Annotated in this window: 122 protein-coding genes and 1 riboswitch (2 of these 123 cut by a window edge); of the genes, 30 read left to right on the forward strand and 92 right to left on the reverse strand. The window is 32.4% G+C overall.

All coding sequences use genetic code 11. The features are described 5' to 3' along the window. Positions 1-252, reverse strand: partial view of a hypothetical protein gene (locus tag bsdtw1_RS12055; protein WP_183277811.1) — the 5' portion only. 75 nt of this gene lie to the left of the window's left edge; the window shows 252 of its 327 coding nt (coding positions 1-252); it begins with the start codon at positions 250-252; its stop codon lies off the left edge, out of view. Positions 253-543: 291 nt separating this feature from the next. Between bsdtw1_RS12055 and bsdtw1_RS12060 the strand changes: the two genes are divergently transcribed. Next, a complete protein-coding gene (locus bsdtw1_RS12060) occupies positions 544-1,749 on the forward strand; it encodes an IS256 family transposase (protein WP_183279800.1) in 1,206 nt (401 codons plus the stop codon). Between the two features lie 367 nt (positions 1,750-2,116). Here the strand turns inward: bsdtw1_RS12060 and bsdtw1_RS12065 are convergent, their stop codons facing one another. The 22 genes from bsdtw1_RS12065 to bsdtw1_RS23625 form a co-directional block, all read right to left on the reverse strand. Continuing rightward, positions 2,117-2,371: a hypothetical protein gene (locus bsdtw1_RS12065; protein WP_183277812.1), complete on the reverse strand. Its 255-nt coding sequence runs from the start codon at positions 2,369-2,371 to the stop codon at positions 2,117-2,119. A gap of 1,033 nt (positions 2,372-3,404) precedes the next feature. Further along, on the reverse strand, positions 3,405-4,265 hold the full coding sequence (locus tag bsdtw1_RS12070) for a type II restriction endonuclease (RefSeq protein ID WP_183277813.1): 861 nt from the start codon (positions 4,263-4,265) through the stop codon (positions 3,405-3,407). A 384-nt stretch (positions 4,266-4,649) separates the two neighbouring features. Next, positions 4,650-5,573 carry a DNA adenine methylase gene (locus bsdtw1_RS12075; RefSeq protein WP_244638163.1) on the reverse strand — a complete coding sequence of 308 codons (924 nt, stop codon included), beginning with the start codon at positions 5,571-5,573 and terminating at the stop codon, positions 4,650-4,652. Beyond that, positions 5,557-6,333, reverse strand: coding sequence for a DNA-methyltransferase (locus bsdtw1_RS12080; protein ID WP_183277815.1), 777 nt, complete (start codon positions 6,331-6,333; stop codon positions 5,557-5,559). The genes bsdtw1_RS12075 and bsdtw1_RS12080 overlap by 17 nt, the downstream gene beginning before the upstream one ends. Before the next feature lie 81 nt (positions 6,334-6,414). Next, positions 6,415-7,134 carry a TRM11 family SAM-dependent methyltransferase gene (locus bsdtw1_RS12085; protein WP_183277816.1) on the reverse strand — a complete coding sequence of 240 codons (720 nt, stop codon included), beginning with the start codon at positions 7,132-7,134 and terminating at the stop codon, positions 6,415-6,417. Between the two features lie 781 nt (positions 7,135-7,915). Next, a complete protein-coding gene (locus bsdtw1_RS12090) occupies positions 7,916-8,089 on the reverse strand; it encodes a hemagglutinin (protein WP_183277817.1) in 174 nt (57 codons plus the stop codon). Positions 8,090-8,518: 429 nt separating this feature from the next. Continuing rightward, the gene (locus bsdtw1_RS12095; protein WP_183277818.1) at positions 8,519-9,286 is read right to left on the reverse strand and encodes a DUF6339 family protein; all 768 of its coding nucleotides are present in this window, start codon (positions 9,284-9,286) and stop codon (positions 8,519-8,521) included. Beyond that, the gene (locus bsdtw1_RS12100; RefSeq protein WP_183277819.1) at positions 9,279-10,199 is read right to left on the reverse strand and encodes a hypothetical protein; all 921 of its coding nucleotides are present in this window, start codon (positions 10,197-10,199) and stop codon (positions 9,279-9,281) included. The genes bsdtw1_RS12095 and bsdtw1_RS12100 overlap by 8 nt, the downstream gene beginning before the upstream one ends. Then, on the reverse strand, positions 10,186-12,111 hold the full coding sequence (locus bsdtw1_RS12105; protein ID WP_183277820.1) for a hypothetical protein: 1,926 nt from the start codon (positions 12,109-12,111) through the stop codon (positions 10,186-10,188). The genes bsdtw1_RS12100 and bsdtw1_RS12105 overlap by 14 nt, the downstream gene beginning before the upstream one ends. Before the next feature lie 12 nt (positions 12,112-12,123). Next, entirely contained in the window at positions 12,124-12,345 is a 222-nt protein-coding gene (locus bsdtw1_RS12110) for a hypothetical protein (protein ID WP_183277821.1), read from the reverse strand. Positions 12,346-12,736: 391 nt separating this feature from the next. Next, the gene (locus bsdtw1_RS12115; RefSeq protein WP_183277822.1) at positions 12,737-13,621 is read right to left on the reverse strand and encodes a phospholipase D-like domain-containing protein; all 885 of its coding nucleotides are present in this window, start codon (positions 13,619-13,621) and stop codon (positions 12,737-12,739) included. A 143-nt stretch (positions 13,622-13,764) separates the two neighbouring features. After that, the gene (locus bsdtw1_RS12120) at positions 13,765-14,679 is read right to left on the reverse strand and encodes a hypothetical protein (protein WP_183277823.1); all 915 of its coding nucleotides are present in this window, start codon (positions 14,677-14,679) and stop codon (positions 13,765-13,767) included. Positions 14,680-14,706: 27 nt separating this feature from the next. Further along, a complete protein-coding gene (locus bsdtw1_RS12125; RefSeq protein ID WP_183277824.1) occupies positions 14,707-15,213 on the reverse strand; it encodes a hypothetical protein in 507 nt (168 codons plus the stop codon). Between the two features lie 56 nt (positions 15,214-15,269). Next, a complete protein-coding gene (locus bsdtw1_RS12130) occupies positions 15,270-16,988 on the reverse strand; it encodes a DUF262 domain-containing protein (protein ID WP_183277825.1) in 1,719 nt (572 codons plus the stop codon). Positions 16,989-16,998: 10 nt separating this feature from the next. Then, positions 16,999-17,220 (reverse strand): helix-turn-helix domain-containing protein, encoded by a 222-nt coding sequence (locus bsdtw1_RS12135; protein WP_061307109.1) that lies wholly within the window; start codon positions 17,218-17,220, stop codon positions 16,999-17,001. 153 nt (positions 17,221-17,373) lie between these two features. Further along, the gene (locus bsdtw1_RS23680) at positions 17,374-17,754 is read right to left on the reverse strand and encodes a site-specific recombinase (RefSeq protein ID WP_308463790.1); all 381 of its coding nucleotides are present in this window, start codon (positions 17,752-17,754) and stop codon (positions 17,374-17,376) included. Positions 17,755-17,802: 48 nt separating this feature from the next. Next, complete coding sequence (locus bsdtw1_RS23685; RefSeq protein WP_308463791.1) at positions 17,803-18,048, reverse strand: recombinase zinc ribbon domain-containing protein; 246 nt, start codon at positions 18,046-18,048, stop codon at positions 17,803-17,805. Positions 18,049-18,158: 110 nt separating this feature from the next. Beyond that, entirely contained in the window at positions 18,159-18,266 is a 108-nt protein-coding gene (locus bsdtw1_RS23690) for a recombinase family protein (protein ID WP_308463792.1), read from the reverse strand. A gap of 311 nt (positions 18,267-18,577) precedes the next feature. Next, positions 18,578-20,824 carry a DEAD/DEAH box helicase gene (locus tag bsdtw1_RS12150; RefSeq protein WP_308463793.1) on the reverse strand — a complete coding sequence of 749 codons (2,247 nt, stop codon included), beginning with the start codon at positions 20,822-20,824 and terminating at the stop codon, positions 18,578-18,580. A gap of 538 nt (positions 20,825-21,362) precedes the next feature. Next, complete coding sequence (locus tag bsdtw1_RS12155) at positions 21,363-22,067, reverse strand: N-acetylmuramoyl-L-alanine amidase (RefSeq protein ID WP_183277827.1); 705 nt, start codon at positions 22,065-22,067, stop codon at positions 21,363-21,365. Between the two features lie 84 nt (positions 22,068-22,151). After that, complete coding sequence (locus tag bsdtw1_RS12160) at positions 22,152-23,156, reverse strand: DnaD domain protein (protein ID WP_183277828.1); 1,005 nt, start codon at positions 23,154-23,156, stop codon at positions 22,152-22,154. Continuing rightward, entirely contained in the window at positions 23,146-23,277 is a 132-nt protein-coding gene (locus bsdtw1_RS23625) for a hypothetical protein (RefSeq protein ID WP_280514144.1), read from the reverse strand. The genes bsdtw1_RS12160 and bsdtw1_RS23625 overlap by 11 nt, the downstream gene beginning before the upstream one ends. Before the next feature lie 254 nt (positions 23,278-23,531). Here bsdtw1_RS23625 and bsdtw1_RS12165 point away from each other — a divergent pair, with 254 nt between their 5' ends. Next, positions 23,532-24,122 carry an RNA polymerase sigma factor gene (locus bsdtw1_RS12165; protein ID WP_183277829.1) on the forward strand — a complete coding sequence of 197 codons (591 nt, stop codon included), beginning with the start codon at positions 23,532-23,534 and terminating at the stop codon, positions 24,120-24,122. A 52-nt stretch (positions 24,123-24,174) separates the two neighbouring features. Here bsdtw1_RS12165 and bsdtw1_RS12170 read toward each other — a convergent pair whose 3' ends face one another. From bsdtw1_RS12170 to bsdtw1_RS12180, 3 genes are all read right to left on the reverse strand, one after another. Next, complete coding sequence (locus tag bsdtw1_RS12170) at positions 24,175-24,396, reverse strand: DUF2922 domain-containing protein (protein ID WP_183277830.1); 222 nt, start codon at positions 24,394-24,396, stop codon at positions 24,175-24,177. A 134-nt stretch (positions 24,397-24,530) separates the two neighbouring features. Next, positions 24,531-24,752, reverse strand: a complete 222-nt coding sequence (locus tag bsdtw1_RS12175) for a DUF1659 domain-containing protein (protein WP_183277831.1) — start codon at positions 24,750-24,752, stop codon at positions 24,531-24,533. Between the two features lie 49 nt (positions 24,753-24,801). Then, positions 24,802-25,047 (reverse strand): hypothetical protein, encoded by a 246-nt coding sequence (locus bsdtw1_RS12180; protein WP_183277832.1) that lies wholly within the window; start codon positions 25,045-25,047, stop codon positions 24,802-24,804. Between the two features lie 370 nt (positions 25,048-25,417). Between bsdtw1_RS12180 and bsdtw1_RS12185 the strand changes: the two genes are divergently transcribed. The 4 genes from bsdtw1_RS12185 (at position 25,418) to bsdtw1_RS12200 (ending at position 26,744) form a co-directional block, all read left to right on the forward strand. Further along, positions 25,418-25,864 carry a hypothetical protein gene (locus bsdtw1_RS12185; RefSeq protein ID WP_183277833.1) on the forward strand — a complete coding sequence of 149 codons (447 nt, stop codon included), beginning with the start codon at positions 25,418-25,420 and terminating at the stop codon, positions 25,862-25,864. Positions 25,865-25,909: 45 nt separating this feature from the next. Then, positions 25,910-26,098, forward strand: a complete 189-nt coding sequence (locus bsdtw1_RS12190) for a YvrJ family protein (RefSeq protein WP_183277834.1) — start codon at positions 25,910-25,912, stop codon at positions 26,096-26,098. Positions 26,099-26,193: 95 nt separating this feature from the next. After that, on the forward strand, positions 26,194-26,418 hold the full coding sequence (locus tag bsdtw1_RS12195) for a DUF1659 domain-containing protein (RefSeq protein WP_183277835.1): 225 nt from the start codon (positions 26,194-26,196) through the stop codon (positions 26,416-26,418). A gap of 107 nt (positions 26,419-26,525) precedes the next feature. Then, entirely contained in the window at positions 26,526-26,744 is a 219-nt protein-coding gene (locus bsdtw1_RS12200; protein ID WP_183277836.1) for a DUF2922 domain-containing protein, read from the forward strand. A 143-nt stretch (positions 26,745-26,887) separates the two neighbouring features. Here the strand turns inward: bsdtw1_RS12200 and bsdtw1_RS12205 are convergent, their stop codons facing one another. The 3 genes from bsdtw1_RS12205 to bsdtw1_RS12215 form a co-directional block, all read right to left on the reverse strand. Then, on the reverse strand, positions 26,888-27,457 hold the full coding sequence (locus bsdtw1_RS12205) for a hypothetical protein (protein ID WP_183277837.1): 570 nt from the start codon (positions 27,455-27,457) through the stop codon (positions 26,888-26,890). Next, a complete protein-coding gene (locus bsdtw1_RS12210) occupies positions 27,444-28,241 on the reverse strand; it encodes a hypothetical protein (RefSeq protein ID WP_183277838.1) in 798 nt (265 codons plus the stop codon). Before bsdtw1_RS12210 ends, bsdtw1_RS12205 begins: the two co-directional genes overlap by 14 nt. A gap of 207 nt (positions 28,242-28,448) precedes the next feature. After that, positions 28,449-28,763, reverse strand: a complete 315-nt coding sequence (locus bsdtw1_RS12215) for a nucleoside triphosphate pyrophosphohydrolase (protein ID WP_183279801.1) — start codon at positions 28,761-28,763, stop codon at positions 28,449-28,451. A 1,935-nt stretch (positions 28,764-30,698) separates the two neighbouring features. Between bsdtw1_RS12215 and bsdtw1_RS12220 the strand changes: the two genes are divergently transcribed. Next, positions 30,699-31,133 (forward strand): MarR family winged helix-turn-helix transcriptional regulator, encoded by a 435-nt coding sequence (locus bsdtw1_RS12220; RefSeq protein ID WP_183277839.1) that lies wholly within the window; start codon positions 30,699-30,701, stop codon positions 31,131-31,133. A 129-nt stretch (positions 31,134-31,262) separates the two neighbouring features. Then, a complete protein-coding gene (locus bsdtw1_RS12225; protein ID WP_183277840.1) occupies positions 31,263-32,231 on the forward strand; it encodes an aldo/keto reductase in 969 nt (322 codons plus the stop codon). Between the two features lie 114 nt (positions 32,232-32,345). Here bsdtw1_RS12225 and bsdtw1_RS12230 read toward each other — a convergent pair whose 3' ends face one another. The 6 genes from bsdtw1_RS12230 to bsdtw1_RS12255 form a co-directional block, all read right to left on the reverse strand. After that, positions 32,346-32,546, reverse strand: a complete 201-nt coding sequence (locus bsdtw1_RS12230; RefSeq protein ID WP_183277841.1) for a hypothetical protein — start codon at positions 32,544-32,546, stop codon at positions 32,346-32,348. 218 nt (positions 32,547-32,764) lie between these two features. Then, a complete protein-coding gene (locus tag bsdtw1_RS12235) occupies positions 32,765-33,073 on the reverse strand; it encodes a hypothetical protein (RefSeq protein ID WP_183277842.1) in 309 nt (102 codons plus the stop codon). A 267-nt stretch (positions 33,074-33,340) separates the two neighbouring features. Next, positions 33,341-33,958: a DUF3841 domain-containing protein gene (locus tag bsdtw1_RS12240; RefSeq protein ID WP_183277843.1), complete on the reverse strand. Its 618-nt coding sequence runs from the start codon at positions 33,956-33,958 to the stop codon at positions 33,341-33,343. Between the two features lie 98 nt (positions 33,959-34,056). Next, positions 34,057-34,230 carry a hypothetical protein gene (locus bsdtw1_RS12245; protein ID WP_183277844.1) on the reverse strand — a complete coding sequence of 58 codons (174 nt, stop codon included), beginning with the start codon at positions 34,228-34,230 and terminating at the stop codon, positions 34,057-34,059. 405 nt (positions 34,231-34,635) lie between these two features. Beyond that, positions 34,636-35,067: a hypothetical protein gene (locus bsdtw1_RS12250; protein WP_183277845.1), complete on the reverse strand. Its 432-nt coding sequence runs from the start codon at positions 35,065-35,067 to the stop codon at positions 34,636-34,638. Continuing rightward, positions 35,060-35,599 carry a GNAT family N-acetyltransferase gene (locus tag bsdtw1_RS12255; RefSeq protein ID WP_183277846.1) on the reverse strand — a complete coding sequence of 180 codons (540 nt, stop codon included), beginning with the start codon at positions 35,597-35,599 and terminating at the stop codon, positions 35,060-35,062. The genes bsdtw1_RS12250 and bsdtw1_RS12255 overlap by 8 nt, the downstream gene beginning before the upstream one ends. Positions 35,600-36,120: 521 nt before the next feature. Between bsdtw1_RS12255 and bsdtw1_RS12260 the strand changes: the two genes are divergently transcribed. After that, positions 36,121-36,567, forward strand: a complete 447-nt coding sequence (locus bsdtw1_RS12260; RefSeq protein ID WP_183277847.1) for a hypothetical protein — start codon at positions 36,121-36,123, stop codon at positions 36,565-36,567. A gap of 91 nt (positions 36,568-36,658) precedes the next feature. On the opposite strand, the gene bsdtw1_RS12265 is transcribed toward bsdtw1_RS12260, so the two are convergent. From bsdtw1_RS12265 to bsdtw1_RS12280, 4 genes are all read right to left on the reverse strand, one after another. Continuing rightward, positions 36,659-37,225, reverse strand: a complete 567-nt coding sequence (locus bsdtw1_RS12265; RefSeq protein ID WP_308463794.1) for a 5-formyltetrahydrofolate cyclo-ligase — start codon at positions 37,223-37,225, stop codon at positions 36,659-36,661. Continuing rightward, positions 37,206-37,931: a Crp/Fnr family transcriptional regulator gene (locus bsdtw1_RS12270; RefSeq protein WP_183277848.1), complete on the reverse strand. Its 726-nt coding sequence runs from the start codon at positions 37,929-37,931 to the stop codon at positions 37,206-37,208. The genes bsdtw1_RS12265 and bsdtw1_RS12270 overlap by 20 nt, the downstream gene beginning before the upstream one ends. Then, complete coding sequence (locus bsdtw1_RS12275; RefSeq protein WP_183277849.1) at positions 37,877-39,805, reverse strand: heavy metal translocating P-type ATPase; 1,929 nt, start codon at positions 39,803-39,805, stop codon at positions 37,877-37,879. Before bsdtw1_RS12275 ends, bsdtw1_RS12270 begins: the two co-directional genes overlap by 55 nt. Positions 39,806-39,885: 80 nt before the next feature. Next, positions 39,886-40,101, reverse strand: coding sequence for a heavy-metal-associated domain-containing protein (locus bsdtw1_RS12280; protein WP_183277850.1), 216 nt, complete (start codon positions 40,099-40,101; stop codon positions 39,886-39,888). Between the two features lie 265 nt (positions 40,102-40,366). Here bsdtw1_RS12280 and rd point away from each other — a divergent pair, with 265 nt between their 5' ends. The 3 genes from rd (at position 40,367) to bsdtw1_RS12295 (ending at position 42,636) form a co-directional block, all read left to right on the forward strand. Beyond that, positions 40,367-40,531, forward strand: a complete 165-nt coding sequence (gene rd / locus bsdtw1_RS12285; protein ID WP_183277851.1) for a rubredoxin — start codon at positions 40,367-40,369, stop codon at positions 40,529-40,531. Positions 40,532-40,704: 173 nt separating this feature from the next. Then, the gene (locus tag bsdtw1_RS12290) at positions 40,705-41,118 is read left to right on the forward strand and encodes a hypothetical protein (RefSeq protein ID WP_183277852.1); all 414 of its coding nucleotides are present in this window, start codon (positions 40,705-40,707) and stop codon (positions 41,116-41,118) included. Between the two features lie 249 nt (positions 41,119-41,367). Next, positions 41,368-42,636, forward strand: coding sequence for an NRAMP family divalent metal transporter (locus bsdtw1_RS12295; RefSeq protein WP_183277853.1), 1,269 nt, complete (start codon positions 41,368-41,370; stop codon positions 42,634-42,636). A 288-nt stretch (positions 42,637-42,924) separates the two neighbouring features. Here bsdtw1_RS12295 and bsdtw1_RS12300 read toward each other — a convergent pair whose 3' ends face one another. Then, positions 42,925-44,139 (reverse strand): NAD(P)/FAD-dependent oxidoreductase, encoded by a 1,215-nt coding sequence (locus bsdtw1_RS12300; RefSeq protein ID WP_183277854.1) that lies wholly within the window; start codon positions 44,137-44,139, stop codon positions 42,925-42,927. Positions 44,140-44,350: 211 nt separating this feature from the next. Continuing rightward, positions 44,351-45,541, reverse strand: coding sequence for an oxygen-binding di-iron domain-containing protein (locus tag bsdtw1_RS12305; RefSeq protein WP_183277855.1), 1,191 nt, complete (start codon positions 45,539-45,541; stop codon positions 44,351-44,353). 313 nt (positions 45,542-45,854) lie between these two features. Next, positions 45,855-45,950, forward strand: a riboswitch (NiCo riboswitch). 318 nt (positions 45,951-46,268) lie between these two features. Here bsdtw1_RS12305 and bsdtw1_RS12310 point away from each other — a divergent pair. Beyond that, positions 46,269-48,809: a cation-translocating P-type ATPase gene (locus bsdtw1_RS12310; protein ID WP_183277856.1), complete on the forward strand. Its 2,541-nt coding sequence runs from the start codon at positions 46,269-46,271 to the stop codon at positions 48,807-48,809. Between the two features lie 218 nt (positions 48,810-49,027). Here the strand turns inward: bsdtw1_RS12310 and bsdtw1_RS12315 are convergent, their stop codons facing one another. Next, positions 49,028-49,291 carry an EFR1 family ferrodoxin gene (locus tag bsdtw1_RS12315; protein ID WP_183277857.1) on the reverse strand — a complete coding sequence of 88 codons (264 nt, stop codon included), beginning with the start codon at positions 49,289-49,291 and terminating at the stop codon, positions 49,028-49,030. Continuing rightward, entirely contained in the window at positions 49,284-49,706 is a 423-nt protein-coding gene (locus bsdtw1_RS12320) for a MerR family transcriptional regulator (protein ID WP_183277858.1), read from the reverse strand. The genes bsdtw1_RS12315 and bsdtw1_RS12320 overlap by 8 nt, the downstream gene beginning before the upstream one ends. Positions 49,707-49,903: 197 nt before the next feature. On the opposite strand from bsdtw1_RS12320, the gene bsdtw1_RS12325 reads away from it, so the two are divergent. Continuing rightward, positions 49,904-50,062, forward strand: a complete 159-nt coding sequence (locus bsdtw1_RS12325) for a hypothetical protein (RefSeq protein ID WP_183277859.1) — start codon at positions 49,904-49,906, stop codon at positions 50,060-50,062. Between the two features lie 422 nt (positions 50,063-50,484). Here bsdtw1_RS12325 and bsdtw1_RS12330 read toward each other — a convergent pair whose 3' ends face one another. After that, entirely contained in the window at positions 50,485-51,672 is a 1,188-nt protein-coding gene (locus tag bsdtw1_RS12330; RefSeq protein ID WP_183277860.1) for an iron-containing alcohol dehydrogenase, read from the reverse strand. A gap of 268 nt (positions 51,673-51,940) precedes the next feature. Here bsdtw1_RS12330 and bsdtw1_RS12335 point away from each other — a divergent pair, with 268 nt between their 5' ends. Continuing rightward, positions 51,941-52,480 carry a TetR/AcrR family transcriptional regulator gene (locus bsdtw1_RS12335; RefSeq protein ID WP_183277861.1) on the forward strand — a complete coding sequence of 180 codons (540 nt, stop codon included), beginning with the start codon at positions 51,941-51,943 and terminating at the stop codon, positions 52,478-52,480. Positions 52,481-52,675: 195 nt separating this feature from the next. Here bsdtw1_RS12335 and nagA read toward each other — a convergent pair whose 3' ends face one another. The 14 genes from nagA to bsdtw1_RS12405 all read right to left on the reverse strand — a co-directional run bounded on the left by nagA (position 52,676) and on the right by bsdtw1_RS12405 (position 66,032). Then, positions 52,676-53,860 (reverse strand): N-acetylglucosamine-6-phosphate deacetylase, encoded by a 1,185-nt coding sequence (gene nagA, locus bsdtw1_RS12340; RefSeq protein WP_183277862.1) that lies wholly within the window; start codon positions 53,858-53,860, stop codon positions 52,676-52,678. A gap of 21 nt (positions 53,861-53,881) precedes the next feature. After that, positions 53,882-54,838, reverse strand: coding sequence for a hypothetical protein (locus tag bsdtw1_RS12345; protein ID WP_183277863.1), 957 nt, complete (start codon positions 54,836-54,838; stop codon positions 53,882-53,884). Between the two features lie 87 nt (positions 54,839-54,925). After that, on the reverse strand, positions 54,926-55,747 hold the full coding sequence (locus bsdtw1_RS12350; protein WP_183277864.1) for a PTS system mannose/fructose/sorbose family transporter subunit IID: 822 nt from the start codon (positions 55,745-55,747) through the stop codon (positions 54,926-54,928). After that, complete coding sequence (locus bsdtw1_RS12355; protein WP_183277865.1) at positions 55,747-56,541, reverse strand: PTS mannose/fructose/sorbose/N-acetylgalactosamine transporter subunit IIC; 795 nt, start codon at positions 56,539-56,541, stop codon at positions 55,747-55,749. The genes bsdtw1_RS12350 and bsdtw1_RS12355 overlap by 1 nt, the downstream gene beginning before the upstream one ends. Before the next feature lie 34 nt (positions 56,542-56,575). Further along, positions 56,576-57,070 (reverse strand): PTS sugar transporter subunit IIB, encoded by a 495-nt coding sequence (locus bsdtw1_RS12360; protein ID WP_183277866.1) that lies wholly within the window; start codon positions 57,068-57,070, stop codon positions 56,576-56,578. A 17-nt stretch (positions 57,071-57,087) separates the two neighbouring features. After that, positions 57,088-57,501: a PTS sugar transporter subunit IIA gene (locus bsdtw1_RS12365; RefSeq protein ID WP_183277867.1), complete on the reverse strand. Its 414-nt coding sequence runs from the start codon at positions 57,499-57,501 to the stop codon at positions 57,088-57,090. 115 nt (positions 57,502-57,616) lie between these two features. Further along, a complete protein-coding gene (locus bsdtw1_RS12370) occupies positions 57,617-59,620 on the reverse strand; it encodes a BglG family transcription antiterminator (protein ID WP_183277868.1) in 2,004 nt (667 codons plus the stop codon). Positions 59,621-60,072: 452 nt separating this feature from the next. After that, the gene (locus bsdtw1_RS12375) at positions 60,073-61,473 is read right to left on the reverse strand and encodes a glycoside hydrolase family 1 protein (protein WP_183277869.1); all 1,401 of its coding nucleotides are present in this window, start codon (positions 61,471-61,473) and stop codon (positions 60,073-60,075) included. 306 nt (positions 61,474-61,779) lie between these two features. Continuing rightward, the gene (locus tag bsdtw1_RS12380) at positions 61,780-62,520 is read right to left on the reverse strand and encodes a DeoR/GlpR family DNA-binding transcription regulator (protein ID WP_183277870.1); all 741 of its coding nucleotides are present in this window, start codon (positions 62,518-62,520) and stop codon (positions 61,780-61,782) included. Between the two features lie 385 nt (positions 62,521-62,905). Continuing rightward, complete coding sequence (locus bsdtw1_RS12385; RefSeq protein WP_183277871.1) at positions 62,906-63,631, reverse strand: alpha/beta fold hydrolase; 726 nt, start codon at positions 63,629-63,631, stop codon at positions 62,906-62,908. Continuing rightward, the gene (locus bsdtw1_RS12390) at positions 63,589-64,242 is read right to left on the reverse strand and encodes a TetR/AcrR family transcriptional regulator (protein WP_183277872.1); all 654 of its coding nucleotides are present in this window, start codon (positions 64,240-64,242) and stop codon (positions 63,589-63,591) included. The genes bsdtw1_RS12385 and bsdtw1_RS12390 overlap by 43 nt, the downstream gene beginning before the upstream one ends. 170 nt (positions 64,243-64,412) lie before the next feature. Continuing rightward, positions 64,413-64,736: a thioredoxin family protein gene (locus tag bsdtw1_RS12395; RefSeq protein ID WP_183277873.1), complete on the reverse strand. Its 324-nt coding sequence runs from the start codon at positions 64,734-64,736 to the stop codon at positions 64,413-64,415. Between the two features lie 23 nt (positions 64,737-64,759). Then, positions 64,760-65,131, reverse strand: a complete 372-nt coding sequence (locus bsdtw1_RS12400; protein WP_183277874.1) for an iron chaperone — start codon at positions 65,129-65,131, stop codon at positions 64,760-64,762. A 43-nt stretch (positions 65,132-65,174) separates the two neighbouring features. Then, a complete protein-coding gene (locus bsdtw1_RS12405) occupies positions 65,175-66,032 on the reverse strand; it encodes a helix-turn-helix domain-containing protein (protein WP_183277875.1) in 858 nt (285 codons plus the stop codon). Between the two features lie 243 nt (positions 66,033-66,275). On the opposite strand from bsdtw1_RS12405, the gene bsdtw1_RS12410 reads away from it, so the two are divergent. Next, the gene (locus bsdtw1_RS12410) at positions 66,276-67,430 is read left to right on the forward strand and encodes an epoxide hydrolase family protein (RefSeq protein WP_183277876.1); all 1,155 of its coding nucleotides are present in this window, start codon (positions 66,276-66,278) and stop codon (positions 67,428-67,430) included. Positions 67,431-67,505: 75 nt separating this feature from the next. Here bsdtw1_RS12410 and bsdtw1_RS12415 read toward each other — a convergent pair whose 3' ends face one another. The 3 genes from bsdtw1_RS12415 to bsdtw1_RS12425 all read right to left on the reverse strand — a co-directional run bounded on the left by bsdtw1_RS12415 (position 67,506) and on the right by bsdtw1_RS12425 (position 71,437). Further along, positions 67,506-69,827 carry a putative bifunctional diguanylate cyclase/phosphodiesterase gene (locus bsdtw1_RS12415; RefSeq protein ID WP_183277877.1) on the reverse strand — a complete coding sequence of 774 codons (2,322 nt, stop codon included), beginning with the start codon at positions 69,825-69,827 and terminating at the stop codon, positions 67,506-67,508. A 425-nt stretch (positions 69,828-70,252) separates the two neighbouring features. Beyond that, positions 70,253-71,011 carry a SagB/ThcOx family dehydrogenase gene (locus bsdtw1_RS12420; protein ID WP_183277878.1) on the reverse strand — a complete coding sequence of 253 codons (759 nt, stop codon included), beginning with the start codon at positions 71,009-71,011 and terminating at the stop codon, positions 70,253-70,255. Positions 71,012-71,143: 132 nt separating this feature from the next. Next, on the reverse strand, positions 71,144-71,437 hold the full coding sequence (locus bsdtw1_RS12425) for a hypothetical protein (RefSeq protein WP_183277879.1): 294 nt from the start codon (positions 71,435-71,437) through the stop codon (positions 71,144-71,146). A gap of 280 nt (positions 71,438-71,717) precedes the next feature. Between bsdtw1_RS12425 and bsdtw1_RS12430 the strand changes: the two genes are divergently transcribed. After that, positions 71,718-72,305 carry a sigma-70 family RNA polymerase sigma factor gene (locus tag bsdtw1_RS12430; RefSeq protein WP_183277880.1) on the forward strand — a complete coding sequence of 196 codons (588 nt, stop codon included), beginning with the start codon at positions 71,718-71,720 and terminating at the stop codon, positions 72,303-72,305. A 309-nt stretch (positions 72,306-72,614) separates the two neighbouring features. Further along, positions 72,615-73,040 (forward strand): deoxycytidylate deaminase, encoded by a 426-nt coding sequence (locus tag bsdtw1_RS12435; protein ID WP_228731196.1) that lies wholly within the window; start codon positions 72,615-72,617, stop codon positions 73,038-73,040. 107 nt (positions 73,041-73,147) lie between these two features. Here bsdtw1_RS12435 and bsdtw1_RS12440 read toward each other — a convergent pair whose 3' ends face one another. The 22 genes from bsdtw1_RS12440 to bsdtw1_RS12545 form a co-directional block, all read right to left on the reverse strand. Next, on the reverse strand, positions 73,148-74,128 hold the full coding sequence (locus tag bsdtw1_RS12440) for an aldo/keto reductase (protein ID WP_183277881.1): 981 nt from the start codon (positions 74,126-74,128) through the stop codon (positions 73,148-73,150). 175 nt (positions 74,129-74,303) lie between these two features. Continuing rightward, positions 74,304-75,506, reverse strand: a complete 1,203-nt coding sequence (locus bsdtw1_RS12445) for an MFS transporter (RefSeq protein WP_205245284.1) — start codon at positions 75,504-75,506, stop codon at positions 74,304-74,306. A 207-nt stretch (positions 75,507-75,713) separates the two neighbouring features. Next, positions 75,714-77,039, reverse strand: a complete 1,326-nt coding sequence (locus bsdtw1_RS12450) for an MATE family efflux transporter (RefSeq protein WP_183277882.1) — start codon at positions 77,037-77,039, stop codon at positions 75,714-75,716. A gap of 8 nt (positions 77,040-77,047) precedes the next feature. Continuing rightward, positions 77,048-77,629, reverse strand: a complete 582-nt coding sequence (locus bsdtw1_RS12455) for a histidine phosphatase family protein (protein ID WP_183277883.1) — start codon at positions 77,627-77,629, stop codon at positions 77,048-77,050. 15 nt (positions 77,630-77,644) lie between these two features. Further along, positions 77,645-77,989 carry a MerR family transcriptional regulator gene (locus bsdtw1_RS12460; protein WP_183277884.1) on the reverse strand — a complete coding sequence of 115 codons (345 nt, stop codon included), beginning with the start codon at positions 77,987-77,989 and terminating at the stop codon, positions 77,645-77,647. Between the two features lie 47 nt (positions 77,990-78,036). Beyond that, the gene (locus tag bsdtw1_RS12465) at positions 78,037-78,849 is read right to left on the reverse strand and encodes an MBL fold metallo-hydrolase (protein WP_183277885.1); all 813 of its coding nucleotides are present in this window, start codon (positions 78,847-78,849) and stop codon (positions 78,037-78,039) included. Between the two features lie 146 nt (positions 78,850-78,995). Continuing rightward, positions 78,996-79,877, reverse strand: a complete 882-nt coding sequence (locus tag bsdtw1_RS12470) for a LysR family transcriptional regulator (RefSeq protein WP_183277886.1) — start codon at positions 79,875-79,877, stop codon at positions 78,996-78,998. A 272-nt stretch (positions 79,878-80,149) separates the two neighbouring features. Continuing rightward, positions 80,150-81,265 carry an alpha/beta hydrolase gene (locus bsdtw1_RS12475; protein ID WP_183277887.1) on the reverse strand — a complete coding sequence of 372 codons (1,116 nt, stop codon included), beginning with the start codon at positions 81,263-81,265 and terminating at the stop codon, positions 80,150-80,152. 168 nt (positions 81,266-81,433) lie between these two features. Then, on the reverse strand, positions 81,434-82,330 hold the full coding sequence (locus bsdtw1_RS12480; RefSeq protein WP_183277888.1) for an ROK family protein: 897 nt from the start codon (positions 82,328-82,330) through the stop codon (positions 81,434-81,436). Between the two features lie 87 nt (positions 82,331-82,417). Further along, positions 82,418-83,830, reverse strand: a complete 1,413-nt coding sequence (locus tag bsdtw1_RS12485) for a glycoside hydrolase family 1 protein (protein WP_183277889.1) — start codon at positions 83,828-83,830, stop codon at positions 82,418-82,420. Between the two features lie 168 nt (positions 83,831-83,998). After that, positions 83,999-84,763, reverse strand: a complete 765-nt coding sequence (locus bsdtw1_RS12490; protein ID WP_183277890.1) for a ChbG/HpnK family deacetylase — start codon at positions 84,761-84,763, stop codon at positions 83,999-84,001. A gap of 62 nt (positions 84,764-84,825) precedes the next feature. After that, the gene (locus bsdtw1_RS12495) at positions 84,826-85,131 is read right to left on the reverse strand and encodes a PTS sugar transporter subunit IIA (protein ID WP_183277891.1); all 306 of its coding nucleotides are present in this window, start codon (positions 85,129-85,131) and stop codon (positions 84,826-84,828) included. Between the two features lie 21 nt (positions 85,132-85,152). Beyond that, positions 85,153-85,455, reverse strand: a complete 303-nt coding sequence (locus bsdtw1_RS12500; RefSeq protein ID WP_183277892.1) for a PTS sugar transporter subunit IIB — start codon at positions 85,453-85,455, stop codon at positions 85,153-85,155. Positions 85,456-85,488: 33 nt separating this feature from the next. Continuing rightward, on the reverse strand, positions 85,489-86,769 hold the full coding sequence (locus tag bsdtw1_RS12505) for a PTS sugar transporter subunit IIC (RefSeq protein WP_183277893.1): 1,281 nt from the start codon (positions 86,767-86,769) through the stop codon (positions 85,489-85,491). A gap of 63 nt (positions 86,770-86,832) precedes the next feature. After that, positions 86,833-89,523 carry a PRD domain-containing protein gene (locus bsdtw1_RS12510; RefSeq protein WP_183277894.1) on the reverse strand — a complete coding sequence of 897 codons (2,691 nt, stop codon included), beginning with the start codon at positions 89,521-89,523 and terminating at the stop codon, positions 86,833-86,835. 564 nt (positions 89,524-90,087) lie between these two features. Beyond that, positions 90,088-90,279, reverse strand: coding sequence for a 4-oxalocrotonate tautomerase DmpI (gene dmpI / locus bsdtw1_RS12515; RefSeq protein ID WP_183277895.1), 192 nt, complete (start codon positions 90,277-90,279; stop codon positions 90,088-90,090). A gap of 100 nt (positions 90,280-90,379) precedes the next feature. After that, the gene (locus tag bsdtw1_RS12520) at positions 90,380-90,916 is read right to left on the reverse strand and encodes a flavodoxin family protein (protein ID WP_183277896.1); all 537 of its coding nucleotides are present in this window, start codon (positions 90,914-90,916) and stop codon (positions 90,380-90,382) included. 126 nt (positions 90,917-91,042) lie between these two features. Continuing rightward, the gene (locus bsdtw1_RS12525; RefSeq protein WP_183277897.1) at positions 91,043-92,395 is read right to left on the reverse strand and encodes an MATE family efflux transporter; all 1,353 of its coding nucleotides are present in this window, start codon (positions 92,393-92,395) and stop codon (positions 91,043-91,045) included. A 48-nt stretch (positions 92,396-92,443) separates the two neighbouring features. Beyond that, the gene (locus tag bsdtw1_RS12530) at positions 92,444-92,971 is read right to left on the reverse strand and encodes a flavodoxin (protein WP_183277898.1); all 528 of its coding nucleotides are present in this window, start codon (positions 92,969-92,971) and stop codon (positions 92,444-92,446) included. A 259-nt stretch (positions 92,972-93,230) separates the two neighbouring features. Then, entirely contained in the window at positions 93,231-93,611 is a 381-nt protein-coding gene (locus bsdtw1_RS12535; protein ID WP_183277899.1) for a MerR family transcriptional regulator, read from the reverse strand. Positions 93,612-93,705: 94 nt separating this feature from the next. Further along, positions 93,706-94,029, reverse strand: a complete 324-nt coding sequence (locus tag bsdtw1_RS12540) for a PTS sugar transporter subunit IIB (RefSeq protein ID WP_183277900.1) — start codon at positions 94,027-94,029, stop codon at positions 93,706-93,708. A gap of 228 nt (positions 94,030-94,257) precedes the next feature. After that, a complete protein-coding gene (locus tag bsdtw1_RS12545; protein WP_183277901.1) occupies positions 94,258-94,665 on the reverse strand; it encodes a MerR family transcriptional regulator in 408 nt (135 codons plus the stop codon). 223 nt (positions 94,666-94,888) lie between these two features. On the opposite strand from bsdtw1_RS12545, the gene bsdtw1_RS12550 reads away from it, so the two are divergent. Beyond that, a complete protein-coding gene (locus bsdtw1_RS12550) occupies positions 94,889-95,863 on the forward strand; it encodes an alpha/beta hydrolase (RefSeq protein ID WP_183277902.1) in 975 nt (324 codons plus the stop codon). Between the two features lie 153 nt (positions 95,864-96,016). After that, on the forward strand, positions 96,017-98,650 hold the full coding sequence (locus bsdtw1_RS12555) for a PRD domain-containing protein (protein WP_183277903.1): 2,634 nt from the start codon (positions 96,017-96,019) through the stop codon (positions 98,648-98,650). Between the two features lie 69 nt (positions 98,651-98,719). Here bsdtw1_RS12555 and bsdtw1_RS12560 read toward each other — a convergent pair whose 3' ends face one another. Continuing rightward, positions 98,720-99,217, reverse strand: coding sequence for a DUF3284 domain-containing protein (locus bsdtw1_RS12560; protein WP_183277904.1), 498 nt, complete (start codon positions 99,215-99,217; stop codon positions 98,720-98,722). 331 nt (positions 99,218-99,548) lie between these two features. On the opposite strand from bsdtw1_RS12560, the gene bsdtw1_RS12565 reads away from it, so the two are divergent. The 6 genes from bsdtw1_RS12565 (at position 99,549) to bsdtw1_RS12590 (ending at position 105,318) form a co-directional block, all read left to right on the forward strand. Then, positions 99,549-99,857, forward strand: coding sequence for a PTS lactose/cellobiose transporter subunit IIA (locus bsdtw1_RS12565; protein ID WP_183277905.1), 309 nt, complete (start codon positions 99,549-99,551; stop codon positions 99,855-99,857). An 18-nt stretch (positions 99,858-99,875) separates the two neighbouring features. Then, positions 99,876-100,175: a PTS sugar transporter subunit IIB gene (locus bsdtw1_RS12570; RefSeq protein ID WP_183277906.1), complete on the forward strand. Its 300-nt coding sequence runs from the start codon at positions 99,876-99,878 to the stop codon at positions 100,173-100,175. Positions 100,176-100,194: 19 nt separating this feature from the next. Beyond that, positions 100,195-101,487 (forward strand): PTS sugar transporter subunit IIC, encoded by a 1,293-nt coding sequence (locus bsdtw1_RS12575; RefSeq protein ID WP_183277907.1) that lies wholly within the window; start codon positions 100,195-100,197, stop codon positions 101,485-101,487. Positions 101,488-101,661: 174 nt separating this feature from the next. Next, on the forward strand, positions 101,662-103,146 hold the full coding sequence (locus tag bsdtw1_RS12580; protein ID WP_183277908.1) for a family 1 glycosylhydrolase: 1,485 nt from the start codon (positions 101,662-101,664) through the stop codon (positions 103,144-103,146). Continuing rightward, complete coding sequence (locus bsdtw1_RS12585; protein WP_183277909.1) at positions 103,147-104,628, forward strand: family 1 glycosylhydrolase; 1,482 nt, start codon at positions 103,147-103,149, stop codon at positions 104,626-104,628. A 111-nt stretch (positions 104,629-104,739) separates the two neighbouring features. Next, complete coding sequence (locus tag bsdtw1_RS12590) at positions 104,740-105,318, forward strand: serine/threonine protein kinase (RefSeq protein ID WP_183277910.1); 579 nt, start codon at positions 104,740-104,742, stop codon at positions 105,316-105,318. A gap of 156 nt (positions 105,319-105,474) precedes the next feature. Here bsdtw1_RS12590 and bsdtw1_RS12595 read toward each other — a convergent pair whose 3' ends face one another. The 3 genes from bsdtw1_RS12595 to bsdtw1_RS12605 form a co-directional block, all read right to left on the reverse strand. Further along, positions 105,475-106,422, reverse strand: coding sequence for a GNAT family N-acetyltransferase (locus bsdtw1_RS12595; protein ID WP_183277911.1), 948 nt, complete (start codon positions 106,420-106,422; stop codon positions 105,475-105,477). A gap of 149 nt (positions 106,423-106,571) precedes the next feature. Then, positions 106,572-107,339, reverse strand: a complete 768-nt coding sequence (locus tag bsdtw1_RS12600; protein WP_183277912.1) for a class I SAM-dependent methyltransferase — start codon at positions 107,337-107,339, stop codon at positions 106,572-106,574. Positions 107,340-107,546: 207 nt separating this feature from the next. Next, the gene (locus bsdtw1_RS12605; RefSeq protein WP_183277913.1) at positions 107,547-107,996 is read right to left on the reverse strand and encodes an Lrp/AsnC family transcriptional regulator; all 450 of its coding nucleotides are present in this window, start codon (positions 107,994-107,996) and stop codon (positions 107,547-107,549) included. Between the two features lie 136 nt (positions 107,997-108,132). Here bsdtw1_RS12605 and bsdtw1_RS12610 point away from each other — a divergent pair, with 136 nt between their 5' ends. Continuing rightward, complete coding sequence (locus bsdtw1_RS12610) at positions 108,133-108,549, forward strand: carboxymuconolactone decarboxylase family protein (RefSeq protein ID WP_183277914.1); 417 nt, start codon at positions 108,133-108,135, stop codon at positions 108,547-108,549. A 107-nt stretch (positions 108,550-108,656) separates the two neighbouring features. Here bsdtw1_RS12610 and bsdtw1_RS12615 read toward each other — a convergent pair whose 3' ends face one another. From bsdtw1_RS12615 to bsdtw1_RS12630, 4 genes are all read right to left on the reverse strand, one after another. Beyond that, entirely contained in the window at positions 108,657-109,112 is a 456-nt protein-coding gene (locus tag bsdtw1_RS12615) for an AraC family transcriptional regulator (protein ID WP_183277915.1), read from the reverse strand. A gap of 119 nt (positions 109,113-109,231) precedes the next feature. Next, on the reverse strand, positions 109,232-110,638 hold the full coding sequence (locus tag bsdtw1_RS12620) for an MDR family MFS transporter (RefSeq protein ID WP_183277916.1): 1,407 nt from the start codon (positions 110,636-110,638) through the stop codon (positions 109,232-109,234). An 82-nt stretch (positions 110,639-110,720) separates the two neighbouring features. Continuing rightward, positions 110,721-111,347 (reverse strand): TetR/AcrR family transcriptional regulator, encoded by a 627-nt coding sequence (locus tag bsdtw1_RS12625; RefSeq protein ID WP_183277917.1) that lies wholly within the window; start codon positions 111,345-111,347, stop codon positions 110,721-110,723. A gap of 206 nt (positions 111,348-111,553) precedes the next feature. Continuing rightward, a complete protein-coding gene (locus bsdtw1_RS12630) occupies positions 111,554-112,516 on the reverse strand; it encodes a helix-turn-helix transcriptional regulator (RefSeq protein WP_183277918.1) in 963 nt (320 codons plus the stop codon). Between the two features lie 108 nt (positions 112,517-112,624). Between bsdtw1_RS12630 and bsdtw1_RS12635 the strand changes: the two genes are divergently transcribed. Both bsdtw1_RS12635 and bsdtw1_RS12640 read left to right on the forward strand, forming a co-directional pair. Continuing rightward, positions 112,625-113,104 carry a GyrI-like domain-containing protein gene (locus bsdtw1_RS12635; protein ID WP_183277919.1) on the forward strand — a complete coding sequence of 160 codons (480 nt, stop codon included), beginning with the start codon at positions 112,625-112,627 and terminating at the stop codon, positions 113,102-113,104. A gap of 21 nt (positions 113,105-113,125) precedes the next feature. Next, positions 113,126-113,590, forward strand: a complete 465-nt coding sequence (locus bsdtw1_RS12640; RefSeq protein WP_183277920.1) for a DUF8821 family protein — start codon at positions 113,126-113,128, stop codon at positions 113,588-113,590. A gap of 200 nt (positions 113,591-113,790) precedes the next feature. Here bsdtw1_RS12640 and bsdtw1_RS12645 read toward each other — a convergent pair whose 3' ends face one another. Continuing rightward, on the reverse strand, positions 113,791-114,801 hold the full coding sequence (locus tag bsdtw1_RS12645; RefSeq protein WP_183277921.1) for a sensor domain-containing diguanylate cyclase: 1,011 nt from the start codon (positions 114,799-114,801) through the stop codon (positions 113,791-113,793). A 331-nt stretch (positions 114,802-115,132) separates the two neighbouring features. Between bsdtw1_RS12645 and bsdtw1_RS12650 the strand changes: the two genes are divergently transcribed. Continuing rightward, positions 115,133-115,343, forward strand: partial view of a hypothetical protein gene (locus bsdtw1_RS12650; protein ID WP_183277922.1) — the 5' end (the start) only. The gene runs 377 nt beyond the window's last position; only the first 211 of its 588 coding nucleotides appear in the window; its start codon is at positions 115,133-115,135; the stop codon falls past the right edge of the window.

Genomic DNA, 115,343 nt, shown 5'->3' on the forward strand with positions numbered 1-115,343 from the left:
TACCTCTCCTTGAGAAATAGTGCCAGTGCATACTTGACATGTTGAATTAAAGTCAGCTACTTTGGTCTTCCCCATCCATAGAGGCTTTTTCAGTTCAATCAGTTCATTTTTCAACTCATCCTCAGTAAATTCTTTGCAAATCAAATCACGAAGATAACCTGAAAAGTTATTATCTCCATGCGTAAACTTAGATTTTTGTAACGCTAACCTATAAACATGCTCTGGAAGACTGATTGATATTTTTTTATTCACTACTATTATCTCCTATTGTATTAATATCTAGTAATATAATATGAAGATAAGCGTAATTGGTGCACATTTTGTATGAGATTATGCTACTATTGTTTACAAATGGTTGAAATTAATTAAAATTATTTTTATCTATAAAAATCTATTTTCTCTTTTTAAATAACTTTTTTATAATCTGAATTTATATGTTTTTTATTTTAGTAAGGTATAAAAATCATCTTTTTAGTAATTGTTCAATTATACTCGAAATTGGTTTCCTAGCTATTTTAGTGGAATTGATGTTTAATACAGACTATATATTTTTCTAAAGATGAATTAATAAAAATACTTGCCAAGGATCCAAATATAAAAACAGCTGAGGATATTCAAAGTGTATTGAAAGATTTGTTTGGAGGCTTACTTCAGCAGATGCTTGAAGGAGAAATGGATGAACATCTAGGTTATGCTAAGCATGACTATCAAAATAAGAATACAACCAACAGTAGAAATGGTAAGAGTCGCAAAACAATGAAATTTGACTTAGATGTTCCTAGAGACCGCGACGGCTCATTTGAGCCAGAAATCGTAAAGAAGCATCAAACAGATGTATCTCACTTAGAAAGCTCAATTATCGGTATGTATGCTAAGGGAATGACTACTAGAGATATAGCAACTCAAGTAAATCAAATGTATGGAATGGATATCTCTCCAACATTAGTTTCTAATATAACTGACAAGATAATTCCTATGATTAAAGACTGGCAGAGCCGACCTTTAGAAGCTGTTTATCCAATAATATTTATGGATGCAATTCATTTTAAAGTAAGAAAAGACAATGCGGTAGTGTCGAAAGCAGCCTACGCTGCCATAGGTGTAAACTTAGAGGGAAAAAAAGATGTTTTAGGAATTTGGATAGGTTCAGATGAATCAGCTAAATACTGGCTTCTTGTTCTTAATGAATTGAAAAATAGAGGTGTGAAAGATATACTCATAGCTTCTATAGATGGGCTAAATGGCTTTAAAGAAGCCATTAAAGCGGTATATCCAAATACTGAAATTCAAAGGTGTATAATCCATGAGATAAGAAACTCTAGCAAATATTTGTCCTACAAGGATTTAAAAGCATTCAATGCAGATTTAAAGCTAGTATACACTGCGGCCACTGAGGAATTAGCGTTAGCGGAGCTAGATAAGCTAGAAGAAAAGTGGGGAGACAAATACTTAATAGCAATAAAATCTTGGAGAAATAATTGGGATGAGCTTGCTACGTTCTTTAAGTATCCTCCTGAAATTAGAAAGATAATATATACTACTAATGCTATGGAGAGCTATAACCGTCAGCTTAGGAAGGTAACAAAAGCTAAGTCAATATTTCCTAATGACGAAGCATTGCTTAAAAGTCTCTATCTAGCAACTGTAGATATAACTCAAAAATGGACTCAATCCATTAGAGGTTGGGCACAAATACTAGCTCAATTATCAATCTTCTTCAAAGGTCGCCTTGACGACCAACTATTCTAAATAATATCTTTGACTTAGGCTTAATTAACTATGCACTGTACTGTAATAAAAAAAACACTTAAAGTAAAATAAGATTGGAGGTCTGTATTTACTCTCCAACCTTAATAAATTAGAATTTATTTTTCTAAAGTTTACACAAAATACTGACAGACTCATTAAAGATTCCGTATTTTAAACCTATCCATGGAAAGAACATAAAAATATTTGACAACATACAGCGTTTTTTGATATTGTTCAAAGTATTTTAAACATATAATGAACCACTCATCACTAGCCTATCATGTTACCTTCTGAACGTTGCCGCATAAGAAAAAAATACTCCTATACAGTATATATCAACGGCTGGCTTATGCACTTTTATAAGTTATCATATTAACATTTCAAAATAACCAATTTCAACCCACGAATCAATTTCAGGTATAAGTATACTTCCAGGTTGAGCCTCGGTATAACCCATTATTCTGTTTTGATTTGAAGGATTAGTAATGCTATATTGAATATTATTACCATAACCAGATTCATACTGTTCGTCTGTAAGTTCACATTCAAATATACAGCCTTCCATCTCTCTTGCATTATTTTCTATCCAACTCCTTTGAATTATCGTTTGTAGAATTATCATTATAATATTCCCCCTTTATTTGGCAAATAACTAAATTTGTTTATAAAAATCCAAGAAATTTGTATAAATCTTTATAAACACAATATATTCTACCACAATTGCCATGTGTTGGGTAATAAAGCTTAAAACTTCTCTTTCGCAATTCGGGAAAAATTATAATATAGTGTACTAAATTACAAATAGTAGTCTTATACTATCCAGTGATACCAAGAGAATGTAAAATCTTACTCCTCAAGAGGTTAAAATTATACCTAATATCTATAATTAACTTTTATACTTATGAAATTCTCTAACTATCTCATTTATACTTGCTCAAGATTGATGATTATCTTCTATCAACTTTAAAACTTTCATTTGGCTACAATCCTCTCGCCTCCTAAGGATAATTTCACGCTATTTTTATATTCACTAATTTTAATAACATCTTGTGGATACTTTGTATAATCAAATTTTAAAATCACTTTCTTATAATATATTTTTTCATATTATCAAATAAATTCATTATTAATGAATTTTGTCAACCTGTAGTTCTGTATTCTGCAATTCTTAAGAATTCTCACCTGAATATAATGTAGAACATTTACTTCCACTTGATATTACTTTCAAAATGCACTCCTATTCTATCACAAACTAGGGTACGCATTTCTTTCTCTTAAAATATAAAACTATCAAAACATATATTTTACGAAACTGTCAATTTTAAATCTAACTTGTAACTACCTGACATAAAAGACATTCTATGGTAATTATCTTTTAGATGCATATGAATAATTTACATGTAATTTTTCGAGCAATAATAATTATCTTTTTAAAAAAATTCTCGAAAGCTATAACCGAAAGTTTTCTAGTATATTATGTACGCTTGTTCTTTGGTACTATCTTACAACATGAATAATAGCTTCCTACAGAGGTGATTTCGTCTATCATATTAATAACATTATTACCATCTATAATAAAAGAGTTAAGCATAGATGTCCAACACTAATGTGCTCTCTATCTATGCTTATATTTTTATAATTTTAATCGTTACTCACTATACAAAAATATCTTCCATTATTCCTTGTTCCATATCATCAATACTATAGATATGTTCCATTACTTCAAAAGTTTCTCTTAAATTTCCTCTTGCACTCTTCCATCCGATTCCATCCGTAAACCAAACAAATGTAAACCCATCTATCATATCAGCCTCTTTGGATAACATTTTATAGCTTCTAGCAGTTTCGTTAAGCTTGGATCCTCCACCTCCATAAAAATTTGTTTCGCATCCATAAATCATACTTTCTGTTTTAACCACAAAATCAAATCTTTTCGCTGCTTTTCCTTGATTAGAAAGTTCCGACAAATCAATTTGCCACTTTTTCTCTATATCTGATAGGTACATTTCCTTGAAGTATGTAACGTCTTTTTTGAATCCTGATGCTACAATATATTTTTCAACTAAATCTTCCATTTGATGGCCACCACGGTTTTTACGCCCATTAGAATCCAAGCCTGTCTCAATTCCGAATGCATAGTCAACAAGGTTATTAACCAAGTGATTTGATATCATATTAAATAGACCTGTTTTTCTCATAAAAACCTTATACTGTTCAATATCATAGTTCTGATTTTTAAAATTATATAAGAATGCCCCTTCTTCATCTTGTGCATAAATTTCATTACCTCTTACTGCAAGCAATAATGGTATACATCTTAGTGTTTCTGGATACTTCTCAATAATATGCATAAACTCAGATTCTATGTTTTTAGATCCGATAAGTGTATTCAAAATATTTAGTTCAATCTTAATTTCATTTACATTTCGTACAACCTTATCAAAATCAATATAATAATCGTAGCTAGAAATACTTGCACGAAATTTGGTCAACCATTCATCAAAATTTCTTTCCATTACTATTCTTTCTCCAATCTTTTTTTTAATTATATAATACTACATAAAGATAATACATTACCTTTACTAATTACACCTCTGACTATCTCTAGCATAAAGTACTCTATTTTACATTCTTACTTCTTATAATTCATTACTATATAAAACTTCCCTGTTTCTACTTTGTATCTTCTCATCTTGATTTTCTAGTGTCTTCGTTAAAATATAACTATACAATTTTTATGTTCTTAACTTTACTCGTTTCTTTAAAGTAATTAAAGATTTACTTAACTTTTTTATAGTTATTTTTATTCATATAATCGCTACACACTATGAATAAATCCCAGCCCTCATGACTCAATTTTCTTTCTACCTCTTCTATGTGCTATTATCCTGTTAGCTCCTCTAATAAGTAGTTACAGCAATTTCATTGATTGCGCCTCTTCCACTACCCTTACTATTTATGTTTCTTACAGCCTTTACTCTTCCTATATTAAATCCTTCATATAACTCATCAAAAAAGTTATCATTTTCATCTATATTCTTGGGATCTGAATTACTTAACATCACTTTTACTTGCTTACTTTCTGCCAATCTTCTTACCCATTTTCCAAGTCTTATTTGAGATTCATCGTTAAACTCAACTTTAGAATAATCATTAAAGCTAGAGGTATCGCTTAGTGGTCTATATGGAGGATCAATATAAATGAAAGTTTCAGAATTAATATATTCTTCAACTCCAGTAAAATCACCATTTAGAATTATTACATCCTTTAATGCTTTATTTACTTCTAAAAGATTTTCCTCGTCTAAAATTGGTGCACTGCGTCTCTTACCAAATGGCACATTAAATCCACCTTTTTTATTTTCTCTATATAATCCATTAAAACAGGTCTTGTTTAAGAATATCATTATTGCTGCAAGTTCTATCCAGTTTTTGCTAAACTCCTCCACACCTACATGTATTTTTAAGTTGTTAAATAGTTCTCTTTTTTCATAATAAAATTTTTCTTTAAATTCCATCTCATCTGTACTGTGATAGCTATCGTGAAATTCTTCTAATTTCTCTATCAAATCTTCTACATTATTCTGTATTACCTTATATGTTATTACAAGAATTTTATTTATATCATTAATCACAATTCTATCAAAATTATATTTTGCCTGAAGATTAAAGAAAACCGCACCTCCACCAATAAATGGTTCAATATATGTATTAATTTTGTCTTCTTTTAATTTACTAGGATAGAAGTCTTCAAACTGCTCTAGCAATTGAGTCTTTCCTCCTGCCCATTTTAAAAATGGTTTTGCATTATTTCTTATTCCCATTATTAATCTCCTCATCTGTTAGCCTTCTATAGGTCAATTCTAAAAATTCTTTTTCTTTATCAATTCCAATAAATCTTCTATTATTCATTAGTGCTGCAACTCCTGTAGTTCCTGAACCCACAAATGGATCTAAAATCACATCACCTTCATTTGATGAAGATAAAATCACTCTTTTAAGTACTTCCAAGGGTTTTTGAGTTGGATGTTTTCCGTGCATTTTTTCTTTTTTTGGAGTTGTAGGAATTAACCACATACTTCTCATTTGCTTTCCATCATTCATTTCTTTCATAAGCTCATAATTAAATGTATGTCTAAACTTTTTTGTTTTTTTTGCCCATATTAGCGTTTCATGACTTGCAGTAAAGCATCTACAGCCCATATTAGGAGCTGCATTTGGTTTAAACCAAGAAACTTCGTTTATTATATAATAACCCATCTCAAGCAATATATATGTTATCTGATGTATACAATGATAAGTACCAGATATCCAAATACTTCCTTCATCTTTTAAAACTCTATCACAACTTTTAAGCCACTTTTTATGAAACTTAACATCTTCCTTAAAGCCATTTGATTTATCCCATTCACCCTTGTTTACACTTACCATCCTACCATTACTGCACGTAATTCCATCGTTACTTAATAGGTAAGGAGGATCTGCAAAAATTAAATCTACAGACTTCTCATTAAGCTTCATCAATTGTCTATTACAATCTCCTTTATACAACTTAAAGTTACTTTTTTCTTTAAATATAGCCATAATAACCACCATAATTATATTATTATACAAATATATTAACTCTTCTATTTTACATTAAAAAAGAGCTATTTGACAGCTCTTTCAAAACTTTTTTAAAACAAATAAATATTCATGCGCTATAAGCAGAAAATTTTTCTTCTTACTTATTTCTTTCCATTTATCAGCGGACTTACAATTGTGCTGTTCTTTTATGACTATCTCTTTTAGCAAAAATCCTTCATTCATAAATATGTTCATAATATTAAATCCTAAAGGTACGATAAACCCATTCTTTCTTGTATCACCCATAAGTATTGCACAATAACAATTATTTTTTAACACTCTAAAACATTCTTTAGCAACTAATTTCATTGACTTGTAGAAATCTTCCACTGTTAATAAGGATAAATCATCTTTTTCATCATCACTATATTTTATAATATTAGCATAAGGTGGATGCGTACATATTAGATCTATTGAGTTATCATTTATAGCAACAAGATTCCTTGCATCTCCTCTTTCAATTGAAATATTGAAACCATTATATTTATAACACCTTTCTTTTGATATTTTCAACGCATAATCATTAACATCAGTGCCAATAAATCTTCTATTTAACATAGCTGCCTCTATTGCAGTAGTTCCACTTCCTAAAAATTGATCAAGTACTAAATCACCATCATTACTATATCTGAGTATTATGTTTCTTGGTACGTATGGACTCCAATTGCCTGGATAATCACCCCTATGTGCACTCCAGTGTCCTCTATTAGGAAAGCTCCATAAAGAGGTACCTTGTAATTTTCGTTCTACTTCACTCATCAATAATCACCTCTGCTAGATTATTGACTATTACCATTAATTAAATACTTATTGTCATTGAATTGACTCAAAATATGCGCATAAAATATTAATTACTGCTTAGTTTGAATAATAATTTTTTTCTGAATATATAATCACCACCGATTATATAATTACATCACGCATACTTATATCTTTAGGAGTAACCCATATTACTTTAGAAGAATAAAAAAATAGGATCTTTAAGTTGAAATTAATTTTAGGAATATTTACAAATTAATTAGATTAGATACAATTTTAATCAAAAACAAGCACGTTGGTCAAGTACTTTAAATTACTTCTGGACTAATGGCTTCAAGTAGTCAACTCTATTATGAAAATGCTGGACTTAAAACAAACAAAGTAGATTCTACTAGGAAATCAAAAGAAACTGTATTTATAACTTACATATCTCGAAAAATATATAATCTTTTGAATATACAACCTTTCGAGTCCTATTATATATAATAAAACATCAAATATAAATCCTAGTAAAGCACCATGTTACCTTACTAGGATATTTTGATGTTATAATTTACATTTATACCATTATTATACGAGAACATTACGAATCATGAAATTCAAATCAAAGAAAGTCATTGCAAATAGACTACAATTTTTATTATTACAATAACCTCTGTATTTCCATTATGCTAAATAAAATAAATTAGCTCTCGAACCTGCTCCAACATTAATTCCACAGTAAAAAACTCTATTTAAGCCAATATAATTCTACTAAAAAATACTCTTGGATTTTTAAAAACTAATGTTTTGGGTTTCCAGCTTCACAATGTGCACTTCTACATTCACGACAATATGATTGTGGAATAATCTTTCCATTATTCATTGTTCTGTAACCGAAGTCTTCCTCAATATCTGCCTCTCCTTTAGCTATCTTGTTACAACATGGACATTCAGCATATTTACCATAAGGCATATTAACTCCCCCTAAAAATTTATTTGTTATTATACAATACGTAAACATAATATGAAAATCGTATTATCATAATAATACCAAATATGCCATAATTCTTCAATATATAACTTAACTAAAATCTTTTATTAAACTATTGCTCCAATTTTCAACTTATCGGAGCACAAGTATACTAATGCTTTATATCTTTGTTAATTAATTAGTTACCGTGCTTGATTTCTCTTCTAACCTTATGGATAAAAGCACAATAACATATTTAACTAGCACTACCCCCTAGTATTCACTCATTTAAACCCGTGAGAAGAAAAAAAGCTAATTTTATTAGCTTTTTAGAACTTCCAGCAAAATAATTTAGGGATATGTATTTTATTGAACTCAATTAAGGTATAATCCTATGCTAACTTTGACTTGAATGAGCTATGTACATAATCCCTACGCCGAAATGCCATTACTTTTAGCTATATTCTCACAAAAATCTATTACAGAATTTTTAATATAATCTTCTGTCATAAAATCCAATAGCATAACACTTCCAAGCTGAGAAATATACTTTGCGATTTCAGGATAAATATCTTTAATCGTCTCTATTTGTTCACCATATTTCTCAACCATCGCCATTTCTGCTTTTAATGCACCTATAACAATTTTTTTATTATTAGAATATCCGCGCCAGGTAAATTCTCTGTAACGCACATAATTTTCTGTAGCAAACTTTGTTAATAAATATGTATCCTCTAACGTATCATCTTTTGTAAGATATACTCTATAGAACACTCTTGATAAAGCCCCAAACATCAAACCTCTTCTTCGGCCTTGTCCAAACATCCAGTGGTCCTTAATTACATTCTTACCACTATCCATTGGCATTGCTTGTACACCGGCCGCATAACCTTTTTCAAGTATAATCCACATCCAGAAACGTTCATTGCCTAGCACATGCTTCGGCAAATCCTTCAAGTGTTCATACAAAATAACAGCATTTTCAAAATCTACCTTAGAATAATCTCCATCCACGCTACTCTTTAATTCGAAGTCTTCAATTAAGTACTTTTTTTCTATGAAATAATCAGCAGGTAACTCAGCAATAAATGCATCACTACATGTTGGATTGTTCTTAATAATTTTTGTAAATTTGTCTAAATTACCCTTAACCGTAGCTAACGCTTCATCGCTAAGAAATTTTATATTAATTTTACTCATCGTCAGAAGCCTCCTCTCCATTAATTGCCAACTGATAAAAATCTCTTATACTCTTGTCCGTTGGTTCATTCATAAGTAATTGAGCAAGTTCGAAACAATTGATATTGTAAAAATCCTCTGATTCTAATTCTTTTCCCTTAACATACGAATATCTTTTCAAAACAGATTTGAACCAAATCTTATCATCACATATATCCTCTATTGAATCAGTCTCTTCAAAACCTCGTTGTATCTCCTGCAAGCAATTCGAAAGGACCGGCACAACTAAATTTGCAAAAAACATACTATTGTACATGCTATGATTTTTCATAGTATCATAAATATTGTAGTTTTCCGGATTCAAATATATCACTATTTTCCCCGGCTCGTTATTGTAAGTAACAATTCCCTCTGCATCATCTTTATTAACAATAGTAAATATGGATGACATCTTATTATCATTACTCTCATTAATATCTACTCTAAACTTTATACCGTCGTCTGCTGCGAGAATATTCGAAGGGTTTATATGGAACTTATACCCTTCAAAATCCTCAACGAAATCTTCACTTACAAAATCTTCAATCTCTTTTGTTGCAACCAAATACGCTGAAATCGTAACGATATTAGCAAAATGAGAAATTGGTATCTCTTTGTCTTGAGGAGTCTCAAACAACTCAAAAAATTCTCGATATACGGTATTGGAACATTCTATTTCACATATTGCTTTAATATAACCGTTCTCGTACAGTTTCTTCAATTCAGGATTATCCAGGAAAAAGAATATATTTTTCAATACAAGCATTCCGTTAACGATAATCGGAGAGTCATTTTCTTTGTCAAAATCAAAGAAAAACTGAGTTGATTTGTAATCTGCATTGTTATCTTTATCCCTCAATAATGGATAAGGAAATATTTTATTACCTATAAGCATTCATCAACACCTCACTTGAAAACATACTTTTTCTGTTAGTTGTATATTTAACAACATAACGCTCACCCTTTTTCAGAGGCATTCTGACTTTTCCATCAATAATTTCGCACTGTTCTCCGCTTACCTCTGCAGTCACAATTTCAAGTGCATAGGTATCACTTGCATCGCCGCACATTTTGAGTTCCATTTCGAACACTTCCTCATCATGAGGTGCAACAAATCTAAAGTCATACCTTCCCTGCTTCTCATCAACAACAATGTTCTTATACTTAATACCACCTAATTTAACCTTTTTCAAAATAGGCTTATCACCATCTGTTGCGCCATGTCCACCCTGGTCGTTTGGCTCATCATAAGGATTGGGATTAGGTGGTGTTTTTGAATTGCCACCAGTTGCCTTTCCATCATCACCATCATCAGTAATGTCTCCGGTTTCATGTACAAATGTCTCATCATCCTCATTATTTTTTTCTTTCTTTGGCGCCGCTGATTTATTCTTCCTTACCTTAGTAGTATGAACAATATCCTTTTTTATAGTTCTTACTTTAATTTCAACCTCTCCATTTTCTGTAGATGGCAAAAACTCTCCAGCACCAAAGACATCTGTTTCCTCTGAGCTATCAGAAAGCATAACCTCTGTAACAAACTCTCTTATACTATCACGTAGCAATCTTTCAGCAGCCTTTGTTTTCTTTTTAAGTTCCTTATCATCATTTAATCTATTAAACTCCCAATCTGTATGCTGGGGATTCTCAATAGCACGAAGTAACGTATTAAGTTCATTATCTCCAATAATACACATCGCTGAAAAGGGCAACTTACTAAGAGTATCTGTCATCTTTATCTTCATATATGGATATCTAATAAGAACACATTTCTGAGTAGCAGAATCGCTATGATTTGCATCATATTTCTTAACAAGAACATCAATCTCCCCCAGCTCACCAAGCTCGATCTTTTTCTGAATAACATCATCATCAAACAGAAGAGCATACTGGGCCTGAATATCTCTAAACAAACGCTTTCCACATACACGTCTAAGATTAGAATCTGTAATTAACGTAGGTAATGTTTCTTTTGAAACAACAATGTCATCTACCTCCACAACAAGTGTTTCTTCTTTAATTGCGACCATGAAACTTTCAAGTAACTTAGAAATAATAGACCATCTCCAGTCTGTTTCAGCATTAAAACCTATAATATATACGTCAGTTCCATAGTTACCTTCTTCTCTGGTAAATTCAGTATCTAAAGTAAATTCCTCAAGTATTGGCTCCTTCTTTTCATTTGAAGAATAATATGCAATACCTTGAGTTTTTAAGCCATCACCACCAGGAATAGGTGCTGAACGCAGCTTGGAAACTCCAATATATCCACGTTCTTCATCTTTGTTATAAGTTGAATAAAAAACTGTATTTATATTGCTGTTGACAATTGCTGCATTCTTACCAATACCTTTTGAACCTCCAGAGCCACTACCCTTATACGAGATACCAGATCCTTTTGTTAACAAATAAAATGATTTTTCAGGGTCATTTGTATTAACCCCTTCAAGTCCCGTCGTAAAGAAATCACTTACTCTGAGACATTTTATCTTTTTGTCCTTAGAACGTGCCAGCATCTTCTTCAAAGGAACCGCTTCTTTAGGTAAATTCTTTTTATATTCATAGCAGGCCTCTATCATAGAACTTAATTCATCAATTCCCGGAACCTTATCTCTATCCACTTCAAATAAACGATATACAATTTTCGTTAATGGTGGTTTATGATTTGCGTCAATCGAGTTCTGACCAGTTTCTCTTGCTAACGCTTCTTCTGGCTCTTTCTTGAATGTTTCTACATCACCATTATCAAGACCAACCTCCGGTCCAAAATCATTATTTGGACTTCTCCACTTTTTCTCTTCTGTCATTCTGAACGCCCCCTATAGTCTAAATTTTTTCTTTGTTTCTTCCTTTATAACAAATCTATTCTTTTGTTCCTCAAGTTCCTGTTCTATCGCATTAAAGATTGCTTCAACTTGTTCCTCGGAATATGAATAATTTGACGTGTTTGATAGGTTTCCCAACAGATGCAGCATATCTATTATTTTATTTGTTCTATTTTCAGCTAATCGCTTGAAGTTTTCTTCTTTCTGGGTACTCATTTGGCCACCTCCATGTACATATACTATCATTTAGTAGTACATTTGTCAATTATTGTGTATATATTTTTTATATTTACTATTTTATTTATGTTTTGTATTATTCATTTTCTAAATTTAATAATATCACTAATAAAAAATGAGGGGAGTAAACTATTCGCGCACAGCATAAGCCGCTGCGAAAAATTTACACCCCTCTTAAAAAGTCAGGTTCTATATACATTTTTTCTTGCTAAAAACACAGACACATATTCTTCAAAAAAGCCCACTAACCCGCATAAAATCAAGTTTTTTTTGATAGCAAGCAGACAGTCTCCACATGGCTCGAGATGATAGGAAGTCTGTCAAATACCTACTCTCGTTTACGGGAACATATCGACTACAGTTCGTTTTATCACTCACTTATATCGTATTTATCCTGAATGTATGAACTGGTTCCTCTTTCTTTCCAAATGATTTTATAAACATACTCACCGTCATGTTTATTGAACCATTCCCATGATTTCACTCCAACTGCATGAATAATTGGCAATCCCATTCTGTTGTTTCTAACAAGTGATAAATAATTTGAAATTACAAAATCTTGCTGTGCCATCAATTGGTAATATGTGACTTCATCTCCGCTTTGCTGAACAGCTGCAATATCATCTTCAAATTGATGAATAGCCGCCTCATAATTATTATAAACGCTAACATCATAATAATCTGTGTAAACTATTTTTTGTTCGCACCCACACTGCTGTAGCACATCAATTTTTGTTTGGTAATATCCTTCTGGTTCCATGAACAAAATATTGATAATTGGGTTCAGACAGTCTGGACATATCTGAGGATTTCTAAGCAATCTTATGTCTGATTTACATAAATCCCATAAAGCATTAAATTCTAAAAGATAATTATATACAAATTGTGGTTCATCACACACATTTAAATCCTCAATATTTCTTACATTAGCACTTTGTGTCCAGTTAAAAGAACCCAAAAGGCATACTTGCTCGTCAATAATACAAAATTTGTGATGCATAATCCCAGCATAACTTACGAGTCGTATTTCTGCGCCCTTAGAATTTAAGTCATCAATAATGTTTATATACCGTTGGTTTATGCCATCATTATTTATTAAAATTCTTATCTTAATTCCTCTGTTTAATAATTCTAAAAAAATTTGACCATAAATATTAAAATTAATCCATGCTACTGCTGCATAAATGCTTTGTTTAGTATTTTTCAAATAGCCCATTACTATATTCTCTAAATTAGTAAAATAGCATCCAGTCAATGCTAACCCCCCCAACTGATTTATTTCATGCACTAAATATAAGTTATATATCCAAATCACAAAAAATATGTGAACCTGTACTTATTTAATTAAATGCTTTGTGTCAAATTTATACTAATATTTCATCAAACAAATTTTTCATCCTATCTTTTCTTAGAATATACCCAGAAAAGAATACTATCAGTTAATCGCAAAGAAAATAATGCATCTTCCATCGTAGGATTCTCTTGAGTTGATTCGTTTCTGTGTGTGCCATAATCAGACATCATCGAATAAATCATATAAATAGCTTTTGTCTTTGTTAATTTCCCTGCACGGTTCTCATAAAAGAAATCTGCCAAATCATCTTTACGAAGATCAGTATTTAAGGCCTGTGATAAATCTTGTGCAGAAGAGACTGTATTTTCTCCACTGGTATTGTATATTCCTCGCATCCACTTAGCAAAATCTTCCGTTCCTTTATATTTAGAAAAGATACTTACCAAGCAAGTTCTACACGATTCAATACACGCACCTACGTGTCCTTGAGTATAAGCATCAATAGCTGATTCATAAGAGTCATAGACTTCATGGTGATTTTGTTTTAACCAGTTTTCTACGGAAAACAACTCAACAACTCTTTGTTCATCGCTCGCCATACAAGTTGTAACAATCACTTTATCATATTCTATACTTATTGATAATCCAAGCAGCTCATAAAAATTTGCTAACTCCTCGAAATCATCAATCAGTGATTCTGTAATATATCCGATATTAAAAGATTTTGTTATTTCCTTCAATAAGGATATAATCTCTCCATTTTTACTTTCGCGATATAAATCAGCGAAAATACTGTCTAACCCAAGAAATACATCATATTCTTCATTAGGGTTTTCAAACTTATGGGCATAACCATTGTTATAATAGTATGGAATTAAATAATCTGCGTATTTATCAAAGTATTCTCCTAACCCAACACATTTAAGTCTTGATTTGAACTCGGAATTACTCTTTAAAAAGAATCCCTTTCTACTCAATATTTCAGCTATTTTAGATAGAATAATTTCTTTATTATCCATTGAAACCTCCAATTTACAGAATTCAGATTATTTTTCCTGTGTTTTTCCTATCGTTTCAACCCAACTATATGTTTCACCTTTGTATCTCTTATAAAATTCATCTCTATTATTATAGTGATGCCCCACTAAATTAGGTCTGATAGCATCTCTTACCGATAGGATTAATTCTTTCTCTACCTGATTATCCACCAGGGTCATCATAGCAAGGGCATAACCTGCATATAAGCCGTCCAAATATCCATCTTGATGAAAATTGGCAATCAAGAGTTCATCTGGTAAACCATTATAATCCTTAGGAATGATTCCCTTTTCAAAAAGCTGGTTAGACCACTGAGTAACTATTTCCTGCTTTGCATCTGGACTACTAAGCAATTTTTCAATTCCTTTTGGTATATCTTTTATTTTACCTTTTAAGTAATCAAAGACGATATTTGATAACAGCGTCAAAGCATCTGATATATTTTCATTAATATTTTCTTTAACCTTATCAGCAACTCCATCACCAAGATGTACAGATTTATCATTTTCTATCATGTAACTATCCTCCGTTTTTAGATTTTTACCGTTTTTAACGTAATAAATATTGAAAATTATAACAATATGTTCTTTAGAGCATTGCTCATTAATTCTTGACGTTTTTCCATAAACTCTTCAAAATTTGAAAGTTCATAGGAAATGTCTTCCGGAAGGTATTTGGCATTTTCAGAGTTTTCATCTACTTTCAACCAATCCGCAAGTGGAGTAGCATTCTTCGATTCGTTCTCTCGACCTTCTAACAATTGAAGATTTGCAAGTGTGTTTCTTCTTCTACGCCATTCTTCTTTAGTATCTTCATCAATCACTGAACCACGCGACAATACTAAGCCATTAATCTTTCCTTCTTCAAATCCAGTATGTGGATGCATATGGTCTTGATGAAACCCCTTCTGGCTGTACTTTAAGTTTGGATACAGAAGCGAAAGCAACATAAATGTATATGCACCTATTTCATATGTATCAAACATCGCATCAATTTCATCTGCTGTATAACGAAGTGTTCTGTCCCCGGTGAACCTAACACTATTAAGATTTGACATTTTAAATAAATCTGCAGGTGCAGCTTTCAATGCTTCTCTAATACTTGCTAACGCAGAATTTGATGCTGTACCAAAAATCTGCTTAACTTGAGCAATAACAATGTACTTTCTTAATTCACATTTACTTTCTGCATCAAATTTTCCACCTTTGAATCTATAATAGACCATAGGGGAAATAGCAACATAAGATATGATGTTTTCAGAATTAAATCCGAATTCATTCAACAAGTCGACCGTATCTTTAATAGCTTGACGGATACTGTTCCAGTTATCTTTAATTTTGAGTACACTATCTTTTTTAAATGTTTCAACTTTCAATGCTACTGACATATCTAATAGATACAGGCAAGTACGCATTATGAAGTCATTCGTGAAATTAAAACCTTCACCCTTTTTGTTAATCTCTGATAACAGCTTATCTATTTCATCTCTTGCTTTATCCCAATGAGATACGATAGTTGAGAACAGCAAATCACTTTTAGACAGCACTGTACCACCGGAATTTACTCTTACAAAAATATCCAAAACGCTATCAATTGAATCCTTCTCTACCTCAAAATAATTAATTATTTCGTCTGTCGCAAGTCTTGTGTGAAGTAATGATATATTTTTTGTTGCTGTTTTATCTGTAGCCCATCCATTAGGAATAATAACATCCGTCAAAAGGTCTTCCGCAGAATACTTTAAAATATCTTTCACAAGATACCAGATTTTATTATTTTTATTCTTGGATGCGTCTTCCTGCGTTAGAAACTTGAACTCGTAAGAAATGTCATCATCATCTGTCTTTTCGCTATGCAGGTCAAAGTACAATTCCTTCTTTGGAAATGCATCATCATTCTTCCATCTCTTGTTTGGTAACTTTCGACTTATACTTCCTTGTAGTGCAATGTAAAGTGATGTGAGCCTTTGCTGACCATCTAACACTGCCCATAGGGTTTCATCTCCACTGCCAATTGGAAACGGTTGTGGTGCTGCCGGATTCTTATACATATCACGGTCATGGTAATCTTTGATGAACTCATACATTGAATATTCTTTTTGATTTACTATTGTCTTTTTTACTTTCCAAAATAAAAAAGTTCCAATAGGATAACCAAGCATAATGGAATCCATCAACCTTGTGATTTGAGAATCCGCCCATACATATTTTCTTTGTATAGCGGGAAGATAAATTCTTCTGCTATTAACATCTTCGATTATAGATCTAATACTCTTCTTTTCGTATGCCATATATACCTCACTAATTGCCTATTTTTATCTGTTCTCCATCTGGAAGGATAAATGATTGCTCAAATGTAACTCCCATTACATCTGCAATTTGTTTTAATTCATCGAGGGTAACCGTATCTCGTTTCATTTTTTTACCGAAGTTCTGTGGTGTCTGACCAATCCTTCTTGCAAGTTCAGAAACACTTATATTCTTTTTACTACACAATTCCTTAATCATATCGGATGTCTTCATCTCTTCCTCCATCCCGTATCATTTACACATATTTATAATTATAAACCATTTGGTTTATAATCACAAGATGCTCATATGTTAGTTTACTGAAAATTCACTAAGCAGAAAACACCCTGCATTTCTGCAAGGTGCTAACTTCTGCAACCTATTCTTTTATCTTTCCACATCCACGCTTGTGCCTGACTTGAATTCCACCGAGAACTTTTCCTCATAAACCGTTACCTTTTCAACCATTCGCCTCACAAGGGATTCATCATATTCTCCTATCTGCTCCATCTGCTCTGAAAGGAACTCCTGCATCTCGGCAATTCGCTGTTTCAAGCCTTCTCTTTCCGCATTCTCAACCATAGCATTCTGCTTTTGTTCTCGCAGACGGTCTATCTCATCAGCAAGGTCGTTATAATCCTTTTTAGCATTTGCTCGTTTCAACAGTTCCCTTTGCAATTCTTCCAGTTTAACATTGATGCTTTCCATAGAACCTTCATCTTCCAAAGCAAGTACCGATGCAATGTTCTGCTCTAAAGCTACAAGCATATCATCCTTGCCACCAAGTGCCCTATTGATAGCTTTTATTACAGCCCCTTAAAGTTCCGTTTCCCCAACTGTAGGTGCATCACAGCGTTCTGGACCATTTTCCACTCGGGTGACGCATCGCCAAACAAAGGAACGCTTGCCCCTATTATTCCAAGCAATTCTGCGATATATGTCACCACACTTTGGACAATATACAATGCTTGAAAGAGCATACTTGCTACTATAAACTCTTTTCTTTCGGTCAGCACCACTATGGAGATTAACTCTTCTTAGCATTTCCTCCTGCACCTGCATATAAAGGTCACGAGGAATGATGGCTTCATGGCTATTTTCTACATAATACTGTGGAACGATACCGTTATTTTTAACTCGCTTTTTCGTAAGTACATCCTCTGTTATGTCTTCTACAAAAGGGAATCACCGATGTATTTCTCATTTTTTAGGATTTTCTTTATAGTTTCTGGCCTCCATCTTGATTTACCAGCTACAGTTAGGATACCATCTGATTCCAAACTTTCTCCGATTTGTTTTAGTCTTGCTCATTGCAGATACTCCAAATATATGCATTCTACAATCTCTGCCTCAGTAGGTCCTATAATCAGATGACCTTCATCATCTTTGGTATATCACATAAAACGATTGTGGTTCACCTGTACCTCACCGTTTTGGTAACGGAACTGCAATCCAAGCTTTACGTTCTTGCTTAAGGATTCAGGTTCTTGTTGTCTTGTATAAGGAAACATATCCTACACAATCTGATTAATTAAACTTTTCTACCATTAAAAACAATCACTATTCAACCTCTTATACCTCTTATATCTTCCTACTTCTCCCCAAAATACTCTCCAAGTCTTTCCTCACACCTTCTATAAATCCACTTCTTCTCTTCCCTACTAAGTTTCTTCCATATCTTTTTATTAAACTGAATATATTCAATATCCTTACACTTTTCCAAAAACCTCATGTCTTCAAAGCGCTTAAATGGATTAGAAAATATATTTGCCTTTGCTTTCTTCCTATCTATAATTTCATCATTATATAGTGACTTCTTCTTTTCGGCTTGAAGACCTCTGCATTTTCTATCTTCATAATAATCTATAAAATAATCAACTACATCTTCAACTAGAACTCTTCCATTATCATCACACTGTTCCAGCATAGCCATTAGAAGAACTGGTTTATAGGAGTAAGACATATCCATCTTTTCAACAAAGTCTATGAACTTTTCCTTTATGTTTGAGTCATTTATTATATCCCAATTAAACTGTTCTGCGTACTTTACCAATGTTTCTTCTTTAAAATATTTAAAGCTTGTGTTTCCACATGGTACTTCAAGATCAGCAACTATTTTTCCTTCTCTAATATACCTTCCTATAGTTTCAGACTGTACATCAACTCTTCTAACGAACTCCATCTGAGATATCATATTTTGAGCTTCTATATTCCAATTGAATAAATCTATATGTTCATAGTCTAGTACATCTACAGGAAGATCAATAAGCTCTACTGGTTTTTCACCTCTTCTAAGTACATCATCTTCAATTCTTTTCTTGTTGCCTTGACCTAGAACTAAGCCACCTGGAATATAATCTGATAAGTTAAACATTCTATGCGTGGATAATGGCATATTAAAGAGATTTGCATTATCTATAAAGTCAAATACTAATAAATAATCCTTACCTTCAGCCTTTCTTGTACCTCTTCCAAGCTGCTGCATGTATATTACTTTAGACATAGTTGGCCTCGCCATGAAAAGCACTTCTGTTCTAGGACTATCCCAGCCTTCATTTAATAAATCACAAGCGCAAAGCACCTTAACTTCTCCAGCTTCATAATCCTTTAATAATTTCTCTCTTTTAGATTGCTTCATTCCACCTGATACAGCCTCAGCTCTAATTCCCTTTTCTCTAAATAGCTCTGCAATATCCTCCGCATTATTTACAGATGCGCAAAATACCACTGTCCTCTTGTGCTTAACATAATTTAAATAAGTATCTACAATTACATTATTTCTTTCTGGAACAAATAGTTTGCTTTCTAGATCCTTAGAATCGTACTTAATTCCTCTTATTCTAACATCAGAAATATCTATATTTGTCTTTATTCTTATACATCTGATCTCTGTAAGTATTCCTTTTTCAACAGCAGTCTTTATATCAAGTTTGTGAGCTACATTTTTAAATATTTCTAGCAAGTCTTCTCCATCAGTTCTCTCTGGAGTTGCAGTAAGACCTAGAGTAAAGCTTGGTTTAAAGTAAGATAATATATCCTTATAGCTTGCAGCTGTACCATGATGAGCTTCATCTATAATAATGTAGTCAAAATCTTCAGCGTTAAAATCCTTTAAGTTCTGACTAATACTCTGAATAGAGGCACAAACCACATGAGCTTCTTTTTCTTTAATATCCCCCATGTAAATACCACAACTAGCATCACTCCAAAGCTCTTTAAACTTTTCATTTGCCTGTGTAATAAGCTCTTTTGTATGAGCAATAAACAAGGTTCTCTTTCCAATAGACTTTGCATCCTCAACAGCTGTTACAGTTTTACCTGTGCCAGTTGCATGATAAAGCAGAGCAATGGTATCTCCTGCTGCTCTTAGGTTTTTAAGACTTTCAAGAGCTTCTTCTTGATGCTCTCTAAGTTCTAGTGTACTTCCTTTCTGACTAGGCAAATAATCCGAAATGTTTTGCTCCATCAAATCACCTAAAAAAGTTAACATCTCATCCTTAACCTTATCTGGATATTTCTTCATCTGCCCATCAGTCCACCTATAAAGCTTCCAGTTCTTATATATGATGCTGTTTTGTTTTAATAAATCATCATAATACTTTTCGTGACTTATCTTTCCTGGCTCATGAACACCTTCCCCATCAATCTCAATTGCAACCTTTTCATTATCAGTAACTATAGCAAAATCAATATATCTACTTCTACCATAGATATCTTCTATACCATACTGTATTGCGAGTCTATTAGTTTTTTCAGGTCCAAAAACCTCTGAGAAAAGTTCTATAAATTTATCTTCAGCCCCACTAGCTAGTTTTATTCCTTTGCTTTCAATACTCATCTCATCCACCATGAGATCCTTTGCATTTCTTAATAACTATATGTTTTTATTGCTAAACTCTCTAGATTGTAAAATTGCACCTAATCTCTATCATCTAACTAATTGTATAATATCTATAAGCTTTTATATAAGACTATGATTAAGAATATTGTTGAAAATAAATGGTTATACAGGAGACGCTCTATGAGCGAGCTGTTAGAATTAAATGATTTTTTCAGATGGAATGGCGTTAATAAACTGTACTGTCCGAACGTAGTGAGTTTACAGTTTTAGCCATGGAATATGACAAAATCATATTAATTCTTTGCATAAGCTCATTAAAGCGTTGGATGACTAACCATTTATTTTCAACACAGTACTTTAACAGCGTATTATATAAAAATTGCATCAGTAACGACCAATGCAATTTAATTATATACCTTATTTTACTCCTTATCCATAATTTTCATTGTGTTAAAATACTTGTTTCCTGAACAATGTACTGCTAGTTGTATTACACAAATGTGCATATTTTCATCATAATTTCTTTCACAAATTTCTATCTAACCACCATCCTCTCCCCCACTCTAATAACATTTGCATCACAAATATCATTAACCTCAACCAATCTCTGAACCGTAGTCCCATATCTCTTAGCTATAGAGTACAAAGTGTCTCCCTTTACCACAGTGTAATAGTTAGTCTGATCACTTGAAGTATTATTCACTGGTCCATTAATCTCAAAGGCTTTACAGATACCTCTAAATATGGCTTCTGCCATCTTCTCTGGACTATAGTTATTCATGTCAATAGGGCTGTCACAAAAAGCGCATTCTATCAGTATTGCTGACATATTGGTGTTCTTTAGAACATAAAGTTCTCTCCGATCCTTAACTCCGCGATTAGTAAAGCCAAGGTTAGTTATCTCAGGCAATATTATCTTTGTTACTTCCTCTGCTCTCCCTCCAGTTATGCATAAAATCTCCGTTCCATGAGCCCCTTCAAAATAGTTATGGTGAATTGATACAAAAAAGTCGGCATGTCCATCATTAGCTGCTTGTACCCTTTTGCTTAGTGAATCAACAAGACTATTTGCACTTTGTGGCAAACATTCTATAACCTTAAGTCCAGTAGCTCTTAGTTTATCAATGAGCTGCCTTCCTACCTCAAGGTTTAGTGAATCCTCCGTCCTTAAACCTACTGCTCCTCCGTCAAAGCTTACGTTGTGGCCAATATCGATTGCTATTGTGTTTATTTTACTCATTATTACCACCTCCAACTTGTATATATGCTTGAAGAATCACCAAAACAGTTTATCCGAAGAAATTTTTAAAAAAATTATCAAAATTTAATTTTTTGAGTACCAGCCCAATAACTTTTCTTCAAGTTTGTCATAGTCATACTGTCTTTGAGGATAGTCTCCAAACTTTAAAAGCTTTCCAGCTTGATTTGGCACCTTTGGTTCCTTTAATTTTTCTTCATCACTGGGATAGCCTTCTTTCTCCCAGTTTTTTAATATGCCGCTAATGTAGCTTAGTGAACACTTTTTTGAAGCTAATGCCTTTTGTATAGCAAGCTCTACGTTGATAGCTTTATGTTTTTTAATCAAAAGCTTTAAATGGTTAAAGTCAAGACCTTCCATGCTACCAGTAACAGCCCTATAGTAGTTTGAGAGAGTTAATGCAGCTTCATCAAGATATTCTGAAAAATTATTGCTATGGCTAGTAGATAGAGTTTCACCTTCTCCATCAAAAGACTTTTTGTTAGATTTATTAATATTAACTTTTGTGCTATCTTCTATCTCTGTATTTATATTTATATCTTTATTTATATCTCTCTTTATTTCTTCTTGTTTATCTATTTCTTTATCTTTATCTTTCTCTTTATTCTTATTGTCCCCTTCTGGTGGTACGATTCGTTCAGAGGCAGTATTTTCCTCAAAAAAACTCTTATAAAGCTTTAGTATTGGTTCGCTTTTAATATTCTCAGCTATATACTGAATAAGACTTTTATCCTTTACCATACTTAGTTCTTTGGTTAAGCAATCCATTACAGGCTTGCCCCCTCTTCCCAAATTGTACTTTCCCCAGTTCTTTAGTGCTAACTCCCTTGTTTCAGTATTATATTTTATAATTTTGTGATGATTTATATATCTATCCATAAAAACATCTACGGTCTCAACACTATATCCAAGATCTAAGGCAATCTGCTTTCTACTTATGGTGTAAATTCCTGTACTTGTGGTACTCGGATTAGTTAAAAGATATAAATAAAAATATCTATCCTCAGGCGTCATCTCCTCCATTATCACTGGATCTCTCCAAAAATCTGTGTACACAACTCTAAATTTCATAATTATTCCTCACTTTCTCATCAATTTTGTGACCATATAAATCTTCAAGTCCCTCAAAAGTTGGTTTTAGTCCCTTCTCTTTACAAAATTTTATATAGTTTTGCAGATGTTTTATATTCATAACAAAAACCTCCTTATTCTAAACAGTTAATTTCTTACTTCTGCCAATAACTTGCAAATCTCTCGTAATTCATTAACATATTCCTTCTAAAACCAAAAATTTAAACATTAATTATGACTTTTTTGTTAATTTTATCTATTTTTTTGTCCCTTATATGTTATATATGCTTTAAAACCATATATAACAGTTGTAATGTTAATTTTTTCAAAAATTTTTGTTACTTTTAGTAAACATAATTTTAGGAGGTTATATTTATGAATTTTGACAAAGTTGAAAATTTAGCTATTGCTGCTAAAAACGGTGACTCAAAAGCTCAAATAATGTTAATGGATGAATTTAAACCTTTTATTATCAAATTATCTAGCACATCAATAATTCATGGTTACGAAAGGGAAGATTTACGAAATGAATGCTATCAAACTTTGTTCAAGTGTATTTTCCAATACAATTTTGACACTCATAGGTTTATAGGCTATGCAACAAATGCTATCAAGAATAATATAAATAACTTGATTAAAACCTCTTGTAAAAGATCTAACGCAGAGGGAAGCAAAGCTTTAATAATGGATGACAAATTTGTAAGTCAACTTGCTGAGGATGATGAACATTTTGAAGATAGAATATGTAATAAGGCGTATAATAGAAGTATTAAAGATTTTGTAAGTCAACTTAATGATCGTGATAAAGAGCTTATACAATTTGTTTTCTATGAACGTAAACAACTAAAAGAATATTCAATCCTTAAAAATATACGTTATAGCACTGTTTTAAATAGAAAAAATATAGCTCTGAAAAATCTTAAAAAAATTATGGACGCTCATGAACCTAGTCAATATAAAAACTAAAAGCCTGAAGTGAATAACTTCAGGCTTTCCTTTATTTTATTCTATTATAATTTTAGACTACCTTGCACTCATCTACATTCTTAGTGACAAGCTGTGCTCCAACCTTCTGTACTAGCTTTCCTCCAGAACTATAGAAAACATTTTTCGCTATTATAGTATCCATGGCATTAGTTAATTCAGCAGTGGATACTTTATCCTTAACTCCCTTCACTGAAAGCGATACATTGTCACCGTTCTCATTTTTAAATATCATAATCAAAGTTTTTGATTCCATCTTCTCCCCCCTCTCCAGTAAATTTAGATCATATTTATAGGTTCCAACTTCAACTATTAATTTATACATGCCACGACAATCGCCAGAAACCGCGATTATCAAACAAGTATAAATTAAGTTTTCGTAAAGGAACCCTATATATCCTCTACTAAATAATCCTGCTGCTTTCTAATATAAATTGCATCTGATGGCATTAAACTGCTTAATGCTTGTCCTACTGCATAAAAATCATCATCACTTACATCCAGTCTTACATTAGGGAATCTTACAGTTCTGAAAATATCATCTCCATTTTCATTGGTTTCATTCTTGTACTTTATTATCATAGAATTTCCACTTAATATTGCTGTTGCCATATATCCTCACCCCCTTCCAACAGAGTACTTTACCACAGCTAAATTAAAATTACTCTTTAAAGGAAAAAGTATTTATTACCTTAGTTGTTTTTTCTTCATAGTCTTCTGCAACCTCATCAATTTTATTGCAAATATAATTTAGAGAACAGCCGCTGCAATCTTTTATAACTTCCTCTTCAAGTAATGAGCAACTCATTTCATCTTCATAGGTTGAGTTTCTTATGGCTAGTGCAATGGTAAACTTATCATAGACTAGGCTTTCTTCATCAGAAATTACAATTTTGTCTTTTTTCATCTTATTTTCACCTCACTTTTTGTTCTTATTTTTCATTATTTTTTTAAGCCTTCTATGTGTATATATGATTTAAACGGCATGAACACAGTTAATTGTTAAAATTTTTTAATTAAAACTTTTTTTAATTTTATGATTGTAACCTTTTACCATGGATTCTTTTTATAATTTTATCTTTAATTCTTTTTATCTTTTATTAATGGGAAAATGTATAATTTTTAAAATGAAAAAATCATAACTTTTTAAAAATTTACGCCTAAAATCTGGTTTTGAATGGGTTTTGCACTTTTAAATCATATATATTAGTTAAACCTTTCTGTTCTTTTAATGATCTCCACTTATTCTAAAAATAAATTCTAAAGGAGATGAAAAATTGGTTAAAAAAAAGAAAAAGTCTGAGGAAATACCAGAATTGTCCTTTGAAGACGACATGGAGGAAAACGGCTTTGTTGATGGTGTCCCAACTGGGGAGAATATATTTAGAACCTTTAGCTTTGCACCTGAAGAAATTAAAACAGCGCAGAAGCCTATTGATGTAGTAGTTCCTACCACTACACATGAAGATGAGAAAATTAAGACCTCCACTGAAATTGTAGACAACAGAATATTGAAAACTATCGGGAATGAAAAGACACCAGAAGTAGATAATGAACCATTTGATATTAATAGATCCTATAAGCTTAGAAAGTCTACTGCAAGAATGCTTAATGAAATAAAAGCTATTCATCCAAATGTAAATGTATATATGAATACCATAGTAGATGCTGCTTTAAGACATTATTATAATTATATTTTTAATGAAAATGGTGAACTGCACTGAGTTTTGCCTTTCTAAATCATATATATTAGTTAGGAGGTGATTTTAATGGAAATAAATGTTCTAGTAAATCTTATTGCAAACGTAGGCTTTCCAGTAGCAACTAGTGCCTATTTACTCATAAGGTTAGAAAAGCAAATCGTTGGGCTTACATCATCAATAAACAAGCTAAATATCATAATTTCTACAAAGCTTGGCGTTGTTATAGATACCAACAATGATAGCAAAATAGCATAATTAAAAAAAATTAAAAAAAATTTTTCAAAAAAACTGTTTTCTTGCTCACGAAATCATATATACATTATGAGAACAGAAGAAAGGAGGTAAACAAAATGGCAGTAAGTAAAGTTTTACAAACATCCTCTATGTATATAGAGATTGAAAATGGTACTGACAAACTGGGAGCTACAGTCTACAAAAAGAAAAACTTCTCTGGCGTTAAAACCAACGCAACTCCTGAAAATGTCTATGCAGTTGCAGAAGCTATAAAGGCAGTTTTAAGCGTTGGAACTAGAGATGCTTTCTTGACTGAAACTTCAAAACTAGCTAATGCTTAGTTTTAAGCACTAGGTATCAAAAAGTCGTAACTTTATGGAATTTTAAAGTAAATACACTTAGGTTTACTTAATAAATTCAAAAAACATGAAGGAAGGAGGTTTAAAACATGGATTATACACTAGCTATGACATTCATAAATACTAACGGTGATAAGCTTTCTTTGAGTGTTTCTGATGTAAAACCAGATATATCATCAGCTGAGGTTGGTGCCCTTATGGACACTATCGTGGCTAAAGATATATTCTTAAGCAAAGGCTGCTCAATAGCTGCTAAATATGACGCTCAGATTACTCAAAGACAAACTACTAAGTTTGATATAAAGTAGTTTTCATATTATTAATCACAAAACAGCTTGAACATTTGTCCAAGCTGTTTTCATTATCAAATATTATTAACTATTTGTTTATTTTACTTGTTAGAAGCATAGAAGTTATGGTCATAAATTTTATTATATTCTTAATTATCATATTATTTATTTCTTAACTTGTCGTATTCTCCAAATATATAGGTATTTACCGTATCACTATTAATTCCAAGTAAATCTCCACTTCTAAATACCGTTCTTTCAAGGCCAAAATAAGACTTTTTGTATGAACCTCTTGGTTTCCCTTCAGTATAGGTATCATCTATTTTCTTAAATTCAATCCTATTGTCTGTAATATCAGTTGGGAAATAGAATGCCCACCAAGAGGATGGTGATATTCCTTTAGCCCATTCACCTATATTTTCATATTCAAATTTTGAAACATAATATTTAGGTTCTTCTTCAAGATTTATCTCAAGTACATAAAGTGGACCATTTCTCCAGCCATTACTTAATATTTCACCATCACTACTTTGATAGATTTTGAAGAATTTATTATATACCCATCCATCAACACTATTATCTGTGTTATATCTTAAGAACCTATCTGTACAAGAATAATAACCATTTTCTTCAGCAACCTTATCACAATACTCCATTAGTTTTTTCACATTTTCCAGAGTGTTATATACTACTGAAAATGCATTTTTTATATTTTCACTATATGAATTCATAATGTTCTCCTTCATTTACATTAATATTACTTATAAAACTAAACTTTTCACTAATATTCTGATTGATATATAACTCATTCTTTTTATTGTCTTTAAATACATAGTATTTATCTTCAACTACTACTTCATTATCCAAGCTTGCTGTAAAATCCTTGAATCTATTAAATCCCTTTCTAATTAAAAGCTTATATATATCTCCCACCACTACCTTTTCAAAATAGCTCAGATTATCACTCTTAAATAGACTTTCAAAACTTGTACAAATATCTTCCCATGAGATAAATTTAAGCATTACTTCAGCCGCAATTATATTTCTACTAAGTACATTATTTATTATTTCTTTTCCTTCATTTTCCCTTGCGATAAATAGCAATATAGGGGTTGTTCCTCTAGCTTTTGCGATTTCTTTAATTATCCTTGATTCCCTAGCTAACTGATTTATACTTTTCTCATTGTTGTCATCTTCATTGGAAACATCATCTTCTGAGGATAATTTACTATTATATTTTACTTCTATGGCAATAGAAACTAAGTCAAGGTTAATAACTAAGTCTAATTCTCCTTCTTTGTCATAAGGCCAAAACTCAACTCTTTCTGCCCATTCCTCCGCTTCATATTCTCCAAAATACTGTTCATCAATTACCGAAAGTAGAATAGGTTTAATTCCTTTGCTAAAAGGAATATATCTTAGACTTCCAAAAACATTACCTGTTAAGTTATCTTCTAGAGTTTCTCTTAGATTTGTTCCTCTACTGCTTATTTTTCCATGTAGCTCTGCAATCATATATTCACCCCCATCATATGATAGTATTTTTATATTGACTCATTCTATAAACGATAAACTAAGATTTAAATAAGTTTCAGAGTTTTGCTAATTTTCCTGCTTTATTGCTTAAGCTCTTATTATATCTAAATGATATGTGCAAATTTATTGTGATAGTCTTCATATTAAACTACCCCAAATAAAAATTATTTTAATTCCCAAGCTATCTTACTTTTCATAAACCTTCTCTAGTATAATTCCTTCTTCAAAACCACCTCTAGCTTCTCTCTTTTTTGCCCTCATACTCATTAAATCATCTTCACTATATCCTAAGCTATTAGCAAGTGCAAATAGGACCTCCATCACATCTGCCAATTCTTCAAGATTTTCAGCTTCCATAAATTCTTGTACTTCTTCAGTAAGTTTGTTCTTTAATTTAGAAAACTTTTCTTCGTTGTTAGCCTTGCTAACTATGCAATTCTTTCCACTTTTCATGATAATCTCAGGAATATAATCTCTTACCAGCTTATTGTAAATTTTAATCTTAGCCTCTTCTTCAACTGTTTGAGGCTCTTCTTCGTTTATTCTGATCCACTGTCTAAAGAAGTTCCAATCTTTAACGGTACCATCTTTATTTAATAGCTTCAAGTATATACCGTCGCCCTTACCAACCTGATAAATAGCGTTTGCCGAGTTTTCAGTTCCTGCCATACCATTATCAAAACAGAAGTTTATAAAAGTTGTTTTTCCTGGACCTATGTTTTCCGCTACATAAGCAACTATGTAAATATCAAAAGGACTTGCCCCTAGATAAGAGAAATCATTTTCTAAAATATGCTTTCTTAACAAGCCTATTCTTTCCTCTTCATCCGCTAAGATTAACTGATTCTTTATTTCTTCAATGTTATAATTTTTGTAGCTTCTCTTTTCCCACTGTTCAAGATTAGCATACTCCCCAGCCTTCTCTCTAAGTTTGTCCAACATTATCTTTACTGAACATACTGTTGGTATTATCTTTTCAGAAACTATGTTTTTACCTCTCAAGCTATCTGGTAAATTAAAAGCTCTATTAAAATTTTCTTCAATACTCATATTTCCACTCCCCTTTATATAAAAATCTTCATTTAATGAACTATTTTACATCTAAGTTTAATTATAACAATATATATCCTAAATGAAATAGTTTCTTTATCGATCGCTATAGATGCTATTTAATTAAGAGGATTTTAACATCGTATTAGAGAAGTATTTGAAAATGAATTTACCAGCAATGGTGGTGAAGTAAAAGTGACACGAGCAAGCCGCAATGGTGCCGTTGTCGCACTGCGGCAATAATTAAGTATTTACTTTACTTATAGGTAAGATATAATTCCAAAAATTGTATACCTAAAAGCATCATGATTAGATGTATAATTATGTTTATTTCTTAATCTAAAGGACTAACAATATTCTTTATTAGATCGTAAATATAATAATTGCAGTTTCTATCAATAACACCTTGATTTTCGCCAGCATTATTATGGAATGTACTTCCTATTATTCATTTAATTTATACTTGCTGTTTATTAAATAATCTTTAGAGATTATTTGTACACCGGTTTCTCCGGAATACAAATAATGAAAATCTAGTAGACTCATAATTTCTTTTTATAGTTGTCCTTTTATAAGTTTATTGGCTCAATCATCCATTGCCACGGAGATTTTTGTTTTATCTTGATTCTCAGAATAATCAAGATAAATAGTTACGAGTCTATTTCATCTAAAGTTAAATAAGAGCAATTTATTTTGAACCGTTTTAAAAAGATTTTAGAGCTTAATAAAATATTTATTTAATTAAAAGATTATTTCTTCATATAAATATATAATTATAAAATCAAAAAATTATATAAATATATAGGAACCATACGGGTTTGAGCTATTTCCACTCTTTCTAAACTCATTTTTCAACTTAAATTTATACATCTAGGATATATAAGAATTTATAGATATATTAGTTGTAAATATGTAGACATAACACTTCGATTCTAAATCTATTTTTAAAACACTCACGGCTTCTGCTACTCCATTTATTAAAGAAGAGCTCAAGCTATTAAATCAAAAACATTTAGATAGTATTTTTAATGTAGTGATGATTTTCTTATAAGTGATGAAAGTACTGTAATTAGTATACGTATTTATCAATTAACCTCTTGCACAAGAAAACAGTCTTACTAATATTATTTACCCAACCGTAAATTATTGTTTAGATTCTTAATAAAGCGAGCTAATTGGCGGATATGACATTGCAAGATGTCTACATAATATACCATAGTTATGAAAATGTAAGTATTTCCTTAATAAAATTATCCACCTGTAAATCCTCATTGTTTTCTATTTTTAGATCCTAACTAAATTTATTCTAACTACATGTTGACTAGTCAACATCAATGTAATAGAATAAGTGTTGACTAGTCAATTAAAATTAAGGTGGTTATAATCATGGAAAAAGAAAGCATGCATTTCATAATGTACATTAGTAAGATTTTTAGAAACACACAAATATATTTAGATAAAGTTTTAAAAGAGTTTGGATTAACTAATGGTTCTTGTTCATATTTATTTGTTTTAGAAAAAAATGAAGGCATAAGCCAAAATAAACTTAGCGAAGAAATAGGTAATGATAAGGCAATGTCAGCAAGGACTATTACAAAACTAATAGAACAAGGCTATGTATATAAAGTGCAGCACGAAAAAAACAGTAGAGCTTATAAGTTATATTTAACAGATAAAGCTAAAGAGATTATGCCAAAGATACATAAAGAAATTCAAGCTTTGGTGAATTTAGCGTCAGAAGAATTATCTGAGGAAGAGATGCTTATTACTATGAAGTCTTTAAAAAAGATTTTTGATAGCACCCAAAGATTTAGAGAATGATAAGAATTAAAGATGTACCACTTCGAACCGAAATCTATTTTTAAAACTCTCACGGCTTCTGGTGAGAGAATTTAAAAATAATAAGTTTTATTACGAAGTGGTACATCCATTTAGACTGGAGGATTTATAATGAAATATAAAAACAATGACATAGAACTTAATAAACTTGGATTAGGTTGTGGAGGTATGAGAGATGATGCTAATAAGGCTGAAAATATAGCAACAATTCATGAAGCCTTAGATTTTGGAGTAAATCATTTAAATACAGCAGATTTTTACGCTTCTGGAAAGAGCGAAATGATAATTGGTGAAGCCCTTAAAGGTCAAAAGAGAGAAAAAGCTTATGTATCAGTAAAGTTTGGTATGCAAGTTGCACCTAATAGCGCAATGTATGGATTGGATGTAAGACCGGAGTCAATAAAAAATTATCTTACTTATACTCTTAAAAGGTTAAATTTAGATTATATTGACCTTTACCAACCAGCAAGAATTGACTTAGGCATTCCAGTAGAAGAAACAATTGGAGCCATTTCTGATCTGGTTAAGGCTGGCTATGTTAGGCATATTGGGCTTACTCAAGTTGATGCTGATACCCTAAGAAAAGCAAATTCTGTACATCCAATAAGTTTTATAGAAAGCGAATATTCCTTATTTAATAGGAGTATCGAAAAAGACATTATACCTGCCGCTAGAGAGCTTGGTATTGGTGTAGTTGCATTTGGCTCCCTTGCACATGGTTTACTTAGTGGTACATGGCTAAAGGATAAAGCACATTCGTATAATTCTTTTATTCCTTTATTCTTTGAAGAAAATATAGACAAAAATCTTGAGCTTGTAGAATATTTACGTAAAATAGCTGATGAGAAACATATCACTATACCACAACTTGCTCTTGCTTGGCATTTATCCAAAGGCGATGATATTATAACCTTAGTTGGTGCCTCAAGAAGAACTACACTTCAAGACTCATTAAAATCTTTAAAAGTGAATTTAAGTGCAAGTGATATTGAAAGAATAGAAAAAGCTATACCTGAAGACAAAATTGCTGGTGCTAGTTTCCCTAAAAGAGAATTTAGAAATGGAATAGCAGTTCGTTAGTATATCCCTAAAGTTTTGAGTTAGGATTTCTATAATCTCATTTCAGTTTTAATCTACTTAGGTTTTACATTTATAGATTAAAATAGCTAGTAAAAAGCTAATGCCTTTTACTAGCTATTTCTTTACTATATCTTTTACCCATGATGATATTTTTCTATCTATTACCTTTGCTTGTTCCTTTTGTAGAACCATATTGCACAGAGTCATATAGAAATCTTGTTCCTCTTTTGTTTTAGCTTCCTTAAACAAGGCTTTTAATTGGCTATATGAATAATTCAAAAAAACATCATACAAACTCTTCTCTTTATTCTCCATATAAAATTCCTCCTTTAAGAAAGCTTATTTATAAATTAATATATATCAACATAAAAAAATAATAACCATTATTCTTTTGAATTTTCCTTTAAAGCACTTTAATTAATTCCTTATTTTATAGATTATGTTTGGCTAGACATACTATAACATAGTTATAGAAATGTTTCCTTTATCAAATCAATAACTCCAGATAAGAAATTAATCATTAAATGCAACTCTTAGTATTTGTTGCAGAATTCATCAAGCCAATCACTTAATTTGTGTTCTTCATTTTCATAAAACTTTAATGCTTTCTCTATATCAATTTTCATTTTACTATACTTCTCATTGGCTTCTTCAATACTTGAAGCATATGCTGTATGAACCATTAGGCCATAAATCCCTGCTGTAATTCCAAATGGTATATTACCACAATTTTTTTCAATTGTTATACGTGCGCCACTTGTATGTTCTTCATCCATTATTATAATTCCATTTTCAGTACCTACCTCACTAAGGGTTACTCCAGCTTCATAAGAATTCCACATATTTAATCCCTCCTAACATCCATAACCTTATTTATTGGACAAGAGTTGCAAATTTAACTCATTTAACTTCTTTCAAATTGTAATAAAACTTCATAAATTTGCAACAGCACAGATATATATGACCTTCATTTTCCAAAGTTAATATCCAAGAATACTATATTGGTATCGTTGTTAAAGTTATCCACAATCCACATTTAAGGTAGCTATATCCATATATATAAATAATGAGCTAATGATCTACAGCCCGTCAATCAATTATTCCTTAATTTACTTTGCTATAAAATGTTTAACTGAAACAATCTGGTTCCATTTCACTTCCCACATTGTTGCTTGTATAGATTGATTTTCTTTTTTACCTGACCATTCCTCATTCTTCTCACATTCTAAATCAAATACTTTTTCCCAACTTTTATAAAATTTTAATTTGAATTTACTCAGAATATCATTTTTTTTATCATCTCGTTGCAAATCATAATGACAATATCCGCTTTTCTCCAAGTCAACATAAAATTTATCAAAATCTTCTTCATTATCTGCTATATACCCGTAATTTAAAACATTATTAAATTCATCAAAATCAGATAATAAAACACTCTCTGGTTCTACTTCTAATTCTAATATTACGCCTCTTGCTCCTCTTTCTAAATGTCCTGAAAATCTTAAATCTGGTTTCTTTTGTTTTACTCCTCGCCACTGATACCACGCCCATATAGGATACTTTATTTCTTGTGAAGTAGCCAAACCTACCCTCTTTTTCATTTGTTTTACCATCCAATTATAATGAAATATCATATCTTTATAAATAAATTTTTCATCAGCTTGGAGGATTCCTGTATCCTTAAATTTCGTATATACACTTTCAGACTGTATAGTCCATAATTTCATATAATTATCTCCTAACTTAGCTTTCTACATAAAACTATCACTTGACATTGAATTTATTTTTAATAATACAATCTAGCCCTTATCGTCTAATTATTATATTAAGACATAAAATACAAATCATGTATAGTTAATATATAACTAGAAAGATGTTTTCTTGCCTCTTCCACATCTAACTTATCCTTGAAAATATCATATTTTTCATCCTCTAAGACAGCTAGCTCGACCTTAAGCTTTTCACTTATTAACTCTTCATAAAGCCCTTCTTTTAGCATTAAGACACCTCCTCATCTCTCTATATAACTGAATTACTTTCTAAATAAAATCTATATTTATAATTAGTAATAGTCAACAAATCTAATATCTTGATTTTATCAAATAGACCTTTAATATCAATTGCTAATTCAATCTTAGCAAAATTAGACATAATATACCAGAGCTATGAAAATATGAATATCTCATATACAAAAAAATCACTGGCCTAAATTAACCAGTGATTGATTGTGCTATATTGAGATTGAGTTAGATAACTCTTAATCTATCTTATTCATATCAAATTTATTAATCTCTTTGTTCTTAACTCCATAACTTTCATAAAAATCTTGCATAAATCTATCTAATTAATTATACCCTGTATCTAGATTGCTTAAAATATAGTTATCCAGTTCATTATAAAAAATTTATATTTTCACGCTTAATTTATTTTTCACTGTTTTGCCTAAGAAATATCCAAATCCCCCAGCTATATATGTTATTAGAATTGCTATATAAAAAAAGTTGCTAGAAAGTGGTTCTCTAAAAAAATACCGTAATCCATATAGTGGTATGAAGAATATACAGGACAAAGGAATTGATAATATAAACCAGTTAAAAAATAAGGTAATTAAATTTAATACAAATCCAACTACCCAATACACAGTAATAAACTTCACGAAGTGCTTTGAATTTTTATTACCCATTACAAAGCCATACAGTAGCCACAATGCAATAAAAAATATAGATATAAATCCTTGAGTTAAGTCAGGTTTATTTCCTATCATATATACCTTGAAATTTAACACCCCAAAAACTATTGATACAAGTACTATTAGAAATACATTTTTCTTATTCATCCTTTTGATACCTACCTTCTTTATACTCCTCAAACACTTTTAATATCAGTTTATAATACTTAAACATTTCATCTTCCCGAACATATTTAAATCCTAGCTTTTCCATAATATGTTGACTTCTTGTGTTTCTATGTACAACATCAGCATATAGCGTATTAAGTCCAAGATTCTTAAAGGCATATTCAATTATAAGTCGTTCTGCCTCTGTTCCATATCCTTTTCCCTTAACACTATCACCTATAAGATGAACGGATAAACTACCTTCTTTTGTTAAATAATTAATATGCTTTATCTGCACCTCGCCAATAGCTTCTCCATCAACCGTAATAGCAAATATCTTTCTATTACAGTCTTTCGTGCGTTCATTGAAATAATTATCAACCTTTTCTTTTGAATACTCATAGATTTGATCTGTCATCATTGGATCAGCTACATATTTTTTGTATATCTCATGACATAATTCTTTTGTGAGAGACTTTAGTATGACTTTTTCCCCTTTTATATCCATAATTTTTTCATAACTATTTTGCATACAACCCCTTCACCTTCCGAGCTATTACCCTCCAATTACCGCCTTATTCACCAGGCAATAAGGCATCTTCGTTTTCATCTCTATAATTAATCTTGCAAGTCTATACTATTATTATACTATATTTTCCATATACAGCAATTATTTTCACAGATACATCTCTACCAATTAAATATCCCAAAGCTAATTATATCAATGCTTAGTACCAATATTATAATTCACTTGCGGTAATATTTTCTTTATATACTCTCACCCGCACCAACACAGTAACTTTTTAAATTTTTCTCTACAAAACTTTTTCCATATTTCTATATTTAACTATGGAACTATAAAAATATGAACCTACATAACTATTTAAATATGTCCCTATTTTCCTATTTTCCTATTAAAATTCTTAAATTTTTAAATATTTACTCTTAAAATGCAGTTTCAGATAGATTTTATTTTTTTAAACCATATATTTAAGTTGAACAATTATTTCTCATATTAATATTGTAAAAATAAATTTCTAAAGGAGATTGACTATGGTTAGAAGAAAAAGAAAAGCTGATGCTATAGTGGAACTGTGCTCTGATGAAATCGTGGAGGAAACCGGAATTGTTGATGGCGAACCAACTGGAGGAGATTTAGTTAGAGCTTTTAGCTTTGTTACTACAGATACTGATACTTTACTAAAGAATGATATAAATACATCAGATATGAATGAGGTTAAGGAAGATGATATTAAAGTATCTCCTGAAATAGCTGATAACAGAAAACTAAAGACAATAAGAAATGATAAAACACCAGCAGTGGATGACGAACCATTGGATCTACAAAGAAACTATAAGATAAGAAAATCTACTGCAAGGATGCTTAATGAGATAAAAGCTGCCCATCCAAATGTAAATGTATATATGAATACCATAGTGGATGCTGCTTTAAGGCACTATCACAATTATATATTTAATGAAAATGGAGAGTTTCATTAGACTTTTTATTTTCCTATTCATTGAAAAAGCACTCAATATTCCTATTGAATGCTTTTTGTTGCCTTTGCTGGATTATTAATTGCATTTTATTTTAATCCCTCTGTATTATTTCTCTTTCTGTAATAACACCATCAATTCTAACATCATACTGATCCATCGGAACAGTATCCATCACTTGAAAATCATAAGCTAGAGCTACTTTGTAAACTTCTTTATTCATACTTGATAGGAACCTATCATAAAAGCCAGCTCCATATCCTACCCTTCCACCATGCCTGTCAAAAGCAACCCCTGGCATTAATATCAAATCTAAGGTGTCTCTATCAACTTCTTCGCAGCTTTCTACAGGTTCTAGTATGCCAAAATATCCTTTTTTCAATTGATCAAAATTATCTATTTTGTATATTTTTATTCCCTCTTGCTTTGAATTAATTTTTGGTACACATATTGTCTTACCATTACTAAGAGCATGGTTAATAATCTTATGGGTATCCACTTCGCTTTTAAAACTTACAAAAGCAAATATTGTATTTGATCTTTTATATAAGTCACTATTTATGAGACTTTTAAAAATCTCTTCATCCCAGATCTTTCTTTGATCTATATCAATTGTTTCTCTGTATTCAAGTATTTTCTTTCTAATTTCTTTTTTTTCCATAATCGTTGTTCACCGTCCTAATATTTCTTAAAGCATTTTTATCTAAAATTATGATTTTTCTTTGTCCCTCTTGATCGATCCATCCATTTTTTTGAAAACTTGCAAGCTTTCTACTCAAGGTTTCCTGGCTCATGCCAATATGTGAGGCAAGGTCTTTCTTGCTTATAGTCAAATTAATCAAATCACTGCTCTCAGCCATTTCTAGCAATGTATCCGCCAGACGTTGCTCCACATCATTTATTGCAAGGGATTGAATTTGATCCTCTGCCTCCTCTAGCCTTGAACTCATTTCTTTTATTATCTTCAGGGCAATCCTTGGACGCTTTTCTATAAGATCATTTATCTTTTTCCCATCCACAATACATACTGTAGTGGACTCTAATGCTTCAGCGTTGTTTTTAAAAGGATTTTGGGTGAATAAGGATAGCTCGCCCATAAACTCCCCGGGACCTAATACTCTTATAATTTTCTCTCTGCCTGTTTCAGAAAGTTTTACTATCTTAACCTTCCCTTTATTAATTATAAATAGCTTTTCTCCAACATCACCTTCTAAATATATACTTTCACCTTTTTTATATTCTCTGTGCATAGTGGTCATAGAAACCTCAAGCACTTCATCAAAAGTCAGTGTGCTGAATATAGGTACATTCTCTATACAGCTTTTTTCATGTTTCTCTTCTGACTCTGAACAATGTTGGCATTCCATAGAATCCACCTCCTATTCTCATCAAAATATGAATTTTCCTTATACTTCAAAAGCCTTATAGCATTTATTATAACAGCTAATACGCTGAGTTCATGTATAAACATTCCTGATGAAAGGAATACTACCTTTCCCATAACACCTATTAATAATGCTGCTACTATAATTATAGCAAAAGTTATATTTTGCTTCATATTTTTTGTTGTTGCTTTGCTTAACCCAATTGCATAGGACAGCTTGCCTATTTCATCAGACATTAAAACCACATCCGCTGTTTCCATGGCAACATCTGAACCAGCGCCTCCCACTGCAATTCCAAAATCTGCTGAAGCCAAGGCAGGCGCATCATTTACTCCGTCTCCAACCATCGCTGTTACACCTATTTCATCTTGCAATTTCTTTAAAACAGCAACCTTGTCTGCAGGAAGAAGCTCAGCATAATAGTCATCCAGTCCTATTTTCTTTGCAATGGCTTCTGCTGCAAGCTTGTTGTCTCCAGTCATCATAACTACCTTTTTAATCCCTTGAGTCTTCAGCTTTTTTACAAGCTCTATAGCATCTTTTCTTATAGTATCTGCAATAGAGATAACTCCTATAATTTTTTCTGAATCTGAAACTAAAACTGCAGTTTGCCCGTTTGCTTCTTCACCTCTAATATAATTTTCCATAACTATATTAATTATAATATCATTTTCTTCCATAAGCTTTCTATTTCCGATGAAAATTGTGCTGCTATTAGTCTTTGCTTTTATTCCTTGTCCTAAAGTTATTTCTGACTCTGCTGGCGGAATAATTTCACCTTTGCCTATAGTCTTTGCTTTCTTTATTATTGCCTTTGCTAAAGGATGCTCTGAATACAACTCAGCACTGGCTGCAAGAGTTAAAATTTTTTCTTCACTAATATCAAATGCTTTAATTCTAGTAACCTCAGGTTTTCCTACTGTAAGAGTTCCTGTTTTATCGAAGGCTACAACCTTGATATTTCTAAGCTTTTCTATTATATCTCCGCCTTTTATAAGTATTCCTTTTCCTGCTCCATTACCAATACCTGCAACAAGTGACACTGGTGTTGAGATAACAAGAGCACCTGGACATGCTATAACTAGCAAAGTAAGAGAAAGCTCAATGTCCCTAGTAATAATATAAACAATAGCTGTCAAAACCATAATTGCAGGTGTGTAATATTTGGCGAATACCTCCATGAACTTCTGTGTCTTTGCCTTTTTATCCTGCGCCTCTTCAACCATCTCAAGAATTCTAGCAAAGGTGGTATCCTCCCCCACTTTTTCAGCTCTTATTTTCAAATACCCTGATTCCACTATAGTTCCTGAGAAAACTCTATCTTCAGATTGCCTGTTAACTGGCATTGATTCACCTGTAATCGATGCTTGATTTATATAAGCTGTGCCCTCTATAACAGTTCCATCCACAGGAATCTTTTCTCCAGGCCTCACAATAACTATATCTTCCTTTAAAACCTCATCTGCTGCCATTTCCACTTCCTTGCCTTGTCTTAGAACCCTTGCTATATCTGGCGCCAAATCTAAAAGAGCCTTGATTGCAGCCCTTGTTTTTTCAAGTGTCTTAGCCTCAAGGTAATTTCCAAACATAAAAAGAAAGGTTACCGCCGCTGCTTCAAAGAATTCACCGATTAATACAGCTCCAATAACCGCCAAAGTAACCAATGCATCGATTCCAATTATCTTATACCTTAAAGCTCTTAGTGCATTTACTACTATCTCATACCCTGCAATAGATGCTGCCACCATAAATAAAACGTCTGCTACAACTAAATTAATATTAAACCTTACCAATACCAAGGCTGAAGCAATTATAACACCTGAAGCCGCAACCCTAAAACCCTTACTGATTTTCATTTTTTCTCCCTCCTTAATATGTAGATGAACCCAAGTACACACCATAGTTTAAGTGTGGACTTGGATTCGCAAGTTTATCTTTACTTTTCACTTAACACTTCGTAGCCCAGTCTTTCAACTGTGTTTCTTATTTGATTTCCATCTACAAGGCTTTCGTCAAATTCCACTTTTAGCTTACTAGCATTAAAAAGTACCTCTGCCTTGTTTACGCCTTTAATCTTATTAACAGTTCCTTCAATCTTAAGCACACAGCTAGGACATGTCAAAGTTTCAAGTTTATATGTTTTTTTACTCATAATTAATTCCTCCTAATTTTTATCTTGTGGCTTTATTATAAGAGGGATATGAAAAGAAAACCTTGACCAATGTCAATTTTTAAATTAAAACTATAAGTTTTTTCAATATAATAAAGAGATGATTTGAATCACATATTAATGATTTTATTAATGGTATATTATAGCTATAAGCTAGCTCTAACCAATTTAACTGATATCGATATTCACACTCCCCTTTGGTTATAGAGCAAAAGTAAATTTATAGATATTTAAAGGAGATGATATTATGCAAAAATATATATGTCTAGTTTGTGGTTACATATATGACCCTGAAGTTGGTGATCCAGATAATAATGTTGCTCCAGGTACTGCTTTCGAAGATATACCTGAAGAATGGACTTGCCCACTATGTGGGGTAGGTAAGGATCAGTTTGAAGAAACTGAAGGCTAATAATAGCCTCTGTACCAGTTTTAGACGTCACTTTGGTATTTCAAAACTCAAAATATTTTAGAGAGAAAAAACAGCAGGGTAATAGGATTAAATTACCCTGCTGTTTTGCCTTTAATAACTATTTTTTATATATACAAATTATTATTAAATTTGATAATGAGGAGTTGATGATTTTGCGTGTAAATCAATGCTTTTGTACCTGTGATAAATTAGAAATTCTTAAAGCTATAGAGCCAGTGTATGAGCATGCCAAGGTTAACAGGAGACTGTTTGAAAAAAAACTTAAGGTAAGAGATTGTAAATTTAACGAAGATGGTTATGTTAGATGGGACTTATCGCTTATTACAAGTAATAGAAAAAAATTAAATGCTAGAGAACTAAAAAGACTTGACGATATGGATTTAATTAAAAAGTGCAGAAAATTTTTAGACAGTTTCCAAGATTCATCTGAAAAGTTTTGTTTAAAAATCACATCTTACACAGATGGTTTTCAGCTTGATCTTGAGGTAAAAAGTTCTAAAACTAATGTAGAAACAAAAGAATTTAAAATAGATTCCCTATGTTATTTTATTGATAGAGCATTTTAAAAATAGTAAAATTCCAATTCATATGAACCTTGTCATATCATTCCTTCTATTTCTATAGTATTTGCTGTAACAATCTGGGCTAGTTAGCTCTAAGAAAAAGCAGCACAATAATGAAACCTTGCAATCGAGAATATTTTTCATTTGCAAAAATAAATTTTGATTTCAATCACAGAAATTCATCAATGTAAATAATAATATTGTATTAGACTATATGATAACAATTATCAATTAAATAGAGGGAGTGATCTTATGTTGAACAATAATAGTGCAGGAAGTATTCCCATAAATACTAGAGTGAGAAAGAAATCCAGACTTCTATTGTTTCTCGCAACTGTAGGTCCGGGACTTACTGTTATGCTGGCTGATACCGATGCTGGGTCAATAATTACAGCTGCTCAATCTGGTGCTCAGTGGGGATATAAACTACTGCTTCTACAATTAATTCTTATACCTATCTTATATTTTGTACAGGAACTTACTACTCGTATCGGAATAACTACAGGTCGAGGACATGGAGAATTGATCAAAGAAAAATTTGGAGCAAAATGGGCTTGGATATCTGTTGTTACTCTTTTTGTAGCTGCCATGGGAGCTTTAGTAACTGAATTCTCAGGGATTGCAGGTGTAAGTGAACTTTTTGGTATATCTAAGTGGGTTACTGTGCCTTTTGCAGCTTTAGCTCTGATACTGATTTCCTGTACTGGAAAGTATAAACGTGTTGAAAGGATCGCAATAATTGTAGGTCTCTTCGAAGTTGTATTTATCCCTGCTGCAATTTTTGCAAAACCTGATACTTCAGCTCTAATGCATGCCTTAGTTGGAAAACAGCCTTTTAATAACAGTTCTTATTGGCTTTTAGTTGCAGCTAATGTTGGTGCTGTAATCATGCCTTGGATGATATTTTATCAGCAAGGAGCTGTTGTAGACAAAGGTTTGACTAAAGAAAATATTAAATTTAGTAGAATAGATACCTTCTTCGGCTCTATTGTAACTCAAATTGTAATGGGAGCTGTGCTAGTACTTACAGCTGCAACAATAGGTCGTACAAATCCAAATACCTCTCTGGATAGTGTTCAACAAATAGGAAACGCACTCACTCCTTTTTTAGGAAGCATTTTTGGTAAAACCTTCTTTGCAATTGGCCTTACTGGAGCTGCACTTATAGCAGCCATAGTAGTATCTTTGGCAACTTCCTGGGCCTTTGGAGAAATATTAAAAGTTCCTTGCAGTTTAAACTGTTCCTGGAAGGAAGCCCCTGCTTTTTATAGCTTTTACTCTGGTGGAATTATTATTTCTGCAGCATTGGTTTTGGTTGGCATTCCTCTAATTTCTCTAACAATCGCTGTGGAAGTAATGAATTCTCTACTTCTCCCTATCGTACTAGGCTTTTTACTTGCCCTTGGGTGGAAGGTGCTTCCAAAGCCTTTTGCACTGAAAACTTGGGAAAAAGTAATCTTAATTTTCATATATATACTGGTATGTTCCTTAGGTTTATTCACAGTACTCCAACTATTTTAAAGATGAACCACTTCACTCCAAATACTATTTTCAAAACTCCTCTGGGTCCTGAGAGGAGTTTTTGAAAATATAAATTTGAGTATGAAGTGTTTCATTTATAAAGATGAACCACTTCGATCCGAAATCTATTTTTAAAACTCTCACGGGTTCTGGTGAGAGAATTTAAAAATATAAATTCTATTACGAAGTGGTTCATCTACATATATAACAACAAAATGGAGCAGCACAAGCTGCTCCATTTTTGTTGCCGACATACTAAATTGAATCATATGAAAACATAAAGTTTCTTCAATTATTTTTTAAGCTATCAATGAAATCATTAAAGGACATTGATGCATAGGCTACAGAAGAGAAATCCGCTTTTCTTTCAATTATACTCTTAAGTGCCATAGATTTTTTTGTGTCTCCCATTAGTATAGCTCCTACGACTTTACCGTCCTTTATAAATAGTCTTTTGTAAGAGTTCTCATCAGTATCATCATAGGTTAATGTTTCAGTACACTGCTTAGCATCCACATTTCCTATTGAAAATAATGAAATATTAAAGGCATTTAAAGTAGTTGCTTGTATAGCTTCTGTATATTTTGTTTCTTTGCCTGCTATATTATATCCTGCAGTTTTCCCTTGTTCTACTGCTGAAGGCCAAGTACCTCCTATTTTACCATTCACTTCTGCTATGTCACCGGCAGCATATATATTTTTCAAATTAGTTTCCATTTTATCGTTAACTACAATTCCTTTTGATACTTCTATATCACTACCTTTAACTAATTCAACATTTGGTCTTATTCCAACTGACACAATTACCATATCACATTTAAGTGTATTTCCACTCTTTGTGGTAGCACCGCTTACCTTGGATTCACCAAGTATCTCACTAATTTGAGTATTTAAAAGTACATCAATATTAAAGCTTTCTATAGCTTTCTTCAAAATATCAGAGGCCTTTTCATCAAGCTGCCTTGGCATTAATCTTTCTTGAACTTCTGCTACTATTACCTTTTTACCTTGCTGATTAAGTATCCATGCTGTTTCCAGCCCTTGAATTCCTCCACCGATATTTAGAATTGTATCTTTTTCTTCCAAATCCTTTTGTATATTATGTACGTCTTCCAATTGCCTTATAGAATATACACCATCTTTATTTATACCGTTAATAGGCGGTATAAAATTTCGAGCTCCACTAGCTAGTAGCAATTTTGTATAGTCAAAGCTTATGTTATCCTTTAAAATTATTTTACTCTCTGCTATATTAACACCTATGACTTCAGTGCCTAGGTATACACTAACATTATTAGCTTCATACCAATCTATTTTTTGAATACGGATTTTTTCTTCCATCATAGACTCAAAAAGGCCTTTTGTAAGTCTAATTCTGTGATATGGGTAATACCACTCATTTCCAAACAAGTGGATTTCACTTTTATTATCAATTTCCCTTATAGCCTTTATGGCATTTACTGCTGCGATACCGCCTCCGACAATAACTATTTTTTCTGCCAAACCAATCCACCACCATTCACAATATAGAGTATAAAGTTCTTTAATAAAAAACTATATAGTATATTTTACTTCTATTTTTATATATTTAATGTGATTTGAATCAAGCTACTAATCAGGTGGTAAACAAATAGATATAGATAAACCAGTTCCAAATAGAATCTTTATTTAGATAAATTCTAATATGAAGTAGTTTATCTATAATTTACACTGTCTAAAACTTAGCAAGCAAAGCTTCACCAAAACTCTTGCCAAACTTAATACACTGCTCTAGTTCCTCGTCATCAGGCATATATTTTGCTTTTAGACCCTCTTGTATAACTTCAACTTTAGCTTTTGCCAAATAATCGGATAAAAGCTTTGGAGACTCTCCGCTCCAGCCATAACTTCCAAAGGCAGCTCCAACCTTGTTTATAAATTTTAATCCCATCAAATCTTCTATTAACGGCATCAAGGATGTGAGTAAACCATTATTTACTGTAGAAGAACCAAGTAAAACACCTTTTGCTTTAAATACTTCTGCAAGAATATCATTTCTGTCAGCTGTGCCAGTGTTGAAGATCTTATATTCAACTCCGGCTTCACCAAGACCCTTTGCAATAAATTCAGCCATCTTATGAGTAGCCCCCCACATGGAGTTATATATTATAACAGCGCTTTTTTCAGACTTACCCTGAGCCCATTCATAATACTTTTCTACTATTTGCATTGGTTCTTTTCTCCAAATGATTCCATGACTTGGTGCTATCATTTCTACAGGTAAATTCAGTTCCTTCAACTGGTCTATTTTTTTAGTTACAAACTTACTAAAAGGAGTTAGTATATTTGCATAATATTTCAGTGATTCCTGATAAACTTCAGTTTCATCTACTAGATCGTTGAAAATTTCTGAAGACGCAAAGTGTTGGCCAAAGGCATCATTGGAAAACAATATATTTTCTCCGCTTAAGTAAGTAAACATACTATCCGGCCAATGTAGCATCTGAGCTTCAATAAAAGTAAGGTCATGTTTTCCTATATTAATCTTATCTCCTTGACTTACAACCTTCAGATTCCAATCCTTGTGATAATGCCCTTTTATAGTCTCTACTCCTTTTTTGGATACTATTATAGTGGCATTAGGAATATACTCCATAATAGTAGGTAGAGCTCCGGAGTGGTCAGGCTCCATATGATTCATAACCACGTAATCAATTTTACTTATGTCAACAACTTCACTAAGATTTTCTAAAAACCTATCAGTAAGTGGTTCCCAAACTGTATCTATTAGCACTGTCTTTTCATCTTTTATAAGATAAGAATTATATGTACTACCTCTATGAGTTGAAAGTTCATATCCGTGAAAATACCTTACCTTCCAATCAGTTGCACCAACCCAATATACATTTTCCCTAAGTTCCTTCATAAATGACTCCTCCTCACAATTAAAAGCTGCTTATATTATTTGCATTGAAAATGGTAAATATTCAATAATAGCTTTATGTGAGGATCTTAGGCCTTGCCAGTATCCCCTAGAGACTTTGCAGTAAGTTTTAAAGACAACATATCTTTTAGTATATATCCGCATATTTTCAAAACCAGCAAATGAAGAACAGAAAATAAGTTGTGTTTTACAAACACATTTGCCTTTCCCAGATTTTTTTAACAAATTCATCATATCCGCATATAGTGTATTATATGATATAATAGATGTATCTCTTTGCACTGCATATAAATCTACAGTACAAACTGAGCAGGCGATGGACTTTCTTAAAAGTTCGTGGGGCCGGGCCTTCATTGGCAACAGGATGATAACACATACCTGTGGGACAGTAAATGTTCTACAGGTATTTTTTTATACTTTTAGAACATTTCTAATAGATAGACCAGTTCAAAATAAAACTATATCAGTAAAAATTCACATCATATTGTTAAATTAATGAAAAATGCAAGTTATAACTATACCAACTGGGCTATCTATTCAACTGAAAAGATAAACTACTTCAATCCCTGAACTCAAAATAATGCTTCTACGAATCTACGAAGACTTATCTTGATTAATTCCATTATGAAGTAGTTTATCTATAGATGATTGCAATGCCATAGAGCTATCTTAAAAATGCTTAAAATAAGCAAAATGGAGGTAACCAACTATGACAGAACAACATTTCAAAGGACTAACCACTCATAAAGCCAAGGAGCTTCAAGAAAAATTCGGTAAAAATGAGCTTGTGACAGAAAAGAAAGAAAATTTTTTACACAAGGTGTTACACGTAATTACCGAGCCTATGTTTCTACTCCTCATTGTAGCCGCTACTATCTACTTCATACTGGGAGAACCTAAAGATGGTGCAATTATGCTTATCTTCGTTATTGGAGTTATAGGCATTGAAACAATCCAAGAATGGAAAACTGACAAAACCCTAAAGGCACTTAAAGATTTATCGGCTCCACAAATCAAGGTGCTAAGGGATGGAACAGAAAAAGTAATTAATAGCTTGGACCTTGTACCTGGTGACATAATGTTTATATCAGAAGGTGTAAAAGTGCCTGCTGATGGAATAGTGCTTAAGGCAAGCACACTTGCTATTGATGAATCTTCTCTTACAGGAGAAGCTGAGGCAGTTTGGAAAGTTACTCAGGATAACTGTACAGATACTAGTACTGATTATTGGCGTAAAGATTATTGCTATGCAGGTACTCTCGTTACACAAGGTACAGGCACCATCTTAGTAGATAAAATCGGTCCATCCACTGAATATGGGAAGATAGGTCAAAATGTTCTTTCAGCACCTAATAACCCTACCCCACTTCAAAAACAAACAGGAAAATTAGTAAAACTATGTGCAGTAATTGCAGCAGTTCTATTTATTTTTGTTGGTGTAGTAACCTATTTTAATATATCAGACCATGCATTTATAGATAGACTCATTGAAAGTGTATTATCTGGAGTAACTCTTGCCATGGCTATGATCCCAGAAGAATTTCCTGTTATACTGACAGTATTTCTATCTATGGGTGCCTGGAGACTTGCTAAAAAGAATTCTCTTGTTAGAAAGCTTCCATCTGTTGAAACCTTAGGTGCCGTTTCTGTTCTTTGTGTTGATAAGACTGGAACTATAACAATGAACAAAATGACAGTTAGAGACACCTGGAGTTTTACTAATGATACAAATTCCTTGATTAAAATAATGGGTATGGGTTGCAAGGCTGATGCCTACGATCCAATGGAAAAGTCTATGATATCCTATTGTGAAGAAAATGGATTTTCAAGAGATATCATTTTTGGTGGTGAACTTATAAAAGAATACGCTTTTACCGATGATCTTAAAATGATGGGACATGTTTGGGAATCAAATGAAAGCATAATAGTTACTGCAAAAGGTTCACCGGAACGTATATTAACAATATGTAACCTGAAGGCAAGTGAAAAAAAAATAGCAGAAAATAAAATAATTGAAATGTCTAGTCAAGGACTTCGTGTAATTGCTGTTGGGCAAATGAATTTAAATAATATAGATGATATACCTGAAACTCTTAAGGAATGTAGTTTAGAGCTTTGTGGACTTATTGGCCTAGCTGATCCTCCAAGAGAATCAGTTAAAGAAGACATTAAAACCTGTACAAAAGCTGGAGTTCGTGTGGTTATGATAACTGGTGATAATGGAATAACTGCAAGCTCAATCGCAAAACAAATCAATATCCCAAACAGTGATAAGATTATCACAGGCGATGAACTTAATAATATGACTGATGAGGAACTTAAAGAAAGAGTTAAAGAGGTCAGTATTTTCTCTAGAGTAGTTCCAGAACACAAGATGAGGATTGTTAATGCATTTAAAGAAAATGGAGAAATAGTAGCCATGACAGGAGACGGTGTCAATGACGCACCAGCACTTAAACATGCTGATATTGGCATAGCTATGGGGAAACGTGGCTCAGAGGTTTCTAGAGAAGCAGCAGATTTGATTTTGCTTGATGATAACTTCTCTACAATTGTTGAAACCATAAGAAATGGCAGAAGAATTTATGACAACATTAGAAAAGCTGTTGGGTATGTATTTACCATTCATATACCTATAGCCTTTAGTGCACTACTGGCTCCACTACTTGGAATAAGCCCAGGAAGTCTACTTCTACTTCCACTACACGTTGTTTTGCTTGAACTTGTAATTGACCCTACTTGCTCTATAGTATTAGAACGTCAGCCAGCAGAAGAGGATATTATGGAAAGAAGCCCTCGTGATCCAAACGAAAAAATGCTAACATCAAAAAATCTTTTCAAAAGCATCTTCCAAGGTTTTGTTATATTTAGCGCATCTTTTGGGACCTATTACTGGTTTTTGAATCAAAATCCAGACAATGCTCCTATAGCTAGAGCAATGGGACTTACCATCATATTACTTGCAAACCTGTTATTGGTTCATGTTAATAGCTCAAGTTATGACTTTGCAGTAAAATCATTCATTAAAGCTATAAATGATAAAATAATGTGGATAGCCAGTTTAGGAACACTAATTGGTTTAGCAGTGATATTATATTCTCCTTTAAATAGCTTTTTGAAACTGGCTCCATTATCTATAAAGCAATTGCCTTTGGCAGCTTTAATAGCAGTAGTTTCAGTTGCTTGGTATGAAGTTGTAAAATTAGTAAGACACATTAAAAATCATCGTAGTATGAAGAATAACCAGTAAAATCTTCCAAAATATTATTTTAAAAAAGCTACTATTCATAAAATTAACCTAAATAATAGATGAAAGAGAATTTGATTTAATAAAAGTTTTTAACCCATAATAGTGAAATGTGATAGCTTAAACACTTATGCTATCACATTTTATTTTGCTATAAAAAATAGATTTGAACTATTAAGTTATTCCGCCGGGTAATACCCTAAAGACTAAGTTACAGTGGTTTATTTATAATACTCCATAAGCTTTTTAGCCCCTACTTCAGGATGAGTATAACGTCTTCTGTTTTGTGTCTTATCTTTGTAATTGATAGCTTGTCTTGGGCAATGCTGAATGCATGCAAGGCAGCTTTCACATTGATTATGAAACACTGGTGTTTTATTCTCCAAGGTTATATTCTTAGCAGGACAAACCTTCTGGCATATTCCACAGGAAATACAGTTATCATTAACGTTAAAATCACTACTTACTGTGTTGATTTTACCCATATAACTCTTCAAATATATCTTCAACTAACCTATCTATTTTAATAATGTCTTCGCAATCCTTTTTCTGATCCATCAAAGTTTTTATTTGGGTCATAAATTCAATCATTGATCCAAATAAATTTTGCTTTCTAATTAGCTCTAGTTTCTTATTATTAAATAAATCCAAAAGCTTAGGATAATTTCTTATATCCTTGGCTCTCATATACTGAAAAACCTGCTTGATTTCCGCCAAAGTAAAACCACCAAATTTCATTACCTCAGCATATTGTAGATCTTTGATATCCTGCTCTGTATAATAGCGATATCTATTATCTGAACGCTTAGGACATATTAAACCTATTTTATCGTAGTACCTCAATGTATCCTTTGGAATATTAATTAATTCTGATACTTGCTTTATAGAATATGTCTCCATAGAATTCACTCCTTTGCGCTCATTATAATATTGGAGTATACTCCAATGTCAATAATATTATTATATGGATATACCACTAGTAATAAAATTTACTTTGTTTCATAAATACTGGAATTACAATCCGCATATTATGTATAATAAGAAAGTAAAGTATTGAACATCTGTAAATTTTAGCAAAAAGCACAAGGAGGTATTTTATGGGAATGGTTGGTGCGTTAGCTTTCATTAATCTAATAATTGTTTTAGCCCTTGTAGGTGTTAGTATTTATGGATTCGTGCTATTTGTAAAGCTTGCTAATAGAGGAATTAAAGCTCTTGATATCTACATAAATGAAAAGAATAACTCTAGATTGTAGATTCACATTCTTTTCTTATAAGAACTAAATATAAAAGCGGACAACTTTTATTGTGTACTTTTATTTATGTAATTTATCAACATCGGTTTAAAACATAGCCACACTTGAAGCTCGACTTACTGAAGAACGTGAGAAATCAAATTGAACATATGTCAAAGAAATGGTTTTCTGTGCATGGGCATGAAAGAGTTAATAAATTTAAATATCTTTAGTGCAGCAATACATAGCAGAAAATAAATTTAGATATCACAGTTAATTGGTACATTATTAAAATGTGCATTAGGGGAACTCTTCAATGAGTTCCCCTTAAAACAAAATATATTATTTATGTACCACTTAGTAATAAAACTAATTATTTTAAAATTTACTCACCTGAACCCATCATATATTTAAAATAGGTTTAGGATTGAATTAGCACAGCACTATATCTTCATTATAACCTTATAAAACTCTTCTTTCCCCCAAATAGCTGGCACTGGATATAGTGGATTAGCTTCATAAACTGCTCTTTTTGTAAGCTCAGGAATATCCTTCTCTTTTACTACCTGAAGCCTCTCCGGAAGACCCATTTTTCTATTCATCTCTTCAATTTCCTTTATGAAGGCCTTTGCTTTTTCTTCCTTAGTCTTTCCTTTAAGTCCGATTATATCTGCAAGATGTGCAAGTTTTTCGTAAGCTGCTTCTCCATAACCTTCTAATACTCTTGGCAGTATAACTGCATTTGCCTTACCATGAGGTACACCGTATAGACCTCCAATTCCATGAGCTATTGCATGCACATATCCAACATAAGCATTGGTTATAGATACTCCTGCATAGTAGGAACCAATTAGGAGATTTTCACGAGCCTTAATATCCTGTCCATTTTCATATGCTTGAATTAAGTTTTCATGTATTAGCTTTACCGCCTCAAGTGCATTTTCACTACCTTTTTTAGGAGCAAATCTGTTGATATAGGCTTCAACTGCATGGGTCAATGCATCCATTCCAGTAACTGCTGTGATATCCTTTGGAAGGGTAATGGTTAACTCTGGATCAAGTATTGCATAAGCTGGAACTATGTTTAAATCCATGATTGTATGTTTATAATGTGTTGTTCCATCTGTAATAACCGCTCCTGCTGTTACTTCTGAACCAGTTCCTGCTGTGGTAGGTACTGCAAAAAGCAATGGAATTTTCTTCATTATCTTCATAAGTCCTGTCATATCTGATACAGTTTTATTTGGACATGCTATTCTTGCACCAACAACCTTAGCGCAATCCATCACAGAACCCCCTCCTATAGCGATAATCCCTTCACAGCCTTCCTTTTTATATAAACTTACAGCCTTTTCGATGCATTCAATGGTTGGATCTGGCTCAACTTCACTGTAAATAACATAGGATATATTTTCACTCTTAAGCATCTCAAACAATGGCTTTAAAGTGCCACGTCTCATAAAACCAGCTGTGGTAATAATCTCTACTGTTCCAATACCATTGTCCTTAACTAGCTTTGGAAGTTTCATCATACTTCCAGCACCAGTTATAAGCTTTGGTTCTTTTGATGGTGCCACTTTAAGAACAGCGCTAAGTAATGCTTGACGTGTTCTGTAATATATTTTATTCATTTCTCTCTCCTCCTATAAAACCTTTATTATCTTAATCCTGTTCACTGTAAATACTGTATACCAATGTTCCTCTCCTGATTTCTCCTATAGCCTGTCTTTCAATAATGATATACAATTAATATCCCCTATAGTTAACTACCTTTGCTGGATAATCCACATAAATTTCTGCGACACTTGTAACACTTTTTATTTTGTATTATAATTACTTAAATTTCACTTTTCAAGGGTTTGCCCGCAAGTGATACAAATTGAAGGGAGTGTCACAGTTTTGGAAAATGCAAATCAGAACAAGACTGCTTTAAAATATAAGGAATGGATCATCAATGCTTTTATGGAGCTGTTAAAACAATATAAGTACAGTGAAATAACCATAAAGCAAATCACCTTGCAGGCTGATGTGTCAAGACAGACTTTTTACCGTCATTATAAATCCAAAGATGAGATTATACAGGAATATAGCAACAAAGTATGCGATGAGATATCTGAAAAATTACTTTCCCTTGAAGACAAGTCAATTTACCAGATAACCTTAACTTATTTTAACTTCTGGAAAAGCTATTCCGACTTACTATACTTAGTCAGAAGTAGCGGTTGCGAACACTTACTAGTTGAACATTACAATGAAATTATGCTTAAGACGCTGGACATACTTAGGCCTTCTATGGCACAGTATAAGGATGAAGAATTCGCCTTAATAAAGGCCTTTCTTATTGGAGGATTTTATAGTGTAAAATCAAGTTGGATGGAGAACAATCTAAATACCACCCCTGAGGCTTTAGCAAAATTAATTTGCAGCATTATTTCATAATTGAAGACCGTAAAGCACTGAATCCTAAAATATAGTTACCCCAAAGAGACCTTCGCAAGGAACACCACTTTGCTTAAATACTCCCATATTTAGTGACTATAAAAAGCACTTCTGTTTCATTCAGAAGTGCTTTTTAAATTTAGATTCATTTCAGATATAGTGAAGATGTGTAGAATATTCTAATCTTCCTGTATATTAGCTAACTTTATATTTCTGAAAAAAGCTTTGATTAAAAATACAATCATCTGTATCCTTATCAAATACTTTACGTCCTTCACTGTAAGTTGCAATTACTTCAAAGTCATTAGATATAACTGCGATATCACAATCCTTACCAATTTTAATTGATCCTTTAGTATCACCAAAGCCATAGAAATTGCATGGATTTAAAGAAGCCATCCTGATAACCTCCTCTAGTGGCATTTTTAGCTTTTTTACTAATACTGACATTCCATAAAGTACTGATTTTGTAGACCCCATCAAACGTCCTGTTTCACTTAAACAAAAACCTTCCGAATTAATTGTAACCTCAAAATCACCCATCTTATAACATCCCTCAGGTGCACCTGCAGATGGTGTGCTGTCTGATATCATCATCCATTTACTCTCTTCCTTAACCTTAAACATCACATCTAACATCACTGGGTTTATATGCATACCATCACAAATCACTTCACAGTTAACCTTTGGGTTAAGCAAACATGCCCCTAATCCCCCCATATTACGATGGTGAATTCCACTCATCACATTAGCAGTGTGAGTGGCTACAGATATTCCTCCTTTAAAAGCCTCCATAGCTTCTTCATAATTGCAATTACTATGGGCAAAGGCAACTTTAACCCCTTGTTTTGTTAGATAATCTACTACCTCTTGGCTTCCTTCAATTTCTGGAGCAATTGCAAATAATTTTAGCAGACCATCTGCTTCCTTAACCATTTCCTTTACATGATTCATATCAATCTCAGGATGAGGTACATCAACTCCCTTTTCTCCGACTCTATTAAGGTAAGGTCCTTCCGAATGAATTCCCAAAATTTTACTCCCATCTATATCTTGTTTTGCTATTTTAGCTATTGACTTAAACATAGAAAAATCAGCAGTTGGGAACACATTAGCTACTCCGCTTGCAGCGCAACCTTTTAAATATCCCTTAAGCTCACTTTCAGGATCTTCATAACTATTGTTAAATAATGTATACCCCATAGTTCCATGGTTATGGGTATCAAATATTCCTGGTATTAAAATATAATTTGTATAATCTATATAATCATTAATCTCTGTTTCACTTGAATAATAATTTGCAATCTTTTTATCTTTTATTTCTAAATATCCCTCTTTTACACCATCTTCAAAGTAAATATAATTAGACTTTAATATCATTTTCATTCTCCTTTCACCAAGTTATTGCACGTGACTTATTGCACATTTTTTCACCTCAACTAAAAAGGCCCCTAACCCTTTCTCTATGCTTTCTAATCTTTTGATATCCAATTGATAATCTTTTCTTGAGCGGGTGTTTTTTACAGCTAATTGTTCATTAATTATTTCACCATTTGTTAAAACTAGCATGTTAGTAGAAAACTTCAGCATTGTTTCTTCATATCGTTCAGGCTTATATGTTTTATTAATGATATTCAAAGGTTTCAAATGATAAATAAGTTGATCTGCTGTTTCTTTCATTTTTTCATTATGCGCACAAACTAGGTAAGTTCCATAAGCTAAGCAGTCTAAATAAAGTATCAATTTTCTACTGTTTTTCAGCTCTTTTTTTAGAAGTTTTAAGCCTTCGTAAGAGTTTATATTTTGATCTAACAGCACAAAAGCTATATCATTGTTACCTTTCAATTCTTCTGCTAGTTTTCCTATTAATGCAACACTAGCACTGCTGCGATTAAAATTAACTTTATTTGCAGAACCCTGCATTAGTTTATAAGCGATAAAGCCTAAAATCCCGCAAAGTAGTGAAACTATAATTTTACCTATAGATGAAAAAGTATTGAAAGGCGACACCAAAAAATAAATCGCACTAAAGCACAATCCCATTAACACAAATTGTAAAACTAGATTTATATTTTCTTGTGCCAAGTTCTTTTTTATATTAAAGGGATAATAAAGATAATTAGGTAACAAAACACTACTTGGAGTATCATAAGCACATACTACTACCACATTAGCTTTATCAAGCTCCCCAATAACCATATTTGTAACTGACTTCAATTTGCTTTTATTATTTTGGTAGCTTATTTCATAATCTAAGTTTTGAAAATATTGATGTGTCTCAGAAAGGAATATTTTCTTTTGCTTAAATGTATATCTTTTTGATAATGTCACTCCAAATAACATCATTAAATCTTTCAATACTCTCATCCCCTCTATAAAAAATTATTAAAGTAGTAAAGTTAAGGCCATGAAGCCACAGCTTCACAGCCCTATTCCACTAAACTTTTACCAAAAAACGCCTAAGAATGCTCCTACCATAGCTAAAACAAAAATACCAAGTATCAATTGTGTAGGACGAGCTCCTTTTTTAATGAGCTTAACTAATACAAAAAGCAATATTAAACCGAGCAATCCAGGGAATATGGAATTGATAACATCTTGAATTACAACAGAGGTCTTTCCTATACTTAGTGTCCACTTAAAAGGAACATCTACCATTTGAGCCGTCATTGCACCTACCATAGTTAACCCTAAAACAGAAGCTGCTTTTGTCAAACAATTCATTAATCCAGAATTATAAACTGAATCAATAAAAGATGTACCAACTGTATACCCCCAATTTATGAATAAGTATTTTACTACTGACTGACTCACTCCATATAACAAGATAAAGATGAACATACCTAAAATACTGCCTTGTGAACAAAGGCCAATTCCAATACCTGCAGCTATAATACGTAAACAGTTAAAGAATAAGGAATCAAACATACCAGCTGTTGGACCCATTAGCGCTGCCTTTATACTGTCAATTGTTTTACCATCAATTGAATTATTCTCTTTATGTTCTCTTTCCATGGCATAAGTTAATCCAGCAATAAATGAAAACGGTACTGCGTGAGTATTAAAGAAACTTTGATGTCGTAAATACGCTTCTTTTTTACCTTCTGGATCATTTTTATAAATGGCTTCAATTGCAGGTTGCATTGTTAGAGTAAGTCCATTTGCCTCCATTTTAACCATATTAAATGTTGCAAACACAAGGTGTGAACGAAGAAACATTGACTTTAGAATTTTCTTTTCATCTTGAGATAATACTTTCTTATCCATTAAAAGAAATCCTCCTCTTCAACCTTATTAGCTGCTTTAGCCATCATCAAATTTTTCAAGTCTATATTACGTTTTTCTGCTAAGAATAATGTAATTGCGATAATTGCTCCTATTATTGCTATTGGAAGAGTAGCAAGTTTCAAGTACTTAACCAATACATATCCTAAGAAGAAGAAATATCCAACTTCTTTAGACCATATCATAGAGGTAAGAATTGCAAATCCAACTGCAAGCATCATGCTTGAAGCAGCTGTTAAACCAGCCATAACTTGATGAGGAAGTACAGCTAAAAATGAGTTAAGTCCTTCAACTCCAAATGCTACAGCTACAAATAAAACTATTGTATTGACTAAAGGCATTAAAGCATTAACACCAAATACTTGAATCATAAATTTTTTAGGTGATGCTTCAACCGCTAACTTTTCCCAATAAGCTGCTAAAGAGGCCCACAATGGTGTGAAAATGTTAGCAAACGATGCCATAACTGCACCTATAGGAAGTGCTAATGCAAGTCCGGCTTCTACATTAGATCCAGTCAAAACTGTATATGCAACAGCAATAACACTTGAGGTTGTTGCATCTGCCGGTATGGAGCCACCGATTGCTGAAATACCCATGAATATGGATTCAAGAGCCGCCCCCATTATAATTCCAGTATGAAAATCACCTAAAATAAGTCCTGTTATTGGTGCCACAACGATTGGACGATTCAAACATTGCCAGCTTAAAAAGAATGGATCAAGTAGCGAAATGATATAATACGCGATACAAATTTGAAGAGCAGCATGTACCATATTTTCAATCCCCCTTAATTATATTTTTGATAAATTATAAACCTAATGAATTTTTGAGTTTTTCTGGTATATCTTCTGGTGTGGTTTGATAGACACATTCAACATTTGTTTCCATTACCTTTTCAAGAATTTTCACTTCAGAATCATAAGCATAAAGATTACTACGGTATGTTTTCCTAGGTTCATCTCCTTGTTTAGAAGCAACTCGTCCATAGTTACCAATATTAATCAGAGGAATATCATGAACTTGCTGAACAACTGCCAATAGATCGTTTGGATTGCTAACAATAACAAGAATCTTAAGCTTCTCGCATCTAGGATCTTGCAAAAGTTTAATTCCATCTTTAACGGATTTAATAGCAACCTTTACAGTAGCTGGGGCAGCCATCATAAGAGATTTCTGAATAATAGGATTACCTGCAGCTTCATCACTAAGTACAACAATTCGATCCACTTCAGTATGTCGAGACCACTTAATAGCAACTTGTCCATGAATCATTCGTTCATCAAGTCTCACTAATTTAATCATTTTATTACCTCCTTTTTCTAGAAAAAATCATTTTCTTCTTCACTGATAGTTGAATCATTATTAACTAAACAGAGCATAGATCGACTTTGTTCAATAATTTCTTTAATCTCACTTTCGCTGATAGGATAATCCCTAAGAGCTAGTTCGATAACTAATGGTAGATTGACTCCTGTTATAAGTATAGTGTTTGGTTTATTTAGATATAGACACATAGCTTGGTTAACACTGCCACCATAAAGATCCGACAACAATAGCACTTGATCATTTTGCCCTACAGCTTCATAAAATTCGTCCAATTTATCTTGTACTTTGTTTTCATCAAGATATGCATCAAAAATAGTTACATTTTTGCTATTTCCAAGTAGAATATCCAGTGAACTTTTTATTCCACTTGCCATTCTCCCATGTGATGATAAGAATATTTTCAACATATAATTTCCCTCCTTAAAGCTTAAGCGTCACCCATTACCTATATCATAGCTCATTCGAAATATAGTTCCACGTAAACTTTTTCACAGCAAAAAGGGAAATGAATTATCATTTCCCTTATACTAGTGAAATCATCTCAGAGTTTAGTCCTTTTCTTACAATATCAATTATATTATCTAATTTTTCACTTTCAGTGAGTAAATAGATAGTTTCTCTATCAATAACAAGCTGATGAGACAACTGTTCAATAAACTTAAACGCCTTAATTGAATGGTTAAAATCTACCGATAAAACTATAATGTGCGAAATTTCTTCGCCATTAATATTTTTTATTTCATTTAGTTGATAAATTTCAAATATATTATGATCTACATATTGATGATTGATAAATAGGATACAAGTCTTATTATAAATTGATTTAATCACACATTCATTGAGTTCATATTCTATATTATGAATAAACTTAGATTCCTTACCATGTTTAAAACTGATTAGATTAATAAATGATTCCATTGATTCAAAGTTAAAATCTCTAAACACAAAGTTTTTATTGAAGTTGAAGAATTCTAGAAATTGTTTAAGCTGATAACCTTGTAATATTACCTTATTATACAATTCTTGAAGTTGGTTATCAGTTGGTATAAGTTCTATTAAAACAAAAGTCCAATCGTATTTATAGCTAAAATATGGATAATTTAAGGCTACAGCATCATAATCATCATATTTTAGTGCCCTCATCTCATAAAGCTCATATAAATCCAATTTCGCAAAATATTTTTCACTATATTTATTGATAATACTATTCTTAATGGAACGCGCTACTTCTATACCATGCATACTGCAAATAATCATCCTAATTGGACTATAATCATATTTTACTTTGCTTATAATTATATAAATTCTGTATGCAATAATTAAATGAGAAGCAAAAGAATTCTTAGTATTATATTGCTCATTCAATAATTCAATTGCACTATAAGAAAGTTTAATACTTAATGGTGATAAACGAACCGAATCATTAAATAACACGGAAGATTTCATATCATTCTTCTCGCAGTTTAGCTTAATTTTTAATATAATTGGAATCAAACCAGTTAAAAAGATTTTCTTATCCCATTCACAATTAAAAAATTCAATTGAATATTCTTGCCTTATCCTTTCTGATATTTTTTCTAGCTGAGTCAATGCTTCAAAGTACACTTCACCATAATCGCCTGCTAAGTCAGAAGTGCTATCAATGTCTGCCCATATTAAAAGGAAAACTTCTAAAGCTAAAATTTCATTCTCGTCTACATCGTATCCCCCATATTTTTTCAGCTCATCAATTATGTCACAGGCAATTTTATACTGCTTAAAGGATTTAAGCAGTACCTTCTTCTCAGGATTAAAACTTATATAATATTTTGCTTTATAACGATTTCTTAATAATATTAGATATCTTGCTATTCGTTGAGTATAATCATCCATAATGTGGCAACTTGACTCTCTTAAAACTTTTAAGAAGCTGTGCCTGATGTCATTACGCACATCATCTTCACACTCAAAGTAATTCATTAATTGAGTATGATTAAACATTAGAACTGCTTTGTGATAATAAATTTCAAAAAGCATTAACATACATAGCCGTTTATCAAATTCAGATCCTTTAATGCGGCTTCCAAATCCAGGCTTCGTTTCAAATCCTAAATTAAATGATTCTAAAACTTTCCTAGCCTCTTTAATCTCATTTTTAATTGAGCTTCTTGACAAATATAGTTCATAGGCTATATCATCAAGCTTCACGTATCCATCTTGAGCAATTATTTTTCTTAAGATATCATTGCTACGCTTTTCAGAGGATAAGTCACTTAAACTAGAATCATACGCAAAATGTATAACTAACTGCTCAACAATAGCTTGAATTTTATCACTATCAAAAACTTCAATCCAATAGCCACTTCCTCTTCGTGACTTTATCACTGCACCGTTATCTAAGGCAAAATCCCTAACCTGTTTAATATCACTTTTAATAGTTCGTTCAGTTACCCCAATTCTCTTAGCAAGCTCACAAGAACTTAACTCTTCACTAGAAGTTGCTATTAAATAAAATATTTTTAAAACACGCTTTTTTTCAACATTCATATAAAATCGCCCCCACTACCTGAACTACTTAAAATATCCTAGATATTCAACTCGGATTTCTTATTCTTTATAATGGTTAAAAACCGCAATTATTCTTGTTTTTTAATATCCTTATTAAATTCAACATTACTCATTAAAATCCTTTTTTACCATTATTTATGCTAACTTTAATATATCACTACAATTAATTGTTATATTAAATAATGAGGATTTATCATGACACTAAATGTAAAATAATAAAAAGTTTTTTATATTTTGTTTAGAAGGCACTATCATGGAGTTCAGAAAAATTTTTCACAGAAAAAGCAAATTATAAGGACCGAACCCTATTAAGTATAGGATTCAGTCCTCTAAAACAGCTTAATTAAATTTTCTCTAACTTATTATGTCCAGTCTAAAAATTACATCCATTAAAACTTTTCAACACTGACCTTACTGAGATTTAAAATCTACTAAGCCAAGTCTTCTCCATTGCTTTCAATAACTTTTTTATACCAGTAGAATGAATCCTTACGGCTACGTGCAAAAGTTCCATTTCCTTCATCATCTACATCAATGTAAATCATGCCATATCGCTTTTTCATTTCTCCTGTTCCTGCGCTTACTATATCAATGCAACCCCAAGTAGTGTAACCTAATAGTGGAATTCCATCTATCTCTACTGCTTTTTTCATTTCTTCAATATGCGCTCTTAAGTAATCAATTCTATATGGATCATGAATGCTTCCATCCTCTTCTACAGTATCTGTAGCACCTAGCCCATTTTCAACTATCATAAGCGGTTTTTGGTATCTATCATATAAAAGATTTAATGCATGACGTAAACCCTTTGGATCAATTGTCCAACCCCAATCGCTCTTTTGAAGATGTGGATTTTGATAACCAGTGTCTAAACTTCCGCACTCCATAGCCAATTTAGTATTTTTTCCTGCAACTAAAGTGAAATAGTAACTAAAGGATATGAAGTCAACGGTACCATCTTTTAATATTTCTTCGTCACCAGCTTCTTTGCTAAGTACAAGATTACTTCTTTCAAACTCTTTTACTTTATATGCTGGATAATATCCTCTGCACATAACATCACAGTAAAACAGCATCTTGTTCATAAATTCTGTATTAGCTTCTATATCTTCAGGATCACAGGAATTTGGATATGAGAATAATCCACCGTACATCATTCCAATTTTAAATTCTGGATCAATTTCATGTCCAAGTTTTACAGCCTTTGCACTAGCTAAAAATTGATGGTAAGCTGCCTGCATTTTGGATTGTTCATCATCCTCCAGAACTCCTCCTGACATCCATGGATTCATAGACATACAGTTGATTTCGTTAAAGGTTAGCCAATATTTTACCTTACCTTTATATCTGTTGAAAATTGTTTCACAGTACTTTACAAATAGATCTACAGATTTTCTGCTTGTCCAAGAACCATGCTTTTCCGTTAATGCTAAAGGAGTTTCATAATGTGATATTGTAACTACTGGCTCAATACCATATTTTCTGCACTCATCAAATACTTCATCATAATGCTTTAATCCAGCTTCGTTTGGAGTTTCATCATCAACATTTGGGAATATACGCGCCCAGTTGATTGACATACGGTATGCCTTAAAGCCCATTTCTGCAAATAATGCAATATCCTCTTTAAAATGTCCATAGTGATCTACTGCCTTATGGCTTGGATAATACAATCCTTCTTTAACTTCTCTTGTATTAATTCTTTCTTTAGTAGCACTACCTGCTGTCATGACATCAGAAGTATTTAACCCCTTACCATCTGTAATATAAGCACCTTCGCATTGATTGGCTGCAGTTGCTCCACCCCATAAAAATCCTTTTGGAAATGTCATTTTCAATTCCTTCTTTCTATATAAAATCATTTATTGTTAATAGTATGGTTTTATACTATCATTTTTGGTTCATTTTTTCAATAATTCAGTTCACATTCTGAATTTTCTAAATAAGAAAATCCAAAACCTCTATAATTTTTTTCGCATTTTGAACTTATTAGATAACAAAAAATCCGCTAAAGCTACCTTCTTTAGCGGATTCTTTTGCACATATGTCTTTCCGAATGTACATGAGTGAAATGCGTCTGGTGAATAAATTCTATCTTTTTACTGTACAAACTATAAAGCTATCCTAAGTCATTTACATCACTCTGCGTAAATTATATTTAGTTTATCACTTTCAAAATCAACCTTCCTATCAGTTATAACCGTAGCTTCTGTAAGCTCTCCATAGGAGTAGAATTTTCTTAGATTAAACTTTGAGGAATCTGCAAGTACATAGCACTTATGGGAAGCTTTAATTACAGCCTTTTTTATTTCTCCGTCAAAAGATACCACTGTGGTAAAACCTTTTTCAGCATCAATTCCTATAGTACCAAGAAAGCATGTATCAAAATTCATCATGCTGATCTTCTTTTCAGTATCCTCACCTAATATAATATTATCTGAAGGCTTTGCATACCCACCAAGGACATAGGTATTGATTCCTTTTTCAAAAAGCTTTTGAATATGCAGTATTCCATTAGTTACTATTGTGACATCCTTTGCCGTAATATAATCAATCAAGTAATAGCAGGTTGAGCCTGAATCGATAAACACAAAATCATTGTCCTTAATTAGTGATGCTGCCAATTTTGCTATTTTAATTTTTTCTTCTTTATTTTTCTCAAAGGCTTCCTTCAGTGTCATGGAAAAATCAACTTCTTGCTCTATTATCTCTACTCCACCTCTAGTTCTTTTAACTAACTTTAGTTCTTCTAGTTCAATAAGGCCTCTCCTCACTGTGGATTTTGACATATTAAACTTATCCATTATCTCTTGAATTGTTGCAGCTTTGTTTCGCCTCAAATAATCCATTACCTTATTCCATTTATCTGAAACTATCATTTAAATATCCATCCTCTTACATCTCAAATTGTTCAAAAAAGTTATAAATCGGTTCATATTATGAATAAAATATTAGCATTTAGCATATTTATTGTCAATAAAGTACTGATGTTTTTGAAGTTATTTTATATATAATTGGGCTAAGCTTATATCCTTTATTTTACATTTAAGGATATGCACGTTCAATTTCATCACTAATGCCCTCTCTACAACACAACTTTAGAAAGTTTTTATCAAGTCATAACTCTTGGGATCCTTCCTATGAGAATAGATATTTTTTTAAGATAGAAGTAATCATAAATGATGCAAATTAGAAGATTAACACCACTAAGCAAAAAATTCATGATATATGATCATTATTTTGTGAGGGATATATCGATATGCTTTAAATAAAATCTAAAAGTATTGGGTTTATAACATCAGCCTTTCTTAGAGGAAAATCATGATTTGCATTATCTAAGAATATTGTTTTGCAGTTAGGATTTCTTTTGCCAAGCTCCTCAATGGAGGTTTTCATTTCCTTAATTTCCTTTTTGCCGCATACAGCCAGCATAGGTATATTTACATTAGGATAATTGGTATTATCATCTAATAAAATACGATTCTTAAACCATGCTGTATACTGCTCTGGAGTTATCTTTTTTGAATACTCAACCATAAAATCTTCCTGCTGTTTTGTATAGTGCCAGTATTTTGCTTGGAGCCTTATGAGCCAGCTAAATTTCAGTGTAAAACTTGAATACTTTGAGATTTTTACATACTTATCAATAGACTTTTGTGTAGAGCATACCCAGGCACTTAAAAATACTGCCTTATCAAACAAATATTCATATTGTGATACCATTGCCACTGCAAGTTCACCACCAAGAGAATGGCCAATTAGCGTAACCTTATCCTTGCCCAGTCCTTTTATAAGCTCAGCCAAAGCCTTTATAGTCTTTTCAGGTTCATAGATTTCCTCCACTTCTTTGCCACTTCCGTAAAGATGGGGAACAACCAAATGGTACTTGTCCTGAAAACAATATTGATTGCAAAAGGTATCTGTAGCAGCTGCTCCATGCAGAAATATTATTGTGTGGTTTTCCCTATTTCCGTATTCATCGTAGTACATGCGAACTCCTCCTTATAGAAATTTTGTTTATACATCTCCAATATCTTTGAAAACTCTAAGTCTATTTCGTCTATGGTTTTATTTGAGTTTAAGGCATTTCTCATAAAACCATCTGCACACCATTGCAGTGATTGGAAAAGCAGAGGAATATCCACTCCTTCTCTAAACTTTTTTCTATCTATCTTCTCAAAAAAATTGTTGTAGTTATTATTAATCAAAGGTTCTGAAAATCTAGCTATGTCCTCTATGACCTCTTCATCACTTTCTTTGTACACTTTAACTATAAATTCATATATATATCTATACTTTTTCATCAATTTGCATTTTAGCCTCTGGGACTTCATGATTATTTCGAAAAAATCTCGTTCCTCTACACTTCTGTTTTCATCAATCTCTTTAAGCGACAACTTCACGCAGTATTCATATAGAAAAAGATACAGTTCCTTTTTATTCTTAAAGTAATAAAACAAAAGGCCTTTTGACATTCCAGCTTCCCTTGCTATTTCAAGAGTGGATGTCTGATAATAGCTTGCCTTTGAAAAAACCTTAAGCGCACTATTTATAATCTGATTTTGCCTTTCCTGAGGCAGCTTAAAAAATTTCTCATTCATAGGATACCTCCATGTCCATTAACCAAAACGGTCAATGGATTATATTGTCATATTACTTCCATTGACCGTTTTAAACAAGACCCTTTTGAAAATATCGAAAAAAATAAAAAACTCATCAGAATTTTGTCTGACAAGCTTTAATAACATTAAAAATATACAATCAAAATCACCTAAAACAACATATCATAATATCTCTTAATAGTATGTTCTAGTTCTAGTAAATTAACATTTCTTCCAACTCTCATCACTTCTTTGCCATCAACATAAAGTATAGCTAAAGGAAAGGAAAAAACATTATGCTGTGCTGCTAATTCTATTTGTTCTTCACCATTAATATCAATGAGCTTTACCTTAGAATAAACTTCTAATATATCTTGAACCTTACTTCTAATAACATCACAAGCTCCACAAACCTTATTGCTAAAATATAAGATCACCATTTCATTATTACTGATTATATTTTTAATTTCTTCATTGTTATTTGCTATTAACATCGATTATCGTCTCCTTAAACTTACTATTTTCTCCAAAAGGTTGAACACTCTATCTTATCCGCAATATTAAATTCAATCATTTTATCAAGTAAGGAAAAGTCAACTGCACTATCCCACGGTATACGTATAAGTTCCTTACTATGGCTATAGCCAGCCTGCAGAATCTCATCAGAAAAATGATTAAGACATGCTTTTTCAGGTGAAACAGCCAAATGGTGCTTTGCTACGCTAAACCCAATGATAAAGGTTCCGTGATCTGTAAACATAGGCTGACCCCATGCAATTCTTCTTCCTAAACTGGGGAATTTCTTATTTATCCAAACTAAAATTTCTTCAACTCTTGCTCTATTCTCAGGGTTATCGATACAAGCTAAATATTCCTGAAATACTTCCATGTTATTTCCTCCTAATTGAATTAAATTATTTTTTATTTAATTATTAGTGCTGATAATAAGCAAACTCACGGGATTCCTTCCTAAACTCAGTTGGAGTCATCCCTCTTTTAGCAGTAAATTGTTTTATAAAATAGGTATCATATTCAAATCCAGTAGCCCGTGCTATTTCGTTTAAGCTCATATCTGTGTGAGTCAAAAGACTCTCTGCAACCTTCAATCGATATGTAAGTAGATATCCCATTGCTGTAAATCCAGTTAAATCCTTAAACATCTTATTTAATGACACTCGATTTATATGTGCACAGCTTATTAAGTCCTCTAAACTTATTTTATCACTGTAATTTGTGTGTATATATTCTAAAACTAAATCAACAGGTGACTGTTCACTATGGCTATTTAACTCTTCAAGTAGACCTAATATTTGTATTAAGTACTTTTTTATTCTACACACCCAAAGTGGATCACTCTGTGCATATACTTCTGTTCCCATTATAAAGAACCACTCATATAATTTGGGATAAGCTTTCTCCGTTACAGCAAATACACCAGTACCTACATCATCTTTCTTAAAAAGAGAAAGACCTGTCTCTATCTTTAAAGAATTTGACATATAGCCCTTTTCTTCTGAAAAATATGCTGTATTGAAGAAATCAGGATGAAAGCAAAAGGACTGTGCAGCGATCTTATTTTTTTCTATTACTTCTACTCTATCATCCTTGGACAAACAAAGTATGGTTGGAGCAGAAATTTTTATCGGGTAATCATTTAGCTTTATATTCATACTTCCGCTTGTGATAAAAACTATAGTAAAGCGCTCCTTATGTGGAATCTCAGCAAAATCTTCTTTTGCAATAAATTCGATATATACAGCTCTATTCTTGTATGTATCCATTTGAGGCATAAATATTCCTCCATTATAGAGTTCCTAGCTCAACAATTAATTTATACATAGAAACTCTTTACAAATAGTATAGTTCAAAGTTTCATTTATCTCATTGTATCATAATTTATAAATGATAAACTATTGTTACACACTAATGAATGTTATGAACAAAGGTTTTCTATAATCTAATACTCAGTAGTAATATGCATAACTCAATAAACCTATTAGGCTTAACTATACGCTAACGAAAGGATGATATTTATGTCTATTGAAAATTTCAATATTAAGGTATCTGATGAAGTACTTGAGGATTTAAAATACAGACTAGATCACGCCCGCTTTCCAGAACAGTTAGAAGGGTTACATTGGGAACGTGGAACCGATATAGATTATCTAAAATCTCTAGTTTCCTACTGGAGGTATGAATTTGATTGGCGAGCTCAAGAAGAAGAATTAAACCGTTTTTCTCATTTTCACTGTGAGGTGGATGGAATAGATATTCACTTTATTCATGAGCGCGGCAAGGGACCAAATCCTATCCCAATTATCTTAACTCATGGATGGCCTGATAGTTTTCTAAGGTACAAAAAGCTTATTCCTATGCTTACTGACCCAGCTAGTCATGGCGGTGATCCAGAGGACTCTTTTGATGTAATTATCCCTTCACTACCTGGTTTTGGTTTCTCCAGCAAACCTCTCCATAGTGGTATGAACAATTGCGAGGTTTCTGAGCTTTTTGCAAAGCTAATGACTGAAAAGCTTGGTTATAGCAGGTTTGCTGCTGCAGGTGGAGATGTTGGTTCCGGTGTTACAAGATATCTAGCCTTTAACCATCCTGAGCTTTTAATAGCAATACATCTAACAGATATAGGTATAATTAAGGATCTCATATCTTCAAGGAATGAAGAAAAGCTTTCACAGGAAGAACTAAATTACAAGAAGAATGCCTCTTCATGGATTTCTAATGAAGGAGCTTATATGTCTATTCAATCCACAAAACCTCAAACTCTTGCCTGCGGACTTTCTGACTCACCAGTAGGTTTAGCAGCTTGGATTATTGAAAAGTTTCGTGCTTGGAGCCACTGCGAAGGTGATTTAAGTAAAAGCTTTAGCAAGGATGAACTACTTACAAATATAATGATCTATTGGGTCACAAATACCATAGGATCATCTGCAAATATATATTACGAAAATGTTCATTCTCTGTCACCACTAGGACCTATAGAGGTGCCAACAGGCTTAGCTCTTTTCCCTGTAGATATTCTTTTACCTCCTAGAGAGTGGGCTGAGAAAAACTTAAATATCACAAAGTGGACTACAGTAGCTAGAGGCGGACATTTTACTGCTATGGAAGAACCTGAGTTACTAGCTAAAGAACTAAGGGAATTCTTTAAAGCCTATAGAAATAAAAAGTAAACTTAAATAAGTCTACAAGAATCAATAAAGACCTCTAATTAACATGCACTTAACTGTTAACTAAAGGTCTTTAATTTATACTTTCTCTATTACTTTTTCTTTCTTAATCCACTTTTCTTCAATATCACCTGCTGGCATTGGTTTTGCAAAATAGTAGCCCTGAATTTCATCACAGTCTAATTTTTGCAAGCACTCCCACTGTTCTTTGGTTTCTACTCCTTCAGCAATTACCTTGTTACCTTTCATCTTTGCAACAGAGATAACCATTTGGATAATAGCTTTAGAATAAATATCACTTTCTACATTATCAATTAGTTCCTTAGCTATTTTTATTCGATCAGCAGGAAGATTTTTAAGATAATATAAAGAGGAATAGCCTGTCCCAAAATCGTCTATAGCTATAGAAACCCCAAGTCTTTTTAATTCATTTAAAGTTTCTTGTATATTAATGCTATTTTCAATCTGTTGGGTTTCCGTTATCTCCACTTCAAATAATTCTGGTTTAACATCATATTTTTTAAGTATAGCTTCTAATCTATCAACAAAATCCACTTCCACTAACTGTTTTGATGATACATTTACAGCTATTCTGTAATCATGACCAGTTTTTTCTTTCCATAAAGCGTACTGCTTGGCTGCATTTTCAATAATCCAGTAGCCTAAGGGCACGATTATACCAGTTTCTTCAGCTAAAGGAATAAAGTCTAGAGGTGGAATAAAATTAGTACCATCTTCAAACCAGCGTATCAGCGCTTCAAAACCAGATAAAGTCCCATCCTTGCAATAAACCTGTGGTTGATAGTATAGAACAAATTCTTTATCAAATACTACCTTTTTAAGCTTAACCTCAATCTTATGTCTATTATCAGTTATTTTTCCAATCTTGTCACTATAACTTTGAACCCTATTGAATCCTTTGTCACGTGCCTGCATCATTGCAATATCAGCGTTTTTCACTAAATTATTTTGATCTAAAGTATCACGAGGATAACAGGAAATCCCAATACTTAAAGTAACCCTTATTCCATGATTATCTACAAAAAACAACTCATTGCATCGGTCTATAATCTCCATTGCAACTTTTTCGGAAGCTGCCTCTGCCTCACAACCTTTTATCATTATTGCAAAGGCATCATCTCCATAGGTAGCAATAAAACCATCATTTTTAATAGCTATCTGATAAAGAACTTCAGATACATTTTTCAAAAGTTTTTCAGCAGTGTCTTTACCATATAAATATTTAATTGATTTTGATTTATTCAGTTCAATATACAGCAATGAGATTAGTTCATCCTGCTTAAGATATTTTAAGCTTTTTGACAACCTAACTTCGAAATATCTTCTACTATATAACCCTGTAACAAAATCAGTATTGTGCAGCTTAGTAATCTCCGCTGTTCTTTCCTTTACCTTTTTCTCTAATTCAAGTACATTCTTTTTTTCTAATTCCAATAATTTCTCCTGAAAAAGGCTTTTCTGAGTAAAATTAATAAGTATATAGTAAATTAGAAGGGCTGTCACTAGCAATACAAAATACTCAATTTCACTTCTTTTAAAAACAAGAACTAATATTGGAGAAGCTAATATAAATATTTCCACGCCTAGCTTACAGCTTACTCTGTTTTTAGTCTGGCTAATGATTAAATCTAGCTTTTCCTTCTTTGCTTTAACCTTTAAAATCGCAGAAATTGCCATCAAGCTAAATGCAACCATGTATGCACCATCAATCCATGAGTTCGCTTTATAATCTAAATAATAATAAATGTAATAATAGATAAAATCAGTAACAACAAAAATGAGTGTACCAGCTACCAAAATTCTATGATGAAATGGCGGCTTTATCATCCTTGTTGAAAAGGCCCAGACATTAATCCACGCATATATGACAACATCAATAATCAATGACACCATTGATATTTTATCATTCAAAAGCAATATTACTTTACCATTATTTTGATCAAATACAAATAGCCATAGAAGTACCGCCATACTTATCGAAACAATTATAGCATCTAACATAGCTTGTATCTTATTCATCTTCTTTAAATCTTCATGTACTGCAACTGATGTTGCTAAAAACATAAAAATATTTGACAACGAATATCCATAAACAGTAATGAAGTTTTCCTCAGGATTGGTATGGAGTATCAAGGTCTGGATTCCCCACCAAATATCACATAAAAACCAGGAAAAAGAAGCTAAGGTAAGCATAACTCCAAGCCACTTTAAAATCGATATTTCCTGCTTCTTAACAAAACCATAAAAAATAGCGCATGTAATAATAAACATCAGGACAGGCGATAACAAATCTCCAATCATATTATTATTTGTAATTATGGCATATGAATACAACAAATAAACTAAGGTTAATACAGTTATAAAAATCTTTTTTTTCACATTATCACCCTCCTTTTAGATATTAAAATCCTTAAGGAAATATTATCTTCATCTTATTTCCATTGTAACACAAATTCCCCCTTATTTCTTTTCAGAATTACAACGTTTTCTCCCCTTTATTGTCTAAATTCTTAGGTTTTCCTCCAGTATCTGTAGCAAGGTATTCCATTCTAAATTTGAACATTCTAATACCTCCCCATTCTATATTATTCGTCATAATTGTTACCATCTTTAATTAATTTCAACGCAAAGGCTTAAATTATCGCTTTTTAATGTAACATAATTTGGTAAAAACTCGTGTTATACTCTAACTGTAAAAAATAAAACTGATGCAAATGAACTAAAATAATTCATTTTCCATCAGCTTTTCTTTTCTGAATATTAAGTTACCATATTATAAATACAATGCCTCTAGCTTTTGATATCTATACCTTACCAACTGCTGCCAGGTAGATTACAAATTCATCTTCTCCATCTAGTCCTAGCATATTATCAATTAACTTTTGATCATATATCCCAATTGCACAGGTTCCACATTTTACTGCCTCACTGGCAATGTAAAGATTTTGGCAAACATGCCCCACATCTATTAATATCTTTTTATGGGCAGTTATGTCAAACTTCCATTCGGCTCTATAAGGTATTGTACTCCACACAAATAGCACAGCACTTTTTGATGCAAAGTTTGGAGCAAATGGCTGCCTTGGAGTTGCTTTATCTATTTTACTACTCATTTCATTTATTTCATACATAAATAATAGTTTATGTCCTATAGGAATATATCTATATATACCTTTAGTAAGTCCTTGTACATTATTTACAATAAGATAGGTTTCAAAGGTATGGGATGCCCCTCCTGATGGTACAGTTCTTAAGCTTGCTGTATCATTTCCAATAAGCTTCTGAACCCCTTGTGTAGACCATAATAGGAAAGAAAGTTCTTCTAAACTAATGCTTTCTTCTGAATACTTTCTTACACTTCTCCTATCTTCTATACATTCTAGTACATTAGGTTTTACAAGTACATCCTTACTTGGCTTAGGCAGGTCTATAAGCTTAGCATTCTCATCATATTCCTTCTGAAGAGGAGCCTTAGATAATTTTTTCTGTGCATCTGTCTTTATTTCATCAAGAACCTCAAAATTAGCTTTTAAAAAATCCCTGTTTTTCTCATATCGTCCCATTATTGCACTTCCTTTACTCTAAATTCATCTATAATTATACTTGTGTTATTTATAAAATGCCGTAACATTAATCACCTTACAGGCATTCTAATATTATTTATATAAGGAGCGCAAAGACCTTTTTATTAAAATCTACTTTAATACATGGGATATGAAAGCAATTATAATTCCTATAAGAATACCAATATCTACAGGAATACTTTTGTCTCCTTTGTCCTTTTTGAGTAGCGATAAGACTTTTCCAATTATAATAAAAACAAATGCTATTCCTATGGATATTTTACTAAAAGTTGAACTAAAAGGAACATCAGTAATAACAACTATAGCTGCTGGAATTAGGATAATTACCAAAGCTAATAAATAAAATATCCAACTTATATTTTTACACTTTATAAATAATATTAAATCCAATTTATTAAATTTCATATTGCCACAACCTTTTCAATATAGATATCCCAGTCACTGTGAACTGAAAGATTAAAGCTTCTTTGCTGTAAATAAAAACCTATTCTCTATTTAACTATAAATTCCAGCAGAAAACAACCTCCATATATCTTTTATTTTTTAACTATATTCTTACATTTTTCTTAAATTACTCCATTACATCTTCCATATATGGACTATATGCTTTAATATCTTATATAACAGCTGTTAAGAAAAAATTTTTTATTTAATAATCAAATAATATTAATGGAGGTCAAGGTTTATGGATTATGATCAAATAGAACAATTAGTTCTTGCAGCTAAGGCTGGTGAGTTAAAAGCAAAAGAAAGGCTAATGGTGGAGTTTACACCATTAATTAAAAAGTTATCAAAAAAATCTATCATTCATGGTTACGAGAGAGAAGATTTACAAAATGAATGTTATAAAACCTTGTTAAAGTGTATTTTCCAATATAACTGTGAGGCCCATAGGTTTATAGGCTATGCAACAAGTGCTATTAAAAATAATATGAATAACTTAATTAAGATCTCTATTAAAAGATCTTCTTCAGAGGGACCAAAAGCTCTAATAATGGATGAAAAAATGGAGAACCAACTTGTAGAAGATAATGAGCACTTTGAAGATAGGATATGTGATCAAGCATACAATAGAAGTGTAAAAGGTTTTATTAGTGAACTAAATAATACTGACAAAGAGATTATTAACTTTGTTTTCTTTGAAGAAAAGCAATTAAGAGATTATTCAGCTCTTAAGGAGCTTCCATATACCACCATTGTAAACAGAAAAAATACTGCCTTGAAAAATCTTAAAAAAATTATGGATAAGCATTCCGCTCAATATATAAACTAAAAGCCTGAAGTGCATAACTTCAGGCTTTTCTTCTTTAATTAGCTTTAATAATTTATAATTATAAGTACTTATTTAAATCTTCTAATGATTCTAAGTCAAATATTTCTATAGCAATAGTACAGTAAATTTTTATATTGAATACTTTTTAAAAATAAAAAAATATAACTTTTTAACAATTTACGCATATAATCAGGGTTTCAATAGAATTTATTTAACAAGTAATGCCATTGACCTGAACCTACTGATAATTTATTATTAATTTTATAATAAGTACAGTTCAATTAGTTAAAATCATGGAGGTGAATTATTTTGGAATCGAGACAATCATGGGATGATTATTTTATGGATATAGCAGAAAAGGTAGCCACTCGTTCTACTTGTGACAGGGCTAATGTAGGATGTGTTATTGTTAATAAGGACAAGCGTATTTGCTCCACAGGATACAATGCCTCCCTTTCAGGTCACCCACATTGCGACGATATAGGCCATACCATGCGAGATGGACACTGTATCGCAACTGTCCATGCTGAAATAAATGCAATAACCTATTGTGCTAAAGAAGGTATAGCGTTAAAAGATTGTGTTGCCTATGTAACACATTTTCCATGCTTAAATTGTTCCTTTGCATTGGCAGCTTCTGGTATAAAAAAGATTTATTATAGGAATGCATATCGCATGGATGAATTTTCTCTAGAGATATTTAAAAGAAGCGGCATTGAGCTTGAGCAAGTATAAAATTAATACATAAATAGTTTTAAACTGTTTTATTATAAAGGAGTACATATCTTCTTAACCTATAGTAAAAAAATATCGCACCTGCTTTTTAGGCAAGTGCGATATTTTTAATTATGTCCAACTATTACATGTGGTACATATGGTTCTTCCAAGTACGCAATTTCTTCAGGTGTCAGCTTAACTGAAATAGCACCCACTGCATCTTCAAGCTGAGATATTTTTGTGGCACCTATAATAGGAGCTGTTACTGGCGCTTTATGAAGTAACCAAGCAAGGGCTACATGTATACGAAGAATTCCTCGTTTTTCTGCAATCTCCGCAACCCTGTCTACTACTAATTTATCTGCACTGGCAGTAGAATCATATTTTGATCTAGCAACATTATCTGTTTCTAAACGTTTTGTAGTTTCCGACCAATCACGTATCAGCCTTCCTGATGCCATTGGGCTGTATGGAGTAACTGCTATTTTTTCTTCCCTGCAAAGAGGCAGCATCTCCCTCTCCTCTTCTCGGTATATAAGGTTATAGTGATTTTGCATAGATACAAAACGAGTCCATCCATGTTTTTCAGCTACATGGAGTGCCTTTTGGAACTGCCATGCATACATAGCTGAAGCCCCTATATATCTTGCTTTACCTGATTTCACAACGTCGTGCAATGCTTCCATTGTCTCTTCTATAGGAGTATTGTAGTCCCAACGGTGGATAATATATAAATCTACATAATCCGTACCAAGACGTTTAAGACTATTATCAATCTCGCTCAATATTGCTTTTCTTGAAAGTCCAGAGCCATTTGGTCCTTCATGCATTTTTCCATGTACCTTTGTAGCTATAACAACTTCATCTCGATTTGCAAAATCCTTTAATGCTTTTCCAATAATCTCTTCACTTCTTCCTATTGAATACACATTGGCAGTATCAAAGAAGTTTATGCCTAAATCAAGTGCCTTCTTAATTATAGGGCGGCTGTTATCCTCATCAAGTACCCATTTATGAATCCATTTTTCTGTGTCCCCAAAGCTCATACAGCCAAGACAAAGCTTTGACACATCCATACCAGTGTTTCCAAGTTTAATATATTCCATATTCATAATCCTCACTTTCTAAGTTTTTTATTAATGCTTTTATTTTTCGAAATCTTTATACCATTTGAGACAATGCAACCTCTAAATCATTTATAATATTATCTATTGGTACTTTTAAAACCATCATCATATGTGAAATCTACTTATCAAAACTAGATAAATCGTCGTTTTCCAATTATTCTAGATCAAATTCTTCATTACTTAATGTTGTCATTGAGGATAGGCTTGTATTTCCAAATGCTGCCAATGCTACACAGGCTGCTAGTACAACAGCAATAGCACCAACCAAGCTTATTGCAATTATGGAGAACCCTCTAAGTACAATTCCTCCAATTCCGGCACCTGCTGCAAAACCAAACTGTACAAAAGTACTATTAAGACTTAACATTATACCAGATGCTTCTGGAGCGACTGATATTAAATTAAAATTGAAAGTCGGTCCACAGATCCATGCTGCTATAGCCCAAATAATTAGCAATGGACATATTAACGCTATCGTTTTAGGAACAATTGATATTAAAATTAATGCAACAGCTTGTATAGCCATACCTCCTACTAGAGTACTTCTAGCCCCTAGACGATCTGCAAAAAATCCACCAAGCTTTGCCCCCACCACACTTGCTATTCCTAATCCCATCAGTATTATGCTCATCTTCCCTTCAATTAATGGCAACAAGCCGATTAAAAACGGAGTTATATAGCTATATACTACTGAGTAGCTTATAAACATGAAAAACGCTGCACCAAGATACATGGCTATTCTTGGATTTTTTAGATAGGCCAATTGGTTACCAAGTGGGATAGGTGCTTCAGCTTTAGAAGCTGGAATATACATTATTGCAGCTACCATTGCCAAAATAATAAAAAATCCTATTGCCCAAAATATGCTCTTCCAACCATATGCATTTGCTACAACACGGCCTATAGGAACACCTATTACCAGTGATGCACTAGATCCCATTGATAGGTTTGACATTGCTCTTGCCAAACGTTCTGGTGGAGTCAGCTTTGCAACTATTGAATATGCACTTATTCCGTAAACTCCCATTCCAATACCAAGCAGTATACGAGAAACCATCAAAAAGCCAAAACCTGGAATGGCTACTGTTGAAAATGTGCTTATTAATATGGCAGTGAGTCCTATAAGTAGTCGCTTACGTCCATCCATCTTTGCAGTGATCATAATAATAACCGGCGTACCTATAGCACCAGCTAAAGAGAATGCAGTGCCAAGTTGTCCTGCTGTAGATATTGGTACTCCTACTGATACTGCAATTTTATCTAGTATTCCTCCAATTACAAACTGCAATGTGCCCGATAAAAAACTTATAAAAGTTAATAAGTAAATTTTCCATGTGTTGCTTATCCTATTATCCATTTTCTCTTATTTCCTCCCTACATTTAGGTTGAGATAACCTATCCCCAATATCATTGCTAACATAAATCCTTTCTTGAAAATTGTGATAAATTTAATCTATCACCTTCGTGTAGCACGAAGTCAAGAAATTTTAGTAAATTTAACAGTCTCTCAATTAGTTTGTAGGTGTAAAATATCTGAAATATTTAAATATTTCATTATTATTAATTATATAACCTTAAACTCTTTCCACCTGCCACTCTTAAATCTAATAATATATATGCCAGAACGAAGCATCCAGTCAAAACCCATAGCTACCCAAATTCCTATAACTCCCATCTTAAATACAATTCCAAGAGTATAGCCGAGAGCTATACGCAAAATAAACATTGATCCAATGGAAACTATCATGGTAAAGCGTACGTCTCCTGCAGCACGTAACCCGTTTGGAAGAGTAAAAGCAAGTGGCCACAAAAAGATTGCAAAGCAATTATGAATCACTACAAGAATATAAGTTAGATGACGAACTTCTGGAGACAAGGTATATAAGCTTAAAATTATAGGAAGCAATGAAATCTGAGCCAAGCTAATGACAAGTGTTCCTATATAGCTGACCTTTGTAAGCCTCTCATTGTAGTAAGAAGCTTGTTCATAATCACCTGCACCTACACATTGACCAACTACCGTTACTATGGCAAGATTCATGGCTGTTGCAAAGCTGATGGCTATACCAACCAAGCTATTGGTTATACCATTTGCAGCAATTTGAGCTGTACCAAACAGTGCAATAATACTAACAAGGAGAACACGACCTAATTGGACAATACCATTTTCTAATCCATTAGGCACAGCAATATTTAGGATTCTTTTTATCATGCTCCCCTGCCATGAAAAAATCTCAGAGAAACGGATAAATATCTCATTGTTTTTATTTAAGGATAGGTACATCATAATAACTGCGGCAATACCTCTAGCGATAAGTGCTGCAAGTGCAATCCCCACCACTCCTGCATGGAACACAAAAATGCCAATAGCATTTAAAACTACGTTGGTCACATTCATAACAATAGAAATAATCATAGGAATACGAGAATTACCCATTGAACGAAACAATGCAGCGCAGGAATTGTACACAGCTAAAAATGGGTAGGATAATCCTGAAATAATAAAATAGATAACGGCTGCTGTCATAACATCCTTGTCCACTCTACCAAAAAGGACATTTAAAAGTGGTTTATTAAGTATAAGAACAACTAGCATGATACCAGTAGAAATAACTGTTGTGATGGTTATTAATTGACTTGCAGCAAAACACGCTTGTTCCTTTTGTTTACGCCCAATATACTGTGAAACTACCACTGCTCCTCCAGTAGCAAGCGCAGCCAGCACATTTATGAGTAGCATGTTTATCATATCTATTAAAGATACTCCGGAAACCGCCGCTTCTCCTGCATAAGAAACCATCATTGTTCCAATTATACTGACAGTAATTATTAAAATTTGGTCCATAAAGAGAGGTATAATTAATTTTTTAAGTGCTTTATTTGAAAACATATAACACCTCAGCTTTCACAATGTCTAATAACTTCTCTTAATTTAAATTGATTGTTTTCATATTCATATACAAAAATACAACAGTTTGTAAATCCCTTTTCCAATTCCTCCATAGGATCTTGAAGTGCTCTTAGAAAATTGAAGCAAGCTCCACTGTGTGACACTGCTAGGACACTATAATGATCTTCCTTCTCCATTATCTCAGTTAGGGTTTTAATCATTCTATCTCTTACAGTATTTGAGGATTCACCTCCATATGGCAAATAAAATGTTTCACATTCTTTAGGAGTTTTGGGATTTAAATCTTCACTTTCACCTTCAAAAGTACCGTAATACATCTCTTTCAAACCCTTCACTCTAGTGTAAAGTATATTGTTTTCAGTTACTATCTCCAAGGTATCAACACATCTTTCAGATGTAGAACAATAGGCATGATCAAATATTATATTGTTAGCCTTAAAATATTTTCCTGCAGTTTTTGCTTGTTCTATGCCCTTTTCAGTAAGTGGAGAATCAGACCATCCCTGAATCTTTCGTCGTAAGTTAAAAAGAGTTTGTCCATGTCTCATTAAATATAATGTTTTTGCCATTTTATTACCTCGATATTAATTATTTTTTATCTTGTACATTAGATAGTCCAAAGAATCTAGGTTCTTATTTTTACGGTGTATTTCATCCAATAGTTTCTGCCTCTGCTGTTTCAATATAAAAACTCTTTCTTCATTTGAATTTTCACCCAGCTTTGCTAATTCCATGTATTTCAATATCAATTCATTACTAAGTCCTGCATTTTTCAAGGTAATAATCATGCTAAGATGTTTAATATCTTTATCTTCATATTCTCTAATCCCATTGATTCTTTTCACATGATCAAATAATCCTATTTTTTCATAATATCTTAATGTTGGAATAGAAATATTGAACTTTTCACTTACTTCTTTGATCTTCAATCTCATACCTCCCTTTAAAAATGTCAAACCTTATTTCAATGTCTTTTTCAATTTAATCTAGTAAGAGTAAAAGCCTCACCAGGTGCAAGCACATAAATTCGTTCTGGATTTTCGACATGTCCATATAAATCATTTGGATCAGCATTGAATGCATCCATATATGGAGCATCTACACTCCCCCAGTGAGAAAGTAATAATGGTGTGCTAGGATAAGCATTTGCCAATCTTACAGCTCCTTGAAGTCCAATATGCCATGAATTATTAGAAAAATCAAAAATAATAGCATCTGGAATTGGCATTTCTAGATGTTCAGGTAGTAGTCGAGAATCACCTGGAAGCCATATATTTCCGTCAGGAGTTTCTAACCAAAAACCGCAATAGTCTTCAAATTTAAACACTCGAGCATATTTCTTTTTTTCATTTTGCCAAGCATGATCCGCAGGTGTTAAAGTAACTTTAATAGTTCCTACTTCAAAAGCTTCTCCAATATCATGTCCAAATCCAGACAACTTTTCTTCATTCATTAATTCCGATACATAATGTGGAGCGTGGTATTCCTTACATACATTAGCAAGTTTCTTACAAGTAACTCTACTAAAATGGTCATTATCACAATGAGTCACAAATACCCCATCTAAATGAGGCACATTTTCAGATAAAATTGGCATATCTATAAGCAGAGGCAAATCGAACCCTTCTAAAAGAGGATCAATCATAATACAAGTTCCTTTACTATTAATGAATGTTCCTGCATTTCCGAGCCAGCGAATAACAGTCTTATCTGAAGTCTCGAATGCTTCCGCTCCAAATGTTTGTGTTTTCGGCGCACGAGCTTGATTTTTCTTTTCTGATTTACTCATATATATCCCCTCACTTTACTTTAAAACTTAGCTATATTTAAATTTTTATACTTTTATATATAATAAAAAAATGTAGGTCCCCATCTGGTTACCTACATCATATCTTAAACAATCAAGCATGTCTAATACCTATTTTACATCTTTGATTATGCCTTTAAGGCATTTATAATCTTTTCAATAAATTTTGTTGTGGCAGTAGAAAATACTTGATGTTTTTTCCATACTATAACCGTTCCTGTTTCTAGTCTAGGATAGAAAGGTTTAAAGCACAGATTGGTTTCATCATTTACGTTAACTAATTTATCGAAACATATGGCATACCCTAGTCCTTCTTCAACCATAATTGCAGCATTATAAATAAGGTTGTAAGTTGCAATGATGTTAAGTTTTTCATATTGTTCACCAAACCAGTTTTCAATTTCATTTTGAACAATAGACCGCTTAGTATTTATAATTGACATATTAGTAAGGTCTTTCGATTTTATATACTCCTTTTCAGCCAAAGGACTGTCTTTTGGCATGAGAACTCCCCATGTTTCCTTATTAGGAAGCCTTATAAAATCATATTTTTCAATATTAACAGGCTCCATCAATAAGCCTATATCAATTAGACCTTTATCAATTTTTTCTTTAACATCATCTGCATTACCGCTATATATATTATACTTTACCTGCGGATACTCTTTGTTGAACTTCTTGATTAACCTTGCAAGTACATGCATAGCATGAGTTTCACCGGCACCTATAAATATTTCACCGCCAATAAGGTTATCCTGTTCAATGAACTCTCTTTCTGTCCTGTCAGCTAAATCCACAATTTCTTCAGCTCTTCTTCTTAGCAGCATTCCTTCATCCGTAAGAGTTATCTTAGTTTTTCCTCTTATAAATAATTGAACTCTTAATTCCTCTTCTAGCTGCATCAACTGACGAGATAAGGTTGGCTGAGTAATATGAAGGATTTCTGCGGCTTTAGTAATACTTTCTTCCCTTGCCACTGTTAAAAAATATCTTAAAACTCGTATCTCCATCTTTATTTCTCCATATATGTTTATAAGTCAAATTTACTTTTATTAATATTATAGCTTTTTTACAGGTAATTTAAAATAAAACTCTATTTAAGAATATTGTTGAAATTAAATGATGCTTTAACAACACCTAATATGAAATGGAATACATGAACTTCGAAATTATATTTCTTTTCTTAAATATAATACACAAGCGTATTAGTGCCATCAGAGTAAATAATCGCCCAAAACTTAAAGTACCCTATAGAAACTACTCTATAAGGTACTTTTTTTACTTAAAGCTTTTTCATAGCATTTGCTATTTCAATACATAAATCCTCTGCTTGAGCAACATGTCCAAGTTTATCTATAAAGGCATGAGTCATCCCTTTATAACGGAATACTGTAAAATCAACCCCTGCATCTGAAAGCTGTTTTGCATAAAACTCTGTATGCAAGCGCAAACCATCAAACTCTGCCCCAGCTAAAATAGCCTTTGGAAGATCTGCATGAGATTTTGCAAGCATAGGACTTGCATATGGATTATAAATATCTTCTTTATTTGAAATATAGTTTTGAAGGAACATATCGTCCTCAAATTTTATCGGTCTTCCAAGTCCAATACAGTTTTTTATAATGTGCTTTTGCTCCTCACACATTTCAAACAAATCCTCACTCCACTGGTATCCCTCTACCTTAGCATCAGCCATTGTAACTACTGGATAAATTAGCACCTGCATTGCAAGCTTAGGTGTTCCTAAATCTCTTGCCTTTAAACATACTGCCGCAGTATAGTTACCTCCAGCGCTGTCTCCTCCAATGCAAATTTTATCAACATCTATTCCATAAGCTTCTGCGTTATCGTAAACGTATTTCACAGCATAATAATTGTCATTCAGCCCATTTGGAAATGGTTTTTCAGGTGCTAGAGAATAGTCAATATTAAATACCACTGCATCTGCAAGCTCAGAAAGTAATTTACAGAAATTTTCTACTGTATAAATACTTCCACCTATCCATCCACCACCATGAATAAATACGAATGCTGGACGTTTTTTATTTTTTTCAGTTCTTCTTGGATAGTACCTCCACAAACCAACTTTATTTCCGTCAAATGTTAACTCTTCAAACTTTGTATGAATTTCAACTGTATTTAAATTATAATTTGGGAATCCCATACTATCCCTCATTGCTGAAATCATCATTTCCTTTGAAGTTGGTTCTGCAGATTTATCTTCTCCCCCTACATTTGTTGCCCAAAACTTTTCCATAAGATCTAATTCAAGTGGATCCAAATATCCTTCCCTATCTTCTCCTGGAATTGGCTTTAAAATAACTTTAATTCCGTTATTTTCTACAATAGAAGTTTCCTTCTGAAGTCTTTCAATGGCTTTTTCATCATATTTTCTCAATTTATATACCTTCCTTTAAATATGTTGTTTTTAGCTGAATTTCATAGACTTTAATTTTACTGCCTTTTATAGAGTTCCTAGCTCAACTATTAATTTATACATGCTAAAATTCATAGGTGCGTGATTTTCGAACAAGTATAAATTAAGTTTCGACATAGTAACTCTTTATTAATTTCTAGTAGTCATAAATACAGATAATGCACCAATTAAATTGGAATCATTATTGAATCTACATCTGACCACTTGAGGTTTTGCCATAACGTAAGGCAAACTATCTGCTATCCAATCTATATTTTTTTGGATATATTCAAATAATATATCTTGCTTGCTTATGCCACCGCCGATAGCTATTTTTTCCGGATCATAAATGTGCTGTAAGTTATGTAGCTGTACTGCAAGCTTAAAACAATAGTCATCAAGGATTTCAAGCACTTTTTCATCTCCATTATTGGCATACTCAAATACTTTATATCCGTCAACCTCTTCTTCATTAAGCTTTTTTGCTTCAGCTACTAGCTTACATAATCTTGGTACACCAGATTGAGCTCCGAGAAATCTTGAAAAATCTTTCTTTTTCCCATCATTATCAGCAATAATGAAACTAAACTCTCCAGCCACAAAGTGTTTTCCTTTATGCAATTTTTTATCTTTTATAATACCACCACCAACGCCAGTGCCTAAAATAACTACAATACCATCGTTACAGTCACTAAGATTGCCTTTCCAAGCTTCTGCTAAAGCGGCACACTTACCGTCATTTTCTACTGTTATTCTTACAGGGCAGCGTTTCTCTAAAATAGATACAATATTCTTATTGCAATTATATTCTAGTGCTCCTCCAGTGTATAAATAACCTCTTTCACTATCAATAAGACCTGGCATGCTCATAGCAATCCCTGAAATTTCGTCTTTGTATTTATCATATATTGAACCAATAACATCCACAAAATGTTCTATTGAGTCTTTAGGTGTTGGTAATGATCCTTTTTCAATAAATTGTGCACTATCATTCATAAGAGCATACTTAATTGCTGTACCACCTACATCGATAACTAAAATTTCCATAAAATATTCCTTCCTAAATCGCGAGCTATTTACTTCATTTAAAAGAAACTCTTTCAAAATAATTAAAGAGCTTCTTTTGCAATTAACTTATTCTAATTTTTCTCCGTTACTGCTGATTACCTCTTTATACCAATAGAAACTTTTCTTTTTAATTCTCTTCAAATCCTTTAAATCAAATTCATCACGATTAACATAAACAAAGCCATAGCGCTTCGTACAACCTTCATGTGTGCTTACTAGATCGATTGCAGACCATGGACAATATCCGAAAAGTTTTACACCATCGGTAATTGCAAGTCTTGCCTGCTCAATATGCTTACGAAGATAATCTATACGATATTCATCATTAATAATGTCTCCCTCTTCAACCTTATCGTAAGCACCTAAACCATTTTCAGTAACAATTAATGGTAGATCATATCTTTCATTTATTTCACGAAGTGTACTTCTAAAACCAACAGGATCGATTGGCCATCCAAACTCAGTTTTTGGTAATCCAACACTTTCCGCAGCCTTAAATACTCCTCCTTCTGCAAAAGCACGCTGTTGGTCTGCTTTTGATTTATCATTCATATCCTCTTCATTATTTTCAGCAACGGTCATTGTTGAGTAATAATTAAATGCGATAAAATCTGGCTTCCCAGCTTTTAAGACTTCCATATCTCCATCTTCTATGACTGGAGTACAGCCCTTTTTCTCCATATAACTCCAAGCAACACTATTATATCTTCCATATACAGCTGCATCTAAATACAACCAATTTCTTATGGATGAGAAATTCGAAGCTGCGAGAATGTCTTCTGGTTTTGATGAGGCAGGATAAACTGAGGAAATATTAGGTGCTGGACCTATCTTGGCATTAAGGCATATATCATGACATAATTTCATTGCTTTTGCTTGTGCAAGCAGCATATGATGATTCTGCTGATATAGCTTCTTTGCTGGATCTTCTCCATCTTCCCCTGCAGTTCCTAAGATAGCTCCAAATAAAATCATCATATTTTGTTCATTAATTGTAAGAAAGTACTTAACCCTATCACCAAAAGACTCGAATACTACTTTAGAGTAATTTTCAAAAGCAGCTATAGTTTCTCTATTGGACCATCCACCTTTTTTTTCAAGTTCATATGGTAAATCAAAATGATACATTGTAACAATTGGTTCTATGCCGTATGATAATAACTCGTTGATTACATTATTATAGAAGTCTATTCCTTTTTGATTTATTTCACCTATTCCATTTGGCAATATTCTTGTCCACGCTACAGAAAATCTAAAAGCTTTAAAGCCCATTTCTGCAAATAATTTTATATCTTCTTTATAATGATGATAAAAGTCACTTGCTACTTTAAAATCTGTAGTACCTTCAGGATATTTACCTAGGTCTTGGACAGAAAGACCTTTACCATCCTCATCCCATGCCCCTTCAACTTGATAAGCCGAAGTCGAAGCGCCCCATAAAAAATCCTCAGGAAAATCTTTTAATGTTTTGTAATTCATTGTTAACTACACCAACCTTTATTTTGAATTTTTATTTAATCTATACTACTTCAAAATCTATTTATATAAATATATGACTTCAGTTTAAAACTTATATTTTGAAAGTATAATCTCAGAACACATATGTGCTTTGAAAATAATTTTCGAGTTGAAGTTATGCGTATTTTTCTATAACCTTAAATCACCAAAACTAATACGTCTGATAGGCTGCTCTTTAAACCAATTTACAACTTTGCCATCGCATAATGTATCTAAATCCTTACATCTTGGTAAAGTAAGAGTTGAATTATCTAAAATAAATTGATCTAAATATCCAGGATGAAAATGTAGTTCTACTATCTTTCCATCACAGTTTAGGAGATTTAGATCATCATTAAGTATATTATCCACAGAAATTCCCTTTGACATTATGTCCATCATAACTTTAAAATCGCTTGGCACCATAGTTTCCTTATATCCTTTTAGCTTTTCTGTAAATAATGAGGCATGTATATTATATTCTAAGGCTATATCCTTAAATACTTTTTCAATAACCTCACCAAAAACAGAATGTCCTTCTATATGCTGTGGATAATATCCCAATAATTCCTTAAACTTTTCCATTTGTGCAATAGTTTCTTTTTTTACATCTTCATATACAAATTTCTTGCTACCATTTCTATAGTAAGATGAACTCCAAAAATATCCTTTTTCATCTACCAAAGATGGAATTTCTTGTGGATTGGAGCAAGGCTTGCCTAACACTAAATTAGTATGTTGCCCTATAAATAAATCAGGAAAACTTTTAGCCAAAGAGACTGCATGTTCAGCTGAATCCATATTTACCATTAATGTAGTTGAGGATACAACACCATCTTTATATCCTTTAATAACACCGTAATTAAAAGCTTCTGACATACCAAAATCATCTGCATTTATAATTACATCAATCATTTTTATCTCCTTTCTTTATTTATAAGTTTTATTAAGGGGTGTTTACAAAACACCCCAAGTATCTATTTATTTTTATAAAGTTCAATAATTTCACGTGCCATAATCTCTAGCACTTCAGCACTCATCATCTGATCTTCAGAGTGAATTAGCAATAATCTAGTTTCCACCTTTTCACCAGATGCTTCCTTTTCAATCAATACCTTATGAAACTTATGTCCATCTTGAAATAGTCTTTTACCTTCTTGCATTAATTCATTTGCTTTATCAAAATTTCCAACTTTCGCCTCTTGAATTGCCTCAATATAGCAAGAACGTGCAGAACCTACTGATGAAATAATCTCAAAGCAAGTCATTTCTAAACTTTCCATGCCATGTTCTCCTCTCTAATTTTAGCCTAATTTTGACAACGCAAAATCTAAGACCTTTTTACCATTCATTGTTCCATAATCCCTAAGTTCAATTACATCTACAGGTTTATCGGGACCAACCATTTCTTTAACCTCACCAAGAGCAAATCTAATTTGTGGTCCAAGCAATATTACATCTGCTTTATCTTTATTTTCTGGAAGTTCAGGCTGAGGGATAGCCCATATTTCAGCCTCAATACCTTTTTCTTCTGCTGATTTTCTCATCTTTTGAACCAATAAACTTGTTGACATACCTGCTGAACAGCATAATAAAATACGAATCATTTTACATCTCTCCTTTATTAATTTACTATAAATCTAAACTGCAACAACTTCTTCTTGTTCTTCTTTTAATGCTTGTCTATCAGCGTATTTAAAAAATGGGAAATACAATAATGTTACAGCTGCAACCGCACAGCAAACGCCTAATGCCGCAAATAATCCAGTTGAAATAGCAGCTGCTACAGGTTGTGGCATTGTCCAAGGTAATTGAATTGTAGGATTCATTTTTGCATGAGCTCCAAGCTTAATGAATACTAACCCAACCGCAGCACCTACTGGAGTTGATAAGATCATTGGAATAAAGTAAACTGGATTAAACATTATAGGCACACCAAATATTAGTGGTTCATTTATATTAAAAATTGAAGGCACAATTGATAATTTTCCCATAGTCTTATAACGTTCTGACCTTCCAGTCAACATACAAATCGCTAACCCTAGAGTGGAACCGGCTCCTCCAAGTCCTATATATGCCGCCAAGGCTGAAAAAGCAAAGTAAGGTAATGGTTTTCCTGACTGGAACGCCGTGATATTTGCTGTACCTGCTGTTATAAGTACTGGCATATATACACTTAATATTGTGTTTGGATGTATACCAAAGAACCATAAGAAATTTATAATCATAAATACAACTACAACTGACCAAGGAGATGCTCCAAATTTCATTATTGGTAAACCAACGGTTTTAGTTATGAAATCAAATATATTTCCATATGGTGTAGCAGCAAAACCAATACGTACAATTAATACAATTAGGAAAATGATCATTGCGATAAAGGTTGGACTTAATGATTTTGATACCATCTCTGGTACACTATCAGGCATTTTAATAACAATACCCTTTTTATCAAGCTGACAGTATAGTGCTGTTACTAATAACGCTATAACCATTCCACCGAAAATAGCCGTACTTCCTAAATAGTCTTTTGTAAGTGCTAGTATTGGAGTCTTGTCAACCATAACTTGTTGTGGCATTAAAACAATAAATGAACCTAGAGACAACATAGCGGCAGTCATTCCATCATGTCCTTTAATCTTTGCATAATTAAATGCAATGGCAATTACAATGTATAATGCCATAAGCTGTGTAGTTCCGTTAATTACTGCATTCATCTGCACTCCAATTCCAGTTTTCGCAAGTAAGTCACTCCATGCTTTCATTGGAAAATTAGCAGCAATTGCAACTAAACAAGTTCCTAGCGTAAGTGGCATTGTAGCCATCATACCCATTGTAAGAGCTTTTATAACTTTATTATTGTTCAATTTCGTCATCGGAGGCATAACTTTTTTTTCCATAGTTTCCATTATATTAGACATATTTTATTTTCCCCTCTTTCAATAATAATAGCTTTCAATCTAAAGCTAACTATATTTAAGTCTCTAACCCTTTTGTGACATTTTCATTATAGAGATTATATTTGCTAATTCATTATCACTAAAGGTTACATCAAATTCTTTTTCTATAACAGAAAAACTTTTTTTGATAGAATTGTATAGTGCTTTATTTTCATTTAATATATTTTCTTTGTGTATATTAGACGACATTGGCACTTTTTTTAACATGTATTCTATACAACAAGCTATATGCACCATAAGAGCAAGTTCTTGTTCTTCAGTAAGATGATAATTTTCATTCACTCCAATTTCACCAATTACTTTTGGCAAATAAACTCTAAGTTTGTCCACATCTACAAGTTCCAACTCGTGGCTTAAGTGATCAAAAATAACTTTAAAATCATCGCCTTCTTCATCATTATCATCAATATCCTCATTGCCCAAATTTAATAGTGCTCTCAATTCTTTTGAATTGTTCTGAAAAATATCTGTAATCGGTATATATCGTATTCCCATTAACTGTGGATTATAGCTTCCTATAACACAAATGATGTTATGATTTTCCTTTATTCTATTTACCTCTTCTAAAAGAAATTGCTTATCTGAAATTGCTAACGGAATTATCTCTACTTCATGAAGTCTTATGTTATTTTTAATATAGTTTTTTATTTGTACTGCTGCTCCTTCTCCGCTCATGCATAGACTTAGTATTACATTTTTGCTTTTAGATCTGTAATATTCATCTTTCTGCATGTACATCGTATTATTATAGGCATCAATAATCCCTTCATGAATTTCATCCATTTCCATTCCAAGCATTATCTTTCTATTGCAATCTAAAGCTAACAAGGTAATTGGGATTTCCAATTTTCTAATCTCAATTCCTGTTTCTGAAGATATCATATCTAACATAGTTGCAAAGGAACCCATATCATAAATAACAAAAACACCCTTTCCTTGATGTATCTTTATTATCATTGCTTTCAATTCCTCGTATGCCACATTCACACTTTTGTTTAATGGCATATCGTAGGCGTAGGTTTCATGACTCCCCATATTATTAATAACTTCAACAAGCGAACTCGCCGCTGTATTTCCGTGCAGAGCTAGTAATACCACTGGATATTTATTTTCTTCTTTTTCTAAAGAATCTCTAGTAATAAACATTGTAATGAATACTACTTCGTCTATAGGCAATCTTTTAGCAAATTCTTTTTCTATTAAGCTTACAAATTTCACACAATAACTGTATTGATCTTGATATTTGCCAATAACATCCATAATTTGTTCATTACTCAGTCTTTGAACCTTATCTTTCCTACTTAAAGTTGAGTTTAAGTGAAGACATAATCCATAGAATATAGAATGAGGATAAACTTTATTGAACCTTTTAGTGGCTTCGTTAAGAAATTCCTTAACCAAGGCTATAACTCTACTATTTACTATTTCAGATAATTGTTCCTCATTTACAACTTGATTCATTAGCTTTTTACTATACTTCTTGAATTGATTTTCAACATCTATACTTATAATAGTGTTTATATCTTGTTCCTCAATTCCTCTTTCTCTTAGTTCATTAACCTTTTCATCAATGAAATCATACATGTTTTTTTTCTTATTGAGTTTTTCTTCACTTAACGAAATCATGGTTGCTTCTATTTTAGAAAATGCATAATTGCAGTTTTCAGATATTATTTCTTTAATTTCTGATTTATATCTTTTAAAGTTCAAGAATCCAGATCTTACATAGAAAGGAAAATCACTCATAAGAATTGAGATATTATCTTTATTGTTCTCAAACTCTCTTACATAAGCATTTGCACATCCTATTTGGATATCTCTATTTAACTGTTTTACATTTGTTTCACATTGATAGAGCAGTAGACATATTAAAAGCTCAGAATTGATATTAAGAGTTTTATTACATCTTGCAGCCTCAATTGTGAAAAAGTGTTTGATTAGTTCAAACCTTTCATTTAAATTTCTTTCTGCTAATGACGGTAACTGTATCCTTATAGAAAAATATGAACTATAGTAATCAATCAAACTTTGTTGCGCTATATCATTCATAGCGCATATGATTATCCCATTAAATTCACTTTTAATTCCATTAACTTCTACGTAATTGTTTTCAACAAGTCGTATTAAAATATTTCTTCCTTCAGCAGGAAGTAGCTCTATATGATCTATAAATAAAACTCCGCCTTTAGCTCTGCTAAGAAAACTTCCTTTATCTATCCCAAATAAAATTTCAACCATCTGATCTGGTTTATCACTATAATTATTACAATTAAATCTAATAAATGGCGCCTCATTTTCTATTATTTTGTTTTCTTTAGCAAAATAATACATTAGATTAACAAAATAACTTTTCCCAGAACCATTTGGTCCTAATACTAGTGAATGCAAACTATGTTGCGGGTAAAGTATTGCAGCTTTGGCCAATTGAACTGCATTCTTTAAACTTCCATTGCAACCTATAAGTTGTTTAAAGCAGGATTGTTCTCCTTGTGGTGTCATCGTTTTCTTTTTGATTCTATAAAGAACTGGTCGACCGTTAACTTTTTCTACGACACCATCTTTAACAAGTCCATTTAATATACTACTTATATTGGTCCTTTGCATTCCTAATCTATTTGATAAGTATTGAGTTGATACTCCTTTAGCTTCTTCACTATTAACAGAATTTGAGCACTTAATCATGAAGTCAATAATCTGTTCTCTGTTAGATTTCATACAAACACCTCCTAAAGAAGTTATACACTTAATACTCTAAAAAAACAATACAATATTTGCAAATATATGTCAACATGGCTATTTTCCTTATATTAAGCCTATTTTGTATGAATGACATACACTGTAATTTGTGTATGTTTCGTTTTTAAATTATACACTTATACACAAATTGAAGTGTTCAATCTTTTATTGTGTTTTTTCACTACTGTTTAACAATTCTATACATTTTCATACAGTAAATCTAAAAAAAGACATACACATTTTTTTAAAAAAATTTTTTTAATTTTAGCAAGTTTTTTATTTTAAAACATGACTTATCTGTTGTTTATGTAAATAGTAGATAATTTACTATGAAACTTTTTCAACTTTTTGATTTCACTACTTAAGCCACTTTTATCAAAGTAAGTACTTCACAATTTTTACATAATATTAGAAACATCATCTTTATGTATGGAGGGCTCGCTACTACTAATTGTATAAAAACAGCTTGAACATTTGTCCAAGCTGTTTTTATATAATATATTTACTTAATTCATTATTTTCAGTGTAAATATTATCTTCTAATTACTTTCTAACCTTATCTGAAAGCAGTTCTCCACCTACCCCAATATTTTCCGCTTCATTTTCCTTAATTAATACGATAAATGCCTGCTCTGGTACATTCATAATTTTTGATGCAGCATCTGTAAACTCCTTTACTAACTGACTTTTTTGCTCTTTATTTAGTTTTCCTGCTTCTAATGTGATTACTGGCATAATCTCATCTCCTTTTCTCAATATGGTATTTTTTATTGTTTCCAACATTATAAATACATAGTAAAAATGATAATGGCCAAGAAGGTTCCTTCTTATATTGCTAAACTATGGTTCTTCCCATTTCATACGCTAACTTTGGATAATCTGTTGTTTCAATTACTTCTCTTGCTGGGCATCCTTTTGCTAACAAAACACCTTCATCTTTCCAATTAAGAAAACGTAAAATTGCTTCATAGGTTTTCTGTAGTCCCTCCATTGTTTCATCATCTGACCCATAGGCAGCTGCAAAAAGCATGGCCTTTTTATTACCAGACAGCTTTGCATTTTTAGCATGGAAACGGTCAACCACCGTTTTTATCTGGGCAGACATTGTGTAGTAATAGATTGGAGTTACAAATACTATCATCTCCGATTCCAATAGCTTATCATTGAGTTTATTCATGGAATCTTTGTGAACACATTCAGAATCATGCCTTGCACAATATCCACATGAAAGACAAGGATTTACCTTCTCAAAAGCTGCATCAAAACGATACACATCATGTCCTACTTCTGTAGCTCCTTCAATGAATTTATCTGCTAATAAAGCAGTGGTACCCTTCTTATTTGGACTTCCTGTTATAACTGTTATTTTCATAGCTATTTATCTCCTTTTCAAAAAGTATTTTTATACATCAGTTTTCCTTACATATTGACTATAATTCCTTAAGTTAACTTAAGGTCAATACTATTTTTGAAAAACTTCGTAATAAAATTTATATTTTTAAATAGCTTTAAACTTTGTCCATTTATCATTTTTATAATGAAATTCAAAAATCACTGATTTTATAATCCAATCTACAAACATAGCAACCCAAGTACCTAGCATTCCCATATGAAATCCTATTGCAAATACATAAGACAACGCAATTCTGCAAAAAATCATAGATAATGTGCTGACTACCATTGGAAACTTTGCATCCCCAGCTCCTCTGAATATAATAGGAAGCATATAGCCAGATGGCCATATTAAAATCATCATAATTGCATGTGCGATAACTATCTTCCATGTCATGGATGTAGCATCTGGCGAAAGATTATAAACCTGCATAATCACTGGCATTAAAAGTAGTACTATCACAGAACTAATAATAAAACCTAAATGGATTATAGTTCTCACTTTTTTCTTATAGTACTTTGCCTGCTCAAAATCTCCAGCTCCAACACATCTTGATATAATAACAGAAAGCCCTAAGTTCATTGCCATACCCGGCAGCACTTCAAACATAACAATGGTTCCTGCAACAGAGTTAGCTGCGATTGATGCGGTTCCAAACATTGAAACAATACTTAATACAATCAGCCTTCCTAGATAAAACATCCCATTTTCAAAACCGAAGGGTGCTCCTATATTTAAGATTCTTTTTATCATGTTCTTATCAAATTTTTCAGTTAAGAACTTTGTAATTCTAAGCTCACAATCACTTTTATGTGCCATAAAAAGAATAATCAAGGCTGCCCCAACTCTTGAAACTAATGTTGGAATAGCAACACCTGTGACCCCCATGTGAAACCCTGACACTAACAGTGCATTTCCTGCCACATTTATAATATTCATAACAAGCATAATTTTCATTGGTAATTTAGAATTGCCAATAGTACGGAAGATCGCAGCACCAGAATTATATAAAGCTAAAAATGGAACTGATATTGCTACTATGATAAAATAATGATTTGCTGCATCCGATACCTCTTTTGTAATATCTCCAAATAAGTGATTTAGAATCAGCGGTTTAAAAACATATAGTAATGCAGTTATTGCAACTGATAATAATAGTGAGCATTTGACCAGTTGGTTTGCTGCTTTTGTTGCATTTACCTTGTCTTTGCGCCCAAGATACTGTCCCGCAATTACTGCTCCACCTGTTGCTAATGCTGCAAATATACTAATGATTAACGCCATGATAAAATCTACTAGTGACACCCCTGATACAGCCGACTCTCCAACTTGTGCCACCATCATGGAAGCTGCCATTCCAACGGTATATTCAAGTCCTTGCTCTATTATCAGCGGTAAAAATAATGTAAATAAATCATGATTTGAAAAAAAACGTTTCTTTACTAAAGTTGCTTCCATTTCATCTGCTCCATTTTCTCTTGTTATTATATCTAAAAAGTTAAATAATCACATTGAAGTTAAGTACTTTTGAGCCCATTTATAAATTTCTTTTTCTGCTCCCTTAACACTACTTCCTTTGATAGCAAGACCTTTTTCTACCTTTGCACCTGGGCAAAGTTTTTTAATATCGCTTTCACTACGTCCCATCCCACTTCCCTCATGAGTACAGAAAGGAACGATTTTCTTCCCAGATAGATCATAATCTTCTAGAAAGGTAAATACAGGCATTGGAAAAGTCCCCCACCAGTTAGGATATCCAAGGAATATAACATCATAAGAATCTATGTCATCAACCATACTAGTTAATTCTGGCCTAGCACTTTGCTGTAGCTCTTTCTTGGCCACTTCTGTACATTCTGTATAATCCTCAGGATAAGGATTTACAGCTTCTATACGAAACAAATCCGCTTCTGTTATCTTCTGAAGTATTTTCGCTGCCACTTCTGTGTTACCTATAGATAAATTTACAATATTACCACTTACATAGTTATTGCCTTCTCTTGTAAAATAGGCTATTAAAGATTTTCCACTCATTTTTAGTCCTCTCTTTCTTGATCTCTTATTATAACCCTACTCCTTGGACCTAACTCCAAGTCAATAGTTTTTTATTGCCGCTCTCCTAAAATGAAAAACTAAATTCTTGTTTGCAATAGTAAATTCATCTTAAGCGATTTTACTCTTGCACAAAATATAGTACGGTAGTGTCCTTAAATGAAATTTGAAATACCATCAACAAAACAAGGGACAGCATAAACTACTACACGCAGTTTAAGCTGTCCCCGATACTGTAAACTTAGGACCTTTTTAATCCTTTTTCTTTCTTTCCTATTGTTTCTTCATATCTAGCAATCTTGCCATTTAAACGTTCTACTGTACTCTTCATTTCTTCCATCTTTAATACAAGATTGTCACGCTGCTCAATTAAAAGTTCTTTTCTTGCTTCAGCAGTGCCGTCACCTTCTTGGAATAGGGTAACATATTCAATTAAGGCTTCTATTGGAAGACCTGAACTTCTCATACACTTAATAAATTCAACCCATTTGCAATCTTCTTCTGTATAGTCTCTAATCTTACTTTTACTGCGATTCACAGGAGGAATCAATCCTATACGCTCATAATAACGGAGTGTATCCTGTGACAGATCAAACTTTGCACTTACTTCTGCAATCGTCATATTTTTGTACCTCCTAATATTTAAATAATTATATTGCTCGTAACTAACTCCAATGTAATAATACCAAACTCTAAATCATCTTTTTATCTACTAATCAACAATATACTTCTTTTTCCTCAAGTAGATCTAATGCAAAATTTAAAACCTTCTCTCCATTTACAATACTGAAGTCTACTGCTGATATTACATCTACTTGTATTCCTTCAGGTTCATATATTTCCTTAACCATTGGGAGAATATATGCAACCTCTGGTGTAATTAAAATTAAATCTATTTCATCAAATTGTTCGTCTATTTGCCTTTCTAAAAATATTTTAATATATATCTCTAGGTCTCTTGCTTCTGCTTCTTGTTCCATTTTTTGTACTAGCAACCTTGCTGTATTTTCAGCAGCACAAAATAGTACTATTTTTATCATAATTAACCTCACGCTGAACTATTTTCTTGATAATCAGTTTAGCACTTGAAGTTAACTCCAAGTCAAGTATTTATTCAAATATTTTATGTAAAATGTAATAGTAAATTCTTGATTGCAATATTAAATTCGTGCTTGAGCTTAATGTAAATTGAATTAGTTAAAGCCAGTAAAACAAGTAATTTCTTGCTCTACTGGCTTTATTTGAATTTATATTTATTTTTGGCTATACTATTTATCTTTATTTTCTGAGGATTTCCATTCTCCTATGATTTCTGTTGTCACAGGGTCACACAAATCATCATAATTTTCAATTTTATAATTTATCATATCAAAGCATTTCTGTAATTCTTGCATTTGCTCCGCAATGTTGTTCTTTATTTCAAAAAGAATAGCTCGTCTATCTTCCTTTGTGGATTCTCCATCATTTGCAAGATTAAGATATTCTTTAATAAACTCAAGCGATGCTCCTGCCTTTTTAAACTTTAAAACTAATTCCACCCAATGAATTGCTCTTTCATCATAGTCTCGTATACCTGACTCTGTCCTTTTTATAGGTGGGATTAATCCTATACGCTCATAGTAGCGCAGATTATCTATGGATACTCCTGTTCTTTGGGCAACCTCTTTTATATTCATAAAGTCTTTCTCCTTTTCCTATGTATAAGTGATAGTAGCTCTAAACATTTCAGTAAAATATTTCCAGAGAAATATTATCTATTAATCTCCCATATGCAGCTTTATTTAATTGTCTTCAAGTGTTTATTGAATAAAATTCTACTGTAATTTAATATAATATACAACACCTTGTCTAATTTTACACCTAATTTGATATTATCCGAATAACTGTGGAGGGCAAAAGATGAAAGTAAAATTTAGTTCTATTGATAAAGACCTGAGGAATGCTGGTAGATTACTTAAGCTTCTTAATAATACTTTTACGGAATCAAAACTACGCTTTATGTATAAATTAAGCCGTAAAAGCAAAATGAAAGTAAACGATAAGACTATACAATTCTCAGAAGAATATATTGTGCGAAAAGATGGGTCAAGACTGCGTATTTGCGTATTTAAACCTCTAGCTCTTAAAGAAGATGTTCCAGGCGTTCTTTGGTTACATGGAGGAGGTTATGCACTTGGATCCCCTGAGGTATCTAAGTTATATGCTAAAAAATTTATAGAAGTAAGTGATTGTATTGTTATAGCTCCTGATTACAGGCTATCCATCGAAGCTCCATATCCAGCTGCTTTGGAGGATAGCTATGAAGCACTTTTATGGATGAAAAATCATGCAGACGAATTAGGAATCAGGTCAGATCAGCTAATGGTTGGAGGTGATAGTGCAGGAGGGGGACTTACTGCAGCCCTTACTTTATACACAAGAGATAAAGGCGAAGTTAATATTGCTTTTCAGATGCCACTATATCCAATGCTTGATGATAGAATGACAACTGAGTCTGCGAAGGAAAATGATGCACCGGTTTGGAACTCTAAATCAAACTCTCTTGGTTGGAAGCTATATCTTGGATGTTTATTTGGTACAGAAAAAGTTCCATACTATGCCGCTGCTGCAAGATCTGAAGATTATAGTAAGCTCCCACCAACAGCAACCTTTGTAGGTAGCTTAGAGCCTTTCAGAGATGAAACTATTTATTATGTGGAAAACCTAAAAAAGGCTGGAATACCTGTTCATTTTGAAATTTTCACTGGTTGTTACCATGGCTTTGATCAGATATGCCCTAAGGCTGAGGTAACTAAAAAAGCCCATGAATTCCTTGTTAATTGTTTTAAATATGCAATAGAGAATTATTTTGCAAAGCAAGATACAGAGATTTGAAGTAGTTTTTAAAACCTAGCAATTTACCTTCATCCAATTATTGTAAATAATTAAATTTAATTTTATAATTAGTGTATGGTATTTTTTGTATTCTGTATACTTATAAAAACATACAGAATACACAATAACGAAGACGGTGAGGGGGATAACAAGTTGAAAAGCATAAAGGAAACTGTATACGAATTCATACAGCAAGAAGTTTATAGTAAAAATGAAAATAAAAATGGTTTGGAAACAAAGACAATTGCAGAAGCTTTAGGGTTACATCGTTCTAATGTAAGTGCTTTATTAAACGAGCTCGTAAAAGAAGGACGACTTGCTAAGACAACCACAAGGCCTGTTTATTATAAGCTTCCTGAACTAATTCACCAAAGTACAGAAAAGTCATGCTTTACACAATTGATTGGCTACAATGGCAGTTTAAGAAATGCAATTCAATTAGCACAAGCTGCTATTCTTTATCCACGGTCTAGTCTAAATGTTTTGCTTTCCTCCAAAACAGGTTGTGGTACAACTTATTTTGCTTCATTAATGTTTGATTTTGCTAAAGAAATGGGGATTTTATCAAAAGACGCTCCTTATGTAAAAATTGATTGTCGTCATTATTCTAAAAATGTGTCTGTATTAGATGAGGAACTCTTTGGGACTCAAGGTAATTTGAACAGCAGTTGCTTTGTAAAAGCCCAGAGAGGAATGCTATTTATTGACAATGTTGATCTATTAGATGCTAAGCAGCAGGGTTGTTTGTTTAGATTTTTGGATACAGGAAAAATATATTCAGAAGATAAATCTAAGTCACTAGATTGTAATGATTTATTTTTGGTACTAGCCTGTTCCCCACAAAGTGTTTTGCAAATAAACCGTATTATTCCTGTTACCATAGAATTGCCGGAATTAAAAGATCGCTCTATGGAAGAACGTTTTGATCTTATCAATCATTTTTTTCAAGTTGAAGCAGCAAACTCGGAACGTTCAATTGAAGTAACTGCTGAATCAATTAAAGCATTACTACTTTCGGATTTTAATTACAATATCAAAGGTCTAGAGCTTGATATTAAATCAGCCTGTGCAAATGCTTATGTACGAGTAGTTAACGAGTCTGAACAAGCCATTTGCGTATGTGTTAATGATTTTAAAGGACAAATAAAAAAAAGTTTATTAAATCTAAAAAGCTATGATACTGAGATTGAAGTACTCTTAGGTAAAAGAGAATCTATTATTTACGATAAAAACATTATTGATCAAGGATCTTATGATCCTCATTCTACAGTTGATATGTACTCTGAAATTAAGAAACAGTATGATGAGTTGTCTAATCTTGGCATTAATAATAGCGGCATCGAAAACGTCATGAATACTCATATTCGTAATTTATTTAAGAAATATGGGTATTATAATGGTTTTGGTGATTCAAACAATCTAGAGCAACTTTCTAAAATTGTGGACCCAAGAATCATAGATATGGTTAGTTATTTTTTGAATGCTAGAAAAAAAGAGCTTGGAGTAAATTATAAATCTAATGTATTTTACGGGCTTTGCCTACATATAAACTCACTATTAAACTTAAATCTTTCTGAGCAACGGGTAGAAAATAATCAGATTGTTAAGATTGTTCAAGATTATCCAGAGGAATACGCTGCAAGTGTACAGTTTGCAGATATTTTAAAAGAAAAACTAGGCTTGAACTTACCTATTCATGAGATTGTTCTAATAGCTATGTTTCTAATCGAATCAGATGAAAATAATGACGAGGAACACCCAGTACTACTTTATATTATGCACGGCAGTCAAACGGCCTCGTCCTTAAAAGATGTTACAAATAGTTTAACCCATTGCCATAATGCTTACAGCTATGATTTGGCTTTGGAGGTTGGAACAAGACAGGCTGTAGAAGAAATCAAAGCACTTATTGAAAAAATCGACCGTGGAAAAGGTGTTATTGTCATATATGATATGGGCTCCATAAAGACAATGCTTGAAACTATCGCAGAGGAAATAGATGTAAAAATTAGGTATATCAATATGCCTATAACTTTAATCGGTATTGATGTTGCAAGAAAATGCTCCATGGAAAGCGATATAGATTATGTCTATCATATGGCAAATCTCGAAATCAATAATATGCGAAAAAATGTAGAAAAGCATAATAATATCATCGTTACTCTTTGTCATACAGGTGAAGGCGGCGCAGCACAATTAAAATTATATATTGATCAGTATTCGAAACTAGGAATAAAAACCATAGCCCTTGCAATATCTTCACGTAATGCGCTTTTAAAAGAAGTTTTAGCACTCCAAAAAACCTATAATATTCATAGTTTTGTTGGTGCATATGATCCGAAATTATTTGGCATTCCATTTATTTCTATACAAAAGGTTTTTGAAAGTTCTAAAGAAGATTTAGACCGTATCCTTATGTTTGAGCCTGTAAATTCTCGGTCTGTGAATTACAATGATGTATATAAATACTTAGGGGAACAGTTTAAATATACATCAATATCTAAACTGAAAACTGTGCTGCCAAATATCATTGATGAATTCAGTATGCTCTATTCATTTACCGAAGATCAAAGAGTTGGCTTATTTATGCATCTAGCCTGTTTAGTAGAAAGATTGTTAGATGGTAAATCAGCAGTAAATAATAATGACAGAAGCAAGATTATCTCAGTATTTAAAGATGATTATCAAGCTATTGTTAAAATCCTAAAACCTTTAGAAAAGATCTTCAAAGTCATAATAGATGATAATGAAATTACAACCATTATAATGATTATAAAGAAAGTGTAAAAAATACAAATTTAATGCCCCCTACTCTATAAACATAGATAGGAGGCATTTTTCATTTCTTAGTTTCTATTATATTTCTTTAGAAAATAGCTTTTTTAGATGTTTATACTCAGCCTGCTGTGGATGAACTGGTTCTACAATCCCCTCTTTACTATTTAGAATCTTTTTCTGGATATCATAAAGTGTATCTGTCATTCTTCCGTAGTAAACAGCCTCACTAAACATTCTCATCAACTTGTTGTGTTTTTCTTTCTCAAAACTTTCGATATGTTGATTAAATATTACTTTTAAGCCCTCGTCCACTACTTCTGTTTCATAAGAAATAGTAATGGTGTCTAGTAATGATTTGATTTGTGACTTGTAAAACTCTCCTCTTTTATAATCTAATATGGTTATATCAATACGAGTATGGGCGTCATTATCATATTTTGAATACTTCAGTCCTTTCTTGATATCCTTTGCGCTTAGTTCCTTACTCATACATTGATTAATATTAGATAAGAGATCTTTTTCAAGAAAATCATAAAAGTCTTTTTCATTTATTTTTAATATTCTTGTTAGTTTCATGGACACATTATAGCACAGCATTTGGAAAATAAATACAGTAAAAAACGTAACATTTTTACAAAATTATAAAAATGTAAAAAACTATACTTTATAAATAATACAATTATACACTGCATAAAAAGAACATGAAAATTTAATACACTAAGGCATTAATATTAAAAAATAGCTTATTTTTATAAAAAAAAAGTGTATTTTTGAAAATATACTAAAGAACTACTGTATAAAAGCCTCTTAAATCCTAGTTGTAATCGTTTTGACAAATATTTTTTTATACACTAAAATAAAAACGGTTCAGGAAATAATTTACATATTTTCAAAAGGGGGATATCCAATGGACGAAGAAAATGATTTAGTATCAATGACAATTATTGCAAATTCAGGTGATGCACGCTCTTTTGCATTTCAAGCTTTGGAAGAAGCTAAAACTGGAAACTTTGAAAAAGCAGAAGAGCTTTTAGCAAAATCTGATGAAGCAGCCAACCTAGCTCATAAAGCACAAACAGAGTTATTATTCAAAGAAGCCAATGGTTTTAAGCAAGAGCTTAATGTGTTACTTGTTCACTCACAGGATCACTTAATGACAAGCATGCTTGCAAATGAGCTTATTAAAGAAATTGTTTTATTATACAAAAATAAATAAATCAGGGGGATCAAATATATGAAAATTTTATTGGTATGTGCAGGTGGAATGTCAACAAGTATTTTAATGAAGAAGATGGAAAGCTATTGGAAGGAAGCTGGGGAAGCACTTAATATTAAAGCAGTGGGCCTCGCTGAGTATCAAGATGTGTATCAAAATTATGATATCGTCTTAATGGGACCTCAAGTATCCTATCGCTTAAAAGAAGTAAAGGAATACACTGGACTCCCATGTGCTCCAATTCAATCCTTTGACTATGCCATTGCAAATTGTCCTAATATTATGAAGCTAGCAAAAAAGTTATATGCTGAAAAATAATGAAATAAGGAGAGGTAAAATGGAACAGTTATTTGAAAGTAAATTTATGATCAAACTTCAGGATTTTGGTCAAAAACTGGGCAGTAACAAATTCTTATCTGCGCTTCAGGCTTCTATGATGTCCTTAATGGGTATCATAATGGTTGGTGCCATATCACAAATTATTTGTTCAATAGGCAGCGAAACCATGTTAAATCTATTTTCTTCAAGGAGTAAAATTTACGCAATCATCTATTTACCTTATCAATTTACAATGAACTCTTTATCTTTGTGGGTTGTTGCATTATTTGCATACCACTACGCAAAAAACTTAAAAATGAAGTCTCCTATTATGAATGCTGTTGACGCACTAGTTTGTTTCTTATTAGTAGCTGGTGCATTAATTACAACTGAAACAGGTGCAACTGGCATTAATATGACTTATCTCGGAGCACAAGGTATGTTTATTGGATTTCTTGTTGTGTTTATGTCTGTACACATTGAAAAATACTGTGCTGATAAGAACATTCGTATTAAGATGCCAGATGTTGTTCCTCCATTCTTACAAGACGGTTTTTCATCAATTTTACCATTACTATTCAGTGCTATTATTTTCTTAGTTATTTCCACCGTTGTATCAGTAGGTACAGGAGGAGCTTATAATGTATGTTCTGGATTTATGGCTCTCCTAGGAGTTCCATTAAATGCATTAACATCAGTTCCAGGTATGTTCATACTTTGTATTTTTGGTGCACTATTATGGTGCTTTGGTATTCATGGAACTATGATTTTGATTCCAATCATTATGCCTTTAGGTATTCAAGCAGCAGTTGCTAATGGAGCAGCACATGCAGCTGGACAACCACTTGTATTCTATCCAGTAGCATTATTTGGAGCAATAGCTATTTGCGGTGGTACAGGAAATACATTGCCACTTGCATTAATGGGCCTTCGTTCTAAATCTAAACAAATCAGCGCAGTTGCAAAAATCTCCGCAGTTCCTGGATGGTTTGGAATTAATGAACCTATGACTTTTGGTATGCCAATTATGTATAACCCTATCCTTTGTATACCTTATGTATTAAATATTCCTTTTGTTATGTTATGCACCTATCTAGCATATAAATTTGGTTTCTTACAACCTGCTTGGATTTCTATTTCAGCATTACTTCCAATGGGTTTTGGTGCATATTTATCTACCTTAAGATGGCAAAATGCTGTTTGGGATTATTTAATGTTAATTCCTTCTGCAATAGTTTGGTACCCATTCTTTAAGATTTATGAAAAACAATTGGTTGCTAAAGAAGCTGCTGCTGATCTAGTAGAAGCATAGTAAAAATTATAAAAATACAATAAGCGCCAGCAAATCAGTATGTACCACTTCAATCCGAAAACTATTTTCAAACCGCTTCTATCTCTTAAGAGGCAGATATGAAAATATGAATTCTATAATGAAGCGATACATTAAAAAGCTGGTGCTTTTCAAGTTGAATAAAGGAGAAATAATATGAGTTTTTCGAGTAATTTTTATTGGGGTGGTGCTACTGCTGCTAACCAATGCGAAGGTGCATATAACACTGATGGTCGAGGCTTAGCAAGAACAGATGTAACAACTGCCGGTTCTTATAATAAAATGCGCACAGTTACCTACAAGATGCCTGATGGCACAACTGGAGAAGTAAATGGATTTGGATTTGATATGCCTGAAGGAGCTAAAGGTGCTATTTTGGATGGATACTATTACCCAAATCATGAAAGTATAGATTTTTATCATCACTATAAAGAAGATATTGCACTGTTTGCTGAAATGGGCTTTAAGATGTTTAGAATGTCAATATCTTGGTCTAGAATATTTCCTAATGGTGACGAGGAAAAGCCTAATCAAAAAGGATTAGACTTTTATCGTTCTGTGTTTGAAGAATTAAGAAAATACAATATTGAGCCATTAGTTACAATCTCACATTTTGATACCCCTTTATATTTAGAAGAAAATTATAACGGCTGGAACAATAGAAAAATGATCGATTTCTATGTTCACTATGTAGAAACAATCTTCAATGAGTATAAAGACTTAGTGAAGTATTGGCTAACTTTTAATGAAATCAATAATACAGTAATGTTTTTAGACATGTTTGGTTCTAAGGCATCTGACAAGGTGTATCAAGAAGCTTATCAGCAGCTTCACTATCAGTATGTTGCAAGCGCAAAAGCGGTTAAAATCGGACATAAAATAAACTCAGAATTTATGATTGGTTGCATGATTTGTGGAATTACAAACTACCCTATGACCTGTGATCCAAAAGATGTTATGTTGACACGTTATAAATGGGAGCAAGGTATCTTCTATAGCGGAGATGTTCAATGTAAAGGAAAATATCCAACCTTTGCAAAACGTTTATGGAATGAGCATAATGTGAAGTTAGATATAACTGATGAAGATCTTAATGATTTAAAAGAAGGTACTGTAGATATGTATACTTTCTCCTACTACTCTTCTAGCATCGTAACAACTCATAAGGTAGAAAACAATGCTAGTGGTAATTTCTCCATGGGTACAAAGAATCCATATCTTAAGTATTCTGATTGGGGCTGGAGTACTGATGCCTTAGGTCTCCGTTATTACCTAGAAACTATATATGATCGTTATGAACTTCCATTGATGGTTGTTGAAAATGGATTAGGAGCAGTTGATAAGGTTGAAGAAGATGGCAGTATTCATGACCCATATCGTATTGAATATATGAAAGAGCATATAAAAGAAATGTCAAAGGCAATTGATAATGGTGTTGATTTAATTGCTTATACAACCTGGGGTTGCATTGACTTAGTTAGTGCTGGAACAGGTCAAATGTCTAAGCGATATGGATTTATTTATGTAGATAAAGATGATGAAGGAAAAGGCAGCTTAAAGAGATTAAAGAAAGATAGCTTTTATTGGTATAAGCAAGTTATTGAATCAAATGGTGAAAATTTAGAAATGGAGGTAAAGTAAATGAAAGGTTTTCCTAAGAACTTTTTATGGGGTGGCGCTACTGCTGCCAATCAATATGAAGGTGGATGGAATGAGGGAGGAAAAGGTATAAACACCTCTGATGTTATGACTGCTGGTTCTCATACTCTTCCTCGTCGAGTAACTTATAAGAACGTAAAAACAGGTGAAACTGGATCAATAATTGGTTTTGGACCAGGTGCAAAACTTCCAGAAGATTGTATTCCTGCAGTTATTGAGGGTGAATACTATCCAAGCCATGTTGCAACAGACTTCTACCATCATTATAAAGAAGATATTGCATATATGGGCGAGATGGGATTTAAGACTTTTCGTTTAAGCATGAACTGGGCACGTATTTTCCCAAATGGTGATGATGCAGAGCCTAATGAAAATGGATTAAAATTTTACGATGAAGTTTTTGATGAATGTGCAAAATATGGTATAGAACCTTTAGTAACCTTATCCCATTACGAAACACCAATTAATCTAACAATTAAATATGGTGGCTGGCCAAATAGAAAGTGTATAGATTTCTTTGAAAAGTATGCCAAAACAGTCTTTAAGTATTATGAAGGAAAAGTTAAATACTGGCTAACTTTTAATGAAATCAACTGTATGGAGTTTGCTCCATTTGTTGCAGGAGGACTTAATGACCCATCACCTCAAAACAAAGCGCAAGCAGCTCACAATCAATTTGTAGCAAGTGCTAAGTCAGTTAAAGCAGCTCACGAAATAAGCAGTGAAATAAAAGTTGGACAAATGCTCGCATATATGCCTCTCTATGCTTATTCTTGTGATCCTAATGATCAATTAATGGTTATGGAAGCGGCTCAAACTAGTCTCTTCTATTCAGATGTACAAACTGGAGGTCACTACCCTGCTTACAGACTAAAGAAATATGAAAGAGAAGGCATTATATTAGATACAGAACCTGAAGACTTTGAACTTCTTGAAAAATACTCAGCTGACTTCTTGAGCTTCTCTTGTTATGGCTCTAGTACTGTCTCAACCCATGAGGATGTTAATAAAGCTGGCGGAAACCTAATGATGGGAATCAAGAATCCATATTTAGAAACAAATGCTTGGGGATGGGCAACTGATCCAGCATGCTTAAGAATTGCACTAAATACCTTATACGACCGTTACCACAAACCATTATGGATTGTAGAAAACGGTATTGGTTGGGATGATAAAAAAGATGAAGACGGAAATGTTCATGATACTTATCGTATAGATTATCTACGTAAGAATATTGCCTCCATGAGAGATGCCATAAATCTTGACGGAGTTGATCTAATGGGATATACAATGTGGGGCTGCATCGATTTGGTTTCTGCAGGAACTGGAGAAATGAAGAAACGTTATGGCTTTGTTTATGTAGACCGTGATGATAAAGGAAATGGAACCTTAGAGAGAAGTAGAAAAGACAGCTTTTATTGGTACAAGAAAGTGATTGCAACTGAAGGTATAGATTTAGAATAATTCGTTCCCTCTTTATACAAAACCTCAACAAAACTGTAAAATTACTCAAACACAGTGGAATTCTTATAGCAAAAATCATATGATATTTAAAACAATCATTTTGAGGATAATATGCGATACATTTTAAACATTAAAGAATGCGAATTTTTAGGAAAAGGTGATGAAGGATCAGTATATTTAACACCAGAGGGCTTTGCTTTAAAAATCTTTTATGACAAGAAAAAAGCTGAAAGTGAAGTTGCTATTTTGGAAAAAGCCAATGACAGTAGATTTTTTCCAAAAGTTATGTTTATTACTGAAAATAAAGTTCTGCGAGATTATGTTGATGGAACAAATTTATACCAATACATTAGTAAGAACGGATTATCTTACAACCTCTCCATTGAAATAATAGAACTTGTAGAGGAATTTAAGCGTCTAAATTTCAAGAGAATTGATATTCGAAATGCACATATCTTTATAAATAAAGATGAAAAAATACAAGTTATTGATCCGAGAAAGGTCTTCCAAAAAAACATCCCCTATCCTAAAGAAATAATTAAAATATTAATTAAACTTAATATGTTTGATGAATTTCTTAAACATCTTTTAGCTTATAATGAAAATCTTCTTAATTATTGGATTAAAGCATACGAATATTTTGAAGCAATGCGTAAGAAAACCATTGTTATAGATATGATAGCTTGCTAGAATGCCATAGATATAGTATTACTAACTCAAAAAACTTGTAATTACAATATTAAATTTATAATTAATTTTTCATCAGATTAATTGATAAATTCAAGTAAAAGTACAGATAGAATAAAAATAATGCAGCCAACCTTACTAGTTGACTGCATTTTTACATTAATTATTATTTAAAGCACATTCATCGATTCTACGAACCACGCTATTAGTATATGGGGTGAAATACTTAGTCCAGAAGGCATTGGCATTAGGGTTAAAACTTTCAAAATCAACTCCTAACAGATTATATCCTTCATCTTTTAATTTCAAAATAGTATAATTGAGCAAACTCTGATAAATGCCCTTTCCACGATATTCTGGAAGGCAGAAGGCACCACATATATTGCACATATCAGAAACCTCCGTTGCAAAATTTTCTCCGCCATCTGATATCTCTACAAAAGCAATTGGCTTTTCCCCATCCATCGCAACAAGAAGTCTTGTATCTCGCCCTTCAGCACGAGCTAGCCAAGCTTCAAAACCTTCTTGTGTAGAATACATAAAGCATGGGCTATCACCTAAATGTTCAGTTAGCAATTTACGCATTTCTCTTACTTTAGTAACCTCTGCCTTAGAAAGTTCTTCAAAGATAATTTCTTTATTGCATTGTATTTCTAAACCTTCCATTGGTCTAATGGCATCAATACACCTAAGTCCAAAACCATAGCTAAACATAGCATTTATAGCCTGTTGATCGTGTGCATATAATGCTATTGAATGATACGTAATTTTATATTTCACCCATTTTTCAGCAGCTGCTTGATACATCTTTTGGTATATCCTACCTCTATTTTCTTTTACAGCCCCATGAGCATGAATAGGTGAAAAAGTTCCTTTTGCCTTAGAATTATGTGCATTTTCCCAAGGTTCATAACAGCATAAAAACCCTACCATTTTTCCCTTGTCAAAGGCTACAACACCTAGTCCATTCTTTGCAAAATGCTCTAAGTCAGGAAAAGTCTTTATACCAGGTAAAGCTTTTACATACTCACGTTCCTCATTGTAATTACTAATAGCAATTAATTTTGCCTCTTCCACATGTTTCAAATCAAAATCAAAAACTTCCATAATAATCCTCCATTCAAATACGGAGGGTTTATTTTGCGTGAACCCTCCTTGCACGCTCATTATTTATAAAATTTACATTCATTCCACCAAACCTCTCCTTTCAATAAAGTATTTATATATTTAAAATTTAACTTATACTATCTATCAAATTATTTTCTTGCCAAATATAATTCAATTGTGTCATGAATATCAAATAGATTACCATTTTTCTTAATGATATCTTTAATTTCATTTTCAAACAATTGCTTTGAAGGTTCTGGCATAGTTCTATGGTCCGAGTAAGTGTTTAACAAACAAATATATTCTTCTGAAGAAAACTTTCGTGTCTTATGATATAGCTTCATCTCTAGATCTCTAAATCCATAAGTCTTGATGGTTTCTGAAATTCTTTTATACCTTTCGCTATTACTTTCCAAAAGTTTATCTGTTGATGGCCAGTATTTTTCATATATCTTTTGAATTTCTAGGTGTAAAGAATACTCCTCGTCCGCAGGAGATGGCTTGTTCCAAAATAAAGCTATGGTCCCGTTATCTTTTAATAACCTCAATATCTTTGGGTATCCAATACTCTCTGGAATCCAGTGAAAAGCGGTAGCAGAATAAAGAATATCTATAATGTTATCCTCACACTGAAATTCTTCAAAAGAAGTGTTATAAACTTTAAAATTCTTATATTCTTTAAACTTTTCTCTTGAGAACTCCGCAAGGTTATTTCCAAGTTCCACAGCAGTTACATTATATCCAGCATTAAGAAAAGGCGTTGTGGCTTGACCTGTTCCTATTCCAACTTCTAATGCATTTTTATCTTTACTAATCTCAGAATACCTAAAGATATCCTCAAATAATTCTTCACAATATGTTGGTCGCCACTTGTCATAGTTACTAGCATCCTCATTGAATGTGAGTCTCTTATCCATCTTCCCCCTCCTCTGCAGATTACAAATCTTCTTATATGAATCACTTCATATATCCTTTTACAATTATAACATTTAAATACAATTTATACCATAAACATAATAACTCTTCAGCCTCATATGACTTCGTTAACAAAAACGAATTTACTGTAAAATGAAAATAAACTTTTTATCTATTTTAAAAAATAGCCCACCTTTCCAGTGAGCTACTTATTCTTTCAAAAACTTGTCTATGCAATTATTTATATCTACTTCGGAAAATGCTATCATCGTCTCTGTTAGCGCGTATGAAGAAATAACATTTATAAACGCTTCTATTTCTTCTAATGATTTAACTGACAATTTAACTATAAAACATCCATTGCCAGCAATTCTATAACACCATTCACTACGTTCATATTCTTTAATAAAAGCTTTAAATCTCTCGTATTCTCCATTCTTCATAGTTACCTTAATTATACAATCAATTCCTAACCCAAGTTTCTTTTTGTTTATCTTAATTGTATATCCTTCAATAACTCCTGAATCTTCAAGCCTTCTCACTCTTTCAGTAACAGATGGTGCAGAAAGATTTATACGTTTTGATAATTCCCTTATAGATAATCTACTATTGTTTTGTAATTCCTTTAAAATCAAATTGTCAATTTTATCACATTTCATCTGTAATCAATTCCCCATAATATCGTATTATTTAAAACATCTAATAGATATATTATATATCACTTGAAATACAAAATCATCACAATAGTTTATATAATAGTATTACAGTAAAAAACACTTTATAAGGAGAAAAAACATGGCAAAAATAACTTTTTCAAAAGAAGGAAATACACCCTTTCAGCAATTAATGGGATACAACAAAACCATAATGACACAATGGTCTGTTTTGGAGGAATGTTTTTTTAGCAGTAATACTTTTACACCTGAATTGAAAGAGGAAATAAGACGTACTCTTGCATTCAACAATGGATGTGAATATTGCATGGCTAAAGGTAAGCCTTCAAATAAAATAATAGATTCTAAAATCTCAGTTGCTACAAAAACAGCAGATCTTATTTCTAAAAGTCATACTCTAGATGATGCTCACTTTAATTTACTAAAAAGCGAATTTAGTGAAGATGAAATATCTGAACTTCTAGCACTTATATGTTTCATAACAGCTTCTCAAAAATTTGGAGCATTACTAGATTTGCAACCAACTTGTTCTATTTAGCTAATAAGTGAAACTTAAAATTTATAGTGTGTCCTATTTGTATAAGAATAAATCTAGTAGCCCCTGAGGACAATCAGAGGCTACAGCTTTTAATTCTATATACTTTTTTATACTATTGGTACACAAATTTCTGAGTAATGATTTTTTATCATTTGCATAGCATATCGTTCAAGAATAGGTCTTCCTTCATCCAATGCATAGTTTCTTTTTGATAACTCAGAAAAAATCTCCTCCCACGCTTTTTGCATAGCATCTACTGTGTGACTTATTTTAAATACACAATACTTTCCACCGATAATTTCTCCAAAGTTAATTAAGCTATTTTCAGGCTCAAATTCATCTGAAACCACTATACATGCATCATAACGACAATCCTTAGGTTCCGTGAATCTTGGATTATCTTGAGCTATACCTAATATTATTGAACTTTCATTAATTAAGTGCCTTTCCCTAGCCCAGTTTTTTAAGCTTTCCATTACCTTCACATTCTCTGAACCATAAAAACCAGTTCTACGAATATAAGCAATTTTATATGATGGTATTATTTCAATATTAATCTCCATAACTTACCTTCTTTTTTATAAAGTACATCGATGCCTGAATTCATCATATATTGCTTTAAAATGTATTTCAACTTAATTTTTAAAATTATAATTATAGATAATTCAACTTATCAAGTCATTTAATTATTATCTAATTTTTTGTCTTTTAAGAAGAAGGTTAATACAAACCCTACACAAATAAATACTGTAAGCAGCATGAAAGTATTATGAAAAGCAATATTCCCCGCTATTGTCAAAGAATTATTCTTTAAAGCGCTTCTGATTTGATTTGATAAAAATGCAGTTATAAATGCAATAGAAAATGAATTAATAACTTGTAGTAATTCATTTGACATAGGTGTAACCCTAGTAATCAAATTTAATGGAGCTGATTGTAGTGCATGATTGTTAACCTGCATATTTACTAATCCTTGACCTAAACCTAAAAGAATAATACAAGCCAATAAATAAGTTACTGAAGTAGTACTTGTAATTTGAGCTAATAGAACCAAACTAAAACCTGTCATTAAAAATCCTGGAATAGCTGCAGATTTTGTACCAAATTTATCAAATAATCGTCCACCAACTGTCATGCCAATAAAACTTGCTACTGCTTGTGGAACCATCATTAACCCACATTGTAAGGAAGAATAGTCACGAACATTCTGAAGATATAAAGGAATCAATAGCATTGATCCAAAAACAGCAGCTTGGTTGAGCCACATTAATATAATTCCTTTACGAAATTCAGCTACTTTAAAGACCTTAACCTCCAACAATGGGTTTTTAGTTGTTGATTCCACATATATAAAGATAATCAGCATCATAAAACCTAAAGCTAAAACCGTGAGAGCCAGAGGGGTTGTCCATCCTTTATCAGACCCAACGTGAACTCCATATATAAGAATCGGAAACGCTAACGGTGATAAAATGGCTCCCTTCAAGTCAATCTTAGTATTTTTTTTGGCTTCAAAGCTAGGTAAAAACAAGTAAATCATCATTAAGGATATAATACCTATTGGGATATTTATAAGAAAAATTGTGTGCCAACTATAATATTTTATTAACAAGCCAGATAATGCAGGTCCAATTGTTGGAGCTAGTAACATAGGTAACCCCAAAACTCCCATCATACTGCCTCGTTTTTCAATAGGAATAATTCTAAAAGACATTGCTATCCCAATAGGACCAACTATTCCACCAGTTAATCCCTGCAATATTCTATATAAAATTACTTTTTCAATGCTTGTTGAGATTGATACTAAGAATGATGTTATAGTGAAAAACAGAATAGCAACACCAAATACTTTTTTAGTAGAAAAACGGTCTGAAAGCCAACCTGAATAGGGGATTACCGTAGCCATCGCTAAGGTATAAGCTGTGATAGCCCATTGTGAGGTAGCTAGATCAGTATTAAACGCTGATTGAATATGTGGTAATGCTACATTCATAATTGTGGTATCCATCATCACCAGTAACATTCCAATAGCAATTGTTAAAACTGCTGGTAGAACTTTTTTTAAATCAAATTCTTTTTTTTCATTCATTTTTATCCTCTCCTTACCGAACAGCGTTCTGTAGTCATAATAACACTGTTCGGTAACACTGTAAAGAAAAAAATCTTATATTTCAAAGACTTTTTTCTAATACTTTTATTCCATTAATGAAAATATCTAATCCAAATTCAAACATTTCGCGACTTCCAAGCTTATCAAAAAAACCTTCACTTTTTAATTTATATAAATATGGTGTGTTACTTTGAGAAAATCCACTACCTTCTGTAAAATTCAGCTTTTCATTTGAAGCCATATTTTCACTATCTAATTTAAATGTGAGAATATAATTGAGATAGTAATTAACTGCGTACAGTTTATTTTCCTCACTTAAATTCAAATTTTCAATAATCTTTAATAGATTATCCATTAGCTTGCCGTAGTTGGAGCTTGTAGGCGGATACATCATTAGCAATTGTGCTAGTTGAGCATACTCACTTAAAACACTTAAAATATTTTCGGCGTATTTTCTTAAGCGCATATCCCACTCTCTTTCATTTATAGGATAAGCAATTGTTCCGCTTGCTTGATCTATCATTTCATTGAATAATGCTTCTTTGCTTTCAAAGTGATAGTATAAGGAAGACACCGTCATCTCTACACTCTTAGCCAGCTTTCTCATTGAAAATCCTGAAATTCCTTCTTCCTTAAGTAGTTCCCAAGATTTTTCTATAATTTTATTTTTGCCTATTGGCTCCTTCATAATAAATTCTCCTATCATAATATATATCAAAGCCATCTAAATAGAGTTCTAACTAAATTGCTAATTTATACATCTACAATTTTAATAGTTTTTGTTATTTATATCAACTCGTTCAGCTTATGAATGTGCCACTTATTTTGCTTAAAAACTATTTGCATAAATAAGAACTTTAATAGATATTTAAAGTATTTAAAACTGATCACTGATTATGTGCAGTATAACCGTAATCGCTCTTGTAAACCTTCTAAAACTTCTTTTGGCACTTCCCTAACCTTAACATCTCTACCTAGAAAAAGTAACCAATTTATTATTTCCTCTAATTCATCAGGTTTATTGACGTCAACATAAGTCCTTAAAATAGCAGTGGATTGATAGGGATTTGTATAAGAAATTGAAGCTTTTAGAGGATGATATTTTTTGAACTGGGCAATAGCTTTGGGGCCAAATTCAACAACAAAATTAATGATTTCTCCCTGCTTACTCAACTTTTCCAAAATCTTTTTCTTACTTAATCTTTTTTTCATAGAATAGTTTTTTACATCGTCTAGCTGGTCCACAGGAAAAATAATTTTCTTTTCTTGCTCTAAGTCAAAGCCTTCAATAAGCCAAAGACCTTTTTCATTATAAAGATGTAATAAGAAAATTTGATACGATTTTATTAACTCATCTTCTTTGATTGTAACCGACAAATATCTATCCGCAAGAAGACTTTGTATGAGCTTTTCTAACAATGGGTGAGGTAGGTCTGAAAGCTCAAGAAGGTCAGGATTGTTTGGATTTGTTCCTTCAAAAAGTAATATTTGATTTAAAAGGACAAGATCATCTTGCTGGTTTTCTGATATAAGTCCAAGTAATTTTTCAGTTAAGGACTGACGACTTTTTAGATATGGGAGTTGCTCATTCCTGGTGGCCATAAAAGCAATAAAAAGTGCTTTGACTTCATTATCAGTAAAGCGAACTGCTGGTAAAACAGAATTGTGCATAACAAAATATCCACCATCCCTTCCAACTTCAGCAACTAGCGGTACACCCATGGCCTCAATTTCTCTGATATCTCTAATGGCTGTGGAGCGAGATATGTTGAATTCATCCATTATCTCAGAAATTGTGAAGTTGGCGCGGTTGTTTATATATCTCATAAGTATATTAATTCGTTCAACTTTTTTCATAAATGCTCCTAAACAGTATCATTTTTTGACATGATTTAAGAATATTATATACTTATCAAGTGAAGAATAGAAGTAATTTGATTAATAAAAAAAAGGAAGGTTTTATAAATGGCAGATTATACTCTTGAAGAAAAAGATAGCTTTATCGTTTTAGGCCTTGGAACTGAGCTAAAGAGCCATTACACAGACTTTGTAGGTTTAAATAAGGAAAAGTCAGACTTTTGGCAGGCAATCAGTGAAGATGGAAGACTTGATGCTTTAAAATCAATAGCCAAAAATGACTATGTTTTTGCTGTGAACGAAGCGGTAAATAACAAGATGATGCACTATGCTGGTGTCATGACAGATATAGCAGCACCAGAAGAAGCTAGAGTTATACAATTTCCTAAAGGAGACTATCTTGTTGTCAAAGGTGAAGCAACAACTTCAGATGAATTGAACAATAAGCTTGCGGGCATCGCCTTTGGTCAAGTATTGCCAGTGGTAAATAATTTTGCATATGTTGGTGGACCAAACGCAACTGTTGAAATTGAAAAACAAAATGGCTTAATTTATGGCGAAATGTGGATTCCTGTGGTTAAGAAATAAATATATAGAGGAGGCATGAAAATGTCATACATAGTTGATTTTAAAAATGTATCTACAACTGGTTTAGAATCTTCCCCTGTCGCAGATGCCCTTGCAGGTTTACGTGCCAATGAAGCACGTTACTTTATGAACAAGTACAAGCATGAATTTACAGTTGTACCAGCAAGCGAAAGTAAGGATACCCTCGATTATGTGAACCGAATTTTGAAAGAAGAACGTGATATTGAATTTGCAGCTAAACCTTTAGAAACATCATGTTTTCAAGTAGAAAATATCAAATTTACATACGTCTTCTATGAGGATGGTCTTGGTATAAACGTAATGTATACAGTTGATGATCCTAAAAAGAGAGCTGTTGGTTTAAAGCTTTCTGAAGGAATGGAAATTCCAAAGGAATTAGAAGGAAAGTTTAAGTTTGCTAGACAAAAATCAAAACTAGCAGGAACAATTCGTGGTTCGTTCTTTGTAATTAAAAAAGAATATTAAAGTAAGCTACTAAAATACATTTTTACATAAAGATCATAAAGGCTCTAGCAAAACTTGCTAGAGCCTTTAATATAGCAAAAGTTTATGAGCAGGCTATGCCAAAATTGATTTAATCTTGAATGCTATCAACCCTTGCATAATAAAAAACACACTGACAAAATTATCAATGTGTTTTTGGGTATATCACTTAAAAGCTTATATCAGCGTACATTTCCTTGGCCTTTTCGCTCTCTTTTCACTTCATACATGGATTTATCTGCTTTTTCAATTAAAACATCAAGTTCAATACCATCTTCTTTAAAAAGGGCATATCCAATACTAGCTCTAAGCTTTATTTCCTGACCTTCAAATTCGAAAGGTTTTGTGATCTCAAAGTCCATTCTCTGAATTAATGAATTGAATTCATCTCGGTCAACTAAATTTGCAACAATAATTCCAAACTCATCTCCTCCAAGTCTAGAAACTGTGTCTTTTTCACCCAAAGTATTCTTAATCCTCAAAGCAACCTCTTTGATAGCTGCATCTCCTGCTCTATGTCCATAATTATCATTTATCTCTTTAAGCCCGTCCATATCTAGTGTAATGATTGCAAACTCCTCTTGTTTTCTTGAAGCCTGTGACAACCTTTGTCTCAAATTATCATAGAATAAGGATCTGTTAGATATACCTGTGAGATTATCATGTGTTGCTTTATAAAACAACTCACTTTCCCCATTTTTCATTGCGTTAAACATCTCAGCGGCAATAAGTCCTGACATAAGTTCTAGAATTTTTATATCATCATCATTGAAATGATTGGCTTTTGCAGAAAGAACCTTCAATACGCCAACCGCATCATTCATGCATATTAGCGGCATTACAATCATGGAATTAAGCCCTATTTGTCTACATGCAGCTTTGTTAACTCTGTCATCACTTTCAATATCATTGCTAATCAAAGGGGTTCTCATTCTTATGCATTCCCCTGAAAGACTACCTTCCATATCCAATCGTAGCCCTAAAAAACTCTCAGCCATTCCAGATGCAGCACTGTATACCAGTTCCTTTTTCTCAATCAATTCCACGGAAGCACCATCTGCATTAGTAATAAGCTTAGTTCGATGTGTTACTAAATCCATAATGTTACCAAGATCCATTCCCTGCTGAGCCACCTCTGTCTGCACTTTAATGATTTCTAGTAACTTGTCATTGCTTATACTATTTTGATTCAAAACTGTCCAACCACCTTTTCTATTGCTCTTGATTATAACCCAACTATGTAAAATCAACTATATTTATAATAAGTAATTGTACATTAAATCGCTTATAACATCAATATTCGACATAACTTGTTTAATAGACTTCTATGAATAAACTATAGAAACCTTCTTTTAGATTAATTTACGAAAAATAATTATAAACCAAAATAGCAATAAGTATGTAGCATTTCTTCTATTAAAAAATCATCAATGTGTCACTGAATTAAACCTGTAACAATTTTTAAAATTACATATATACTATTAATGATAAATTTTATACTGTAGTAATTTTAAGGAGTAATATATGTATAATAATCCGTATCCATATTTCCCTTATTATATTAATCCACCAACTTACCCTGTGTTTAATGAAAACTGGAGACAGGAAACTCCAAAATTTGCATCCTTTAGCGGTATTGTTAGGAGAATTGAGGATTTTTATCCAGCTCCAAATGACCCGTCAGTAAGCTGCTATTATTTAATGTCTCTGGAAAGCAAAGAACATGGTCCTCTAA

The organism is Clostridium fungisolvens, from assembly GCF_014193895.1.
Lineage (GTDB): Bacteria > Bacillota > Clostridia > Clostridiales > Clostridiaceae > Clostridium_AR > Clostridium_AR fungisolvens.

Coding starts and splice junctions, on each gene's coding strand:
- bsdtw1_RS12330 (WP_183277860.1), bottom strand. CDS start 51,672: ATGAATAAAATATATTACAGAACACGTCAAGCATTACTTAGCGCTGTT.
- bsdtw1_RS12120 (WP_183277823.1), bottom strand. CDS start 14,679: ATGGATAATAAAGAAATTATTCTATCTAAAATAGCTGAAATATTGAGT.
- bsdtw1_RS12595 (WP_183277911.1), bottom strand. CDS start 106,422: ATGGAAGTTTTTGATTTTGATTTGAAACATGTGGAAGAGGCAAAATTA.
- bsdtw1_RS12610 (WP_183277914.1), top strand. CDS start 108,133: ATGGCAAAAATAACTTTTTCAAAAGAAGGAAATACACCCTTTCAGCAA.
- bsdtw1_RS12630 (WP_183277918.1), bottom strand. CDS start 112,516: ATGAAAAAAGTTGAACGAATTAATATACTTATGAGATATATAAACAAC.
- bsdtw1_RS12280 (WP_183277850.1), bottom strand. CDS start 40,101: ATGAGTAAAAAAACATATAAACTTGAAACTTTGACATGTCCTAGCTGT.
- bsdtw1_RS12250 (WP_183277845.1), bottom strand. CDS start 35,067: ATGAATAAGAAAAATGTATTTCTAATAGTACTTGTATCAATAGTTTTT.
- bsdtw1_RS12070 (WP_183277813.1), bottom strand. CDS start 4,265: ATGGAAAGAAATTTTGATGAATGGTTGACCAAATTTCGTGCAAGTATT.
- bsdtw1_RS12430 (WP_183277880.1), top strand. CDS start 71,718: ATGGATTATGATCAAATAGAACAATTAGTTCTTGCAGCTAAGGCTGGT.
- bsdtw1_RS12275 (WP_183277849.1), bottom strand. CDS start 39,805: ATGAAAATCAGTAAGGGTTTTAGGGTTGCGGCTTCAGGTGTTATAATT.
- bsdtw1_RS12305 (WP_183277855.1), bottom strand. CDS start 45,541: ATGAAGGAACTTAGGGAAAATGTATATTGGGTTGGTGCAACTGATTGG.
- bsdtw1_RS12535 (WP_183277899.1), bottom strand. CDS start 93,611: ATGACGATTGCAGAAGTAAGTGCAAAGTTTGATCTGTCACAGGATACA.
- bsdtw1_RS12080 (WP_183277815.1), bottom strand. CDS start 6,333: ATGGCTATATTTAAAGAAAAAAGTAACTTTAAGTTGTATAAAGGAGAT.
- bsdtw1_RS12390 (WP_183277872.1), bottom strand. CDS start 64,242: ATGAATGAGAAATTTTTTAAGCTGCCTCAGGAAAGGCAAAATCAGATT.
- bsdtw1_RS12440 (WP_183277881.1), bottom strand. CDS start 74,128: ATGGAATATATTAAACTTGGAAACACTGGTATGGATGTGTCAAAGCTT.
- bsdtw1_RS12455 (WP_183277883.1), bottom strand. CDS start 77,629: ATGGCAAAAACATTATATTTAATGAGACATGGACAAACTCTTTTTAAC.
- bsdtw1_RS23625 (WP_280514144.1), bottom strand. CDS start 23,277: ATGAATATAAAACATCTGCAAAACTATATAAAATTTTGTAAAGAGAAG.
- bsdtw1_RS12540 (WP_183277900.1), bottom strand. CDS start 94,029: ATGATAAAAATAGTACTATTTTGTGCTGCTGAAAATACAGCAAGGTTG.
- bsdtw1_RS12180 (WP_183277832.1), bottom strand. CDS start 25,047: ATGAAAAAAGACAAAATTGTAATTTCTGATGAAGAAAGCCTAGTCTAT.
- bsdtw1_RS12225 (WP_183277840.1), top strand. CDS start 31,263: ATGAAATATAAAAACAATGACATAGAACTTAATAAACTTGGATTAGGT.
- bsdtw1_RS12640 (WP_183277920.1), top strand. CDS start 113,126: ATGTCATACATAGTTGATTTTAAAAATGTATCTACAACTGGTTTAGAA.
- bsdtw1_RS23685 (WP_308463791.1), bottom strand. CDS start 18,048: ATGCAGGTGCAGGAGGAAATGCTAAGAAGAGTTAATCTCCATAGTGGT.
- bsdtw1_RS12400 (WP_183277874.1), bottom strand. CDS start 65,131: ATGGAAGTATTTCAGGAATATTTAGCTTGTATCGATAACCCTGAGAAT.
- bsdtw1_RS12355 (WP_183277865.1), bottom strand. CDS start 56,541: ATGGTACATGCTGCTCTTCAAATTTGTATCGCGTATTATATCATTTCG.
- bsdtw1_RS12270 (WP_183277848.1), bottom strand. CDS start 37,931: ATGGAATGCCAACATTGTTCAGAGTCAGAAGAGAAACATGAAAAAAGC.
- bsdtw1_RS12380 (WP_183277870.1), bottom strand. CDS start 62,520: ATGATAGTTTCAGATAAATGGAATAAGGTAATGGATTATTTGAGGCGA.
- bsdtw1_RS12310 (WP_183277856.1), top strand. CDS start 46,269: ATGACAGAACAACATTTCAAAGGACTAACCACTCATAAAGCCAAGGAG.
- bsdtw1_RS12150 (WP_308463793.1), bottom strand. CDS start 20,824: ATGAGTATTGAAAGCAAAGGAATAAAACTAGCTAGTGGGGCTGAAGAT.
- bsdtw1_RS12385 (WP_183277871.1), bottom strand. CDS start 63,631: ATGTACTACGATGAATACGGAAATAGGGAAAACCACACAATAATATTT.
- bsdtw1_RS12375 (WP_183277869.1), bottom strand. CDS start 61,473: ATGACATTTCCAAAAGGATTTTTATGGGGTGGAGCAACTGCAGCCAAT.
- bsdtw1_RS12165 (WP_183277829.1), top strand. CDS start 23,532: ATGAATTTTGACAAAGTTGAAAATTTAGCTATTGCTGCTAAAAACGGT.
- bsdtw1_RS12265 (WP_308463794.1), bottom strand. CDS start 37,225: ATGGAAAAAAAAGAAATTAGAAAGAAAATACTTGAATACAGAGAAACA.
- bsdtw1_RS12605 (WP_183277913.1), bottom strand. CDS start 107,996: ATGAAATGTGATAAAATTGACAATTTGATTTTAAAGGAATTACAAAAC.
- bsdtw1_RS12235 (WP_183277842.1), bottom strand. CDS start 33,073: ATGTGGAATTCTTATGAAGCTGGAGTAACCCTTAGTGAGGTAGGTACT.
- bsdtw1_RS12155 (WP_183277827.1), bottom strand. CDS start 22,067: ATGAGTAAAATAAACACAATAGCAATCGATATTGGCCACAACGTAAGC.
- bsdtw1_RS23680 (WP_308463790.1), bottom strand. CDS start 17,754: ATGCTTGTAGCTTTAGAGCAGAACATTGCATCGGTACTTGCTTTGGAA.
- bsdtw1_RS12470 (WP_183277886.1), bottom strand. CDS start 79,877: ATGGAGATACGAGTTTTAAGATATTTTTTAACAGTGGCAAGGGAAGAA.
- bsdtw1_RS12200 (WP_183277836.1), top strand. CDS start 26,526: ATGGATTATACACTAGCTATGACATTCATAAATACTAACGGTGATAAG.
- bsdtw1_RS12395 (WP_183277873.1), bottom strand. CDS start 64,736: ATGTTAATAGCAAATAACAATGAAGAAATTAAAAATATAATCAGTAAT.
- bsdtw1_RS12495 (WP_183277891.1), bottom strand. CDS start 85,131: ATGGAAAGTTTAGAAATGACTTGCTTTGAGATTATTTCATCAGTAGGT.
- bsdtw1_RS12320 (WP_183277858.1), bottom strand. CDS start 49,706: ATGGAGACATATTCTATAAAGCAAGTATCAGAATTAATTAATATTCCA.
- bsdtw1_RS12445 (WP_205245284.1), bottom strand. CDS start 75,506: ATGGATAATAGGATAAGCAACACATGGAAAATTTACTTATTAACTTTT.
- bsdtw1_RS12485 (WP_183277889.1), bottom strand. CDS start 83,830: ATGAATTACAAAACATTAAAAGATTTTCCTGAGGATTTTTTATGGGGC.
- bsdtw1_RS12370 (WP_183277868.1), bottom strand. CDS start 59,620: ATGAATGTTGAAAAAAAGCGTGTTTTAAAAATATTTTATTTAATAGCA.
- bsdtw1_RS12560 (WP_183277904.1), bottom strand. CDS start 99,217: ATGAAACTAACAAGAATATTAAAAATAAATGAAAAAGACTTTTATGAT.
- bsdtw1_RS12110 (WP_183277821.1), bottom strand. CDS start 12,345: ATGAGTACCCAGAAAGAAGAAAACTTCAAGCGATTAGCTGAAAATAGA.
- bsdtw1_RS12545 (WP_183277901.1), bottom strand. CDS start 94,665: ATGAATATAAAAGAGGTTGCCCAAAGAACAGGAGTATCCATAGATAAT.
- bsdtw1_RS12160 (WP_183277828.1), bottom strand. CDS start 23,156: ATGAAATTTAGAGTTGTGTACACAGATTTTTGGAGAGATCCAGTGATA.
- bsdtw1_RS12315 (WP_183277857.1), bottom strand. CDS start 49,291: ATGGGTAAAATCAACACAGTAAGTAGTGATTTTAACGTTAATGATAAC.
- bsdtw1_RS12205 (WP_183277837.1), bottom strand. CDS start 27,457: ATGAATTCATATAGTGAAAATATAAAAAATGCATTTTCAGTAGTATAT.
- bsdtw1_RS12590 (WP_183277910.1), top strand. CDS start 104,740: ATGCGATACATTTTAAACATTAAAGAATGCGAATTTTTAGGAAAAGGT.
- bsdtw1_RS12100 (WP_183277819.1), bottom strand. CDS start 10,199: ATGCTTATAGGTAATAAAATATTTCCTTATCCATTATTGAGGGATAAA.
- bsdtw1_RS12365 (WP_183277867.1), bottom strand. CDS start 57,501: ATGTTGAAAATATTCTTATCATCACATGGGAGAATGGCAAGTGGAATA.
- bsdtw1_RS12090 (WP_183277817.1), bottom strand. CDS start 8,089: ATGCCTTATGGTAAATATGCTGAATGTCCATGTTGTAACAAGATAGCT.
- rd (WP_183277851.1), top strand. CDS start 40,367: ATGCAAAAATATATATGTCTAGTTTGTGGTTACATATATGACCCTGAA.
- bsdtw1_RS12245 (WP_183277844.1), bottom strand. CDS start 34,230: ATGCTAAAAGAAGGGCTTTATGAAGAGTTAATAAGTGAAAAGCTTAAG.
- bsdtw1_RS12350 (WP_183277864.1), bottom strand. CDS start 55,747: ATGGATAAGAAAGTATTATCTCAAGATGAAAAGAAAATTCTAAAGTCA.
- bsdtw1_RS12095 (WP_183277818.1), bottom strand. CDS start 9,286: ATGAGTAAAATTAATATAAAATTTCTTAGCGATGAAGCGTTAGCTACG.
- bsdtw1_RS12530 (WP_183277898.1), bottom strand. CDS start 92,971: ATGAGTGGAAAATCTTTAATAGCCTATTTTACAAGAGAAGGCAATAAC.
- bsdtw1_RS12510 (WP_183277894.1), bottom strand. CDS start 89,523: ATGAAATCTAACAGAGAACAGATTATTGACTTCATGATTAAGTGCTCA.
- bsdtw1_RS12585 (WP_183277909.1), top strand. CDS start 103,147: ATGAAAGGTTTTCCTAAGAACTTTTTATGGGGTGGCGCTACTGCTGCC.
- bsdtw1_RS12520 (WP_183277896.1), bottom strand. CDS start 90,916: ATGAAAATAACAGTTATAACAGGAAGTCCAAATAAGAAGGGTACCACT.
- bsdtw1_RS12420 (WP_183277878.1), bottom strand. CDS start 71,011: ATGGGACGATATGAGAAAAACAGGGATTTTTTAAAAGCTAATTTTGAG.
- bsdtw1_RS12125 (WP_183277824.1), bottom strand. CDS start 15,213: ATGATAGAAAATGATAAATCTGTACATCTTGGTGATGGAGTTGCTGAT.
- bsdtw1_RS12600 (WP_183277912.1), bottom strand. CDS start 107,339: ATGGATAAGAGACTCACATTCAATGAGGATGCTAGTAACTATGACAAG.
- bsdtw1_RS12255 (WP_183277846.1), bottom strand. CDS start 35,599: ATGCAAAATAGTTATGAAAAAATTATGGATATAAAAGGGGAAAAAGTC.
- bsdtw1_RS12565 (WP_183277905.1), top strand. CDS start 99,549: ATGGACGAAGAAAATGATTTAGTATCAATGACAATTATTGCAAATTCA.
- bsdtw1_RS12625 (WP_183277917.1), bottom strand. CDS start 111,347: ATGAAGGAGCCAATAGGCAAAAATAAAATTATAGAAAAATCTTGGGAA.
- bsdtw1_RS12295 (WP_183277853.1), top strand. CDS start 41,368: ATGTTGAACAATAATAGTGCAGGAAGTATTCCCATAAATACTAGAGTG.
- bsdtw1_RS12575 (WP_183277907.1), top strand. CDS start 100,195: ATGGAACAGTTATTTGAAAGTAAATTTATGATCAAACTTCAGGATTTT.
- bsdtw1_RS12615 (WP_183277915.1), bottom strand. CDS start 109,112: ATGGAGATTAATATTGAAATAATACCATCATATAAAATTGCTTATATT.
- bsdtw1_RS12260 (WP_183277847.1), top strand. CDS start 36,121: ATGGTTAGAAGAAAAAGAAAAGCTGATGCTATAGTGGAACTGTGCTCT.
- bsdtw1_RS12580 (WP_183277908.1), top strand. CDS start 101,662: ATGAGTTTTTCGAGTAATTTTTATTGGGGTGGTGCTACTGCTGCTAAC.
- bsdtw1_RS12230 (WP_183277841.1), bottom strand. CDS start 32,546: ATGGAGAATAAAGAGAAGAGTTTGTATGATGTTTTTTTGAATTATTCA.
- bsdtw1_RS12075 (WP_244638163.1), bottom strand. CDS start 5,573: ATGGGAATAAGAAATAATGCAAAACCATTTTTAAAATGGGCAGGAGGA.
- bsdtw1_RS12065 (WP_183277812.1), bottom strand. CDS start 2,371: ATGATAATTCTACAAACGATAATTCAAAGGAGTTGGATAGAAAATAAT.
- bsdtw1_RS12195 (WP_183277835.1), top strand. CDS start 26,194: ATGGCAGTAAGTAAAGTTTTACAAACATCCTCTATGTATATAGAGATT.
- bsdtw1_RS12525 (WP_183277897.1), bottom strand. CDS start 92,395: ATGGAAGCAACTTTAGTAAAGAAACGTTTTTTTTCAAATCATGATTTA.
- bsdtw1_RS12105 (WP_183277820.1), bottom strand. CDS start 12,111: ATGACAGAAGAGAAAAAGTGGAGAAGTCCAAATAATGATTTTGGACCG.
- bsdtw1_RS12085 (WP_183277816.1), bottom strand. CDS start 7,134: ATGAGTGAAGTAGAACGAAAATTACAAGGTACCTCTTTATGGAGCTTT.
- bsdtw1_RS12220 (WP_183277839.1), top strand. CDS start 30,699: ATGGAAAAAGAAAGCATGCATTTCATAATGTACATTAGTAAGATTTTT.
- nagA (WP_183277862.1), bottom strand. CDS start 53,860: ATGATATTAAAGTCTAATTATATTTACTTTGAAGATGGTGTAAAAGAG.
- bsdtw1_RS12240 (WP_183277843.1), bottom strand. CDS start 33,958: ATGAAATTATGGACTATACAGTCTGAAAGTGTATATACGAAATTTAAG.
- bsdtw1_RS12405 (WP_183277875.1), bottom strand. CDS start 66,032: ATGCCTCAAATGGATACATACAAGAATAGAGCTGTATATATCGAATTT.
- dmpI (WP_183277895.1), bottom strand. CDS start 90,279: ATGCCAGTAATCACATTAGAAGCAGGAAAACTAAATAAAGAGCAAAAA.
- bsdtw1_RS12175 (WP_183277831.1), bottom strand. CDS start 24,752: ATGGCAACAGCAATATTAAGTGGAAATTCTATGATAATAAAGTACAAG.
- bsdtw1_RS12450 (WP_183277882.1), bottom strand. CDS start 77,039: ATGTTTTCAAATAAAGCACTTAAAAAATTAATTATACCTCTCTTTATG.
- bsdtw1_RS12500 (WP_183277892.1), bottom strand. CDS start 85,455: ATGATTCGTATTTTATTATGCTGTTCAGCAGGTATGTCAACAAGTTTA.
- bsdtw1_RS12635 (WP_183277919.1), top strand. CDS start 112,625: ATGGCAGATTATACTCTTGAAGAAAAAGATAGCTTTATCGTTTTAGGC.
- bsdtw1_RS12480 (WP_183277888.1), bottom strand. CDS start 82,330: ATGGAAATTTTAGTTATCGATGTAGGTGGTACAGCAATTAAGTATGCT.
- bsdtw1_RS12505 (WP_183277893.1), bottom strand. CDS start 86,769: ATGTCTAATATAATGGAAACTATGGAAAAAAAAGTTATGCCTCCGATG.
- bsdtw1_RS12490 (WP_183277890.1), bottom strand. CDS start 84,763: ATGATTGATGTAATTATAAATGCAGATGATTTTGGTATGTCAGAAGCT.
- bsdtw1_RS12210 (WP_183277838.1), bottom strand. CDS start 28,241: ATGATTGCAGAGCTACATGGAAAAATAAGCAGTAGAGGAACAAATCTA.
- bsdtw1_RS12550 (WP_183277902.1), top strand. CDS start 94,889: ATGAAAGTAAAATTTAGTTCTATTGATAAAGACCTGAGGAATGCTGGT.
- bsdtw1_RS12425 (WP_183277879.1), bottom strand. CDS start 71,437: ATGAAATTTAATAAATTGGATTTAATATTATTTATAAAGTGTAAAAAT.
- bsdtw1_RS12170 (WP_183277830.1), bottom strand. CDS start 24,396: ATGGAATCAAAAACTTTGATTATGATATTTAAAAATGAGAACGGTGAC.
- bsdtw1_RS12135 (WP_061307109.1), bottom strand. CDS start 17,220: ATGAAGACATCCGATATGATTAAGGAATTGTGTAGTAAAAAGAATATA.
- bsdtw1_RS12410 (WP_183277876.1), top strand. CDS start 66,276: ATGTCTATTGAAAATTTCAATATTAAGGTATCTGATGAAGTACTTGAG.
- bsdtw1_RS12130 (WP_183277825.1), bottom strand. CDS start 16,988: ATGGCATACGAAAAGAAGAGTATTAGATCTATAATCGAAGATGTTAAT.
- bsdtw1_RS12325 (WP_183277859.1), top strand. CDS start 49,904: ATGGGAATGGTTGGTGCGTTAGCTTTCATTAATCTAATAATTGTTTTA.
- bsdtw1_RS12360 (WP_183277866.1), bottom strand. CDS start 57,070: ATGATTAAATTAGTGAGACTTGATGAACGAATGATTCATGGACAAGTT.
- bsdtw1_RS12465 (WP_183277885.1), bottom strand. CDS start 78,849: ATGAGTAAATCAGAAAAGAAAAATCAAGCTCGTGCGCCGAAAACACAA.
- bsdtw1_RS12570 (WP_183277906.1), top strand. CDS start 99,876: ATGAAAATTTTATTGGTATGTGCAGGTGGAATGTCAACAAGTATTTTA.
- bsdtw1_RS12190 (WP_183277834.1), top strand. CDS start 25,910: ATGGAAATAAATGTTCTAGTAAATCTTATTGCAAACGTAGGCTTTCCA.
- bsdtw1_RS12620 (WP_183277916.1), bottom strand. CDS start 110,638: ATGAATGAAAAAAAAGAATTTGATTTAAAAAAAGTTCTACCAGCAGTT.